Here is a 113,202-nt window from a genome sequence, read left to right on the forward strand (position 1 = left end):
GTAGCGCAGGATCGTCCTGCCCGTCGCCTCGAGCGACGACAGGTCGGCCTGCTCCGTGTCCGGCCGAGCGACGAGCACGTGGGTGACGGTGGTCATCTCCGGCAGCATCGCCGCGAACGGCTCCGCCAGCGACGCGTCCACGATCACCACGCGGTCCTCGGCGTGGTTCACGACGTAGACGACCTGCTCCGGGAACAGACGGATGTTGATCGTGTGCAGGACCGCCCCCATCGAGGGGATCGCGAGGTACGCCTCGAGGTGCTCGGCGTTGTTCCACATGAACGTGCCGACCCGCTCGTCGCCGGTGATGCCGAGGTCGCGCAGCGCGTTCGCCAGTCGGGCGACGCGACGGCCGACCTCGCCGTACGAGCGGGTGCGCGTGCCGTCGGCCGTGGCTGTGACGACGGATGCGTCGGCATACGCGGTCGTGCCGTACTGCATGAGCCGGCCGAGGCTGAGCGGGACGTCCTGCATGGTGCTGCGCATCGAGAACCTCCGACAAGGTGTGCCTTGAGTCACACAAGTGTGCCGGAGGTGCGCGAGCGGGACCAGTCACGTCTCGCCGTGGACGCGGGGCGGCCTTATACCACTGCAACTCATGATGTGTCTGGAGTTTTCATAAATCTCCGGTTGCATGAATCTCATCGTGCGGGGAACGTGAGGAAAATCTCATGTGGTCGTCGCCGTGGCCGCCAAGCTTGGCGCAACGGTCGGCCACTCGGCGAAAGGAACACCTTGCGCACGACACGACTCACATCCCGGTCCAAGGTCCTGGCGACCGCCGCAGGGGCCGCGCTCGCTGCCTCAGTCCTCGTCGGGAGCGGCACGACCGCCGGCGCAGACCAACGCGACGACGCCCTCGAGAAGGCTCTCGCCGCCGCAGCGGACGACGCACCCCCCGCCCTCCAGACCCCGTTCGAGAAGTCCGGCGGCGCGACCTGGACCACCCACCCGCAGTCCGTCCAGTTCTATCGACAGCTCGACCAGTCCAGCGAGCGCGTCGCGGTCAGCAACGTCGGCCGTACAACGCAGGGTCGGCCGCTGCAGCTCGTCTCGATCGGCTCGCCGGCACCGAAGGCACAGACTGAGGCCGCCGACGGCTCGGTCGCGATGTTCGTCTGCTCCGTGCACGGCAACGAGCCGTCCGGCCGCGAGGCCTGCATGGAGCTGGCGCGCGACCTCGCGACGAGCACCGACGCGACGGTGACGCGCTTCCTCGCGCGTACGACGGTGATCCTCATCAACGCCAACCCCGACGGCTGGGTCGCCAACACCCGCGGCAACGCCGACGGCGTCGACGTCAACCGCGACTACCTCGAGCTCGCGACGCCCGAGGGCCGCGCCGTCACCAAGGTGATCCGCGACTGGAACCCCGACATCCTCAACGACCTCCACGAGTACGGTCCGAGCGAGTACTACCGGACCGATCTCCTGCACCTGTGGCCGCGCAACCGCAACGTCGACGACCAGATCCACGGCCTCAGCCAGGAGATGAGCGAGGACTACGCGGCGGCGCAGGCCCGCAGCGAGGGCTACACGGCCGGCATCTACGGCCACTACGTGAAGGACGGGGAGCCGTTCCTGCAGGTCGCCGGTGACGAGCAGGTCCGGATCCTGCGCAACTACGCCGGTCTCGTCAACGTCGTCGGCATGCTCAGCGAGACGGCGACCCGTCCGTTGAACGACGAGGAGGCGGCCGATGTCCGTGTCCTCAACAACCGCCGGGTCGACACCAACTACGCGAGCGCACTGGGCTCGACGCAGATGGTCGCCGAGAACCGGGAGACGCTGGCGCGCGAGACTGCGGCCGCGGCCGAGCGCCAGACGGAGCTCGGCGCCTCCCAGGGCGGCGTCGTCTACTTCGCGGGGCAGGACGACATGCTGCCGACCAGCTCCAGCGAGGTGGAGCCTGAGCCGATGTGCGGCTACCAGATCACGGAGGCGACCTTCCAGGAGGTCAAGCAGGCGCTGCGCCTGCACGACCTGAAGGCCACCCGCAACGCCTCCGGGCGCGTCGTGAGCCTCGCTCAGCCGAACCGGGGTCTCGTGCCGCTGATCTTCGACGAGCGCCATGAGTTCCGCATCGCCGAGGGGACGCCGCTCGAGACCTGCTGAGCGACGACGCCGTACGCAACGAAGACTCGCAGTCGCGACCGTTGTCTGGTCGCGGCTGCGAGTCTTCGTGTGCTCGTGCTCGTGCGCGTGGGCGTTGCGGGCGCGGGGTCAGCGGACGCGGAGCACCACGCGGACAGAGGAGCCGGAGAACGCCGACGAACCGCCGTACGCGATGCGCAGGGTGTGCTTGCCGCGCTTCTTCAGCTTCGGAAGCTTCACAGTCACCTTCCCGCGCTTGCTGACGGTCAGCGTCGCCGTACTGATCCGCTTCTTGCCGTCGTAGATCTTCACCGTGCCGGTGGGACGGATCGTCGTCCCGCGTCCCGCGACCGTGACGGTGACCTTCGCGCGCTGCTTGCGGGTGACCTTCTTCTTCGCCAGCGCAGCCTTGGTCACGGTGCCGGCCTTGGTGATCCGCAGGCTCGTGCGTGCCGTCGCGGTCGTCGGCGAGTAGTCGGCCTTGTACGAGGCGGTCACCGCGTGGCTCCCGACGGCCAGGCCAGCCGGGACGGCCACGGCCGCAGCGCCGCGCGAGAGGCGGACGGTGCCCAGACTGCGGCTGCCGGCCCGGAACGTGACCGTGCCGGTCGCGTACGTCTCCGGACGCGCGACCGTCACGCTGACACGACTGGTCCGGCCGTACGAGATCGCACCGGGGTTGACGACCATGCGGCCCGTGATGCGAGGCGGGGTGTCGGTCCAGTACGACCTCCAGTGCGTCGTGCCGAGCGAGGAACCCGTCGTGGTGGCGAGCGCGGTCGCGCCGGCCGCGGTCGCCGCTGCCTTGAAGGTGCTGGCGTCGGCGTACCAGGGGTCGCCGGCACCGCCGATCCCGTCCACGAGATTCGCGACGGTCAGGCCCTGTACGGTGCGGGTCGGCACGCCCGGGTGACGGTAGGTGACGTCGGCCTGGAGGACGAACGTGCTGCCCTTCGCGGTCCGGCTCGTCTCGACCTGACGCACGTCACTGACGGTCACGTCGCGCTTCGGGCTCGTGAACCGCACCGTCCCTCCGAAGACCACACGGTGCAACGCAGCCGCCTTCGTCGTGTCGACGATCGGGAACCGCACGGCGGTCGGGTCCTCGGTGTCCTGCTTGGCGCCGCTGCCGAACGTGATCGTCCCGCCCTCGGCGAGCACCAGCGACCGCAGGGTCGGGCTCACCTGCCACTGCAGGCCGATCTCGCGGTCAGCCACACCGCTCCCCCTCGGCGGTGTCGCCGTCGGGTACAGCAGAGGCCCGTCGACCTCGAGCACGCCCTCTGTGGTGACCGGGGAGCCCGTCGCCGGAGTGAACGTCGCGCGAACGGTGTGGACGCCCACCGGGACGTCGGTGGCCCACAGCTCGTAACGGTTCTGCTGGACCGTCGACGTCGAGCGCTTCAAGGCGTACGTCTTGCCGGCGACGGTGGCGGTCGCCGCGCCCGTCGCGTCGCCGTCGCCGACCTCGACGGCCAGGTAGACGCTCTTCCACTCCGCAAGGCTCAGCTCGTCGCCGACGTACGTCAGCGTGGTCGCGGCACTGGCGGCGGGCGCTGCGGCGAGGATCCCGACGGCGAGCAGGACGGCCATCAGCCCGGCCAGCGCACGGCGCGGGGCAATTGTTGCAAGGGTCAGCACGATCTCTCCCGATAGATGTAGGGTGCGTCCCCCCGAACGCGGCTCTATTGTGGCACGTCTTGGGTCAGACCCTTCTGCGCTCGCCCGCGACGTCTGCGCCGCTAGGCTGAGCGGCATGTCGAGCGACGACGCGCACCCGCCCCGCACGCTGACCGTCGGTGTGGGCGCCGGCTCGGCCGGGTTCGGCCACGAGCGCGGCGGCGGAGTCGACATCGACACGACGGACATGGTCCTCAACGTCGGGCCGCAGCATCCGGCGACGCACGGCGTCCTGCGGCTCCGCCTCACCCTCGACGGCGAGCGGATCGTCGACTGCGAGCCGATCGTCGGCTACATGCACCGCGGTGTCGAGAAGCTCTTCGAGGTTCGGGACTACCGCCAGATCATCGTCCTCGCCAACCGCCACGACTGGCTGTCGGCGTTCTCGTCCGAGGTCGGGGTCGTGCTCGCGGTGGAGCGGATGCTCGGCCTCGAGGTTCCCGAGCGGGCGACCTGGGCCCGTACCCTCCTCGCCGAGCTGAACCGGATCCTCAACCACCTCATGTTCTTGGGCTCGTACCCGCTGGAGATCGGCGCGATCACGCCGATCTTCTACGCGTTCCGCGAGCGGGAGACGATCCAGGAGGTGATGGAGGAGATCTCCGGCGGGCGGATGCACTACATGTTCAACCGCGTCGGCGGCCTGAAGGAGGACCTGCCCGCAGGATGGCTGGGCCGGGTCGGCTCGGCCACCACCGCCGTACGCAGTCGTCTCGGGCAGATCGAGGACCTGCTGCTCACCAACGAGATCTTCGTCGCCCGGACCCGCGGGGTGGGGGTGCTGTCGACCGAGCTCGCCCAGGCGTACGGCGTCTCCGGCCCGATCGCCCGCGCGTCGGGACTCGACCTCGACCTGCGCCGCGACCAGCCGTACCTCGCCTACCCGGAGCTGATCGCCGACGGCGCGCTGCGCGTGGTCACCCGGACCGAGGGAGACAGCTACGCGCGGTTCGCGTGCCTGCTGGAGCAGGTCCGGGTGTCGCTCGACCTGGTCGACGCGTGCGTCGCGCGGATGCGCGAGCTGCCGCAGGGCCCCGTGAACGTCAAGCTCCCGAAGATCGTCAAGGTGCCGGAGGGCTCCACGTACACCTGGACCGAGAACCCGCTCGGGATCAACGGCTACTACCTCGTCTCGCGGGGCGAGAAGACGCCGTGGCGGCTCAAGCTGCGGTCGGCGTCGTTCAACAACATCGCGGTCCTGCCCGAGGTGGTGCGCGGCGCGGTCGTGGCGGATCTGATCTCGATCCTGGGCTCGATGTTCTTCGTCGTCGGCGACATCGACAAGTAGCCCGCTCGCTCCCGTCGCTGCCCGTCGCTGCCGCGCATCGCTGCCGCGCATCGGTGCCCGCCGCTGCCGCGCATCGGTGCCTCAGCGTCCACCCGCGCCGTACGCGTGGACGCTGAGCCACCGACGGGCAGTATGTCGTGGACGCTGAGCCACCGACGGGCAGTACGCGTGGACGCTGAGGCACCGACGGGCGAGGTGCTTCGACGGGCCGACTCGCGCCACGCGCCCTAAGGTCCCAAGCGTGGGCGACGTGTGGGCGGTCAGCGACATCCATGGGCACCGCGACGTCCTCGTCGCGGCCCTGACGGACGCCGGGCTCATCGACGAGAGCGAGCACTGGTCCGGTGGCGACGCACGGCTGTGGCTCCTCGGGGACTACGTCGATCGCGGCCCTGACGGGATCGGCGTCATCAGGCTGGCGCGACGCCTCGAGCAGGAGGCGGCCGAGGCCGGCGGAGCAGCGACAGCGCTCCTGGGGAACCACGAGATCCTGCTGCTCGGGATGCACCGGTACGGGGCGATGCCGGTGCCGAGCGACCCGCGCTACGCGTTCGAGCCGAACTGGGCCGGGAACGGCGGTGTCGTCACCGATCTGGAAGGCCTCGACGAGGAGATCCTCGACTGGCTGACGACCCGGCCCGCGATCGGGGAGGACGCCGACCACCTGCTCCTGCACTCCGACACCGTGGAGTACCTCGAGTGGGGCGGCACGGTCGACGAGATCAACGCCGCCGTCCGGGCGGAGCTCCGCATGCCCGACCTCGACACCTGGTGGGAGATGTGGCGCCGCCTGACCACGCGGATGGCGTTCGCGGGAGCCGACGGACCCGGGGTCGCCCGGCGCGTGCTGGACGAGCTCGGGGGCAGCCGGATCGTGCACGGGCACACGATCTGCGCGCTCATCCGCGGCGGAGGGGTGTCACCCGACGACGAGCCGCTGGTCTACGCGGACGGCCTGGCGCTGGACATCGACGGCGGGATCTTCGTCGGCGGGCCCTGCCTCCTCGTCCGTCTGGACGAGGAGGCAGAGGGCCGCTGACCGTCGGTGCTAGCCGAGCAGCCCCTCGTCCTCGAGGAACTGCTGGGCGACGTCCGTCGGCTTCTCGCGGTCGACGTCCACGGCGACGTTCATGTCGGCGAGCTTGTCGGTCGTGAGCTTCGCGGACAGCGCGTTGAGCGCCGATGCGGCGTCCTCGTTGTCGGCGAGCCACTCGGTGTTGACCGCCGGGATGAGGTTCTGAGCGGGCTGCAGGCCCTTGTCGTCCTCGAGCAGCACCAGGCCGTCGTCCTCGAGTGCGCCGTCGGTCGTCGCGACCTGGACGAGCTGCACCTCACCGCTGGTGGCCGCGTCCTTGCCCTCGCGGCTGCCGAAGCCGAGCGGGAGGATCTCGGTCAGGTCGATGCCGTAGACCTCCTGGAGCCCCTTGCCGCAGTCCTGCCGGTCCTTGCAGTCGGGTGCGGCCGCGAGCTTGACCGGGAGGCCGCTCGCGCCGAGGTCGGACAGCGTCGACAACGAGTGCTCGTCGGCGAAGTCCTTGGTGACGGCGTACGCGTTCTGGTCGGTCGCCTCAGCCGGCTCGAGCAGGGTCACACCCGCCGTCTCCGCCAGCGCGCCGACCGCCGCCACGGTCTCCTCGACGTTGTTGCTCGTCACCGGCTCCGCCGTGTCACCGTTGGCCTGCTTGTTGAGGAAGTCACCGATGCCCGAGAGGTATTCGGGGACGACCTGCACGTTGTTGTCGGTCAGCTGCGCCATGTAGATGTCGCGGGTGTCGACGAGCTTCTGGGTGACGTCGTAGCCCTCGTTCTCGAGCACCTGGGTGTAGAGCTCGGCGAGGATCTGCATCTCGGTGAAGTTCTGGCCGGACAGCGTGAGCGAGCCCTTGGACTCACCGCCTGAGCCGTTGTCGGAGTCACCGTCGTCACCGCCGCACGCCGGCAGCGCGATCAGCGCGACCACTGCGGCGAGCGAGGCAGCGCCGCGGCGGGCGCGGCGCAGTGTCGTGGAGTTCATCGGATCCCTTCCGTCACGACCTTGTGGCCGCGGTGTCTGTCGATGGTGCGTCGAACTGCGGTGTCTGGACCAGACCATCATGGCGGCTACCTCGGACACGGCGCATCGGGTCCACGCGTCGTTCGGCGAGGGCCGCCAGGCCCTCCAGGACGAGAGCCCCGACGGCGACGAGGATCGCGCCGCCGATGACGTACTGGTAGTCGCCGTTGCTGAACCCGTACGTGATCGTGTTTCCCAGTCCCGGGCCGGCGACCAGGGCTGCGATCGTCGCCGTCGCCCACAGCTGGACGACCGCGAGACGCACACCGTTGGCGACCAGCCGCGACGCCAGGGGCAGCTCCACGCTCCGGAACACCTGCCACTCGCTCATGCCCGTGCCACGAGCCGCCTCCACGATCTCGGGGTCCACCTCGCGCACGCCGACGTACGCGTTGGTGATGACCGGAGGCAGTCCGAACAGGATGAGTGCGACCAGCGTCGCCAGGCCGGCGCGACCGTACGGCCCCAGGGTGTCCGTGCCGAGCGGCCCGAGCGACAGAAGCCCGAGGACCGCGAAGACGGGGATCGCGCGCCCGATGTTGGAGACGTTGATCGCGAAGGTGCCGCCGCGCCCACGGTGCCCGAGCCAGAGGCCGAGCGGAAGGCCGACCACCAGCACGACGACCAGCGCGGTGAGGGTCAGGAGGACCTGCTGGGTGAGCTGGTCCCACAGCCCGTTGGTGCCCTCCCAGCTCGCGGGGTCGAGCAGGAAGGAGATCGCTTCGCCGAACTCGTTCACACCGCCGCCCCCCGCGTCCACGGCGTCACGAGCCGCGTGAACGCCACGATCAGCAGGTCGAGCACGACCGCGAGGACGACGCACAGCACGCTGGTGGTCAGCACCTGCGCCTTGAAGCTGTCGTCGAGCCCGTTGGCGAGCATGTTGCCCAGGCCGCCGTACGCGACGATCGTCCCCAGCGTCACCAGGGCGACCGTCGAGACCGTGGCGACCCGCAGCCCGGCCATCACCACCGGCAGCGCGAGGGGCGCCTCGATGCGCAGCAGGAGGCGTACGCGCCCGTACCCGAGGCCGGTGGCGGCCTCGACGACCTCGTCCGGCACGCCGTCGAGGCCGGCCAGCACGTTGCGGACCAGGATCGACAGCGAGTACAGGGCGAGCCCGATCACGACCGTCGTCGCACTCAGCCCGGTCGCCTGGGCGAGCAGGGAGAACATGGCCAGCGACGGGATCGTGTAGACGAGGGTCGTGCTGCCCAGCAGCACCGACCTCAGCCTCGCCCGGCGGCGTGCCACGAGCGCCAGCGCGACCGCCAGCACGAACCCGAGCACCACGGAGGCGACCGTCAGCAGGATGTGCTGCACCGTCGCGTCCCACAGCTCGGGCGCGTAGCGGGTCACGTACTCCGGGCACACCCACGCGTTGACCGCGCGCGAGTAGCACGGCGGGTCCGCGGCGACCACTGCGTGCGGCAGGACCCCGGCGGCTAGGCTCACGACATGCACCGTACCGAGGCCGCGATGATCGTGCTGGACGGCGTCGGCAAGCAGTACGCCGACGGCTCCGTCGCCGTACGCGACCTGTCGCTCTCCGTGCCGCGCGGCTCCCTGGTCGCCCTGGTCGGCCCCTCCGGTTGCGGCAAGTCGACCACGCTCAAGATGATCAACCGCCTGATCGAGCCGACGTCAGGGCGGATCCTGATCGACGGCGAGGACGTCACCCGCGCCGATCCCGTGGAGCTGCGGCGCGGCATCGGGTACGTCATCCAACAGGTCGGCCTGTTCCCGCACCAGTCGATCCGCGAGAACGTCACCACGGTGCCCACGCTGCTGGGGTGGTCCCGCAAGCGCGCCCGGGCACGCGCCGACGAGCTCCTCGAGATGGTCGGCCTCGATCCGGCGACGTACGCCGACCGCTACCCCCACCAGCTCTCCGGCGGCCAGCGCCAGCGCGTCGGGGTCGCCCGCGCCCTGGCGGCCGACCCGCCGGTGCTGCTCATGGACGAGCCGTTCGGCGCAGTCGACCCGATCGTCCGCGAGCGCCTCCAGGACGAGTTTCTGCGCTTGCAGCACGACCTCGCCAAGACCGTCGTCTTCGTCACGCACGACATCGACGAGGCCGTCCGGCTCGGAGACCGGGTGGCCGTCCTCGCCTCGGGGGGCGACCTCCGCCAGTACGACTCTCCCGCCGCCGTCCTCGGCTCCCCGGCCGACGAGTTCGTCGCGGAGTTCGTCGGCGCCGACCGCGGCCTGCGCCGCCTCGCCGTCACCCCGATCGAGGTCGGCGACCTCGAGGAGGCACCCGTCGTACGCCGTGGGGCGTCGGCCGGCGACGTCCGTCAGGTCGCAGCGGGCTCGGACGTGCCGTGGGCGATCGTGGTCGACGACGACGACCGCCTGGCCGGCTGGGCACCTGCCGAGCAGCCGGCGGGCTCGGACGCGATGCGAGTGCGCCCGATGGAGGCGACCGTGCACCGCTCGGCCACGCTCAAGGAGGCGTGGGCCGTGATGCTGCGCTACGACGCGGGGTGGGTCGCGGTGCTCGACGACGACCGGAGGCTCCTCGGTGTGCTGACCCCCGAGTCGCTCCACGCGGCGCTGCGTCGATCAGTGCGCATCACCGAGCCGGCCTGACTGCCTCAGGCCTCCTTGGCCTCGGGCAGCTCGTCGTCCACGTCGCCCGCGTCGGCGTCCTTCGTGGCAGGCGCGTCGTCCTTCGAGACAGCCTTGTCGTCGGCGGACTCCTCGGCGGCCTGTGCACGGACGGCCGCTGCCGCCTCCCAGCTGAGGAGGTCGACGATCGTCGGCACGTCGGCGCCCTCCCAGAGTCCCAGCCCCAGTGCTGCCGGGGCCTCGGACGTCTCGTCAGCGGTGCGCAGCGCCTCGACCTCGCGTGCGAGCGCCTTGCGCAGCGCGTCGGACTCCTCCGCCCGCGCCTCGGCCAGGCGCAGGGTGCCGTTCAGCTCACCGATGCGCTTCGTGGTGATCGAGAGCGTCTCGTTGACCGCCTCGACGAACTGCAGGTTCTCGCGGGTGCGGTCGACGGTCATGTCGCGGTAGGCCTGGGCCTGCTCCGCGCGGTCCTTGTACCACTCGCGGCGGGTCGTCATGACCTCGTCCGCGATGATCCGCGCCGCAGCCGCCCCGGCCACCACCGCCGTGATCGCCGCAGCGATCAGAACACCCCGCGAAGCCGCCACCACGGCAACGGCGACGAACACAGCAGAAGCCGCCAGCAAGAGGCTGGCGGCGAGGACGCGCGTGGAGCGCTGGCGGCGGCGAACGTTCGGCATGGGCAGAACCCTACGCTACGGAGTCGCGCATCCTGGTGACGGACACCACCTGTTCGTGGCGGCCCTCACGCCTTGGCTGGAGCGTCGTCGTCCTTGTCGTCACGCGGCACCTCGCAGGCGCGTTCGAGGGCCAGCGCAGCCGCCAGCGCGAGCAGCGCGGCCAGCGCTGCGACCGCCGATCGAACGACCCGGTCACGGGGCAGCTCGAGCTCCAGGTCGCCGGCGAACGACAGCGCAAAGCCTGTGTAGTAGCCCGCGATCAGCGCGGTGACGATCGCCGACGCCTTCGCGAGCGCGAGGAGGCGCATCGCCCGGCTCGAGTGCATCGTGCGTCTCTCGCGGTGCAGCGACTGGTAGGTCCCCCAGGCGAGGAAGGCCAAGATGCCGGCGAGGAACAGCATCGTGCCGGCGGCGACCCATGACACCGTGGGCGCGACGGCGTCGCGCCACTCCATGAACGGGCGCACCGATCGGCCGACGGCCAGGCCGACCACGCCGAGGATGGCGAGCTGGACTGCCGACGACCGGCGCAGGGCAGGGCGACCCATCGACGTCAGACGAGGATCTCGAGGTCCTCGCGCCGCGTCACGCCGGCCGTGTCGACGCTCTGAGCCAGGTCGACCACGAATCCCTTGCCGGGGATCTCGCCCTCGAGGTCGAGCTCGAGCCACGGGATCAGGACGAACGCCCGCTCGTGCGCCCGCGGGTGCGGGAGCGTCAGACGGTCGTCCGACGCGATCCGGTCACCCACGACGATCAGGTCGACGTCGAGCGTGCGCGGCGCGTTGCGCTCGCCGCGCTCGCGACCGAACGCGTCCTCGATGGCGAGGCAGCGGTCGAGCAGCGTGTGCACGGTCAGCGTCGTGTCGATCAGCACCGCGGCGTTGAGGAAGTCTCGGGAGCCGGGGGGTGCACCCACCGGCACCGTCTCGTACACCGACGACACGGTCACGACCGTGACCTCCGGAGTGTCCGCGAGTGCGGCGACCGCGCCCTGGACGTTGTTGAGCCGCTCCCCGAGGTTCGAGCCGATCGCGATCACGGCCTGCCGGATCGGGCGCATTCCGCCGGTCATCGTGTCGGCGTCAGGCATGTGCGGGTTGGGCGTCTCGGTCACGTACGGCTCCGCTCTATCGTCACGGCGACGTCCGAGAACGTCACCGGAATCGGTGCATCGGGCTTATGAACGGTAACGCTCGCCCACTGCACCGGCTCGTAGCTGAGGCAGATCCGGACGATCCGGAGGGCGAGCGTCTCGATCAGGTCGACGGGGTCCGACGTGATGGCGTCCGCAACCCTCTCCGACAACGTACCGTAATGAACCGACGCTTCTAAGTCCCCAGTCTCCGCCGCCCGCGCGAGGTCGAGGGCGAGGACGACGTCGACGACGAACCGCTGACCCTGCTCACGCTCGTGCGGCAGCAGTCCGTGGTAGCCGTACGCCTCGATCCCGGTGACGGTGATCCGGTCCAGTCCTGGCGGCACGCTCATCCTTCCATCACGGGTCCCGAGTGGTGGGACCACAGCTTCCAGCCGGTCGGCGTCTCGACGAGGACGTCGGTGGCCGCGCCGCGTCCCCCCGCGAAGACGGTCGGCTCCTCGCCGTCGGCCTCGGAGAGGACGTTCTCGGTGCACGACACGATCGCGATCCCGCCGCGGTGCGTGACGGTGACGTCGGTGAGGATGAACTGGATGTAGCCGACGCTCGCCATCAGCATGGCGAACGACCGCATGATCGACGACGTGCCGCGGATCGGCTCCGACCCCGGGTGCACGCACACGGTGTCGTCGCCGGGGAGCCACAGCGACGTCATGAGGTCGAGGTCGCCGCGCTCGATCGCGTCGTAGAACGCCTCATGGGTCCGCAGGACCGGCGACGTCTTCTCAACCACGGCGCCACCGCTCCGCGACACGGACGCTGTCGACGTTGTCGGGGACCTCGTGAACGCGTACGGCCCACGCGCCGGCCGTCGCCGCGAGAGCGGTGATTGCGACGGTCGCGGCCTCGCGCTGGAGCGGGTCGCGGAGCGTGCCGTCGTCCGCGGCGAGGAGCTCGCCGAGGAACCGTTTGCGGCTCGCGGCGACCAGCAGCGGGTAGCCGAGCTCGGCGAACGCCGCGAGGTGCGCGAGGATCGACCAGTTCTGGGGGCCGCGCTTCGAGAACCCGATCCCGGGATCGACCACGACCTGGTCGGGCTTCACCCCGGCGGCCAGCGCCGCGTCGACCGACGCGGACAGCTCACGGACGACGTCGGGCACGAGGTCCGCGTACGTCGTCGCGTCCTCGCCCTGCATCGCGTCCGAGTGCCCGCGCCAGTGCATCACGACGTACGGGACACCCGCACGGGCGGCGACGCCCAGGATGTCGGGGTCTGCCAGGCCACCCGAGACGTCGTTGATGATCCGCGCCCCGGCTGCGACGGCACGCTCGGCGACCTCCGCGCGCATCGTGTCGACGGACACGACGACGCCGCGCTCGCTGAGGGCTCGCACCACGGGCTCGACGCGGGCGAGCTCGGTCTCCGCGTCGACCCGCTGCGCTCCCGGCCGGGTGGACTCGCCACCGACGTCGATGATGTCGGCACCCGACGCGACCAGGCTCAGCCCGCGGCGTACGGCGTCCTCCGCGTTGAGCCAGCGCCCTCCGTCGGAGAAGGAGTCGGGCGTCACGTTGACGACGCCCATCACCTGGCACCGCCCGACGTCCGGCAGGGCACGGACGACGCGGCGTTCGAACATCAGTGCGCCTTGATCAGCGACATCGCCTCGGCACGGGTCGCGGGGTCGCGCAGCTGGCCGCGCACCGCGCTCGTGATGGTCTTCGCGCCCGGCTTGCGGACGCCGCGCATCGTCATGCACAGGTGCTCGGCCTCGATCTGGACGATCACGCCGAGCGGCTTGAGCGTGTCGGTGAGCGCGTCCGCGATCTGCGTGGTGAGCCGCTCCTGCACCTGCGGCCGCCGGGCGTAGGTGTCGACCAGCCGCGCGAGCTTGGACAGGCCGACGACCCGCCCGTCCTCGGCGGGGATGTAGCCGACGTGGGCGACCCCGGTGAACGGGACCAGGTGGTGCTCGCACATCGACCACAGCTCGATGTCCTTGACGAGGATGAGCTCGTCGTGGTCGACCTCGAACGTGCGCGACAGCGCGTCGGCGGGGTCGCGGCGCATGCCCGCGAAGATCTCCTCGTACGCCCGGGCGACCCGCGCCGGCGTGTCCTGGAGGCCGTCGCGCTCGGGGTCCTCCCCGATCGCGATCAGCAGCTCGCGGACGGCGGCCTCAGCGCGCGCGATGTCGAAGACGGGCAGGTCCTGACCCGGCAGGATGTGGGCCGTCACGTCACCCGACTCCTGGTGTCGGCGGCTCCGGCGCCCCACCCATCGAGCCGCCACCGGGTCCGTGGAGGTCACCGTCGGCGCCGGGCGCGAGCACGATGGTGCCCTCTTCGGGGTCGTGGGTGATCTCGTGGCCGTTGACCTCCTTGGGCGAGGCGACCGGCGGCAGCGCCGAGGGCTTGCGGCTGTCGGAGCCGGTCCACGCGGGACGTGGGCTGCGCCGTCGCAGCGCCTCGAAGATCGCGGCGACCTCGCTCTTGTCGAGGGTCTCCCGCTCGAGCAGGGCGAGAACGAGCTGGTCGAGGACGTCGCGGTTCTCGGCGAGGATGTCGAAGGCCTCCTGGTGGGCGTAGGAGATGAACTTCGTCACCTCCTCGTCGACGATCGCAGCGAGCTCCTCGGAGTAGTTGCGCGAGTGGCCGATGTCGCGGCCGAGGAACGGCTCGGAGCCGTTCTCGCCGAGGCGGACAGCGCCGATGCGCTCGGTCATGCCGTACTGCGTGACCATCGCGCGCGCGAGGTTCGTCGCCTTCTCGATGTCGTTGGCCGCCCCGGTCGTCGGGTTGTGGAAGACGAGCTCCTCCGCCGCCCGGCCACCCATCATGTAGGCCAGCTTGTCGAGCATCTCGGCGCGCGTCTGGCTGTACCTGTCCTCGTCGGGCAGCACCATCGTGTAGCCGAGGGCGCGACCGCGCGGCATGATCGTGATCTTGTGCACGGGGTCGCTGCCGGGCAGCGCCGCGGCGACGAGCGCGTGGCCGCCCTCGTGGTACGCGGTGATCTTGCGCTCGTGCTCGCTCATCAGGCGCGTACGCTTCTGCGGACCGGCGACGACGCGGTCGATCGCCTCGTCGAGGGCGCGGTTGTCGATCTTCTGGTTCGAGGAGCGTGCCGTCAGCAGGGCAGCCTCGTTGAGGACGTTCGCGAGGTCCGCGCCCGAGAACCCTGGAGTACGGCGAGCGACGGACTCGAGGTCGACGTCGGCGTCGAGCGGCTTGCCCGCCGAGTGCACGCGGAGGATCTGGATGCGGCCCTTCAGGTCGGGCGCCTCGACGCCGATCTGACGGTCGAAGCGTCCGGGACGCAGGAGCGCCGGGTCGAGCACGTCGGGACGGTTCGTCGCGGCGATCAGGATCACACCGCCGCGGACGTCGAATCCGTCCATCTCGACGAGCAGCTGGTTGAGGGTCTGCTCGCGCTCGTCGTGGCCGCCGCCCAGGCCCGCACCGCGGTGACGACCGACGGCGTCGATCTCGTCGATGAAGATGATCGCGGGGGCGTTCTCCTTGGCCTGCTCGAACAGGTCACGCACACGGCTCGCACCGACACCGACGAACATCTCGACGAAGTCGGAGCCTGAGATGGAGTAGAACGGGACGCCTGCCTCGCCGGCCACGGCACGCGCGAGGAGCGTCTTGCCGGTCCCGGGAGGGCCGTACAGGAGGACGCCCTTGGGGATCTTGGCACCGACCGCCTGGAACTTCTGCGGGTCGGCCAGGAACTCCTTGATCTCGCCGAGCTCCTCGACGGCCTCGTCCGCGCCTGCGACGTCGGCGAAGGTGGTCTGCGGGGTGTCCTTGGCGACGAGCTTGGCCTTGGACTTCGCGAACTGCATGACGCGGCCGCCGCCACCCTGCATGGAGTTCATGAGGAAGATGAACAGGAGGAAGATCAGCGCGAACGGGAGCAGGAGCCCCAGCAGGCTGCCGAGGAAGCTCGGCTTGGGGATGTCGACGTCGTACGTCTTCATCTCCTTGTCGGCGACGCTCTGGTCGGCGAGCTCGCGCAGCTGGTTGCCCTGGTTGCCGAGCCAGCTGGCGCGCACCTTCTTGTCGTCGTCGAGCGTCGCACGGATCTCGTTGTCACCAGCACCGACGAAGGTGGCCTCGGAGACCTCGCCCTTCTCGAAGTACCGCACCATCGTGGCGGTCTCGACCTCTTCGTAGCCGTTGTTCGACGACACGAGCTGGAGCAGGGCGAGCACCGCGATGACACTGATGATGATCCAGAGCCACGGGCCCTTGAAGATGCGTTTGACGTCCATGATCCGAGGCCGCGCCTCGCTCCTCCTGCGTAGGAATGGGTACGGGAAATGACGGTACACGCCACGCCGCTGGCGGCGGAGGGCGTTCCGTCCCCTGGTGCTTCAACGTCCGGCACCCGCCCCCATGTTCCCAGAATCGCCGATCTTGCGGGTCACGGGGGCGTCACGGAGGCGTCTTGGCGCCGCCTGGGGCGACGTCAGGAGTAGACGTGCGGTGCGAGCGTCGCGATGTCGCGGAGGTTGCGGTAGCGCTCGTCGTAGTCGAGCCCGTAGCCGACGACGAACGCGTTGGGGATGTCGAACCCGACGTAGCGGACGTCCACGGCCATCTTCAGGGCCTCGGGCTTGCGCAGCAGCGTGCAGATCTCGACCGAGGCGGGCTTGCGCGAGCGCAGGTTGGAGGTGAGCCACGACAGCGTGAGGCCCGAGTCGATGATGTCCTCGACGATCAGGACGTGGCGGTCGGTGAGATCGGCGTCGAGGTCCTTGAGGATCCGGACGACGCCCGACGAGGTCGTGCCGGACCCGTAGGAGGAGACGGCCATCCAGTCCATCTCGACGTCGCGCTCGAGAGCGCGGGCGAGGTCGGCCATCACCATGACGGCGCCCTTGAGAACCCCGACCAGCAGGAGATCCTTGCCGTCGTAGTCCTCGCTGATCTCCCCGGCGAGCTCACGGAGCCGCGCCTGGATCTCGGCCTCGGAGATGTAGGTCTGGTCGAGCGCGAGGTCTCCCTCGATCTGCTTCGCGTCCACGGATCCAGCCTGACACAGCAGCCCTAACGGCGCGTGCTCGCCCTCCCGAAGACCAGGGACGGCCCGGCCCGTACGACGGTGAGCCCGCCGGGCAGCGCCGGACCGCCCTGCCCCCGCCAGCGCGTGACGAGCCGGTCGATCTCGGTGACGTGCGCAGCGGACAGGTCCGTGGCGGGTGAGCCGGCGGCCAGGGCGGCTGCCCGCAGGACGCGGGTGCGCAGGGCGCGCGGCAGTCCCAGCAGGTGGTCGACGTCGAGGCTGCCGTCGGCGCGGGTCGACTCACGGTAGGCGGTCGCCGCGAGCTCGTCGAGCAGGTCGGCGTCGTCGCGCAGGAGGTCGGCGCTCCGCGCGAGGGCGGCGCCGACGCCGGGACCGAGCGCGTCCTCGAGACCCGGGAGCAGGTCACGGCGCACCCGCACGCGTGCGTATCGCGGGTCGGTGTTGTGCGGGTCCTCCCACCACGCGAGCCCGGACGCCCGACACACCGCCTCGGTCTCGGCCCGGGTCAGGCCGAGCAGGGGACGGCGCAGGCGGCCGTCCCGTGGCGCGATACCGGACAAGGACCGCGCACCGGACCCGCGGGCGAGCCCGAGGAGGACGGTCTCGGCCTGGTCGTCGCGGGTGTGGCCGAGCAGGACCGCGGCGCAGCCGTGCTCCTCGGCGTACGCCGCGAGCGCGTCGTGGCGCGCCGCACGTGCCGCGGCCTCCGGCCCCCCGGCCGTGCCCACCGCGACCCGGACGACGTCGGCGTGGACGCCGAGCCCGTCGCGTACGGCGTCGGCGGCGGTCGCCGCCACTTCTGCGGACGTGTCCTGGAGCCCGTGGTCCACCACGAGCGCGCGGACCCGCAGGTCGCGGCGCGCCCCGACGTACGCCGTCAGTGCCGCCAGCGCGAGCGAGTCGGCACCGCCGGACACCGCGACGGCGACGCTCGATCCGGCCGGGAGGTCGTCGAGCGCGTCAGCCACCGCGCGGCGACCGCGTGCGACCGCCGGATCGAGCGGGCCGTCAGTGGTCGCCGAGCCGTCCACGGTCCGCGCTCACCCGTGCACGCGCGCGACCCAGAGATCGGGCTTCTCGATCTCCGCAGCGCTCGGGAGGTTGACCGGCGAGGCCCACACCGCGCTGAAGCCCTCACGGCCGACCTGGCGCTCGACGGCACGGACGAACGCGGCGCCGTCGCGGTACTGGCGCATCTTGGCCTCGAGCCCGAGGACCTGTCGCAGGAGCCGGTCGAGCATGCCGCCACCCTTGCGACGCTTCTCGAACCGCTTGCGGATGTGCTTGACCGACGGGATCACCGAGGGTCCGACCCCGTCCATCACCACGTCCGCGTGGCCCTCGAGCAGCGACATCACACCGGTGACCTTCGCGATCACCTCGCGCTGCTCGTCGTTCTGCAGCACGTCCATCAGCGACACCTGCTCGCCACGGATGAACCTGCCGGCCGTCTTCGACGCCTCGCTCAGCGACCGCGACAAGCCCTCGGGATCCATGTCGGTGGCGTCGACCAGCTGGTCGATGAGGCCCTGCATGTGGTCGCGCATCCACGGCACCGCCGTGAACTGGACCCGGTGCGTCTCCTCGTGGAGGCAGACCCAGAGCCGGAAGTCGTGCGGGTCCACGTCCAGCTCGCGCTCGACGTGCACCACGTTGGGGGCGACCAGCAGCAGCCGCCCGCCGGTCGGCAGCCCGTCGCCCACCGCCGGTGCCGTGAAGAACGGGTCGAACTGGCCGAGGACCTTCGTCGACATGAAGCCGAGCGCCGTCCCGAGCTCGGCGCCGGTGATCCGAGGCCCGACCGACCGCGCGAACCGGCCCGGCGTCTCTCCGCGCGTCTGTGCCGCGGCGGCCGCCTTCGCGAGCACCGGCGCCAGCACGACCTCGAACGACGCGAGGTTGGCGGCGATCCAGCCCGGCCGGTCCACGACGAGGACCGGAGCGCTCGCGGCGGTGGCGGAGAGTCCGGTGAACTCACGGACCGGACCCTCGGAGCGCGCGGCGCCCTCACGCAGCTCGGCGACCACCTCCGCGGCCTCGTCGGCCTCGACCTCGGGCCCCGGGCGCGTCATGCGTACGGCGGTGGCGAGCGCGAAGTCCCAGTCGATCATGCTCTCGGTCATGTCGCCGAGCCTACGCGGCAGGGCACGGCGATCGGACGCGCCGCGGAACCCGTGGTGTGATGCGGGCAACACGGTTGCTCAGAACCATGACGACACCGACCTCAGGGAGAGACGTCATGAGCACGGTCGAACGTGACCCCCGTCCGACGCCCACCGATGTCGACAAGGCATTCCTCGGTAGCGCCACCTATCGAAGTCTCGGCGAGCAGAAGCTGTCCCCCGCCGAGGAACGGTTCGAGAAGGCGCGCCGTACGTCCGGGCTGGTGCTGGCGCCGCTCGCGACGGTCATCATGCTGCTGATCCCGTTCGACCTGCCCGACCCGCAGCACAAGCTGTCCGCGGTCCTCGTCGGCGTCGTCATCCTGTGGATCACCGAGGCGGTCCCGATCCCGGTCGGCGGGTTCCTCGGCATCGCCGCGATCGTGCTGCTCGGCGTGGTCCCCGCCGACGACGCACTCGCACCGTTCGGGTCCTCGACCGTCTTCACCTTCATCGGTGCGTTCATCCTCGCCCAGGCGATGCTGAAGCACGGTCTCGCCAAGCGGTTCGCGATGTTCGTGCTGAACCTCCCCGGTGTCGGACGGTCCACGACGCGGGTGATCGTCGCGTTCGGTGCGATCACGTGCCTGCTGTCGGCGTTCGTCTCCAACACCGCCACGGTCGCGATGCTGCTCCCGACCGCCATCGGCATCCTCACCGTGATCGCGAAGCTCATGCAGTCGCAGGGCATCGTCGAAGAGGACTTCGACCCGCTGCGCCTGCGGGTGGGCGTCGCCCTGATGCTCATGCTCGCGTACGGCGCCAGCGTCGGTGGTCTCCTCACCCCCGTCGGCTCCCCGCCGAACCTCATCGGCCGCGGCCTGATCGAGGAGGCGACCGGCGAGACCATCCCGTTCCTCGACTGGGTGCTGCTCGCGCTCCCGATCTGCGCGGCGATGTTCGTCGCGCTCGTCGTCGTCCTCCTGCTCGTGAACCGCCCCGAGATCAAGCGTCTTGAGGGTGTCGAGGAGTGGGTCGACGCCGAGAAGGCCGAGCTCGGTCCGGTCTCGCGCGCGGAGAAGAACACGCTGGTCGCCTTCACGGTCACCGTCACGCTCTGGATCCTCCCCGGCATCGTCGCCCTGGTCGCCGGTGCGGACTCCAGCACGTACGAGACCGTGTCCGGTCGTCTCGACGAAGGGGTCGTCGCCGTCCTCGGTGCGTCGCTGCTCTTCCTGCTCCCGACCGACTGGGGAAGGCGCGAGTTCACGCTCCGCTGGAGCGACGCGGCGAAGATCGACTGGGGCACGATCGTGCTGTTCGGCACCGGCATCATCTTCGGGTCCCTGCTGGCGTCGACCGGGCTCGCGGAGACCATCGGCAAGGGCGCCTACAACTGGCTCGGCCTGAGCAGCGCCCTCCTCCTCACCGCGTTCGCCGTCGTGCTCGCGATCGCCGTGAGCGAGACGACCAGCAACACGGCGTCGGCCGCTGTCGTCGTCCCGATCATCATCCCGATCGCGATGGCCGCCGACGTCAACCCCTTCGTTCCCGCCCTGGCTGCGACGTTCGCGGCGTCGTTCGGCTTCATGCTGCCGGTCTCGACGCCGCAGAACGCGATCGTCTACGGGTCCGGCGTCGTCCCGATCACCCGGATGATCCGCTCGGGCATCTCGTTCGACGTCCTCGGTGCGATCCTCATCCTCGTCCTGCTGCCGGTGATGGTGTCGGTGCTCGGGCTGGGCGGCTAGCTGCCTGCCGCGGTCAGCCGGTGCCGCACGCGCAGGCGGTGAGGCGGGCCGCGATGCGGGCGAGGAGGTCGCGGGCGTCGCCGGTCTTGGGGACGGGGACCCGGTCGGTGAGCACCACGAACCCGACCGGAGTGCCGTCGGCCGTGATCGTGGTCCCGGCGAGTCCGTGGACGCCGGTGAGCGTGCCCGTCTTCGCGCGTACGGCGCCGAGCCCGGCGGCCGTCCCTGGCGCGGTGAACCGGGTGGCGAGCGAGCCGGTGAAGCCTGCCACCGGGTAGCGGTCGAACAGGTCGGCCGCGGTCGAGACGACCGAGAGCATCGACGCCAGGGTGACGTGGTTGCTGCGTGCAAGACCGCTGCCGTCGTAGATCCGGTTGCCCTCCCACGGCACTCCCAGCCCGGTCAGGATCTTCTCGACCGCGGCGACGCCGCCGGTGAAGCTGGCCGGCTGGCCTTCGGCGAGGGCGACATGGCGCAGGAGGACCTCGGCCGCCTGGTTGTCGCTGTGCTCGATGACGGACTGCACGATCTGTGCGACCGTGCCGCTGCTGACCGCCGCAAGCTCCTCCGACGACGCCGGCTTCGTGGCCGGGGTGATCGCCTCCACCGTGATCCCGCGGGCGCGGAGCTGACGCGCGAACAGCTGAGCCGCCTGCTTGTCGGGGGTCGCGCTGCGCTTCCATCCGTCGGTGCCCTGGTCGACCCACAGCGCGCTGACCGGCGTCGTGACGAACGACGAGATGTAGCCGGGCTCCCACTGTGGACTCACCGCCGGGCCGGTGAACAGGGACGCGTCGTAGCCGAGCGAGACCGAGCCGATCCCGTCCGCGCGCAGGGTCTTCGCGGTCTGCCGGGCGAGCTGGGCGAGCGAGACCTGCTGCGGGTACGCCGCGCGCGCCTCCTCGTCCGACGTCGCGGTGAGGTAGGGGTCACCGCCGCCGACGAGCACGACGCGCGTCGGCGCGCCGGCGGCCGGCGTCGCGGGAGCGGTCGTCGTCGGGGCCGTCGCCGTCGGTGTCGGGGAGTCGGTCGTGTCGCGGACGACGGTCGTACGGAACCGGTGCTCCGAGCCGATCGCCGTCATCGCCGCCATCGACGTGAAGAGCTTGAGCGTGGAGGCCGGCACGAAGGTGCCGGTGCCGCTCGACCACACCTGCTCGCCGGTCGTCAGATCAGACGCCGCGAACCCGACGTGCGGTCCGAGAGCCTTGCGGGACAGCAGCGGGCCGACGGCGCGCTGGACCGCCGCGGCATCGAGCCCGGCGCTCCCGGACGCCGCGGTCAACGCCGGTCGGAGCACGGGCGCCTCGGGAGTCTCGGGGACCGCCGCTGCCTCGGGCTCGCGAGCCGCGCAGGTGCCGTCCTCGCACACCCAGCGGTCGAGGTAGCCGAGGCTGTACGCGGCGACGCCGCCCCCGGCGACGACGAGCACGACCGCCAGCAGCAGGTACGGCCAGGCTCGGCCGGCCTCGGAGGCGCGCGATCGCATGCGGGCGAGCCTATCCGGGTGGGACGAGCACGATCGGGACGCCGTCGTGCACGAGCCGCCAGTGCGGCGGGGTCGAGGCGTACGGCCGCCCGGCGGCGAGGTGGCTCTCGACCAGATTCCGGAGGGACCCCGGCACCTCGGCGACGACCGGCACGCGGGCGACGTCCGGGTACGACGCCGCACCCGACGCGCGGTAGCGGCTGACCACCACGTCCAGCCGGTGGTCGTCGGCGAGCGGAGCGCCGTCGTACGCCAGCCCGGTCACCCGCCGCCCGACGGGCCGGGCGAGGTCGATCTCGTACGTCAGCGGGGCGTCGACGCCGTACGCGATGTCGTGGTCGAAGTCGGGTGTCCCGAGCGGGGTGCGCGAGGTGGGCGCGTTCGTGAGCGCATCGGGGTCGTACGGCCCTGGTCCGGCGGCAGCGCGGAAGAAGGTGGCCGCGTGCTCGAGGTGGCGGCGCAGGGCGCGACCGTCCATCTGGACGACGACGACTCCGCTGTCGAACGGGCAGAGGGCGGCGACGTCGCGTCGGCGTACGGGTCCCGCGGCGAGCGGCGCGCACCGGCTCGCCGGCGACACCAGGCTCACGAGCGGCGCCGTCGACCCTGAGACCGCGCGAGCCCCCTCGGCCTGGGCGAGCGCGACGAGTGCCAGCGCGTCCGTCGCCCGGTACCGCGAAGGCTCGGGATCGATGGGCCCGGGCGCGTGCCCGACGACCTCCGCCCCCAGCGCCCGTACGCGGGCGTGCTGCGGCGCGACCAGCGCCACGACGGCCGGGTCCTCCGGCGCCGTCGCGGTGTCGATCAGGCGCGAGCGCGAGGTGCCGACCCGCCACCGGCCGCCGTCCGCGACGAGGTCGAGCTCCACGAGCGCGACCCGCATGCCCCAGCAGAGCGGCTCGGTGAGAAGGACGGGACGACCGTCCGGGCCTCGCTCGACGTGCTCGTCGACCTCGATGTGCGCGTGACCCGCGACCACGACGTCGATGCCCGGGACGAGGCGGGCGAGGTCGAGGGCGGCGTTCTCGCGGGTCGGTGGTTCGACGATGCCGGCGTGGACGACGGCGACGACCACCTCGGCGCCATCCCCACGCACGGCGGCGACCAGAGGGCCAGCCGCGGCCACGAGGTCGTCGAACCGGAGCTCGGCGGCCACGTCACGGTTCCAGGCGGTCACGCTCGGAGTGGTGAGACCGACGATCCCGACCCGCACGGACACCCCCTCGGCGACCGGGACGTCGCGGACCACCGAGCCCGCGAACGCCGGCTCCCCCGTCACCGCGTCACGGACGTTGCCTCCGAGCAGGGGTGCGTCCAGCTGGTCGCGGAACGCCGCCAGCGCGCGTACCCCGTAGTCGAGCTCGTGGTTGCCCAGCGTCACGGCGTCGTAGCCGAGGTGGTTCATCGCCGCCGCCATCGGGTGCAGCGGCGGGGTCGGCTCGCTCAGCCGGCGCGAGAAGTGGTGCGCGAGCGCGCTCCCCTCGAGCACGTCGCCAGCGTCGACGAGGAGCGCGTACGGCGCTGAGGCCCGGACCTGCCGCACGACCGACGCGACCCGGGCCAACCCGATCCGGTTGCCGTACGCGTCCTCGTACGGAGAGTCGGTGCCGTAGTCGAAGTCGCGGACCTGCCCGTGGAGGTCGGTCGTCGCGAGGATCGTGAGGCGCGCAGTCATGGCAGGGGTAGGCTGTTACCTACGTCACAGCCAGTCCCCCCGTGTCCTGTCGCATGGTCCACATAGGGGAGACTAGACAGGTCTCGCGCGTCGGGTCGGACCGACCCGGACGATGCAGCATCGAGACGATTGGCCGCAACGAACATACGCACGAAACCAATGGAGGAACAGTGCTGGAATTCGACGTCACGGTCGAGATCCCCAAGGGCGTACGCAACAAGTACGAGGTCGATCACAAGACCGGCCGGATCCGTCTGGACCGCACCCTGTTCACCTCCACCCAGTACCCGGCCGACTACGGCTTCATCGAGGACACCCTCGGCCAGGACGGCGACCCGCTCGATGCGCTGGTCCTGCTCTCCGAGCCGACGTTCCCGGGCTGCCTGATCCGCTGCCGCGCCATCGGCATGTTCCGCATGACCGACGAGGCCGGCGGCGACGACAAGGTTCTGTGCGTCCCGGTCGACGACCCGCGCCAGGAGCACCTGCAGGACATCCGCCACGTGCCTGAGTTCGACCGCCTCGAGATCCAGCACTTCTTCGAGGTCTACAAGGACCTCGAGCCCGGCAAGTCCGTCGAGGGCGCCGAGTGGGTCGGCCGCCGCGAGGCCGAGGACGAGGTCGAGGCGTCGTTCAAGCGCCACATCGACCTGGGCGAGCAGCACTGAGCGCGCCCACCGACTGAGCCGAAGGCCGCCGATCCCCACCGGGGTCGGCGGCCTTCGTCGTACGCGGACTGTCTGCGCGAGGTGGCACACTCGTGCGTGCTGCGACGAGCCCAGGTCCGCCGCAGGGAGGTCGACGCTGGAGGCACGCATGGACTCACCGGACGCAGGCCGCGACGCGGATCGCAGGGAGCGAGCTCGCCGCTTCGCGACCCTCCACCAGCAGGGCTGCTTCCTCCTGCCCAACGCCTGGGACGCCGGGAGCGCCCGGATGCTGGAGTCGGCCGGGTTCCCGGCGATCGCCACCACCAGCGCCGGCATCGCCTTCTCCTACGGTCGTCCCGACCACGGCTTCCACACGGAGCACCCGGACGGCGGTCGGCTCGATCGCACCCGGCTGCTCGCCCGCACGCAGGAGATCGCCCAGGCGGTGGACGTGCCAGTCAGTGCCGATCTCGAGGACGGCTACGGCGCGGCGCCGGAGGTCGTGGCCGAGACCGTCGGCCTCGCACTGGCCGCCGGCGCCGCCGGTGGCAACATCGAGGACTTCACCGGCAGGCGCGACGCTCCCCTGTACGCCCGGGAGCTGTCGGTCGACCGGATCCGAGCGGCGCGAGCGGCGGTCGATGCGTCGGGCGAGCCGTTCGTCCTCGTCGGACGGACCGACGCCCTGATCACGGGCGGGTCGATCGCCGAGGCGATCGACCGTGCCAACGCCTACCTGGCGGCCGGCGCCGACTGCGCGTTCGTCCCGGGCGCCGCCGACGAGGCGACGATCACGACGCTGGTGGCCGAGCTCGACGGCCCGCTCAACGTCGTCATGGGACTGACCGGCGGGGCGCTGTCGCTTGCCGACCTGGCAGCTCTGGGAGTTCGCCGGGTCACCGTCGGCGGCAGCATCGCCCGCACGGTGTACGCCCAGCTCCGCCGCGCGGCCACCGAGCTGCACGATCTCGGCACCTTCTCGTACGCCGACGCCCAGCTCTCGCACGACGACCTCAACGCCCTCTTCGGAGAGGGCCCGGCGCAGGGCGGGTGACCCGCCCTCTCGAGGATCGGTGCCGTCGGAGCCGAGGGCCTCAGCGGATGCGTGCGGCGAGGTCGGGTGTGGTCGACGCGTAGACCGACACGACCTGGACGTTCTTGCCGGGTCGCGGCGCCTCGATCATCCAGCCGTCGCCGAGGTAGAGCGCGACGTGGTAGATCGAGCTCGGACCACCGCGGCTCCAGAACAGCAGGTCGCCGCGCTTCGCGTCGGCAAGCGAGATCGGCACCGACGACGCGTACTGGGCGCCGCTGAAGTGCGGCAGCGCCTTGCCGGCGGCTCCCCACGCGCGCATCGTGAGCCCGGAGCAGTCCCACACGTCCGGGCCGGCGCCCGCCCACACGTACGGCTCGCCGACCTGCTCCATCGCGAACCGGATCGCTGCCTCGACACCCTTCACACGCTTCGGCGGGTTGGGGTCGACCGGCGTCGGCGACGGCGACGGCGCGGGTGCCGGACCGGGTGCCGGGGACGGGGCGGGCGTGGGCGTGGGCGCGATCTGGGACAGGTCCTCGGGCGGCCGGTTCGCCGACTCCTGGGCTGCCTGCGCCAGCTTCTCGAGGGCCCGCTGCCGCTTACGAGCGATCGTGACCGAGATGCCCTCGGCGTGGGCCAGCTCGCGGATGAGCTGGTCGCGGTCGCGCTGGAGGGAGGCGCGTGCAGCAGCGGCAGCGGCGACCGCCGTCTCCGCCTCCTGCTTCGCGGCCTTCGCCGACGCTGTCGCCTTCTCCTGCTTCGCGACGGCCACCTCGGCGGCGCGCTGGAGGGACGCAGCGACGGCCCGCTTGGACTCGTAGCGCGCGAGCGCGGCCCGGCTGGCGTCGCCGACCGCGTCGTACGCGGCGATGTCGTTGAGGATCGAGGTCGGGCCGTCCTCGTAGAAGAAGCTGCGGAGGCGGTGGTAGGGGTCACGGACTGCGACCCCGCCGAGCGTCAGCCGCTCGACCAGGCGGCGCTCGGCCTCGGCGGCGGTGGCCGCGCCCTCGGCGTCGGCCTTGGCTGCGGCGACGGCCTTCTCGGCCTGCGCGAGCGCGTACTCGGCGCCGTTGTACTTCTCCGACGCCGCGGCAGCCTGTGCGGCGAGGGTGTCGACGCGCGCGGTGGCGGCCGTGATGCGGGCACGGATGGAGACGACGTCGTCGGCCTTCGCCGCGGCGTTCGTCTGAGCCTGTGCGACGTCCTCGGCGCTCGGGATGTCGTCCGTCGGTGCGGGGTCGGCGTAGGCGGCGCCGACGCCGGTGAACGTCAGCGTGCCCGCAGCGAGCAGGGGCACGAGGGCGCGCCGCAGAGCACCTGCCTCACCGTGCCGCCCGAGCCTCACGTCGTGCCCCCTCGCTCATCGCGCCAGGCAGGAGGTGCGCCTGGCGATTTTGACTCTACGTCAGCGCCTCGGTCACCACAGCCCGTGCTGCAGATTGGACCTCGGCCAGATGGTCCGGTCCCTTGAAGGACTCAGCGTATATCTTATAGACGTCTTCTGTCCCTGACGGTCGAGCAGCGAACCACGCATTCTCCGTCTCGACCTTGATCCCACCGATCGCGGCGTCATTGCCCGGCGCGTGCGAGAGGACGCGGGTGATCGGGTCGCCCGCCAGCTCGGTCGCCTTGATCGCCGTGGGCGCGAGCGCACCGAGACGCTTCTTCTCCTCCCGGGTGGCTGGGGAGTCGACGCGTGCGTAGGCGGGATCACCGTGACGCGCGGTCAGCCCGGCGTAGTGCTGGCTCGCGCTCCGGCCCGTCACGGCCGCGATCTCCGCCGCGAGCAGCGCGAGCACGAGACCGTCCTTGTCGGTCGTCCACACCGTGCCGTCCTTGCGGAGGAACGACGCACCGGCACTCTCCTCGCCGCCGAAGACCGCCGACCCGGAGAGCAACGGGTCGACGAACCACTTGAATCCCACCGGCACCTCGTACAGCGCGCGTCCCGCGTCCGCCACGACGCGGTCGATCATGCTCGACGACACCACGGTCTTGCCGACCCCGGCGGCGGCATCCCAGGAGCGATGCTCGGCCAGGTAGCCGATGGCGACCGCGAGGAAGTGGTTCGGGTTCATCAGGCCGGCGTCCGGGGTGACGATCCCGTGCCGGTCGGCGTCGGCGTCGTTGCCGGTCGCCACGTCGAAGCGCTCACGCTGCGCGACCAGCGACGCCATCGCGTACGGCGAGGAGCAGTCCATGCGGATCTTGCCGTCGTGGTCGAGCGTCATGAAGCCCCACTGCGGGTCGACGGTCGTGTTGACGACGGTCAGCTCGAGGCCGTACTCCTCGCCGATCCGGCCCCAGTACGCGACCGAGGCGCCGCCGAGCGGGTCCGCGCCGATGCGGATGCCGGCGCCGGCGATCGCCTCCAGGTCGAGGATCGACCCGAGGTCGTTGACGTAGTGCGTGAGGAAGTCGTAGCTCTGGACCCGGTCGCGGGTCTCGTCCGTCGTCGCCCGCTTCACGCCGCGCAGCCCGTCGCGCAGCAGCGCGTTCGCGCGGTCCTGGATCCAGCCGGTGATGTCGGACCCGGCCGGTCCGCCGTGAGGCGGGTTGTACTTGAAACCGCCGTCGCGGGGAGGGTTGTGCGAGGGCGTCACGACGATGCCGTCGACCTGCCCGTGCGCACCGAGGCCGTTGAGCCGCAGGATCGCGTGCGAGACCGCCGGTGTCGGCGTGAACCCGTCCTCGGCGTCGACCAGCGTGACGACGTCGTTGCCGATCAGCACCTCGAGCGCGGAGTGCCACGCGGGGAGCGAGAGCGCATGGGTGTCGCGGCCCATGAGGATCGGCCCGTCGATGCCTGCCTGGGTGCGGTACTCGACGATCGCCTGCGTGGTCGCCAGGATGTGCGCCTCGTTGAACGCGCCGTCCAGGCTCGAGCCGCGGTGCCCGCTGGTGCCGAACGCCACCTGCTGCGCCGGGTCGTCAGGGTCGGGAGTGCGGTCGTAGTAGGCGGCGGCGAGGGCGTCCAGGTCGACGAGGTCCTGCGGCTGGGCCGGCGTACCGGCGCGTGGATCCACCATGCGCCCCAGCCTAGGGGTGTACGACCTCGGCGTCCGTTGCCTGCACGCGCCCGACCGGTACGAGGCGCGTGTCGTCGTTCCACGCGACGATCCAGCCGCCGGTGCGCGGGTGGCCGGCGAGGTGCAGGGTGTCGCCGATCCGCGGCGGCAGGTCCGATGCCACGCGAGCCTCCCACTGGTACGCCGCGCCTCCCACGGTCGCGGTGAGGAGGACGACGTTCGGGCTCCTCGGGCGCGCATAGTCGACCAGCACCGCGGTCGACAGCTCGCGACCACGCAGCAAGGACGGCAGCGCGAGCGGTGAGAAGCCGAGCGTGAGGCGTACGGCGGCGTACGCGACGGCGAGGAGGAACCCGAAGAACATCAGGGCTGCCGCGATCCGGAACAGCCAGTCGACGATCCGCTGCCACAGGGCGTGGTCCGGCGGCGGGAGCTCATCGACGAGGAAGGCACGGTCCTGCCCGGGAAAGACGACGACCTCGATCTGATCGTCGATCTCGGGGTAGACGTCTCCCACTGGGAACTCCGGGTGCCACAGCGCCACGACGTGGCCGTCGCCCAGGCGGACGAACTCGTCCTCGGCGAGCGAGAACGTGATCCCGGCGCCGTCGCTGCCGTGGTCTTCGATCCCGAGGTACGTCGCCGTCTCGTGCGGCTCGGTCGTCGCCAGCCGCTCCGCCCTCGCCTGCATCACGACGCTGTGCACAGCGATGCCGGCGAAGACGATCACACCCGCTGCGACGACGGCGGCGACCAGGGTCGCGGCGACGACGCGGGCCCGCAGGCGGGTCAAAGCGCGAGTGGTGTCGGCGGCCGGCACACGGGGCTCCTCGAGAAGCTTCAGGGAGCCTGATCGTAGACGTCCGGCGCCTCCGCTGTCCTCGGAATCGCCCAGCCTTGGGGCGGGCCCCGAGCACCGGTCGACGCGGGACGAGTCGCCGGATCAGTGGTGTACGAGCTCGGCGTCCGTTGCCTGCACGCGCCCGACCGGTACGAGGCGGGTGTCGTCGTTCCACGCGACGATCCAGCCGCCGGTGCGCGGGTGGCCGGCGAGGTGCAGGGTGTCGCCGATCCGCGGCGGCAGCTCCGATGCCACGCGAGCCTCCCACTGGTACGCCGCGCCTCCCACGGTCGCGGTGAGGAGGACGACGTTCGGGCTCCTCGGGCGCGCATAGTCGACCAGCACCGCGGTCGACAGCTCGCGACCACGCAGCAAGGACGGCAGCGCGAGCGGTGAGAAGCCGAGCGTGAGGCGTACGGCGGCGTAGGCGACGGCGAGGAGGAAGCCGAAGAACCGCCCGCCGTCGACCGTGATCAACAGCACCCACTCGGCGGCGCGGGGCAAGAACGAGCTGCCGGCGGCCGGAACCTCCGACACCAGGAACGCACGCTCCTCGTGGGCGAAGCGGACGACCCAGACCTTGTCGCCGTCGGCCACCGACGCCTCGTACCCGCTCATCTCGGTTCGCCAGAGGGGGACGACCTCGCCGTCCTCGAAGACGACCGCGTCGTCCTCCACGTAGTGCGCGACCACGTGCGGCTCGGTGGTGGCGAGCACCTCCGCCCGCACCTGCGTCCACACGCTGTGGTGGACCGCGACGGCACCGAGCGCGCAGACAGCCACGCCGACGACGGCCGCCACCACCACCCCCGCGGCCACCCTGACCCGCAGGCGGGTGGGCAGCCGCGAGGCGGCGGGGGCGTACGACATGGGCGGAGGCTACTACTTGCCCGCGCCCTGCGAGACCGATCCCTGGAGCTGACGCTGGAAGATGATGTAGACGACGAGCACCGGGACGATCGTGATCACGACCGCTGCGAACAGCCGGCCGTAGTCGGTGTTGTAGCCGGCCCTCGACGCGAACGCCGCCATCCCCTGCGACAGCACGTAGTTCTCGCGCTTGGTGTTGAGGGCGACCGGGAGCAGGAACTGGTTCCACAGGCCGAGGAAGTTGAAGATCGCCACCGACGCGATGCCCGGCTTCGCCATCGGGAGCATGACCTGGAAGAACTTCCGCCATTCGCCCGCACCGTCGATCTCCGCCGCCTCCGAGACGTCCTGCGGCAGCACCTTGAAGAACGGGTACAGGAAGAAGACGGTGAACGGGAGCGCGAACGCCACGTACGTGATGATCAGACCCGGCAGCGTGTTGAGGATCCCGAAGCCCTTCAGCACGAAGAACAGCGGGACGATCGCCAGGAAGATCGGGAACGTGAGCCCGACGAGCATCATGTAGTAGATGAGGCGGTTGCCCGGGAACGCGAAGCGCGCCAGGACGTACGCGCACATCGACCCCAGCAGCATGACCAGGACCAGCGCCGTCCCCACCACGACAATCGTGTTGACGAAGTAGCGGCCGATGCCCTCCGACGTCCACGCCGAGACGTAGTTGTCGAAGCTCCAGTGGGCGGGCAGCGTGAACGGCGAGGAGAAGATCTCGCTGCTGGTCTTGAAGGACGACAGCAGCGTCCACAGCAGCGGGACGATGACGAGCGCCGCCCAGATGCCGAGGATGACGTGGGCGACCGTGGCGACGCTCCGGTCGCCCGTCCGCTTCTGCTTCCGGCCCGTCGGTGGTGGGTCCTGCGTGGCCGCCGGCTGCGACGTGTCGGTGCCCGCGGTCATCGGCGCACCCCTTCCTGTCGACCGCCCAGCAGGCGGTTCACCGTGAAGACGATCGCAGCGAAGACGAGCGTCGCGACCGCCATGACCACGCCCATCGCGCTCGCGAGCCCGAACTGGCCCTTCTCGAACGCGGTGATGAGCAGACGTTGCGGCATCACCAGCGTCGAGTTCTCGGGACCGCCGCCCGGGTTGAGCGCCGCCATGTACACGAACGCGTCGAGCGCGAGGATGCCCAGATAGATGTACGCCGTCTGGACGTTGTCGCGGATCAGCGGCAACGTCACGGAGAACGCCGTACGGAGCCGGCCCGCGCCGTCGATCCTCGCCGCGTCGTACAGCTCGCCGGGCACGCTCTTGATCGCCGCGACGAACAGCACCATGTAGAAGCCGACGAAGCCCCAGATGATCACGAACATCGAGGCCGGCATCGCCGTCCTGGTGTCGCCGAGCCACGGGTACGACTCGAAACCGTCCAACCCGATCCCGGTCAGCACACCGTTGAGCAGGCCGTTCGACGGGTCGAACATCTGCAGCCAGATCAGGCCGATGACGATCGCCGGGATCGTGTACGGGAAGAAGGAGATCACGCGGTAGAAGCTCGATCCCTTCAGGCCGCGGGTCGCCCCGTGCGCCGAGCCGCCGACCGTGATCATCGTGGCCAGCGCGAACGCCAGCACGACGGTCACGAACGGCACGACGATCGCCAAGAAGATGTTGTTGCGCAACGACGTCATGAAGATGTCGTCATCGAGCAGCTTCTGGTAGTTCTCCAGGCCGACGAAGTTCATGTCGGGCGTGAACCCCGACCAGTCGGTCAACGAGTACCAGAAGGCCTGCACGAAGGGCCACACCACGAACACCGAGAAGAGCGCCAGAGGCAGCACGAGGAACACCAGCACGAAGCTGATGCGGTCGAACGTCCACGGCTGCCGCGCCTTCTTGCGCGGCTTCTCGGTGTCCGCGGTGGGGACCAGAGGGGACTCGATCACGTGACGGGGATCTTCTTGATCGAGTCGTCCTCACGGATCTTGTCCGTGATGTCCTGCAGTCGCGACGTCAGCTCCTTCACGCTCGACTTGCCGGCGAGGAAGCTGTTCCAGACGACCAGCTGGTCGACGTTGGTGCCGTAGAGGTCGACGAACGACCACGTGAAGACGTCGGATCCTGCCGCGGTGAGCATCTCGCTCTGCGACACGAGCGCCGTCGACCCGAAGCCGTCGGCAGGGACGGTGTCCTTGACGATCGTCGGAGCCAGCTTGGTCTTGGCGAAGTTGGTCGCCGCCTCCTTCGAGAGCATGGTCCGCAGCAGCTCCTTGCCGCCGGGCACGTTCTTGCCCTGCGACGGGATCATGAACGGCTCGCCCGCGGCGCTGTGCAGCGCGGTGTACGGGAGCGCCGAGTCGGCCGTGACCGTCATCTCCGGGAAGCCCTTCATGTCGAACCCGGCCTTGGTCTGGTCCTTCATCTCGTTCTCGATCCAGGACCCGGACGGGTAGAGCAGCGCGTCCTGGTTGTTGCTCCACTGCGCCTGGGCCGCGGTGAACTGGGTGCCGGCGCCGCCGGGCTTGACGTAGCCGGCGTCGATGATCTTGCCCAGCCCTTCGAACACAGCCTGGACGTCCGGGTTCGACCAGCAGTTCGCCTCGAGGTTCTCGAGGGCCAGCCGGACCTCGTCGCCGCCCTGCTTGATCGCCGAGCCGATGGCCAGCGTCTGGTAGTAGGTCGCGGCCTCCTTGCCCCACAGGAAGAGGTACTTGCCTGCGGCCTTGGCCTTGGCGCCGAGGTCGAGCGCCTCGTCCCAGGTCTTCGGAGGCGTCCAACCGTTCTCCTCGAACAGGCTCGAGGAGTACCACACCGCGTAGACCGTCATCACGTAGTTCAGGGCCGCCAGCTTGCCGTCGAACGTGCCCGGCGCCTCCACGCCTCCGAAGAGGGTGTCGCGGATCTTCGTGCCCTCCAGGTTGTTGGCGTCCAGGACGTCGGAGAGGTCCTCGACCTGATCCAGGATCGTGCTGAATCCGATCGAGTTCTCGCCGGAGTTGTCGATGAGGTCCGGCGGGTCCCCTGCGACGAAGCGCGGCTGCAGCTCCTGCGAGATCTCGGTCGTGGGCGACACCTTGACCGTCGAGCCCTCGTGGTTCTTCTGCATGATCGTCGCCGCGAACGACACGTAGTCGGTGCCGTAGCCGCCGTCGAAGATCACCGCGTCGGTGGTCGAGTCCGCCGCCATGCCGAACGGGTTGTTGGCGCTCTTCTCGCCGCCCTTCGACGAGCTGTTGTCGTCGTCGTCGCTGCTGCTCCCCGCGCACGCGGCGAGGGCGCTGCTCAGCGGGACGATCGCGGCAGCCGCCAGGGCGCCTCGGAGCAGTGTTCGGCGGTCGATCGTCTTCTTGTCGATACTCATCTGGAATGCCTTCCGGTTGTGGTGGGTCTCAGGCGTGGCGACGGATGCGGCCGCCGTACTGTTCCTCGAGTCGGTGGTTGTGGTCGTCCCCTCCGGGGATGTTGGCGGAGAGGTAGATCGGCGGGACGGAACCTGCTTCTGCGAGGCGTTCCGCGACACCGATCGTGAGCAGCTGAGCGATGAAGGCGGCCGTCAGGGACGACACGGCGCCGATGCCGATGCCGTCGCCCAACGTGAGGGTGCTGTCGCCGTACGGGGCAAGGTTGTCGATGACCACGTCGGCGACCTCGCTGAGCCGCAGGCCGCTCGGGTGCTTCGGCGTCACCCGGGTCGTGTGGTCGATGCTCGTGACGGCGATGACGGGGTTGCCGTGCTCCTTGGCCAGCAGCGCCGTACCCACGATCGAGCCGTTGACCCCGGAGTTCGACGCGATCACGAAGACGTCGTCGGGTCCTGCGGCGGTGATCTCCCACAGCTCGTCGACGATGGACGGGTCGCGCTCCAGCTTGGGGTCGGTCAGCACCGACACGTCCTGGCTGCCGAACAGCGCGACGTCGCGCAGCGCGACGTTGTTGGTCGGGATCAGGCCGCCGGCGCGTCCGGCGATCTCCATCGCGAACGCCTGCGAGTGGCCCGTGCCGAAGGCCTGGACGATGCCGCCGGCCTGCAGCGACGTGACGATCAGGTCGATCGCGGCGTCCAGGCCGCCGTCCGCGGCGAGGGACGCCAGCCGCTCGAGGCGGCTCGTGGTCTCGTGCAGGAACTGGTTTCCGGTATCAGACATGCGACTCGTTCCCTGAGGTGTCGGAGGATGTGACGGACGTGTCGGAGCGGCGAGCCCGCGAGCGTACGGAGCGACGGTGCGGGAGCACCGCCATCGCCGAGGCGGCCAGCTTCGTCGTGGTGCGCGCGAAGTCCTGCTGGGCGACCAGCAGGTAGACGAGATCGAGCAGGAACAGCTGCGAGTGCTTGGCCGAGAGGTCGTCGGGCTGCAGGTACTCCTCGGGGGCTGCGGCCACGACGTGCTCGTGCGCGACTGCGGCCAGCGGCGAGTCGGGGCTGTTGGTCAGCGCGACGGTGAAGGCGCCCGAGGAGCGGGCCTGCGAGAGCATCTGGATCGTCGCGTCGGTGCGCCCGGTGTTGGAGATGCCGAGGGCGACGCTGGACTCGTCCTGGATCGCGGCGCTGGCGATGCCGTCGTGGACCTCGGTCCAGGCGTGGGCGTTGAGGCCGATCCGGTAGAGGCGCGACTGGAGCTCGACCGCCATCAGCCCGCTCCCGCCGATCCCGTAGATGTCGAGGTGACGGGAGGTGGCGATGGCGGTGGCGATCCGGTCGACCTGCTCGAGGTCGACCGAGCTCGCGGTGGCCTGCACCGAGCGGGTGTGCGCCGAGAGGAGCGCGTGCAGGACCTCGCTCGGCGAGTCCTCGGGATCGAACTCGCGCCCGATGTCGGTGTGCCACGACGCGTGCACGTCGCCGCGCCCGACATCGGCCGCCACACCGACCCGCAGCGGCACGTAGCCGGAGTAGCCGATCAGCCGGCAGAACCGCGTGACGGTCGCCGCCGAGGTGCCTGCACGCGCCGCGAGCTCGGTGATGGACAGCTCGAGCGGGGCGGTGGGATGCTCGACCAGCAAGGCCGCGATCTTCGCCATGGCGCCCGACATCTGGGGCCTGCGAGCCTGGATGCGCTGGGCAACACCCAAGGCGCTCACAGCGCCGGCCTCGCTCGGAAGCTCCATGGGCACGCCCCTCGTGAAAATTCATCTCAGAGACTTGGAAATTCGTTGAAAACTATTCCCACGAGCAGGGTGTGGTCAAGGTCACACCAGATTCCGGATCGGTAACGATGTCGGCGATCCTCGCGGTGGACGCCGGCGGTACGTCGACGCGGGCCGTCGTTCTCGACGCCGAGGGGCACCCGCTGGGCTACGGTCGCGCCGGCGGCGGCAACCCTCTCTCGTCGGGTCCGGGGACGGCTGGGGAGTCGCTCGGCGCAGCCATCCGCGAAGCGCTCACGACGTCCGGCACCGCCGCGTCCACCATCGCGTCCACGACGATCGCGATGGCTGGGGCGGCGACCCACCTGCCGGTGGACGACCCCCGCAACAAGGTGATCGGCGACGTGCTGGTCGGGTGCGGGATCGGCGCGCCCTTCGCGCTGCGTTCGGACCTGCTCGCGATGTACTGCGCCGGCACCCCCGAGCTCGACGGCTACGCGATGGTGGCCGGGACCGGCGCGGCGGCGGTCCGCGTCCGCGACGGCCGGACCGAGAAGGTCGTCGACGGGATGGGCTGGCTGCTCGGCGACGCCGGGTCGGGGTTCTGGATCGGGCACGAGGTCACGCGCGCGGTCGTGGCGGACATCGACGGGCGCGGTCCGGCCACCCCGATGACGTCAGCACTCCTCGACCAGCTCGACCTCCGGCCTGCGGAGACCGACGCCACGGACGCCCCGAGGTCACCCGTCCTGCACCGCCTCGTCGACGTCCTGTACGCGATGCGTCCCGTCCGGCTCGCCCAGTTCGCGCCGCTCGCCTTCGCGTTCACCGACGATCCGACCGCACGCCGGATCGTCGGCGACGCTGTGAGCGCCCTCGCCCGGACGATCTCCGCGGTCGTCGACCCGGAGGTCGACGGTCCGCTCGTCCTCGGAGGCAGCGTCCTGCTGCGACAGCCGGCCGCGGCGAACGTGGTCGAGGCGGCGTGGCGCGGCCGCGGGCGTACGGGCCCCACGCGGCTGGTCGACGAAGGCACCGCCGGAGCGGCCGTCCTCGCGCTGCGCGACGGCGGGACGGTCGTCGACGCCGAGGTGTTCGAGCGCGTCGCGTCCGGCATCGCGAAGCTGCGCTAGCTAGCGGGCCGCGGGCAGCGGCTTCGCCAGCGCGACGAAGGTCCGACCCGGCACGGCGCCTACCGTGCGTGCGTAGAAGTCGACCGGGCCGACCCAGGCGATCTCGCACGTCGTCCGCCCCGCGTCGAGGTAGTCGGTGAGGCAGGCGCGGAGCAGCGCTGCACCGACCCCGCGACCCCGTGACTCAGGCGACGAGCCCATCGGGCCGAACCAGCCGGCGCGGTTGGTGTCGTACGCGGCGAAGCCAAGGTAGTCGCCGTCCTCCTCCGACACGAAGCAGCTGACGGGGTCGCGCTGCAGCGCCGCCCCCGCCTCCGCTGCCCACGTGTCGCCCCACGTCGACCGCATCCACGCCTCGAACGCCGGCGCCTCCTCGACCGTGAGCCGGCGCATCGGCAGGTCGGGCGGGGCCGCGCGGCGTACGAGGTTCTCGTGCGCGACGAGGTCGACGTCGAGGTTGGGGGCGGGCTCCGCGTCCGGTGCGGCGTACCCGCACGCGCCGAAGAAGGCGAGCGCGTCGGCGTCGGCGGTGTCGACGCCCGGCCACCAGTACGCAGGAGCGCTCCCGCCGGCCTGGATGGCGACCGCGCCGGTGTCGGCCGCAGTCTTCTCGAGCGCGCTCAGCAGCGCGCCCCCCACACCCGATCGCCGCTGCGGACCGTCGACCGCGACGACCTTCACGTACGCCCGCAGGGTTCCGTCACGGTCCGCGACGGTGGCGAACGCTGCGCCGACGATGCGGTCGTCGCGCTCGGCGACGACTCCGAAGTCGCGCGCCACCTCGTCGCCCCACAGAAGACGCTCCAGACCCTCGGCATCGTCGCCGGCGTCCTGAGGCAGCGCTGCGCGGAGCAGGTCGAGGACCCCGGCGCGGTCGTCCTCGGTCGCCGCACGCACGGCCGTCACGACCGACGTCCGTCCACGAGAGCCTCGGAGTCGGTGAGCAGCGCACGCCGCAAGGTGCCGAACCCGACGCTCCCGACCGCGAGGGCGTCGCGATGGAACTCCTTCAGGTCCGCGACACCGGGCCCGCCGTGCTGGACCACCCACGCGTCGCGCAGCTGCTCCCAGAGGCGCTGACCGACCTTGTACGACGGGGCCTGGCCGGGCCAGCCCAGGTAGCGGTCGACCTCGAACCGGACGAACTCCTCGGGCATGTTGACGTTTTCGAGCATGAACGGCAGCGCGTCGTCTCCCGTCCAGGGGCCGCTGCCGTCGGGCTTCGGCAGCCCGAGGTGGACGCCGAGATCAACCACGACGCGCGCTGCGCGCATCCGCTGCCCGTCCAGCATGCCGAGCCGGTCCGCGGGGTCGTCGAGGTAGCCGAGGTCGGCCATCAGCCGCTCGGCGTACAGGGCCCATCCCTCGCCGTGGCCCGAGTTCCAGGACAGCCGCCGCCAGCCGTTGAGGTGGGCGCTGTTGTAGGTCGTGAGGCCGACCTGGAGATGGTGCCCGGGAACGCCCTCGTGGTAGACGGTCGTGAGCTCGCGCCACGTGTCGAACTCCGTGACGCCCTCCGGCACGGCCCACCACATCCGGCCCGGTCGCGAGAAGTCGTCGGTCGGGCCCGTGTAGTAGATGCCGCCGTCGTGCGTCGGCGCGATCATGCACTCCAGCGTCCGCAACGGCTCGGGGATGTGGAAGTGCGTCTCGCCCAGCTCGCGCACCACCCGGTCGCTCGCCGCCTGCATCCACTCGCGCAGCGCGTCCGTGCCGTGGAGGCGACGCGCCTCGTCGGCCTCGAGGTAGGCGACCGCCTCGTCGACACTGGCCCCCGGGAACACCTGGTCCGCGACGACCTCCTGCTCGGCGACCATCCGGGCGAGCTCCTCGACGCCCCACGCGTACGTCTCGTCGAGGTCGATCTCCACGCCGACGAACCCGCGCGAGGCCAGGGCGTACCGCTCCCGACCCACCCCGTCGGCGGTGGGTGCGACGGGGGCGAGCTCGTCGGTGAGGAACAGCGCGAGCGCGTCGTACGCCGCCGCGGCGGCGAGCGCGTTGCGCTCGAGGTCGGCGCGCAGCGCGTCGGGGACCACCGGTCCTGCGACCAGGTTCGCGAAGAACCCGTCGCGCGCGGCATGCGCCCGTGCCTGACCTGCGACCTCGCGTGCCTGCCTCACCGCCGGTGTCCTGCCCGACGCGATCCCTGCCCGCAGTGCCTCGACGTACCCGGTGACCGCGTCCGGCACGTTGGCGAGCCGTGCGGCGACGTGCTCCCAGTCGGCCTCGGTCTCGGTCGGCATGAGGTCGAAGATCTCGCGGATCTCCTGCGCCGGGGAAGCGATCACGTTGAGATCGCGCTGCCACTCCCCCGCGTCGTGCCGCTCCACGTCGAGCTCGAGCGTCCGGACGAGCTCGTCGCGGGTGATCTCGTCGGTCGCGTCGGCCACCTCGGCCTTGCGCACCCGCGCCAGCATCCGGCGTACGGCGTCGCCGTGGGCCTGCGCACCCTCGGGAGAGAAGTCCGTGTAGTCGCCCTCACGCCCCGGGATCCCTCGAGTGACGTGCAGCTCGGGGTTCAGATCCATCAGCTCGCCGAGCCACTCCTCGGCGAGTGCGTCCATCGGGGTCGGGGTTCGCGTGCTGGGCTGGCTCGAGTCGGAGGTGCTCATGGTCCGAACGTACTTGCCCCGTCGAGCGGCGCGCAGACGGGCTCGAGACACCCGCGAAGCGAACGTGCACGCCGCGCGCATCGGCGACGACCTCTGCCTCGACGCCGTACACCTCGGCGATGAGCGCGGACGTGAGGACGTCGGCGGGCTTCCCCGCCGCGACGACACGTCCGTCCGCCAGGACGAGGACCCGGTCGCAGAACGCGGCGGCGAGGTTGAGGTCGTGCAGCGCGACCACGGCGGTGACCGGCGCGTCCCGCACGAGCGCGAGGAGCTCCAGCTGGTGGCGGACGTCGAGGTGGTTGGTCGGCTCGTCGAGCAGGAGCTCGGTCGGCTCCTGCGCGAGGGCGCGGGCGATCTGCACGCGCTGGCGCTCACCGCCCGACAACGTCGCGTACGACCGGTCGAGACGATCGCTCAGCCCGGTCGCGTCGGCCGCACGGCGGACGGCCTCGTCGTCGGCCGCGGTCCGCGGCGCCAGCGAGCGGCGGTGCGGGATGCGCCCGAGGTCGATGACGTCGCGGACGAGCGGGTCGGCGTCGGTCCACACCTCCTGCTCGACGACACCGACGCGGCGGGCGAGCGCGCGACGGTGCCAGCCGTCCAGCGGACTGTCGTCGAGCGTGACGACACCTGCCGACGGACGCCGTACGCCCGCCAGCAGCCGCAGGAGCGTCGACTTGCCGGAGCCGTTCGGCCCGAGCAGCCCGACCGTCGCGCCGTGAGGCGGGTCGACCGAGACCCCGTCGACGATCAACCGGCCTCCGACCGACCACGAGACCTCGTGCGCCCGCAACGTCATCGGACCGCCTTCCGACGCAGCATCACCAGCACGAACGCGGGCACCCCGATGAGTGCGGTCGCGACACCGACCGGCAGCTCCTGCGGGTCGAGGACCGTTCGCGCCGCGGTATCGACCCAGACGAGGAACACCGCGCCGACCAGGGCGCTGATCGGGAGGACCAGCCGGTGCCGGACGCCGACGAGGGCGCGGGCGACGTGCGGCAGGACCAGCCCGACGAACCCGATCGCCCCCGACGTGCTGACGATCACCGCCGTCATCAGTGCCGTCACCGTCAGCAGCAGGACCCGGACCTTGCCGACGTCGATCCCGAGCGTCGCCGCCGCGTCGCTGCCGAACGTGAACGCGTCCAGCGCCGACGCCGACGCCAGGCAGACCACGAGCCCGAGCAGCACGACGGCGGTGCAGACCGTGACGTCCGTCCAGCCCGCGGTCGCCAGCGAGCCCAGCAGCCAGAAGAGCACGCCGCGGGTCTGCTCGGCGTCGGCGGCGGTGAACACGATGAACGCGGTCAGCGCCGAGAACAGCTGGGTCGCCGCGACGCCTGCGAGGACGACGCGGTCGGTCGTCCCGCCCGCCGCGGCCGCGAGGACCAGCACGAGCCCGAACGCCACCACGGCTCCCACGAACGCACCGGTGGCGAGCCCGATCGATCCTGCTCCGACGCCGAGCACGACGATCGCGACCGCGCCGGTCGATGCTCCGGAGGAGATCCCCAGGACGAACGGGTCGGCGAGCGGATTCCGGAGCAGCGACTGAAGGACGACGCCGCACACCGCGAGGCCCGCGCCGCACGACGCCGCGAGCAGCGTACGAGGAAGGCGCAGGTCCCAGACGATGCCGTCCTGGATCCGCGTCAGGCCGGACTCGCCTCCGGTCAGCCGGGCAGCCACGACCGACGCCACATCACGCGGCGACAGGTCGGACGGACCGATCGTCACCGCGACGGCGACCGACAGGAGCAGCACCACCGCGGCCCCGCACCCGAGCGCCCACGCCCGCGAGAGCCGTACGCGCGGGCGCCGCGTCGTGACCGTCGTACGGCGCGCGACCGCGCCGCTGCGGCTCACCGCCCCAGGCCGAGGTCGCGGATCCCCTCCGCCACGTTTCGTACGCCGTCGATCGTGCGGATCGACGGGTTCATCTCCGCACCGGTCACCGCGATGTAGCGCTTGTTCTTCACCGCCGTCATCTCGCGGGTCACCGGGTGCTGCTCCAGGAAGGCGATCTTCGCGGCCGCGGTCTCGGCGGTCTGGCTCTTGCGGGTCAGGTCACCGATCACGAGCACGTCGGGGTCGCGGTCGGCGACGGTCTCCCAGTTGATCTGGGGCCATTCGGCGGTGGTGTCGTCGAAGACGTTCTCCAGGCCGAGCGCCTCGCTGATGATGCCGGGAGCACCGCAGCAGCCGGCGAGGTACGGCGACTCGGAGTTCGCGAACCAGAACATCGCGCTGACGCCCTCGGCGTCGACGACGTCCTGCGCCTGCGTGAGCGACGCCCGCAGCTCGGCGACGAGGTCCGCCCCCTTGTCGGGGACGCCGAAGACGGTGGCGAGGTCGGTCACCTCGCCGTACACGGTGTCGATCGCCAGCGGCGTCGCACGCGAGCCGTCGTCGTCGCCCTCGTTGTCCTTCTCGCACTCGGCGGGCGAGAGGTACGACGGCACGCCCAGCTTCTCGAGGTCGTCGCGCGTCGCGACGCCGCCCTCGCCGAGGGTCGACTCGAACGACGCCGTGACGAGGTCCGGCTCGGCCTCCAGCACCCGCTCGAACGACGGCGCCTGGTCGGAGAGCCGGGGGACAGACTCGTTGTCGGCCGCGAGGTTCTCGCGTACGGGGTCGGTCCACGTCGCCGTCCCGACCATCCGGTCCGCGAGCCCGAGCGACAGCAGGATCTCGGTGGAGCCCTGGTTCAGCGAGACGACGCGCTGCGGCGGTGCGTCGATCACGACCTCGCGGCCGCAGTTGTCGATCGTGAGCGGATAGCCGTCCGCGGTGCCGACGGCCGCGTCCGAGGTGTCGGACGCACCCCCGCACGCGGTGAGGACGAGGGCGGAGGAGCACAGAAGAGCAGGCAGTACGGGACGCATCGTCACCGAGTCCTTCGAGGTCTGGGGCTCGTTCGCGAAGCCCTGCGGGTGACCTCACGGCGGTCGCCGGGAGGGCCAGCAGGTCTTCGGACTCGGGATCACCCGGGTCGGAGCGCCTTCCCGGACTCGCGTCCAGTGGCATCGTGCTCCGCCCGTCACCCTCACCGCTGCGCGTCAGTCCCGGAGTCTCACCGGGTTCCCTGACCCATCGCTGGGTACGACTGGCAGGTCGACCGTAACAGGACCGTCCGTCCGCCGAGCAGACGGTCCGCTGCGGCGCCGGGTCCGGCTACGGCTTCCGCGTGAACGTCAGGTGCGTGACGCCGCTGGGCGAGGAGACGGCCTCGATCGCGTACGTGTCCTCGAGTGCCTCCAGGCCGTCCCACACACGGACCCCGCGGCCGAGCAGGACGGGCACCTGGACGAGGTGCATGTGGTCGACGAGCCCGGCTGCGACGAAGTCGCGGACGACGGTCGCGCCGCCGCCGAGCCGGACGTCCTGGCCGGACGCCGCCTCCTTGGCGGTCTCGAGCGCTTCGGCCGGCGTGGCGTCGAGGAAGGAGAAGGTCGTGCCGCCCTCCATCTCCATCGGGGGCCGCGTGTGGTGCGTGAGCACGAAGGTCGGGGTGTGGAACGGCGGGTTGGGTCCCCACCAGCCCTTCCAGTCGGGATCGTCGTGCCAGCCGGGCGGACCGAACTTGTTGGCGCCCATGATCTCGGCGCCGATGCCGATGCTGTGGCGCTCCGCGAACGCGTCGTCGATGCCGGCGGTCCCGCCGTCTGCGTCCCAGAACCGGGTGGCGAACATCCACTCGTGCAGACGCTCCCCCGCATGGCCGAACGGCGCTTCGGCCGACTGCGGCTCGCCGGTGGCGAACCCGTCGAGGGAGATGGACAGGTTGTGGACCCGTGTCAGTGACATGGTGCTCCTCGCTCGCGTGCGGTGACCCGTTCTGGGGAACGACCTCGCCGCCGCCGCGAACTCATCGGTCGCGGCGCAGCAGGTACACGTCCATCACCCAGCCTGCGGCCGCCTTGGCCGCGGCACGGGCGCGTTCGACGTCCGGCAGGACGTCGTCGAGCCGACCCGCGACCAGGGCCTCGTGCGCCGTGCCGAGGTTGGCGCCCCACCAGATCCGCCACGCCTGACCGTCGAGCGTGCGCAGGTCGTCGAGGGAGCGGTTGAGCATGACCACGACGTTGTCCTGACCCTGCGCGATCGCCTCCTGGAGCCGGCGCCCCGTCGTCACGTGGATCGGCTGCCCGACCTCGTGGAGCACGATCGCGTGCCGCGCGGCGAGCAGCTGGAGGCTCGAGATCCCCGGGACCACCTCGAGCCTCAGCGACTCGATCTCGGCGACGCGCCGCAGGATCCGTACGAGCGAGTCGTAGAACGCGGGATCGCCCCAGACGAGGAAGCCGGCGTCCCCGTCGTGGGCGCGCAACACCTCGGCGTACGCCTGCGCGCGGGCCTCGTGCCAGTCCGCGACGACCTGCTCGTACGCTGCCGCCGTCGCCGTGCCCGCTGGGGAACGATCGCGCTCGGGATCCTCGACGACGACCAGCCGCACCTCTCCGGCGACGTGACGGGCCAGGATCGCCTCGCGGGCGGCGAGGAGCGGGTCCTCGTCGCCGTCGCGCCGCCGCTTGTCGGACACCACGACGTACGCGACCTCGTTCATCGCCCGCACCGCCTCGACCGTCACCTGGTCGGGGTCACCGGGGCCGATCCCGATGAGGACGACGCGGCGGGTCACGAGCCGTCGTCCTCGAGATCGCCCTCGATCTCGAGGTAGACCTCGCGCATCGCGTCGAGCACCTCCGCGTCCGGCTCGGCCCACAACCCGCGGTCGACGGCTTCGTGCAGCCGCTCGACGATGCCGCGCAGCGCCCACGGGTTCGCCTCGCGCATGAACGCCTGGTTCTGCTCGTCGAGCACGTACTCCTTGGCCAGCCGGTCGTACATCCAGTCGTGCACCACACCGGTCGTCGCGTCGAAGCCGAAGAGGTAGTCGACAGTCGCCGCGAGCTCGAACGCACCCTTGTAGCCGTGTCGCTGCATGGCCCCGATCCAGCGCGGGTTGACCACACGCGAGCGGAAGACGCGGTTGGTCTCCTCCTGCAGCGTGCGGGTGCGGACGGCGTCGGGGCTGGTGGAGTCGCCGACGTACGCCTTGGGGTCGGAGCCGGTCAGCGCACGGACGGTGGCGACCATGCCCCCGTGGTACTGGAAGTAGTCGTCGGAGTCGGCGATGTCGTGCTCGCGGGTGTCGACGTTCTTCGCGGCCACCTTGATGCGCCGGTAGTTGGTGCGCATGTCGTCCGAGGCCGCGACACCGTCGAGCCAGCGACCGTACGCGAACCCGCCCCACGCCGTGTAGACCTCGGCCAGGTCCTTGTCGTCGCGCCACGTGCCCGACTCGACGACCTGCAGGATCCCGGCGCCGTACGACCCGGGCTTGCTGCCGAAGATCCGGGTGGTCGCACGCCGCTCGTCGCCGTGCTCGGCGAGGTCGGCCTGCGCGTGCGCCCGGACGAAGTTGCGATCGGCAGGCTCGTCGAGGGCAGCCACCATCCGTACGGCGTCGTCGAGCATCGCGACCACGTGCGGGAAGGCGTCGCGGAAGAAGCCCGAGATACGCACCGTCACGTCGATCCGCGGCCGGCCGAGCTCGTCGAGCGGGACGACGGCCAGCTCACGGACGCGCCGCGACGCCTCGTCCCACTCGGGGCGGACGCCGAGCAACGCGAGGACCTCCGCGACGTCGTCACCGCTGGTGCGCATCGCGGACGTGCCCCAGACGGACAGCCCGACGGACTCGGGGTACGCGCCGGTCTCGTCGAGGTAGCGCTGCAGCAGCGATTCCGCCATCGCCAGCCCCGTGTCGTACGCGAGCCGGCTCGGCACGGCCTTCGGGTCCACGGTGTAGAAGTTGCGGCCGGTCGGCAGGACGTTGACGAGTCCGCGCAGCGGCGAGCCGGAGGGGCCGGCGGGGACGTAACCGCCGTCGAGGGCGTGCAGGATCGCGTCGAGCTCGTCGGTGGTGCGGGCCAGGCGGGGAACGACCTCGCTGGCCGCGAACTCGAGGACGCGGACGACGTCGTCGGTTTCGACTCGCCGCGCCCGCTCAACCAGCGGGGCTCCGCGCTCCTCTCCGCTGGTTGAGACCACCTCTCCGCTGGCCGAAACCACCTCTCCGCTGGTTGAGACCACCTCTCCGCTGGCCGAACCCACCTCTCCGCTGGCCGAAACCTCCTCTCCGCTGGTTGAGCGAGCTTGCGAGTCGAAACCACTCACCGCCGCTCGAGCCGCGCCCGGGTCCCAGCCTGCCGCCTCCATCGCCTCGACCAGCGCGCGCGCCTGCTGCTCGATCTCGTCGGTGGTCGTCGTGTCGGCGTCCTCCTTGAGGCCCAGGGCAGCCCTCAGCCCGGGCACCGACGCCGCCTCGCCACCCCAGATCTGACTCGCGCGAAGGATCGCGAGCACGAGGTCGACCCGGACCTGCCCCTCCGGCGCCTGCCCGAGCACGTGCAGGCCGTCGCGGATCTGCACGTCCTTGATCTCGCACAGCCACCCGTCGACGTGCAGCAGGAAGTCGTCGAACTCCTCGTCGTCGGGCCGTTCGGCGAGTCCGAGGTCGCGGTGCATCTCCGCCGCGTGCATGAGCGTCCAGATCTCCGCGCGGACCGCAGGGAGCTTCGCCGGGTCCATCGCCGCGATATTCGCGTGCTCGTCGAGGAGCTGTTCGAGCCGCGCGATGTCGCCGTACGACTCCGCCCGCGCCATCGGCGGGATCAGGTGGTCGACGATCGTCGCGTGCGCGCGCCGCTTCGCCTGCGCGCCCTCGCCGGGATCGTTGACGAGGAACGGGTAGATCAGCGGCATGCTGCCGATCGCGGCGTCACTGCCACAGGCTGCGGAAAGTGCGGCGTTCTTGCCCGGGAGCCACTCCATCGACCCGTGCTTGCCGAGGTGGACGACAGCGTGGGCGCCGAAGCCCTGCTCGAGCCACCGGTACGCCGCGAGGTAGTGGTGCGACGGCGCGAGGTCGGGGTCGTGATAGATCGCGACCGGGTTCTCGCCGAACCCGCGCGGCGGCTGGATGAGCAGGACGACGTTGCCCGCCTGGAGGGTGGCGAGGACGATCTCGTCGTCGGCGTTCACGAACAGCGAGCCCGGCGCGGGTCCCCACGCCTCCTCGACCGCACCGCGCAGTGCGGGGTCGAGCGCGCCGAACCACTCCGCGTACTGCGCTGCCGGGATCCGGACGTGGCTCTCGGTCAGCTGCGCCGCGGTGAGCCACTCCTCGTCCTGACCGCCGGCGGCGATGAGCGCGTGGATGAGGGCGTTGCCGGCCTCGGTGTCGTCGCTGAGACCAAGCCCGGGGATCGCGTCGGGCGCGCCCAGGTCGTACCCCGCCTCGCGCAGCTGCCGGAGCAGCCGGATCGTCGAGACCGGGGTGTCGAGTCCGACGGCGTTGCCGACGCGGCTGTGCTTGGTCGGGTACGCCGACAGCATCAGCGCGATGCGCTTCTCGGCGTTGGGCGTACGGCGCAGGCGCGCGTGAGCGACCGCGATGCCGGCGACCCGTGCCGCGCGCTCCGGGTCCGCGACGTACCGCGGGAGGCCGTCGGGATCGATCTCCTTGAACGAGAACGGCACCGTGATGATGCGGCCGTCGAACTCCGGGATCGCGATCTGGTTCGCGGAGTCGAGGGGCGTCACCCCGTCGTCGCTCGCCGCCCACTCCGCGCGGCTCGAGGTCAGGCAGAGTCCTTGCAGGACGGGGATGTCGAGGGCGGCCATGCGCGCGACGTCCCACGCCTCGTCGTCGCCGCCCGCGCTCGCCGTACCGGGCTTCGTACCCCCCGCCGCGAGCACGGTGACGATCACCGCATCGAGGGTGCCGAGCGCGTCGTACAGGCTGTCGGGCGCCGAGCGGAGCGAGCTGCTGAAGATCGGGACGCCGACCGCCTCACCCGTCGCGTCGATCGCGTCGGCGAGGGCGTGCGCGAAGCCGCTGTTGCCGCTGGCCTCGTGAGCCCGGTAGAACAGCACACCGATGCGCGCGCGGGTTTCGACTCGTTCCGCTTGCTCAACCATCGGCGACCCGCTGGTTGAGCGAGCCTGCGAGCGCCGTCCTGTGCGAGCGAAGCGAGTCGAAGGGTCGAGACCCCTAGCCGCCAACCCCCACACGGGGACCTCGGCCGGCGCATCGAACCCCTCGCCTGTCAGCAGGACGGTGTCCGACAGGAACGCGTGCAGCTGCGCGAGGTTCGCCGGCCCACCTTCGGCCAGGTAGCGATGTGCCTCCGCGGCGATGCCGATCGGCACGGTCGACAGCTCCATCAGCACAGCACTCGGCTCCTGCTCGCCGCCGAGCACCACGAGCGGGAGGTCGCTCTCGCGGTACGGGGCGAACCACTCGTCGAGCTCCTGCGGCGACCCGAGAAAGCGGACGACGACGAGGTCTGCGGACTCGAGCGGCACGGGATAGCTGAGCCGAGCCGGGTTGGCATACGCGTAGTCGGCGCCGGAGGCGCGTGCGGACAGCAGGTCGGTGTCGGACGTGGACAGCAGCACGATGCGCGGCACAGGAGGCTCCTCCTCGGGGTTCTCGCCCCGTCGGGTCGGACCTGCCGCGGTCAGTGTCTGGCTGTGCCGATCGCTCGCGCGCCGGCGTCACAGTGGCGGAACCGCCCCGGAGTCGCACCGGGTTCCTGGCTCCGCGGCAGGATGTGGGCACGAGCGTACCGCCACCTCTGACGAAGCCACCTCCACCTGTACGAAGCCACGGCTACAACCTGCGCTTCGTCCTAGCGCCCGTGGCTTCGTGTGGTCCAGCGGAGGTTGTCCACAGGCTTCCTGCCGATGCCGACGCGACACCGAGAGATCCCGGCAGAGTGACGGCCATGAAAGGACTGGAGCGGCTCGCTCGCATCAACGGCGGCTTCGTCACCCGCCGCGAGGTGCTGGACAGCGGCCTGTGGGACAGCGATCTGACGCGGGCGATCAGTGCCGGAGAGTGGACCACCGTACGACGCGGTGTCTACGCGCCGACGGCGTCGTACGCGCCTCTCGACTCACGAGACCGGCACCTGCTGCTGCTCCGGAGCGTGCTGGCCGAGTCCGGTCCCGACTACGTCGCCACGCATGACTCCGCAGTCGTCGCCGGCGGACTTGGCGACTACGGCCACGGGACGTACGAGCTCGACCTCGAGGTTGCGCACATTGCGCGTGTCGGGGGGACGACGAGTCGACGGACGAGCTCGATCCAGTACCACCGCGCCGCGGTCCACCCGGACGCGGCCACCGTCATCGCTGGGCTCCGATGCATCGGGGCAGCCCGGGCGATCGTCGAGACGATGCCCACGACATCGTTGGATGCCGCCACTGTCCTGGCCTCGTCATGGCTCGCATCGCGGCGCTCAGAGGTACGCCGCTCGGGCATGGTCGAGCTGTTCGACGAGGCCGAGGCCAAGCGCCACCTCCATCAGGAGGTCGCAGCACTCGGGCTACGCCGCGGCGTGAGGACGGCGCGAGCGGCCATCGACATCGCCGATGCGCGGTGCGAGAGCGTCGGCGAGGTGCGGTTCCTGGTGCTGTGCTGGGAGTACGGCTTGCCTCGACCACGGACGCAGCTCGAGGTTCCGCTCGACGGGGATCGCTACGCCGAGGTGGACTTCGCTTGGCCAGACGTGCGGCTCATCATCGAGTTCGACGGGATGCTGAAGTACGACGAGGCGCGCGCCGGCGGACGCCCTGCCAGGGTCACGGTCGGTGCGGAGAAGCGCCGCGAGCGGGCGGTGCGCGATCGCGGCTGGCACGTCGGTCGCGTCACCTGGGACGACCTCTTGCCCGCCAACCGCGAGCGGACCGCCCTCTACGTGAGGCGGGAGCTCGCCCGCGCCGCACGGCTGGCTGAGCGGGCGAGATAGCCGCTGAGGCCGAGCGCGCATCCGACGAAGCCACCTCCGCTAGTACGAAGCCACGTGGAGAAGGCGCGCTTCGTACGAGCGGAGGTGGCTTCGTCAAGATGAGGAGGGGCGGTTCGCCGGGTCAAGGACGCAGTCGCCGCAGTACCCGCCGCCCGGCACGCGGTAGTAGAGGCAGCACGACCGCCGTACGAATCTCCCCCGTACGACGTCACCGCTGCCCGCGAACGGCTCGCGGGCCAGCGCGGCCACGGCGTACGAGGCACCGGCCGGTACGAGGCCGGGACGCGTCGTGCGCAGCGCCGCGACCGCGCCGAACAGCGCCGACGTGGCGTTGCCCCGCAGGACGGTGCGCGACAGGGCGAAGCCGGTGGCGAAGCGCTCGACGAAGGTCTCGACGACCGCGCGGAGGGGGTCGGGGGTTTCGACTCGCTGCGCTCGCTCAACCAGCGGGGAAGGCGCTCGCTCAACCAGCGGGGAAGGCGCTCGCTCAACCAGCGGGGACGCCGCTCGCTCAACCAGCGGGGAAGGCGCTCGCTCGATCAGCGGGGAAGGCGCTCGCTCAACCACCTGGGACTCCGCTCGCTCGATCGCGAGGGGCCACGGGCCGGACTCGAACGGGCGCCACCACGTGGAGTCGAGGGTCAGCTGCGGTGGCCGTACGCCGAGCGCTGCCGCCCCGACCCCCGGTGAGAGCAGGCGCGCAAAGAGCCCGAGAGACACCGTCGAGGCCGCCACGCGTTCGTCCACGTCGGCGCCGGCGAGCCGCGCGAGGAAGGCCCGCGTGTAGGCAGTCCGCTCCTCGAGCGGCCCCGGTTCGAGCAGGTCGGCGAGCGGTCGCCACCCGGCCGTACCGGGGTCGTCGGGCAGGCTGTCGAGCGCGAAGTACGGCCCGAGCTCGGCAAGCGGGGCGTGGCCGTCGGGCATCGCTCTCCCTCCGTACGTCGACAGGCGGGCACGCTACCTCACGACGGTGTGCCGGACCCGAGACCGTCCGTGCAGGAGCTCGACCACGACGTCGCTGGCGTCGAGCGCGGAGTCGTCGTGGGTGGCCTGGAGAACCACGCGCCCCTCGGCGGCGATCTCGGCCAGGATCGCGAGCAGGTCCCGGCGGGTGCCGCAGTCGAGCCCTGTCGTCGGTTCGTCGAGCACGAGCACCGGGGCCTCGGTCGCGAGGGCGCGGGCGACGAGCGCCCGTTGGACCTGGCCGCCGGACAGCTCGTCGACGCGCCGGCGTGCAAGGTCGACGATCCCCAGCCGTTCCATGGCGCGGCCGACCGTCGCGCGATCGCGCCGGCGGAGGGGCCGGAGCAGCCCGCGGTGCGCCCACGTTCCCGTCGCGACCAGCCCGCCGACGGTGAGCGGGAGCCGGGCGTCGACGGCGGTGCGCTGCGGGACATACGCCAGGCGCCCCGGTCGCCACACCTCACCCCGCTCCGGTTCGCGCACGCCGCAGACGACGTCGAGCAGCGTGGTCTTTCCCGCGCCGTTGCCGCCGGCGAGCGCTGTCACCTCCCCGGCACGGGCTTCGAGGTGGGCGCCACGGAGCACGGGCCTGCCCGGATAGCCGAACCAGACGTCGCAGGCGTGCAGGTGCGAGGACGGGTTCGTACGAGTGAGCGTGTCGATGTCGACCCCCTAATGGAAATGATTCTCATTCTCATTATAGGGTTCTCGATGTGGACCTCCTCCTTGAGCCCTTCACCGTCACCTTCGTCGGGCGGGCCGCCGTCGCCGGCATGCTCGTCGCGGTCACCTGCGCCTGCGCCGGCACGTGGGTGGTGCTCCGAGGCACGGCCTTCCTCGGCGACGCGATGGCGCACGGGATGCTGCCCGGCGTCGCGGTCGCCGCGCTCGTCGGCGCGCCGCTCCATCTCGGAGCGGCGGCGGCGGCGGCCACGATGGCGCTGGGGGTCACCGGGCTCCGGCGCCACCCGAGGCTCGGCGGAGACACCGCGGTCGGCCTGCTCCTCGTCGGCATGCTCGCGCTGGGCGTGATCGTCGTGTCCGCGTCGCCGTCGTTCGCGGTCGACCTGACGGCGTACCTGTTCGGCGACGTCCTCGGCGTCCGACCCGGCGAGCTCGTGCTGCTCGCCGTGGTCGCCGCGGTCACCATCGCGGTGACCGCCGTCGGGCACCGCGCGTTCCTTCTCGCAGCCGTCGACGAGCGCATCGCCCGGACGACCGGTCTGCACCCCCGTGCCGCACAAGCAGCACTGCTCGGCCTCCTGACCGCGGCCATCGTCGCGTCGTTCAGCGTCGTGGGCACGCTTCTCGTGCTCGGGATGCTCGTCGCTCCCCCGGCCGCGGCGGTCCTGTGGACCTCACGTGTCGTCACTGCCATGACGCTCGCGGCCGCGCTCGGGTGTGCCGCCGTGGTCATCGGGCTGCTCGTCTCCTGGCACGCCTCGACAGCCGCCGGCGCGACGGTCGCCGCCACCGCCGTCGCCCTCTTCGCCGTCTCGCTCCTCGCCTCGCTCGTCCGTGACCGACGCGCCGCGACGACCGCAGCCCCGTCATCGATCGAAGGGACCGTTCCCGCATGAGAACCCGTACGGCAGCAGCCGCGCTCGCCCTCGCACTCGCGCTCACCTCCTGCGCCACCGACCCGCCGGGCGCCGTAACCCCGCCGGAGTCCGGTCATGGCGAGGCCGAGGGCGCAACCGAGGAGGCGGAGGCCCAGCACCGGGTCGTCGTCGCGGAGCCGGGCGGCGACCTCGCCGTGATCGACCTGCTGGACGAGTCGGTCGAGATCGTCACCGCAGGGGCCGCCGTGCGAGGCCTGACGACCGACGGCAGGTTCGCCTACGCACGGACCGACGACGGCCTGTCGGTCGTCGACGCCGGGACCTGGACGTGGCCGCACGGCGACCACAACCACTACTACCGCGGAGCGGTCCAGGACCTCGGACGGCACGACCTGGGCGACGGGCACGTCGACGGCGCCTTCGGGCTGCCGACGGTCGCGTTCGACGACGACACCGGAACCGCGGTCGTCGTCGACCGGGCGCCGCTCGAGGAAGGCGAGGTCTCCGTGTCCGAGCCGATCGGCCGGGGGCCCACCCACCACGGCTTCGCGCTCGCTCTCGGTGACCGGGTGCTCGTGTCGACGACCAGCGGGGACGAGCTGCCCGACGGCATCACGTCGTACGACCTCGCCGGCCGTAGCGGCACCGCGCTCGACCTCCCGTGCACCGACCTCCACGGCGCTGCCCGCGTGGGTGAGCAGATCGTCGTCGGGTGCGACTCCGGCGCCCTGGTCGTCGACGGGGTGCGCGCGGACCTCGTTCCGTACCCCCAGGGGACCCCGGCCGAGGAACGCGCCTGGTCCTTCGCGCACCGTCCGCGCAGCACCGAGCTCGCGGCCGTACGAGGCTCGGCGGGTGCCTGGTCGCTCGACGTCGCCGACCGCCGGTGGACCAGGGTCGACTCCCCAGGAGCTGTCGCCGCCACCGCCCTCGGCGCCGGCGCCGGCACGCTGACGCTCGACGCCGGAGGCACCGTGCGGCACTTCGACAACGACGGCGTCGAGGTCGCCGCGAATCCGCTGCTCGATCGCGTCGATCCGTTGCATGCTCCGACGATCGCGGTCGACGCCGCGCGGGCCTACGTCAACGACGCCGCCCGCGGCGTCGTCCACGAGATCGACTGGGCCGACGGCCTGCGTGTGGCGCGCGCGCTCGGGACCGGCGACGTGTCCCCGACGTACCTCGTGGAGACGGGATGGTGAGGCGTCTCGCGGTCCTCGTGGCCGCAATCATCAGCGCCGTCGCCTCACTGACCGCGTGCGGCGCGGTGACCCGCGACGCAGGCCCGACCGTCGTCGTGACGACCAACATCCTCGGCGACGTCGTCTCCGAGGTCGTCGGTGACGAGGCGGAGGTGGTGGTCCTCATGCCACCGGCGGCGGACCCGCACTCGTTCGAGATCTCCGCTCGCACGGCGGCGACGGTCGAAGGTGCGGACCTCGTCGTGTCGAACGGGCTCGGGCTCGAGGAGGGCATCCAGAACACCGTCGACGCCGCGGCGGATGCCGGCGTCGCGGTGCTCCCGGTGGCCGAGCGGACCGACCCGCTGCCCTACGCCGCCGGCGACTCCGCCGGTCAACATGATCCACACTTCTGGACGGACCCGGTCCGGGTCCGCACGGCCGTACGCCTCGTCGCCGACCAGGTCACCGCGCACGTGCCCGGCGTGGACGCGACCGTGATCGCGCGACAGGCGGCCTCGTACGAGCGGGAGCTGGACGCGCTCGACGCCGAGATGCGGACCGCGTTCGGCGCGATCCCGGCCGACCGCCGCAACCTCGTGACGAACCACCACGTGCTCGGCTACCTCGCGGACCGGTACGGCTTCGAGGTCGTCGGCGCGGTGATCCCGAGCGGCACGACTCTCGCCTCCCCGAGCGCGGCCGATCTCGACGACCTCGCGACCACGGTCCGGCGCACCGGCGTACCCGCGGTGTTCGCCGACTCGTCACAGCCGGACCGCCTCGCCCAGGTGCTCGCCGAGACGGCGCGCATCGACGTCGAGGTGGTGCCGCTCTACTCCGAGTCCCTCACCGCCGACGGCGAGGCCTCCACCTATCTCGGGATGATGCGCGCCAACGCCGCCGCCATCGCCCGTGGACTCACCCCCTGATCGCGGCCGAACCCGGCCGACACCACCACGGAAGGAACACTCGTGCGCACACCACGCATGGCTCTCGTCCCGCTCGCCCTGACTGGGGCACTGATCCTCGCCGCCTGCGGCAGCGAGACCGACGACGGCGCAGCAGCGGACTCAGGCTCCGAGAAGCACGTCTCCGCGCCACTCGTCACGACGTACGACGGCGGGCTGCTCGTGCTCGACGGCTCGACGCTGGACGTCGTCGAGGACATCCCGCTCGACGGCTTCAACCGGGTCAACCCCGCCGGCACCGACGAGCACGTGCTCGTGTCCACAGCAGACGGATTCCGTGTGCTCGACGCAGCCGCAGGCGAGCTGACCGATGTCACGTTCGCCGCCGACACGCCAGGCCACGTCGTCCGTCACGCCGACCGCGCGGTGCTGTTCGCCGACGGGACGGGCGAGATCACCGTCTTCGACCCGCACGACCTCGAGGGCGGCGAGCTCCCCGAGACGGAGACCCACCAGACCCCCGAGGCACACCACGGCGTCGCCGTCCAGCTCGAGGACGGGCACCTGCTGACGACGCTCGGCAACCCCGACACCCGGGTCGGTGCCCGCGTCGTCGACGCCGACGGCACGGAGGTCGCCCGGGCGGAGAGCTGCCCCGGGGTCCACGGCGAGGCCACCGCCGAGGGTGAGGTCGTCGTGCTGGGGTGTGAGGACGGAATCCTGAAGTACGCCGACGGCGAGTTCACCAAGATCGCCAGCCCCACGCCGTACGGGCGGATCGGCAACCAGGCAGGCTCGGACCACTCGCCGATCGTGCTCGGCGACTACAAGTCGGACCCCGACGCCGAGCGCGAGCAGCCCACGCGCGTGTCGCTGATCGACACCCGCACCGACGCGCTCCAGCTGGTCGACCTGCCCGCGAGCTACACGTTCCGGTCTCTCGGCCGTGGACCGGACGGCGAGGCGCTCGTGCTCGGCACCGACGGCAAGCTCCACGTCATCGACCCGGAGTCGGCCCGCATCGAGCTGTCGGTCGACGTCATCGCCGAGCCGTGGACGGAGCCGTTGGACTGGCAGCAGCCGCGCCCGACCCTCTTCGTCCGCGATCACACGGCGTACGTGAGCGATCCGGCGGCGAAGGAGATCCACGCCGTCGACCTCACGTCGTGGGAGGTCACGGCGACGGGCGAGCTCGACGTCACGCCGAACGAGCTGAGCGGCACGGTGCACGCGCACTGATCCGCACCACCCGTACGACGGCCGGACTGCCCGCGGAGACCTCGGGGGTCCGGCCGTCGCGCGGGTCAGGCGCTCGGGTCGGTCCCCCGGCTCCCTGCCCGAGCGACGACCGCGCACAGCACGCCGCCGAGCGCCGCACCCACGGCGTACCGCAGCAGGTCCTGTGCCCAGAACGTCGTCCCGAGCACGAGCCGGACTGGTGGCCAGCGGTCGGCGAGCGCAGCCGGGACGCCGGTGAGCTGGAAGAGCTCGACGGCCACGCACACCGCGAAGCCGACGGCCACGGCGACCGGCGGCGAGGTGCGCGGCCGCAGCACCACGACGAGCAGGACGACCAGCGTCGCGTAGAGCGCGTCCCCGACCGGGCCGCCGACCGGAGCGGGCAGGGCGGCTCTCGCGAGGAGGCCGCCGACAACCACGCCGACGAGGGCGAAGGACGTCACGCGGCGAGAGCTCATCGGGTCGAGATGTTAGGTTCTCAGTGCCAGTCGTACCCACCTTGGGTCAGGGAATCCGGTGAGACTCCGGAGCTGACGCGCAGCGGTGAGGGTGACGGGCGTGGCACGTTGCCACTGGGCGTTTCCTCTCGCGATGGCGCCTGGGAAGGCGCCACGTCCGGGTGATCCCGAGTCCGAAGACCTGCTGGCCCTCCCGGCGACCGCCCGGAGGTCGCCGCCGGATCCCGCGCTACGGGTCCCTGACCTCGAGAGACACCCGTGACGACGTCCCGCTCCTACCCTGATCGATGCCCCGGCGTGCTGCGCCCGTGGCTGGCCGAGGACGGCGCGATCGTGCGCGTGAGGGTGCCGGGCGGCAAGGTCGGTACGACGGCGCTGGGCGCGCTGCTCGACGTGGCCGAGCGCTGGGGCGACGGCAAGGTCCTCCTGACGTCCCGCGCGAACCTGCAGCTGCGCGCGCTCCCGACCGTCGGCGACCAGGTGCCGGGCGACGTGGTCGCGGCGATCGAGGCCGCGGGCCTGCTGCCCAGCCGGTCCCACGAGCGGATCCGCAACGTGGTGGTCTCTCCCCTGACGGGACGGCTCGGCGGGCTGGCCGACCTCCGCCCGGCCGTACGCGCGCTCGACGCGGTGCTCACCGCCGACCCCGCGCTCGCCGCACTTCCCGGACGGTTCCTCTTCGTGCTCGACGACGGGGGCGGTGACGTCGTCGACCGCCCGCTCGACCTCGGCCTGATGGCCATCGACGCCGAGCGGGCCCAGCTCCGTACAGGGTCCGACGTCTGGGGACCTGTCGTCCCGCTCGACGAGTCCGCCGACGCCGTGGCCGACCTCGCCCGCGCGTTCCTCGACCACCGTGGCGACGGCGAGGACGCGTGGTGGCACGTCGACGAGCTGCACCACGCCGGGGGACGGCTCCTCGACCCGTGGCCTCGCGAGGCGTCGCACCGGACGACCCCGCCACCGCCGTACGGGTTGCTCGGCCAGGACGACGGGCGCACCGCGGTGCACGTCGCCGTCCCCGAAGGCCTGCTGACCCGCGACCTCTTCGGCACGCTCGAGGCGTCCGGCGCGGGCACGCTCGTCGTCACGCCGTGGCGAAGCATCGTCGCCGTCGACCTGGAGACCTCGTCATGACCTTCGCCCCACCGACCCGCCGCTACACCTACGAGGGCGACGGCGCGTCGATCTACGTCGACTCGTTCGCGACGATCCGGCGCGAGAGCGACCTCGCGCACGTGCCGGCGGACGCGGAGAAGGTCGCCGTGCGGATGATCCACGCCTGCGGACAGACCGACCTCGCGCGCGACCTCGTGATCCATCCAGGCCTCGTCGCGGCAGCGCGTACGGCGTTGCAGTCCGGGGCGCCGATCCTCACCGACGCGCACATGGTCGCCTCCGGGGTGACTCGCGCACGGCTGCCGCAGGACAACGACGTGGTGTGCACGCTGCGTGACGCCACGGTGCCGGACCTGGCTGCGGAGTGGGGTACGACGCGGTCGGCCGCCGCCGTCTCGCTGTGGGGCGAGCGGCTCGACGGCGCCGTCGTCGCGATCGGCAACGCCCCGACCGCGCTGTTCCACCTGCTCGAGATGCTCGTCGACGGCGCACCGCGGCCCGCCGCGATCATCGGCGTCCCGGTCGGGTTCGTCGGTGCAGCGGAGTCGAAGGAGGCGCTGGTCTCGCTCGCAGCCGAGCACGGGATCGACGTGCCGTACCTCGTCGTACGCGGCCGCCGCGGCGGCTCGGCCATGGCCGCGTCCGCGCTGAACGCCCTCGCCCAGGAGCGCGAGTGAGCACCGGGCGGCTGTACGGCGTCGGGCTCGGCCCGGGCGATCCCGAGCTGGTGACGCTGAAGGCGGCACGGCTGGTCGGCGCCGCGGACGTGATCGCCTACCACCAAGGGGTCGGCAAGCGTTCGAACGCGCGACGCATCGCGGACGGCCTGATTACCCCCGGCACGGTCGAGGAGGTCCTCGAGTATCCGGTCACGACGGGCACGACCGACCACCCGGGCGGCTACGCGGGCGCGATGGCGGACTTCTACGCCACGTGCGCCGAGCGGGTCGGGGCACACCTCGACGCGGGTCGCGACGTGGTCGTGCTCGCCGAGGGCGATCCGCTGTTCTACGGGTCGTTCATGTATCTGCACGACCGGCTCTCCGGGGCGTACGAGACCGAGATCGTGCCCGGCGTGCCGGCGTTCGCCGCGGCCAGCGCGGCCGCCGCGACCCCGCTCGTCCGTCAGACGGACGTGCTCACCGTGCTCCCGGGGACGCTGCCCGAGGCCGAGCTCGCACGCCGCCTCGCCGACACCGACGGCGCGATCATCATGAAGCTCGGGCGCCGCTTCCCTGCCGTCCGCTCGGCGCTCGCGCAGGCGGGACGGCTCGACGGCGCGGTGTACGTCGAGCGGGCGTCGATGACCGAGCAGCGCTGGCTCCCCGTCGCCGAGGTCGATGCGGCCACGGTCCCGTACTTCTCGCTGATCGTCGTGCCGGGCGACACGCGCGAGGGCGTGCGCCGGTACGACGCGAAGCCCGCCGTCGGTGCGTCAGCGTCCACCGCAAGCGCGCCGGTGGACGCTGAGGCACCGACGGGGGGCGGCCGTACGACCTCGCCGGCCGAGCTGCTCGTCGTCGGGCTCGGCCCCGGCCCCGACGCGTGGCTGACCCCCGAGGCGTCGGCGGCGCTGGCGGAGGTGGACCACGTCGTCGGGTACGCGCCGTACGTCAACCGCGTCCCGCAGCGCGAGGGCCTGCGGCGGCACGCGTCCGGCAACACCGTCGAGGTGGACCGGGCCCGGCTCGCGCTCGATCTCGCGGTCAAGGGCGAGCGCGTGGCGGTCGTCTCCGGGGGCGACGCGGGGGTGTTCGGGATGGCGTCGGCGGTCTTCGAGGCGGCGGAGGATCCCGTGTACGACGAGGTGGAGGTCCGCGTCCTGCCGGGGGTGTCTGCGGTGCAGGCTGTCGCGGCGCGGGCCGGTGCGCCGATCGGTGCGGACTTCGCCGTGATGAGCCTGTCGGACCGGCTCAAGCCCTGGGCGGTGGTCGAGCGGCGGCTGCGTGCGGTCGCCGACGCGGACCTCGTGCTCGCGGTCTACAACCCAGCGTCGCGGTCGCGCCGCGAGCAGGTCGCCCGGATGCGCGAGGTGCTGCTCGAGCACCGCGACGCCGGGACCGCCGTGGTTGTCGGACGCGACGTGGGGCGCGCACAGGAGTCGTTGACCGTCACCACGCTCGGCGCGCTCGACCCGGACACGATCGACATGTTGTGCCTGGTGATCGTCGGGGCGTCGTCGACCCGCGTCACCCGAGGGCGCGCGTGGACCCCGCGGTACGTCGAGGGCTGACGATCACTCCGGCACGCGCAGCAGCGTGACGGCGAAGTCGGAGGACGGCTCGTACGGCACGAGGTCCCAGGTCGCGAACCGCTGCTCGACGAGCAGTCCCACAGCCGCGAGGTCCGCGTCGAGGGCAGCCACGCCGTACGGGTTGTCGGTGCGGAAGCCGAGCACGATGCGCCCTCCGGGGCGTACGTGCGCTCGCAGGCGTTCGAGCACCGCCCGCTCCGACCCCGGCGCGACGAACACCATCACGTTGCCCGCGCACACCGCGAGGTCGAACGGCTCACCGCCCAGGTCGAGCGTCGCGAGGTCGCCGACCGTCCACGCGGGGCCGGGGTGGTCCTCCTCGGCCGCCGCGATCAGCGCCGGGTCGACGTCGACGCCGACGACGTCGTGCCCCGCGGCGTGCAGGCGCGCGCCGACGCGGCCGGGACCGCACCCGGCGTCGAGGATCCGCGAGCCCGGCGGCACGAGGGCGTCCACGAGCCGCGCCTCACCGCCGAGATCTGCGCCCTCGCGCTCCATCGTGCGGAAGCGCTCGATGTACCACTGCGAGTGCCCGTCCTTCGTGTCGGTGAACCAGCGCGGGGTCGAGGTCATGCCTCCATCCTGCCTCGCTCGGTCACGGCACCGGTACGCTGCCGGCACACGCCGCCACCGGGGCGACGCCGGACGACGAGGTCTCCGTGTTCGAACAGGTGGGGTACACCGAGGCCTCGATGATCCTAGGCGTCCTCGCCCCGTGGTTCCTCGCGATCGTGCTCGCCGCGCGCCTGCTGGTCGACCGCGTCACCGCGGTGCGGGTCGTCCTGATGGTCGTCGTGGTTCTCGGCGGGTTCTGGATCGGGCTCGTCTATCTCGCGGGGTACGCGATCGTCCGCCCGCGGCGACGCCAGAAGGCCCCTCCCTCCGACACGCCGGTGCGCTGATCGCGCGCAGGCGACTAGCGTCGCTTCGCGCTGCGGTCTCGCTCGGCGTCGTACAGGTACGACTCCGCACCCCGTACGTCCTCCGCGAGCGCCCGCCCGACGAGGATGACAGCGGCCTGACGCAAGCCGGCTGACTCGACCTGGTCCGCGATGTCGCCGAGCGTGCCGCGCAGCACGACCTCCCGCGGCTGTGACGCGTTCGCGACGACGGCGACCGGGCAGTCCGCCCCGTACGACGCCGCGAGCTCGGCGGCCAGCTCTCGCGTACGGGTGATCGCGAGGTGCAGCGCGAGCGTCGCGCCGGTCGCGGCGAACGCGGCGAGCGACTCCCCCGCGGGCATCGCCGTCGACCGCGCCTGCGTCCGGGTGAGCACGACCGACTGCACCACCTCGGGCACCGTCAGCTCGGCACCGAGCCGCGCGGCCGCGGCGGCGTACGCGGGCACGCCGGGCGTCACGTCCCACGGCACCCCGTGCGCGTCGAGGCGTCGCGCCTGCTCGTGGACCGCGGAGTACAGCGACGGGTCACCGGAGCAGAGCCGTACGACCTCCAGCCCGGCGGCGTGCGCGTCGACGAGCTCAGCGGTGATCCGGTCGAGGTCGAGGTCCTGGGTGTCGACGAGCCGGGCGCCGTCGCGGCACGAGGCGAGCACCTCTGCGTCGAGGTACGTGCCGGCGTACACGACGACGTCGGCACGCTCCAGAAGGCGCACGGCGCGCACGGTGAGCAGGTCGGCGGCACCGGGTCCGGCTCCGACGAAGTGGACGGTCATGAGGACTCCGCGTCGTGATGGCCCTTCGTCACGGCCCACTGCACCACGGCGCGCGCGGGCGTCCACCCGGTGAAGCCGCCGATCGGCTCCGCGTGCTCGACCTGCAGCCGCGTGAGCTCGCCGCCGTGCTCGCCGAACCACCGCGCAAGCAACGCCTCCGTCTCCAGCGTCACTCCGTGCGCGACCAGCCGGCCCCCTGGTCGGAGCGCGTCCCAGCACGCCTCGAGCACACCGGGACGGGTCGCGCCCCCGCCGACGAACACCGCGTCCGGTCGGACGAGATCGGCGAGCGCGCCCGGTGCGGCGCCCTCCACCACGCCGAGCGCGGGGACGCCGAGACGAGCCGCATTGCGCCGGATCCGGGCTGCGCGCTCCGGATCGCGTTCGACGGCGATCGCTCGGGCGGACGGATGCGCCCGCAACCACTCGATGCCGACCGACCCGGCTCCGGCGCCGACGTCCCACAGCAGCGCCTCCGGCAGCGGCACCAGCCGAGCCAGGGCCGACGCCCGCAGGTCGCGCTTGGTGAGCTGGCCGTCGTGCTCGAACGCGTCGTCGGGGAGACCGCCGACGAGGGCGAGCGGGGCGACGTCGTACGGCGCGGCGCAGCTGATCGCGATGACGTTGAGCCGCGGTGACTCCCGGTCACCCCAGGTCTGGGCGGCACCATCGACCCGGGCCTCGGACGGGCCTCCGAGATCGGCGAGGACCGTCATCGCCGACGTGCCGTAACCGGCCTCGACGAGCAGCGACGCGACCACGGCGGGCGTGCGCTCGTCCGACGAGAGGACGAGCAGGCGCCGTCCCGGACCGAGCCAGCGCAGCACGAGGTGCGGGTCGCGCCCGACGAGCGAGACGACGTCGGTGGTCTCGGCCGACCAGCGCATGCGGGCCCGCGCGAGCGCGATCGACGACACGGCCGGCACGACCTCGACGGCTTCGGCACCGAGCAGCGCCACCAGCGTCGTACCGATGCCCGAGACCATCGGGTCGCCCGACGCCAGCGCCACGACGGTCGTCCCTTCGAGGTCGTCCAGCAGCGGCACGAGCCCGTCACGCAGCGGCGACGGCCACGCCCGGCGTACCTGCCCGTCGACGTTCGGCAGGAGGTCCAGCTGGCGCGATCCGCCGAGCACGACGTCGGCGGCGCGCACGCGATCACGCGCGGGCTCGGACAGCCCGTCCCACCCGTCGGCGCCGATGCCGACCACGCACACCCTGGTCATGGCTGGTCACGGTACGTCACGCCTGACCGACGTCCTTCACGTACCGGCGGCACGGCACACCGAACCGTCCGCCGGCGACCTCCGCCTCGTACACGAAACCACCGTCGTCGGCCCACCCCGACCGCTCGTAGAAGCGGCGCGCCCGCGCATTGCCGGGAGCCACCGCCAGCCACGCCGTGGGGTGACCGGCCCCGGCGACCCGCCGCTCGGCCTCCGCGAGCAGCGACGGCGCGACGTCGCGCCCGCGGAACGCCCGGTCGACGTACACCTGCTCGACCTCGTCACCGACGACGATGACGAAGCCCGCCACGACGCCGTCGACCTCCGCGACGGTCGTGTCCGCGACGCGCGCCAGCGCCCGCTCCTCGAAGGACGCGCGAGACCGCGCCGCCACGAGCGCCTCCGGGACCTGGCCGAGGTGCCCGTCTCCCCAGCCCTCGTGCCAGATCGCCGCGACCACCGCGGAATCGTCCGTGCGGGCGGGGCGCAGGTCCGGGTGCGCGGGGGTGCTCATGGTCGTCAGGTTAAGTCACCCGTGACGGCGAGCCCGCCGCCCTCGGTTAGTCTGGCGGCCCAGGCTCGAGGTGCCCCTCAGAGGGAGAATCGGGAAGCCGGTGAGAATCCGGCACAGGCCCGCTGCGGTGACCGTGGCGCGAGCGATCGCGACCACGGAAGTCCGAAGACCGGCCTCGCGCCTGCCGGTGCCCGCAATCCCGCGGGCATCGACCGTTGGCACAGAGCGCGGGAGCCCCTCATGCCACAGCAGTACCCCTTCAGTGCTGTCGTCGGATCCGGCACAGCGTCCGATCTCGACGGCATGGCGCTCGCGCTGGTCCTCACGACGATCTCCCCCGGCGTCGGCGGCGTCCTCGTCCGCGGCGAGAAGGGCACGGCGAAGTCGACCGCCGTACGCGCCCTCGCCGCCGTGCTGCCCCCGATCGACGTCGTCGCGGGTGACCGCTTCTCCTCCGATCCCGCGGAACCCGCACCGTTGTCGCCGGACGGGCCGTTCGCCGCAGACGCAGCCGTCGAGACCCGCCCTGTGCGCCTCGTCGAGCTTCCCGTCGGTGCGACCGAGGACCGCGTGCTCGGCTCGATCGACCTCCAGAAGGCGCTCGGTGAGGGGACCGCCGCGTACGGGCCCGGGCTGCTCGCCCGCGCACACCGCGGGATCCTCTACGTCGACGAGGTCAACCTGCTCCACGACCACCTGGTCGACGTGCTGCTCGACGCGGCCGCGATGGGACGCGTGACCGTCGAGCGCGACGGCGTCTCGGTCGAGCACGCTGCGCGGTTCGTCCTCGTCGGCACCATGAACCCCGAGGAGGGCGAGCTCCGCCCGCAGCTCCTCGATCGCTTCGGGCTCACGGTCGAGGTCGCCGCACCACGCGATCCCGCGGTGCGGGTCGAGGTCGTACGGCGTCGGCTGGCGTTCGACGCGGATCCGACGGCGTTCGCGGCACGGTACGCCGACGCGGAGGCCGCGCTGACGGCCCGGATCCGCGCAGCGCAGGCACGCGTCGCGGAGGTGGTCCTCGACGACGCCGCGCTGCTCACCATCGCCGAGGTGTGCGCCGCGTTCGACGTCGACGGGATGCGCGCCGACATCGTCACAGCCCGGACGGCGGTGGCTCACGCCGCGTGGCAGGGCCGCGACCGCGTGACGGCTGACGACATCCGCGTCGCCGCCCGGCTCGCACTGCCGCACCGGCGGCGGCGCAACCCGTTCGACGCACCGGGGCTCGACGAGGACCTGCTGGATGAGGTGCTGGGCGAGGGGCAGCCTGAGCCGCCGGAGGATCCGGGGCCGGAGGACGACGGTCCGGGTGGTGGCGCCGATCCCGAGGGTGGTTTCGACTCGCAAGCTCGCTCAACCAGCGGGGAGCCGGACCCGACCAGCGGGGAGCCGGACCCGACCGCCGGGGAGCCAGACTCGACCAGCGGGGAGCCGGACCCAACCAGCGGGGAGCCGGCCCCCGCCACCGCCGGCGGGTCGGTGACCTCGACGATCGGCGCGGGCACCCCGTACCGGGCCCGCCTCTTCTCCGTCGCCGGCACGGGTACCGGGGACGCAGGCCGCCGCTCCCGCGCGATCACCCGGACCGGCCGCCAGGTCGGCTCCCGCACCCCTGACGGCGAGCCCGGCAGTCTCCACCTGCCGGACACGATCCGCGCTGCCGCGCCGCACCAGCACGCACGCACCCGCCGCGGCACCGCGCTCACGCTCGCGCCGGCCGACCTCCGTATCGCGGTCAAGGAAGGCCGCGAGTCCAACCTCGTGCTCCTGTGCGTGGACGCCTCCGGGTCGATGTCCGCGCGGCGGCGCATGGAGCAGGTGAAGACGGCGGTGCTGTCCCTGCTTCTCGATGCGTACCAGCGCCGGGACAAGGTCGGGCTCGTGACGTTCCGCGGCCACGCGGCGACCGTCGCGCTGCCACCCACCTCGTCGGTCGAGGTCGCGGCGCGCCGGCTCGAGGAGCTGCCGGCGGGAGGGCGTACGCCGCTCGCTGAAGGCCTGCTCCAGGCCGCCGAGGTGCTGCGCGTCGAGCGGCTGCGCGACCCACGCCGCCGCCCGCTGCTCGTCGTGGTCACCGACGGGCGCGCCACCGCCGGCGCGGGTGCACGGCAGCGCGCCGCCCAGGCTGCGGCGTACCTCGCCGGCACCGGCGTCGCCAGCGTCGTGGTCGACTGCGAGACGGGCCGCTTCACGATGGGCCTCGCGCGTGAGCTGGCGCGTACCCTCGGCGCCGAGCACGTGCCGCTCGGCGAGGTCACCGCCGACGGGCTGACGGACGTGGTGCGATCACGACGCACCGGCCCACGCGAGGAGGTGGCCTGATGCCCCAGGGTCAGCCGAGCGCCGTCCCCGACGACGGCCTCACCACTCGCCAACGGCGCAACCGTCCCGTCCTCGCGGTCCACACCGGCGACGGGAAGGGCAAGTCGACCGCGGCCTTCGGGCTCGCCATGCGTGGCTGGAACCAGGGCTTCGACATCGGCATCTTCCAGTTCGTGAAGTCCGCGAAGTGGCGCATCGGCGAGCAGACCGTCCTCGAGACCCTCGGCGAGCTGCACACGACGACGGGCCAGGGCGGGCCCGTCGAGTGGCACAAGATGGGCGCGGGCTGGTCCTGGACCCGCAAGGCGGGCAGCGAGGACGACCATGCCCAGGCCGCGGCCGACGGCTGGCAGGAGATCAAGCGACGCTTGGCCGTCGAGCGGCACGACCTGTACGTGCTGGACGAGTTCACGTACCCGATGGCGTGGGGCTGGGTCGACGTCGACGACGTCGTCGAGACGCTCACCACGCGCCCGGGCCGCCAGCACGTGGTGGTCACCGGCCGCCGTGCCGATCCGCGTCTGCTCGCCGCCGCGGACCTCGTCACCGAGATGACGAAGGTCAAGCATCCGATGGACTCCGGCCAGAAGGGTCAGCGAGGCATCGAGTGGTGACGGACGGCTCGGCGCTGCCGAGGCTGATGATCGCGGCACCCGCCTCGGGGCACGGCAAGACCACCGTCGCGACCGGGCTGATGGCCGCGCTCGCCCGCACCGGCCTGGAGGTGTCCGGGCACAAGGTGGGTCCGGACTACATCGACCCTGGTTACCACGCGCTCGCCACGGGACGCCCGGGGCGCAACCTCGACCCGTACCTCGTCGGCGAGGACCGCGTCGCCCCGCTCCTCCTCCACGGTGCCGGCCCGCTCGACGGCCGACGCGCCGCCGATGTTGCGGTGATCGAAGGCGTGATGGGCCTGTACGACGGGCAGCTGGAGACCGACGGCTTCTCGTCGACGGCGCACGTGGCCGCGCTCACCCGGACGCCGGTCGTCCTCGTCGTCGACGTCTCGCACGCGTCGCGCACCATCGGCGCGGTGGTGCACGGCCTCGTCTCGTACGACCCGCGCGTCGAAGTCGCCGGCGTGATCCTCAACAAGGCGGGGTCGGCCCGGCACGCGGACGAGGTACGCCGCGCGATCCGCGACGTCCCCGTGCTGGGGGTCCTGCACCGCGACGCCGGGATCGAGGCGCCGTCTCGACACCTCGGTCTCGTTCCCGCCGCGGAGCGCTCCGAGGCCGCTCATTCGCTCGACGTCCTCGCGGAGCGGATCGCCACCGCCGTCGACCTCGACGCCGTGCTCCGGATCGCCCGCAGCGCCGACCCGCTCGGCGCCGAGCCGTGGCGCGCCTCGGACCACGTCGCGCCGCCCGCGACCGTGGACGGGGCTCGGCCGGTCGTGGCGATGGCCGGAGGGCGGGCGTTCACGTTCCGCTACGCCGAGACCGAGGAGCTGTTGCGGGCGGCGGGCTGCGACGTGGTGACGTTCGACCCGCTCGAGGACGCGGCGCTGCCCGACCGGACGGCCGGGATCTACCTCGGCGGGGGGTTTCCCGAGGTCCACGCGGCCGACCTCGCCGCCAACCAGCCTCTGCGGGCGGCGCTGGCCGCAGCCGTCGCCGACGGCGTACCGACCGTCGCGGAGTGCGCGGGGCTCCTCTATCTCTGCCGGGCGGTCGACAGTGCGCCGATGGTCGGGGTGGTCGACGCGGACGCGGTCATGACGCCGCGGCTGACGCTGGGCTACCGACGCGCGGTGGCGCCGTACGACTCGCTGCTCGGCCCGGCAGGGACGACGGTGACCGCGCACGAGTTCCACCGGACGACCGTCGAGCCGCACGCCGGCGCGCTGGCCGCGTGGCGCGTCGGTGACCGCGCCGTCGGGTTCGCGGGGCCGGCGCTGCACGCGTCGTACCTCCACACCCACTGGGCCGGCCACCCGGCGCTGGCGCAGGCGTTCGCCGACGCGGTCCACGGACGGGCCTCCACCGCCCGTACCTCCAGCCGCAGCGTTGGTGCCCCGGTGGTCACCGGGATCGCCGCGGCGACCACTGGCGCACCGATGCTGGAGGCGAACGGCGACCGTGTCCCCACCCCCGACCTGCGGCACCACGGCGACGTCGAGGTGCGGGACGCCGACCTCGTCGACCTCGCCGTCAACGTGTGGGACGGACCCCGTCCCCCGTGGCTGGACGACGCGCTCCGATCGAGCCTGGACGACCTGCACCACTACCCCGAGGCCCGTACGGCGGAAGCCGCTCTCGCCGCCCGCCACGGGCGTACGCCCGAGGAGGTCCTGGCCACTGCCGGTGCCGCAGAGGCGTTCGGCCTCGTCGCCCGCTTGCGCCCGTGGCGGCGGCCGGTGGTGGTGCACCCGCAGTTCACCGAGCCCGACGTCGCGCTCGCCGAGGCCGGCCGCACCGTGACCCACGTGGTGCTCGACGCGACGGGCGGCTACTCCCTCGACCCGGCGCGCGTACCCGGCGACGCCGACCTCGTCGTCGTCGGCAACCCGACGAACCCCACCAGCCGCCTCCACCCTGCAGACACGGTCCGAGCGGTCGCCCGACCCGGTCGGCTCGTGGTCGTCGACGAGGCGTTCATGGACTTCGTCCCCGGCGAGACCGCGTCGCTCGCCACCGCGCGAACAGCCGGCGTGCTCGTGATCCGCAGCCTCACCAAGCTCTGGTCGATCCCCGGGGTCCGCGCCGGGTACGTCCTCGGCGAGCCCGACGTGATCGCTGCCCTCCGCGCGGCGCAGGCGCCGTGGTCGGTGTCGACCACGGCCGGTGCGGCGATGCGTGCGTGCGCGACCGACGACGCAGCCGCCGAGGCCGGACGACGCGCGGCTACCACCGCCGCGTACCGGCAGGTCCTCACCGACGGCCTCGACGCGCTCTCGATCCCGTACGTCGCCGACCCCGCCGGGCCGTTCGTGCTCGCCCGACCCGGCGCGGGCGTGCGCGAGCAGCTGCGAGAGGCGGGCTTCGCCCTACGGCGGTGCGACACCTTCCCGGGACTCGACGCGACCTGGGTACGCATCGCCGTACGCCCGCCCGACGTCACTGCACGCCTGCTCGACACCCTCCACGAGATCGCACGCTGATCCCGACCCGCCGCCGCGCCCGCGATAATGGCGCGATGGTGCTCGAGCTCGCGTTCCTCCTCGGCGCGTTCGGCGCGCCCGTGTGTCTCGCGGTCGGTGTGGTCGGGCTGGCAGAGACCCGCGTCCCGCGGCGGCGGCGCCTCGCCCTCGCCGTACTCACCGCGGTCGCGTTCGTCGCCGTCGGCGCGCACGCTGCGGTGTGGTCGGCGGGCTGGCAGCACGTCGACACCGCGCGTGAGGCAGCGCCGTCGACGCTCGAGGACGCACTCCTCCTCACGTCGGGAGCGCTCTGCGCTGCGCTCCTGCTGGGTGCGACCTGGTGCCTCGTTCGTGCCTGGGGCTGGACTCCCGTGCGGACCCGCCCCGACTTCCGCTAGTCTCCACTCATCCACGACCGAGGAAGCCGGTGTGATTCCGGCGCAGTCGCGCTACTGTGACGCTCCCCTGGGGCGAAGCCAGACCCGACGTCGAGGACATTCCATACGACGCAGGGACGCCGCATCCCTAGGAGGAAACATGTCTCAGGCACACGTTGTCACCCCCACGCCCACGGTTCCGACGATCTCCGTACGCGAGCTCGCACCGTGGGCTCTTCTGTTCGGTCTCCTCGCCGTCCTGACGATCTTCTTCGTCAGCGCCGACCAGGGAGCGGTCTCGATCCCGGCAGGCAATGCCATCCACGAGTGGGTCCACGACGGACGCCACCTCATGGGCTTCCCCTGCCACTGATCGCCTGACCCCAGCACCTGACCGCGTCGCCCGAGGCGTCGCGGCGGCTCGCGCTACCCCGAACGGACTCTCATGACCCCCCGTACCTTCCTCGTCAACGGCCTCCTGGCCGGACTCGTCGCGGCGATCGCCGCCTTCGTGGTCGCCTACACCGTCGGCGAACCCCAGATCGACACCGCCATCGGCCTCGAGGAGGCCGCGTCGGCGACCGCCGGCGACGGGCACTCGCACGACCACGCGGAGGGCGACGAAGCCGCCCACACGCACTCGCACGGCGACGAGGGCACCTCGGTGTCGCGCGAGCACCAGGCCACCTTCGGCCTCGCAACGGCGATCCTCGCGCTGTCCCTCGCGTACGGCGGCGTGCTCGGCCTGATCGCCGCGTTCGCCACCGGTCGCCTCGGGCGACTCACGGCCGCGGGCAGTACGGCGGTGGTGTCGCTCGTCGCGTTCGTTGCCTACGCGCTGGTGCCGTTCCTCAAGTACCCCGCGACCCCGCCCGCGGTCGGCAGCGGCGACACCATCGGAGAGCGCACCGCGCTCTACTTCGGCTTCGTGCTCGTCTCCGTCGTCGTCGCGGCCGCCGCCGTCGTGCTGGCGGTGAAGCTGCTGCCCCGGCTCGGCGGCTACGGTGCGATCGTCAGCGGCGCCGCCGCGTACATCGCCGTGATGCTCGTCGCCGGCGGCCTCTTCTCGACGGTCAACGAGGTCGGCGACTTCCCGGCCGACGTGCTGTGGTTCTTCCGTCGCGACTCGCTCCTCACCGTGGCGACCACCTGGGGCGTCCTCGGGGTGGTGCTGACCGGACTGGTGCTGCGCTCGCAGAACCAGGCTGCGGCTGCCGCCTCGAAGCGTGAGGCAGCGCTGGCGCTGTGACCTCCCGATGAGCTCGCGCGCGGTCGGCATCGCCGCCGGCTTCGCCCTCGACCGGGTGTTCGGCGACCCTACGCGCCGGCACCCGGTCGCCGGGTTCGGGCGAGTCGCGGGTGCGCTGGAGCGACGCCTGTACGCCGATGGTCGCGGCGCCGGAGTCTCGTACACCGCCGTTCTCGTCGGGGGTACGGCGCTGGCCGGCGTCGCGCTCGACCGCGCGAGCCGCGGCCGGCCGGTGCTGCGCGCGGCGCTGACCGCAGCTGGGACGTGGGCTGTGCTCGGCGGCCGGTCGCTGGAGCGCGAGGCGCTTGCCGTCGCCGCCCACCTCGAGCGCGAGGACCTGCCGGCTGCCCGCCGGCGCCTCACCCATCTCGTCGGGCGGGACACGACGCAGCTCGACGCGTCCGAGGTGAGCCGCGCCGTCGTCGAGTCCGTCGCCGAGAACACCAGCGACGCCGTCGTCGCGCCCCTCGTGTGGGGTGCGGTCACCGGGTTGCCGGGCCTGCTCGCGTACCGCGCTGCCAACACGCTCGACGCCATGGTCGGCCACCGCAGCGTGCGGTACTCGCGCTTCGGCTGGGCCTCCGCCCGGCTCGACGACGTGCTGAACGTGCCGGGTTCCCGGCTGACGGCTGCACTCGCGGCGGCGCTGGCGCCGACCGTGGGCGGGCGCTCGGCCGACGCCGTACGCGCGTGGCACCGCGACGCGGCCGGGCACCCGAGTCCCAATGCCGGCCCGGTCGAGGCGGCGTTCGCAGGCGCGCTCGGGGTACGGCTCGGCGGGGTCAACCGCTACGGCGACCGGGTCGAGGACCGGCACGTGCTCGGCGACGGTCGCGCGGCCGCGGTCGACGACGTGGCACGGGCAGCTCGGTTGGCACGGTGGGTCGACGTCGCGGCCTGCGTCGTGGCGGTCGCGTTCGCGGCCCGCGCCGTCTCCCGCTGATCGAGTAGCGGCGAGGAACGAGCCGCGTATCGAGATCCGGGTCTCGATACGCCCTCGGCTAGCGCCTCGGGCTACTCGACCAGCGGGGTGGAATGCACCCAGGCGGCCGCCGCGGCAGGGTCGCCGACGGTACGACCGGCGTACGACGTCGACCCGCGCCGTACGACGACGACCGGGATCCCCAGCTCGTCGGCGGCAGCCATCTTCGGCCAGGTGTAACGCCCGCCGGAGTCCTTGGTGACCAGCACGTCGATGCCGCGTTCGTGCATCAGCGCCCGCTCACCGTCGAGGTCGTACGGCCCGCGGTCGAGGCGGACGTCCCACGACTCGGGCACCGCGATTTCGGGAGGGTCGACGACCCGGACGACTGCCCGGTGCTGGCGCAGTGGCTCGACGAACCGGTCGAGCGGCTGGCGCCCGACGGTGAGGAACGGTCGTTCCCCGAGGCGGGCGGTCTCGCGCGCAGCCGTGTCGTGGTCGTCGACCCAGGTCCAGCGGTCCGCACCCGGAGCGTCCGCCCACCCGGGGCGCTCGAGACGAAGGAGGGGTACGCCGTCGGCCGCGCAGGCGGCGACGGCATTGGCCGAGATCCCCTCGGCGAAGGGGTGCGTCGCGTCGACGACGGCACGCACGTCGTGATCGCGGAGGTAGGCGCGGAGCCCGTCCACTCCCCCGAACCCCCCGACCCGCACCTCGCCCACGGGCAGCCGCGGACGCGCGACCCGGCCCGCCAGCGAGGAGACGACAGCGATGCCGTCGGCGTCGAGCAGTGCAGCGAGCTCGCGAGCCTCGGCCGTGCCGCCGAGCACGAGGACGTTCACCCGACGCCGCCAGGCGCGACCACGGGAAGCCCCGCTGGGGGGCCGTGCTCGATCAGCGTGAGGAGCGCGTCGACGTCGACGTGACGCTCGATCAGGTCGGCCAGCAGGTCGAGCCGCGCCGAGCGGGCCTCGGCGAAGGCGACCTCGCCCGGCGTCCAGTCACGTCCGACGGCCGCCGCCATCTCGGCAAGCAGCGTGCGCCGCAGGTCGTCCGACTCGAGGCTGCCGTGCCACATCGTCCCGAACACCATCCCGCGCCGGGCGCCCCCGAGGAACTCCGCGTCGTCGCCACGGGTGATCCGTCCGTGGTGGATCTCGTACCCGTGCGCGTCCACGCCGAGGGCCGTCCCGGTCGGCAGCCGCATCACCTTCTCGGCGTCGAACGTCGTCGTGACGTCGAGCAGCCCGAGCCCGTCCGCACGCGCTCCGACCTGACCCTCGACGCCTTCCGGATCGGAGATGCTGCGGCCCAGGATCTGGAAGCCGCCGCAGATGCCCAGCACCGGCCGGCCAGCGCGGGCGTGCGCGACCACCGCCGCGTCGAGACCCCGCTCGCGCATCCACGCGAGATCGGACAGCGTCGCGCGGGTGCCGGGGACGACGACGAGGTCCGCTTCCGCGACGCGCCGAGGGTCGCTGACGAACGTCACGTCGACGCCCGGCTCGAGACCGAGTGCGTCGACGTCGGTGAAGTTGCTGATGCGCGGCAGCCGTACGACCGCGACCCGCAAGGGGTCCGCGGTGTCGGCGCGGCGACCCTCGACGTCCATGCCGTCCTCGGAGTCGAGCCACACGTGCGGGCTCCACGGGAGGACGCCGAGCACGGGGCGTCCGGTCGTACGCGCGATCGCCGCGTTCGCCGGTGCCAGAAGCGTCTCGTCGCCCCGGAACTTGTTGATCATGAAGCCCCCGATCAGCGCCTGGTCCTCGGGCGAGAGCAGCGCGACCGTGCCGTGCATCGCCGCGTAGACCCCGCCGCGGTCGATGTCGCCGACGACGACCACCGGCATCGACGCGTGCCGCGCGAGCCCCATGTTGACGTAGTCGCTGTCGCGCAGGTTGATCTCCGTCGGGCTCCCGGCGCCTTCGCAGACGACCACGTCGAAGCGCGCGGCCAGGTCGTCGTACGCGGCGAAGGCCGCCTCGGCGAGGTGCTCGCGCCCGCGGGTGAAGTCACGGGCGTCGAGCGTGCCGCCCGGCCGACCCATGACGACGACGTGGCTGCGTCGATCACCCCCGGGTTTGAGGAGGACGGGGTTCATCGCGGGCTCCGGGACGGCACCGGCGGCGACCGCCTGGATCCACTGGGCGCGCCCGATCTCGGCCCCTTGGCCGTCGGGTCCCGCCCCATCGACCGCGCCGGCTCCGGCGACGACCATCGAGTTGTTGGACATGTTCTGGGCCTTGTACGGCGCCACCTTCACGCCGCGTCGCGCGAGGAGCCGGCAGAGCCCCGTCGTCACCACGGACTTCCCCGCGTCGGAGGTCGTACCGGCGATCATCAACGAGCGGGCGGGCATGAGGTCCAGCGTAGGAGCCCGCGTGCGCCGCGCCCGATCCGGGCAGCTAACCCGGAAGGTCCAGGGAGGCGAGGCGGTCCGGGTCGGTCGTCGACACGATCTCGAGGATGCGCCCGTCGACCACGGTGCACGCCATCACGGCGATCGGCCTGCCCTGCTTCCCCACCGCCAGGACCCCGGGCTCGCCATTCACGAGCACGGGTCGCGACGTCGCCGTCGCACCGGCTGCGAACTGTGCACGCGAGGCGACCTCCGTAGCGCCCAGCCTCACCACGACACCTCGTGCGGTGTAGCCGCGCCACCTCACGTCCGGGTCGAGCACCTGCAACAACCCCTCGAAGTCACCGGCCCTCGCCGCCGCGAGGAACGCATCGACCACAGCGCGCGCTCGGCGGCGTGGGTCAGAGGGACGAGGCGCCTCCTGCACCTTCCGACGCGCGCGGCTGGCGAGCATCTTGGCCGCGTCGGTCGACCGGCCGAGGATCTGACCGATCTCGTCGAACGGCACCGCGAACATGTCGTGCAGAACGAACGCCAGGCGCTCGGCCGGGCGAAGCGAGTCCAGCACCATGAGGAGCGCAACCCCGACCGAGTCCGCGAGCAGTGCATCGTCCTCGGGAGCCCCGTCGTCCGCGGTGACGACGAGGTCGGGCAGTCGGTCGTCGTACGGCGCCTCAGGCCGGGCTGTGCGCGATCTCAGTGTGTCGATGCAGACCCGGCTCACGACCGTCGTCAGCCAGCCGGCGAGGTTGTCGATCGTCGCCGCGTCCTGGCGCATCAGTCTCAGCCACGCCTCCTGCACCGCGTCCTCGGCGTCCGTCCGCGATCCGAGCATCCGATAGGCCACCGCCTCCAGGCGCCCGCGCTGCCCTTCGAATGCTTCCGCCAGGGCGTCGTCCCCCGCGTCCGGTCGCGTCATGCCGTTACCTCCTGCCAGCCAGGTCCGTCATACCTGATGACGGGCTCGCAAGGGCAGACGTAACAGACAAGGGGAAGCTCATGGACCTCGCACTGTGGATCATCGCCGGACTCCTGGCAGCAGTCTTCCTCCTCGCAGGCGCGAACAAGCTGTTCGTTCCTCGGGAGACGCTGGCGAAGGCCCCCGGCGGGGGTTGGGTCAACGACTTCAGCCCCCGCTTCATCAAGACCCTCGGCGCGCTCGAGATCCTCGGCGCGCTCGGCCTGATCCTGCCGGCTGCCCTGGGCATCGCACCGGTCCTGGTCCCGCTCGCGGCGGTCGGCCTGGCGACGATCATGGTCGGCGCGGCGATCGTGACGTACCGCCGGCACGAGGTCGCGCACGCGATCCTGGACCTGACGTACCTCGCCCTGATCGTCTTCCTGGCGGTCGGCCGGTTCGGTCCGGAGGCATTCGGGTCGTAGCGGGCGCGCCTAGGATTTCGTCGCATGGACCTTCGGGACGACTCCTTCGTGACCGCAGCGCACATCGCTCTCACTCTTGTCACGCGACCAGAGGTCGCCGCGCGGTGGGACACGCCGAGCACGTTGCCCGAGATGACGGTCGGCATGCTCGCCTGCCACCTCGGCCGGCAGACCGTCCGTGCGCACGAGCTGCTGCCGTTCGTCGCGACCGAGGCACCGCTGGCGAGCGCGATCGACCACTACCGGCGCGCGGCGTGGGTCACCACGAGCGACCTCAAGGACCCGGCGAACGACCGGTCGAACGACTCGGAAGACGCGGCTCTCGGGTTCGAAGCCCTGCGTACGCGTTGCGCCGCCGCGTTCGACGACGTGCGGGACGACCTCATGTCCGGTGCGGCCGCCGACGTGGTCGCGATCCCGTGGCAGGGCTGGAGCCTGCGGCGCCCCGACTTCCTGCTCACCCGGACGGTCGAGATCGTCGTGCACGCCGACGACCTCGCGCGCAGCGTGGACGTCCCGACGCCCGAGTTCCCGGACGACGTCTACCTTCCCGTGGTGCACCTGCTCGTCCAGCTCGCCGCCGAGCGCCACGGCCAGGCGGCGACGACGAGTGCGCTCGCGCGGCGTGAGCGGATGCCGGAGACGATCAGCGCGTTCTGAGGGTTTCGACTCGCTTCGCTCGCTCAACCAGCGGAGGGGGGAGGCAGCTCAACCAGCGGAGGAGCGAGGAGCTCAACCAGCGGAGGGGGGGTCGAGCTCAACCAGCGGAGGCGGGTGGAGCTCAACCAGCGGAGGGGGGAGGCAGCAGGAGCGAGCGGATGGTGTCCGTGAACGCGTGCACGTCGAGCGTCGGGTCGAGCGACCGCTGCGCGCCCAGCCCGATGCCGATGCTCAGCAGCACGAGCGCGACCTGGTCGGCGGGCACCGCCAGCCGCATGCCGGTCCGCGCCTGCAGGTCGAGCAGCATCGCGGCGATCGCGTCGCGGATCTGCCGGTGCCGCGCGGCAAGCTCGGTCGCGACGAACGGGCTGGTCCGGACCACGGCGGCGAACTCGACCTCGAGCGCCGTCCATCGAGGCTGCCCGAGGCGGAGCTTCAGCCAGCCTTCGAACGCGCCCAGCGAGTCCTCGTACGTCGTCACGGCGGCCAGCGCCGAGACGACCTCGACCACCATCTCGCCGTGGATCTGGTCAAGGACGGCGAGGCCGAGCTCCTCCTTGCTCTTGAAGTTCGAGTAGACCGCGCCCTTCGAGAACCCGGCCTCGACGGCGACGCGGTCGAGGCTCGTGGCGGCGTAGCCGTCGTCGAGGAAGAGCGTGCGTGCCGTCGCGATCAGCGACTCGCGCGTCTGCGCCTGACGTACTGCCCGGATGGACATCGTCCCCCTCACGTACGAATATGACATCAAGAGTGTTGCATTCCGCTCGGATACCGTTAGTATCTGACCGTGATCACCCAAGATATCGTCATCGTCGGCACCGGGTTCTCCGGCATGGGCATGGCCATGAAGCTCGCCGAGGCAGGGCGCGACGACTTCGTCATCCTCGAGAAGGCCGACGAGGTCGGTGGCACGTGGCGTGACAACACCTACCCGGGCTGCGCCTGCGACGTCCCCAGTCACATGTACTCGTTCTCGTACGAGCTCAACCCGCGCTGGTCCAACTCCTTCTCGGGGCAGCCCGAGATCTGGGACTACATGCGCAAGGTCGCCGACGAGCACGGCATCCGCAAGCGGATCCACTTCGGCAAGGAGGTCGTCGGCGCCCACTGGGACGACGACCGCCGGCGCTGGGCGATCCACACCTCCGACGGCGACGTGTACGACGCCCGCGTGCTGGTCTCGGGCATGGGCGGCCTGCACATCCCGAACGTCCCGCACATCGAGGGCGCCGAGTCCTTCACCGGTCCGCGGTTCCACTCGGCCGAGTGGGACCACAGCGTCGACCTGACGGGCAAGCGCATCGCCGTGATCGGCACCGGCGCGAGCGCGATCCAGTTCGTGCCGATCATCGCCGAGCAGGCGTCCCACCTCACGCTGTTCCAGCGGACGCCCCCGTGGGTGCTGCCGAAGCGTGACAAGCCGATCGGCGCGACCAAGCAGGCGATCCTCGAGCGGGTCCCCGGTGCCAATCGCGTCTATCGCGACGCGCTCTACTGGGCGCTGGAGTCCCGCGCGATCACGTTCAACGGGCACGTCCCGGCGTTCCTGAAGATCGCCGAGAAGGTCGTCCACGCCCACATCGCCCGCCAGGTCGAGGATCCTGCGATCCGCGAGAAGCTGACCCCCGACTACCGGCTCGGCTGCAAGCGCGTGCTGCAGTCGAACGACTACTACCGCACGTTCAACCGTGACGACGTGACGCTCGAGACCACCGGCGTCGCCCGGATCGTCCCCGAGGGGGTCGTGGACGCCGACGGGACGCTGCATGAGGCCGACGTCATCGTCTACGGCACCGGCTTCCACGTTGTCGACGCGTTCGACCACCTCAACATCACCGGCCACGACGGCGTCGGCATGGCGGAGCAGTTCCAGCGGGACGGCGTCGAGACCTACCTCGGCATCAACGTCACGAACTTCCCGAACCTGTTCCTGATGCTCGGACCCAACACGGCGCTCGGCCACAACTCGGTGGTCTTCATGATCGAGCAGCAGGCGAAGTACATCGTCCGGTCGCTCGACACGATGGACCGTCTGCGTGCGGACGTGATGGAGCCGACGCGGCTCGCGCAGGACGCCTACAACGCCGACATCCAGGAGCGCGTCAAGAAGGGCATCTGGACCCAGGGTGGCTGCACGTCGTGGTACCTCGACAGCCAGGGCAACAACCGTACGATCTGGCCGAAGTTCACCTTCCAGTACTGGTGGGACACCCGCAAGGTTCGCGAGGACGACTACGTCTTCAGCCGGTCGGAACGCAGGGATAAGGTCGCCGCATGAGCGCGAGGAGCCGGAGCGGAGGTACGCCGAGGTACGAGGTGTGCCGGAGCGAGGCACCGCAGCGCTCAGGCACGTTGGGCGCGGCATGAGCCTGCCCCCAGGACCGCGGTGGCCCGCTTCCGTCCAGACGGTGGCGTTCGTCGCGTTCCGGGGGCCCTTCTCCCGCATGCTCGTCCGCCGGTACGGACCCGCCTACACGATCCGCATCCATCCGGGTCCGCGCACGATCGCGACGGTCAGCGATCCCGAGCACATCAAGCAGGTCTTCGCCGGCAGCGCCGCGGAGTTCCACGCCGGCGAGGGCAACCAGGTTCTCCGCCCCGTGATGGGCGACCACTCGGTGCTGCTGACCGACGAGGCCGAGCACCTGCGGGCCCGCAAGCTCCTCATGCCGGCGTTCAACGGCGCGTCGCTTCGCGGCTACCGCAGCCTCGTCGACGCCCTCGCCAAGGCGGAGGTCGACCGCTGGCACGACGGTGAGCGTCTCGTCACGCACGACCGGATGAACGCCCTGACGCTCGAGGTGATCCTCCAGGTCGTGTTCGGCGTCACCGACGAGGACACGCTGCTCGCCCTGCGTCCGCGCATCCGCCGGATGGTGGAGATCGACCCGGTGATGTTCGTCGGGTGGATCTTCCCGCGCCTGCGGGCGTACGGGCCGTGGAAGCGCTACTTCGACAACCAGCGGCAGGTCGACGCGCTCATGTACGCGGAGATCGCGGCACGCCGTGAGGTGCCGGACCTCGACGCACGCACGGACGTGCTCTCACGTCTGCTCGGCGCGCGCGCGGAGGCCGGCGTACCAGCACTGACCGATGCCGAGCTCCGCGACCAGCTCGTCACGCTCCTGCTCGCCGGCCACGAGACGACGGCGTCGGCGCTGTCGTGGACGTTGTACGAGCTCGCTGCCAACCCGGACGTGCAGGCCGAGGCGCTGCGCGCCGCCGACGACGGGGACGAGGCGTTCCTCGAGGCATGCCTCAAGGAAGGCATGCGGCGGCATCCGGTGATCGACTCCGTCGTACGCCGCCTCACGACGCCACAGCGGATCGGACCGTGGGAGATGCCTGCGGGCACCGTCGTGTCGCCGTCGATCGCCGGCGTCCAGGCGTCGCAGAGCAGCTTCGCGCAGCCGCGACGTTTCCGGCCGCGGCGCTTCCTCGATGACGAGGTCGCCCCCAACACGTGGATCCCCTTCGGCGGCGGGGTGCGCCGGTGCATCGGCGCCGGGTTCTCGTTGATGGAGGGCACGGCGGTGCTGAAGGAGATCCTGACCCGCTACCGCGTGAGCGTGGACGGCGCCGAGGTCGACATGCTCCGCAACATCACGCACGTGCCGAAGCACAAGGCCGTGGTGACGCTCCACGCCCGCTGACGTCTCGAAGGGCTTGTCCTGAGGAGCCCGAGCTTGCGAGGGCGTCTCGAAGGGCTTGTCCTGAGGAGCCCGAGCTTGCGAGGGCGTCTCGAAGGGCTTGCGTCTCGAAGGGCTTGCGTCTCGACAGCCGGGTTACGACTAAGCGCCCGCTTAGGTAAGGTCAGGCCATGCGCGCAGTCCAGATCACATCGTTGAAAGGTCCCTCCGCCGTCGAGGTCGTCGACATCGACGCACCCGAGCCGGGACCCGACCAGGTCGTCATCGACGTCAAGGCGTCGGGTGTCTCGTTCCCGGAGGTGCTGCAGACGCGCGGCCTCTACCAGGTGAAGCCGCCGCTCCCCTTCGTCCCGGGCTCCGAGATCGCCGGCGTGGTGGTGTCCGCTCCGTCCGGGTCCGGGTTCTCCACCGGTGACCGCGTCGCCGCCTTCCCGATGCTCGGCGGCTTCGCGGAGCGCGTCGTCGCCAACACCGACCTGACGTTCCACCTCCCCGACAACCTGTCCTACGAGGAGGGCGCGGCGCTCCCCCTCAACTACCTGACCGCCCACTTCGCGCTGCTCAAGCGCGGCTACCTGCGCCACGGCGAGTCTGTCCTGGTCCAGGGCGCTGCGGGCGGCGTCGGCACGGCGTCCATCCAGATCGCCAAGGCGTACGGCGCGGGCCAGGTCATCGCCGTGACGTCGACCGACGCGAAGGGCGAGGTCGCCAAGGCGGCCGGCGCCGACGCGTACGTGCTCGTCGACGGGTTCAAGGACGCCGTCAAGGACCTCACCGGCGGTCGCGGCGCGGACATCGTCGTCGACCCGGTCGGCGGCGACCGCTTCACCGACTCGCTCCGGGCACTCGGCGACGACGGGCGCCTGCTCGTCATCGGCTTCACCGCCGGCGCGATCCCCGAGGTGAAGGTCAACCGCCTGCTGCTCAACAACATCGACGTCCGCGGCGTCGGCTGGGGTGCGTACGTGTTGAAGCGGCCCGGCTACGTCGCCTCGCAGTGGCAGGAGCTCACCCTGCACCTCGAGGCGGGCGTGCTCACGCCCCCGATCGGTGCACGTTTCCCGCTCGAGGACGCCGCACGTGCGCTCGCGTCGATCGACAACCGCGAGGCGGTCGGGAAGGTCGTCCTCGTCCCCTGACGCCGGCACCACCGGCGGGTGCAAGGCGGGGCGATGCGACCTTCGCGCTGCGCCACACTCCGTCCAGGCGTCGGCCCATCCGTGCGGCCCGCCGGGACGGAGAAGAGACCATGCGAGCTTCGGCGATCGCGGCGGTGGCCCTAGGCGCTGGCGGCCTGATCCTGGGTGGCGTCGTCGTCGCCCAGGCGGCCCCGACGACCGGCACCGTGAAGGTGTGCACGACCAAGAAGAACGTCGTGGTCAGCGCGACCAAGAGCGGCAGGTGCGCCAAGGGCCTGAAGAAGGTCACGCTCAACACGCGCGGACCTGTCGGGCCTGCTGGCGCACGCGGTGCCACCGGCGCGCGCGGGCCGGCGGGCGCGCAGGGCCCGGCCGGCACGACGGCGTTCGGCAAGGAGACAGGCTCGTTCGCCGCGGGTGCCGGCTACGGCTGCGTGCTCGGCGAGGTACGCCTGTACGCCGGCTACGTCGGTGCAGGTGTCCCCGCCAACGGGCAGGTCCTCCCGATCAGCACGAACACCGCGCTCTTCAGCCTGCTGGGCACGAGGTACGGCGGGAACGGGACGACGACCTTCGCCCTGCCCGACCTTCGTGCCGCCGCCCCGAACGGCCTGACCTACTTCATCTGCGTGGACGGCACGTTCCCGGCGCGGGTCGACTGAGACACAGGTCGAAGGTGCGCCGCGCCGGATCCCCCCGTGGCCCGGCGTGGCGCACCCTCAGTCGTGGGGTTACTCGGTGTTGCCCTTGAGGATCTCGTCCTCGATGGTTCCGCCGAGTCCTTCCTTCTCCGGGTCGTAGCCGTGCAGGCCTCCGGAGACGGCGTACTCCTCCTCCGGCGACAGCACCAGACGGTGGCGTCCCCAGAACGCGAACAGCAGGAGCATCACGGCGTAGATGACGACGATCGCGACGACCGCCGGACGGTAAGCCTCGTTGAGCAGCACGCCGATGAACGTGATCGCCGCGATCACTCCGGCGACGACCGCGCCGGCGACACCGACCGGGCTCACGTACGGGCGTACGGCGTTCGGGAACTTCCTGCGGAGCATCACGAAGGCGACCATCTGCAGGAAGTAGGCGAGGACCGCGCCCCACACCGCGATGTTCAGGACGATGTCGCCGGCCGCGGAGCCGACGATGTCCACGACGAACAGCGCCACGAGCCCGATCAGCGCACCGGCGACGAGCGCGACCCACGGGGTCTGCCGCGCACCGGTGAGCGAGAGGAACTTCGGGTAGTAGCCGGCTCGCGACAGCGAGTACATGTTGCGGCCGTAGGCGAACATGATGCCCTGCAGGCTCGCGAGCAGACCGATCAGCGCAAACGCCGACAACAGGGCGGCGAGGTCGGCCGACAGGAACGCCCGGAACCCGTCGAGCAGAGGCTCGTCGGACCCGCGGATCTCCTCGGAGCCCGTGACCGCCGGGTTGAGGAACAGCACGATGGCCGCCGTCGCGATCAGCGTGAGCAGGCCGCCGATGCCGGCGCGCGGGATGTCCTTCTGAGGCTCGTGCGCCTCCTCCGCCGCGAGCGGGAGCTCCTCGATCCCGAGGAAGAACCACATCGCGAACGGCAGCGCGTACAGGACGCCCTCCCAGCCGAACGGGAGGAAGTCGGAGTTGCCCGGGTCCGGCGCGATGTTGTTGAGGTTGTCGAAGTCGATCGCGCCGTTGGCGAACGCGAGGATCGCGAAGAGGACCAGGACGCCGATCGAGATGACCGAGACCACGATCGCGAACGTGAACGAGATCGCCGCGCCCAAGGTGTTGAGGCCGACGAACACGGCGTAGAGGACGATCCACCAGATCCACATGTTGTCGCTGAGGTCGAGCCCGATCAGCTCGTCGGTGATCGAGTTCGCGTAGCTCGCCGAGAAGAGGACGATCACGCCGGTGGTGAAGACGTACTCGATCGTCTCGGCCAGACCGGTGACGAAGCCGCCCCACGGACCCATGGCCGCACGCGAGAACGAGTACGCGCCGCCGGTGTGCGGCATCGCGGCCGACATCTCGCCGATCGAGAACAGCATGCCGAAGTACATGATGACGATGACGACGGTCGCGATGACCAGGCCGCCCCACCCGGCCATGTCCAGACCGAAGTTCCAGCCGGAGAAGTCGCCGGAGATGACGGCGCCGACCCCGATGCCCCACAGGCCCCAGAAGCCGGCGGCGCGCGTGAGCTGGCGCTTCTCGAAGTAGCCCTCCTGAGCATGGGAGTAGGTCGCCCCCGATGCCGTACGCCTCTCATCGGCCATCTCGGCTTCTCCTCTCGACGGACGCGTCGCTTGGACAGAGAGTAGACCCGTCAATGGTGGCCTGCACCTACCTTTGACTCTGGATCTCACTATTTTCGCAGCGATCTTTGCCTGCCACCCCTGCCCCAATGGTTGGTTCGGCGTGATTGACTGACGCATGACCATGCTGCGGGAGGGCACATGAGCGTCACGTCGGGCAACCTGACCCTGGACCAGCTGACGGACGACGTCGCGACGGGGGACATCGACACCGTCATCGTGGCGTTCGGCGACATGCAGGGCCGGATGACGGGCAAGCGCGTGTCGGCGCGGCTGTTCCTCGAGGACGTCGCCGAACACGGCGCGGAGTGCTGCAACTACCTGCTGGCGGTCGACGTCGACATGAACACCGTCGACGGCTACGCGATGTCGAGCTGGGAGACCGGCTACGGCGACATGGTGATGCGCCCCGACTTCGCGACGCTGCGCCGCATCCCGTGGCTCCCCGGCACGGCGCTGGTGATCGCCGATCTCGAGGACCATCACGGCGAGCCGGTCGCGGCGGCTCCTCGGACGATCCTCCAGCGCCAGGTCGCACGGCTCGCCGAGCGCGGCCTCGTGCCGTACGCGGGGACGGAGCTCGAGTTCATGGTGTTCGACACCGGCTACCGCGAGGCCTGGGCGAAGGGATACCGCGAGCTGACGCCGGCGACGGACTACAACGTGGACTACGCGATGCTCGCCTCGACCCGCATGGAGCCGCTGCTGCACGAGATCCGGCAGGGCATGGACGGTGCCGGGATGTACTGCGAGGGCGTCAAGGGCGAGTGCAACCTCGGCCAGCAGGAGATCGCCTTCCGCTACGCCCACGCGCTCGCGACCTGCGACAACCACACGATCTACAAGAACGGCGCGAAGGAGATCGCCGACCGTCACGGCAAGAGCCTGACGTTCATGGCGAAGTTCGACGAGCGCGAGGGCAACTCGTGCCACGTGCACCTGTCGCTGCGCGGGGACGACGGCAGCGCCGTGTTCGCCGACAGCGACGGCCCGCACGAGATGTCGCCGATGTTCCGTCACTTCCTCGCCGGACAGCTGGCGACGATGCGGGAGCTGACGCTCTTCTACGCGCCGAACATCAACTCCTACAAGCGCTTCGCCGAGGGCAGCTTCGCCCCCACCGCGGTCGCGTGGGGCCTCGACAACCGCACCTGCTCGCTGCGGGTGGTGGGCCACGGGCTCGGGATGCGGATGGAGTGCCGTGCGCCGGGAGGCGACGTCAACCCCTACCTCGCCGTCGCCGCCCTGATCGCCGGCGGCCTGCACGGGATCGACCAGGAGCTCGAGCTCGACGCCCCGCTCGAGGGCAACGCCTACACCAGCGGCGCCGAGCACCTCCCGACCACGCTGCGCGACGCGGCCGCCCTGTTCGCTGAGTCTGAGATCGCCCGCGACGCGTTCGGGAAGGACGTGGTCGACCACTACCTCAACAACGCGCACGTCGAGCAGACCGCGTTCGACGCCGCAGTCACCGACTGGGAGAGGGTGCGCGGATTTGAGCGACTCTGAGCGTCGGCCCGTCATCGGCCTGAGCACCTACCTCGAGCAGTCCGTCACCGGTGTCTGGGACGTGCCTGCGTCGTTCCTGCCGCGCATCTACATCGACGGGATCACCCGGGCCGGCGGTGTCGCCGTCCTGCTGCCGCCGCAGCCTGCGGACGGCGCGGCGTACGCGCTCGACGGACTCGACGGACTCGTCCTGACCGGCGGACGTGACGTCGACCCCACCTCATACGCCCAGGAGCCGCACCCGCGGACGGACGAGCCCCGGCTCGACCGCGACGCGTGGGAGCGCGCGCTGCTCGACGGCGCGCTTGAGCGCGATCTCCCGGTGCTCGGAATCTGCCGCGGGATGCAGGTGCTCAACGTCGCCCTCGGCGGCACTCTCCACCAGCACCTTCCCGACGTCGTCGACCACCCGCGCCACCAGCTCGGCGACGCCGTCTTCTCGACGACCGTCGCCCGGATGGTGCCGGGCACCCGGCTCGCGGCGATCGTCGGTGAGACCGTCGACGGCCAGTGCTACCACCACCAGGGCCTGGACCGCCTGGGCGAGGGACTCGTCGTCAGCGGGCGGGCCGACGACGGCACGGTCGAGGCGGTCGAGCTGCCCGGGGCCACGTTCGTCGTGGCCGTGCAGTGGCATCCCGAGGAGACCCTCGACGACCTTCGTCTGTTCGCGGCCCTCGTCGCCGCGGCCCACGACCGGCAGGAGCTCCGCGTATGACCACCACCGACCTCCACAACCCGGCCGACGGCTCGTTGCTGATGACGCTGGACCTCCTCGACGCCGACGCCGTCGACGACGCCGTCGACCGAGCCCGTACGGCGCAGCGCGCGTGGGCCCGCCTCGCCCCCGTCGAGCGCGGCCAGGCGCTGCGTGCCTTCGCCGACGTCGTACGCGCACACGTCGACGAGCTCGCTCTCCTTGAGGTCACCAACAGTGGCCACCCCATCGGGCAAGCGCGGTGGGAGGCAGGGCACGTCGCCGACGTCCTCACCTACTACGCGGCCGCGCCCGAGCGGCTGTTCGGACGGCAGATCCCGGTCGCGGGAGGCATCGACGTCACCTTCGCGGAGCCGATCGGCGTGATCGGAGTCATCACCCCGTGGAACTTCCCGATGACGATCGCGTCGTGGGGGTTCGCGCCGGCGCTCGCCGCGGGCAACGCCGTCCTGGTCAAGCCCGCGGAATGGACGCCGCTGACGACGATCCGGCTCGGCGAGCTCGCGCTCGAGGCCGGACTCCCGGCCGGTCTGCTGCAGGTGTTGCCGGGGCGCGGCTCGGTCCTCGGTGAGCGGCTCGTCACCCATCCCGGCGTCGGCAAGATCGTGTTCACCGGGTCGACCGCGACCGGCGCACGCGTGATGGCCGCAGCGGCTCCGACCGTCACGAACGTGACCCTCGAGCTCGGCGGCAAGAGCGCCAACGTCGTGTTCGCCGACGCCGACCTCGAGCGCGCGGCGGCCACCGCGCCGTACGGGGTCTTCGAGAACGCCGGCCAGGACTGCTGCGCCCGCAGCCGCATCCTCGTGCAGGAGTCGGCGTACGACCGCTTCATGGAGCTGCTCGAGCCTGCCGTCGCCGGTGTCCGCGTAGGCGACCCCGCCGACGAGGCCACCGAGATGGGTCCTCTCGTGTCCCGACCGCACTGGGAGAAGGTCGCGTCGTACGTGCCCGACGACGCACCGGTCGCGTTCCGCGGCACGGCGCCCGACGGCCCGGGCAACTGGTTCCCGCCGACCGTCCTGACGCCGACGTCGCGCACCGACCGCACCGTCGTCGAGGAGATCTTCGGACCCGTCGTCACGGTGCTGCGGTTCCGCGACGAGACTGACGCGATCGCGCTCGCGAACGACACGGCGTACGGGTTGTCGGGGTCGATCTGGACCCGTGACGTCTCGCGCGCCTTCCGTGTCGCGCGAGCGGTCGAGGCGGGCAACCTGTCGGTGAACTCGCACTCGTCCGTGCGGTACGCGACCCCGTTCGGCGGGTTCAAGCAGTCCGGGATCGGCCGCGAGCTCGGTCCGGACGCGCCACTCGCCTTCACTGAGACGAAGAACGTCTTCCTGGCGCTGGAAGACGCAGCACCCGAGGAGTCCGCATGAAGCCTGTCGACCTCACCCAGCGGCTCGCCGGCCGCGTCGCCGTCGTGACCGGAGGAGCCAGCGGCATCGGTCTCGCGGCTGCACGCCGGATGGCCGCCGAGGGTGCCCGGATCGTCGTGGGCGACCTCGACCAGGCCGCCGGCAAGGAGGCGGCCGAGTCCGTCGGCGGGCTCTTCGTCCCCGTCGACGTCGCGGTCGAGGCGCAGGTGGACGCGCTGTTCGACGCGGCGGCGGACGCGTACGGGTCGGTGGACGTCGCGTTCAACAACGCCGGCATCTCCCCGCCGGAGGATGACCTCATCGAGGTGACGGGCATCGAGGCGTGGCAGCGCGTGCAGGACGTCAACCTGACCTCGGTCTACTTCTCGTGCCGGGCCGCGCTGCGCCACATGGTGCCCGCGGGGCGCGGATCGATCATCAACACGGCGTCGTTCGTCGCGGTGATGGGGTCGGCGACCTCGCAGATCTCGTACACCGCGTCGAAGGGCGGCGTGCTCGCCATGTCGCGCGAGCTCGGCGTCCAGTACGCCCGCCAGGGGATCCGCGTCAACGCGCTGTGCCCGGGACCCGTCAACACGCCGCTCCTGCAGGAGCTGTTCGCGAAGGATCCCGAGCGCGCCGCGCGCCGTCTCGTCCACGTCCCCGTCGGGCGGTTCGGCGAGCCGGAGGAGATGGCCGCCGCGGTGGCGTTCCTCGCCAGCGACGACGCGTCCTTCATCACCGGCTCGTCGTTCCTGGTCGACGGCGGCATCAGCTCGGCGTACGTGACGCCGCTCTGACCGGCAGGAGATAGGGTCACCGCGATGAGCACCGCACCGTCCGACGGGTTCGAGGACGGCGGAGTGGAGGACGCGCTCCTGCGCCCCGTCCGGACCGGCAACGCGTTCGAGGACACCGTCTCGCGACTCCTGCAGACGGTGCGTCTCGGCGTGATCGCGCCCGGGGAGTCGCTGCCGTCGGAACGGGACCTCGCGCTGCGGCTCGGCGTCAGCCGCGACACGGTGCGCGAGGCGATCCGGACCCTCAACGACGCCGGCTACGTGCAGACGCGCCGGGGCCGGTACGGCGGCACGTTCGTCGTCGACGACCTGCCCGAGCGCGCGCACCACGGCCCAGCCCCGGCGCCGGACTTCGACCTCGACGACGTGCTCCGCCTCCGCGAGATCCTCGAGGTGGGCGGTGTGCGCATGGCGGCCGCCCGGTCGCTGAGCGCGAGCGAGCGCGACACGCTGTGGACGCGCCTCCAGGAGCTCCGCTCCGCCGACCCGGTCGACTACCGGCGGCTCGACTCACGACTGCACCTCACGCTCGCCGAGATGACCGGATCGCCGTCGCTGCTGCCGCTGGTGGCCGACGTCCGCATGAAGCTCAACGTCTTCCTCGACGACATCCCCCTCCTCCCCCGCAACATCGCGCACTCCGACGAGCAGCACGAGACGATCGTCATCGCCGTGCTCACCGGTGACTCCGACCGCGCCGCAGCCGCGATGGAGGAGCACCTCGCGGGCTCGGCGTCGCTGCTGCGCGGGTTCTTGAGCTGAGGCCCAGGCCGCTCTACGAGGGTGTGCTGAACTCCTCGATCATCACGGGATACTGCTCGCCACCGTGCCCGGCAGCGATCGCTCGGTCGGCCATCGCCTTGATCATCCTGGGCAGCTGGGTGCTGACGCCGGCGGCCTCGCTCTCCTCGATCAGGTGCTCCATCGCCCGGACGTCGGTCTCGAGTGCCGACACCTCGGCCGGGAAGCGGTCTGCGTCGATCTGCTCGGCGTAGCCCGGTAGCCACCCGGCGACCTCGACCGCGATCTGCTGAGCGAACGGCGCGTACGTCGCGGCGTCGACACCGACCGTCCTGAGCAGGGCCGTACCCTGCAGCCAGGCGTTGAGCACGCTCCACATCATCGCCAGGCCGGCGGAGTCGTACAGCGCTGCGAGACCGTGGTTCGCGCCGAGGTGGGTGATGGTGCCGAGCGCTCGCAACGTCGGTTCGTGGGCCTCGAGGTCCTCGGCCCGCCCGGCCTGGAGGATCACCGCCTCGGGCGTCCCGATGGCTGGCGGTACCGCCATGATGGCGCCGTCGAGGTAGCGCGCGCCGCGCTGCTGCGCCCAGTGCGCGGTCTCCCGTGCCTGGTCCGAGCTTCCGGACGTGAGGTTGACGAGCGTCGCTCCGTCCAGCGCACGCTCACCGGCTCCGAGGATGCTGCGGACGGCCCGGTAGTCCGTGACGCAGATGATCGTCAGTGGGCTTGCGTCGAGAGCATGCCCCTCCGAGGGTGCTCGTCGTGCGCCCTTGGCCACCAGGCGGTCGACCTTCGCGGACGTCCGGTTCCACACGGTCGTCGGATGACCCGCGGACAGGAGCGCCTCCGCGAGCGCCTGGCCCATCAGGCCGAGTCCGATGACTGTCACTGGTGCTCTGCTCTTGTCGTCCATGGCACCATCGTCAACGTTCATACCGGTGTGAAGGTCAAGCGAGGTGTGGAGTGCTGATCGGGGAGCTCAGCCGTCAGACGGGGGTCAACACCCACCAGCTGCGGTACTACGAGGCACAGGGCCTGCTGGAGGCCGATCGTGGCGTGAACGGCTACCGCGAGTTCGGGCCGAACGCTGTGCTCAGGGTGAGGCAGATCCGTCATCTGCTCGGCGCCGGCCTCTCGTCCGACGACATCGCGTACCTGTTGCCGTGCGCGACCGGGGAGGCGCCCGAGCTGGTCGGTTGTCCTGAGCTGCTCAGTGCCATGCGGTCGAGGCTCGAGCGGTTGGACGGCGAGATCACGCGGCTCGGCCGGTCCCGTGAGGCCCTGCTCGACTACATCGAGACGGCCGAGCGACGAGGCTAAGGACCGACGCGGGACGCCGCGCCCGCTCCGGGACTGCCCGCACCGGACCTGCCGAACGTGGCGGCCCGACCGAACGACGCTCTGCGCGCCGCCCGCCGCAGCGTGAGCAGCACCGCCGGTCCCAGGACGACGATCGCGACCGCGTTGGTGATCGCCCGCCCGGTGTCCCACGAGCCGCTGGACGTGAGCAGCGTGAACCAGAAGAAGCGCTGCAGGTTCTCGGCCAGCGAGGCGCCGGGGACGAACGCGAGCCCCTGCTCGCCGCTCGGGTCCACCCCGGCGAGGAACGGCCAGAACCAGAGGTTGAGGAGCGCGCCGTAGAAGTACGCGGAGAACACCCCGTACGCCGCGAGCATCGCGATCTCCCGCTTTCCCGTGACGCGCTTCGGGAGGAGTCCCGCGCCCAGCCCGAGCCAGGCGGCGCACATCATCTGGAACGGGAGCCACGGCCCGACGCCGGCGGTCAGCAGCGCTGACGCGAACAGCGACGTGCACCCGAGCAGGAAGCCGAACCCCGCACCGAACACCCGGCCACCGAGGATCAGCAGGAAGAAGACCAGGTCCAGCCCCGCCGTACCAGCGCTGAGGGCACGCAGACCGCACTGGATCGCCGACAGCACGCCGAGCATCGCGAGCGCCTTCGCGTCCATCCCGCCTTCGGACAGCTCGGCGAGCACGACGAGGATCAACAGCGGCAGGAGCAGCACGAAGTACATCGGCGACTGCGCGTCCTGCTGGCCCGACGACGGCTCGAACAGCAGTGGCCAGCCGAACATCGCGAGCCCTGCGATCGAGGCGACCACCAGCACCGCGGTCGAGCGCGGCCGCAGCGCGATCGCCGTACGAGGGGTGCTCATGCCGGCGCCTCGTCCGACCGCTCCAGCGCGAGGCGTACGTCGCGGACCGTGAGCCACTCCGGGCCGAGGACCTTGGCGACCTGGGGGGCGAACGCCGGCGAGGACGCGAGGACGTGCTGCACGTCGCCGGAGGCGATCACCTCGCCCTGAGCCATCACGACGGCGTGGTCTGCCACCTCGGCGACGAACTCGACGTCGTGCGTCGCGACGAGGACGGCGCCGCCCTCGTGGGCGAGGTCGCGGAGCATCGTCGCGAGCTCGGCCTTCGCGGTGTAGTCGAGACCGCGGGTCGGCTCGTCCAGCAGCACGACGCGGGGTGCGGCCGTGAGCTGGACGGCGAGGACGAGGGCGAGCTTCTGGCCCTCGGAGAGGTCGCGCGGGTTCGTCGTGGCGTCGATCGTGCCGGCCAGTCGGGCGAGGAGGGCGGCGCACGTGCCGGCGTCGGCCTCGGCCTCCGCGTCGGCGGTCGCGCACTCGGTGGCGACGGTCTCGAGGTAGAGCAAGTCGCTCGCGGTCTGGGGTACGAGGCCGATCCGCGCGCGGGCCTCCTTGCGCGAGAGGCCCGCCGGGTCCGACCCGCCGACGCGGACGTCGCCGCCGTGCCGTGCGCCGGAACCCTGCAGCGCCCACAGGAGCGTCGACTTCCCGGAGCCGTTGCGCCCCATCAGCGCGGTGACGGTGCCGGCGGGCAGCTCGAGGTCCACGTCGCGGACGGCGTGCAGCGGGCCGTACCGCACCTCGACGCCGCGCGCCGCCAACAGCGCCTCCCCTGGTCGTGTCCCAGACCCGGGACCGGGAGGCGGCGCGTCGGCGAGCGCCTTGCGGAGCGGCTTCGACGAGCGACGAGCCTCGCGCACGGTCAGCGGGAGCGGCTCCCACCCGGCGAGGCGACCGAGGTCCACGATCGGGGGTGCGACGGGACTCGTCGCGAGCATCGGCGCGGGCGCGCCCGCAGTCACCGTGCCGTCCGTCCCGACGTAGACGAGCACGTCGGCGAACGGCACCACCCGCTCCAGGCGGTGCTCCGCGAGGACCACCGTCGTCCCGAGGTCGTGGACGAGCCGCGCGAGGGTCGCGAGCACGTCCTCCGCCGAGGTCGGGTCGAGCGCAGAGGTCGGCTCGTCCAGCACGAGGACCGGCGGGTTCATCGTCAGCACCGACCCGATCGCGACCCGCTGCTGCTGCCCGCCCGACAGCGAGCGCAGCGAGCGCGCCCGCAGGTCGGCGATGCCGAGCAGGTCGAGCGTCTCCTCGACACGTCGCCGCATCGCCTGCGGATCGACGCCGAGCTGCTCCATCCCGTACGCGAGCTCCTCCTCGACCGTGTCCGTCACGAACCCGGCGAGCGGGTCCTGGCCGACCCAGCCGACGGTCGCCGCGAGCTCGCGGGGCGGATGGTGCTGCGTCAGCAGGCCCGCGACCGTCACGGTGCCGTCGAGATGGCCGCCGGTGAAGTGCGGGACGAGCCCGTTCACGAGCCCGAGCAGGCTCGACTTGCCGGCGCCGGTCGGCCCGGTGACGACGACGAGCTCGCCCTCCTCGATGTGGAGGTCGACGTCGCGCAGCACCGGCTCCGCCACGCCGTCGTAGGTGAACGTCACGCCCTCGATCGCGATCACGCCGCCACCTCCTGGCCCGTACGCGCGGTGGCGGGCGTCCGCAGCGCGGCGTACGGCGACACGGGCTCGGGTGTGAGCAGCGCCGGCAGCGCGGCGACGACGAGCGCGCCGAGCGTCACCGGGTCGAGCGTGTACGCGAAGAAGAACCCGACGGCGGCGACCACCCCGCAGAGCGCCGTGAACCACTCCCACCCGAGCCACGGGTCCGGCCGGTAGCGGGTGTGCCCGACCTTGCGCCCGGACAGCCAGAACCCGACTCCCGCGACCCCGAAACCGACCACCAGCATCGGCGCCGCGAGCACCCGCGGGGCGGTCAGGTCGGCCGTCGCGTACACGCCGACGCACACGCCGAGCAGCCCGACGAGGAGCAGCGCGCCGGTCACGACGCGGGTCCGCTGGTCGGCCGTGCCGCGCCGGCCGTACCCCCGCGCGTCCATCGACGCGGCCAGCTGCATCGAACGGTCGAGCGCGTCCTCCATCACCGGGATCACGATCGCCCGCAGCGCACGGAGGTTGCGCCCGGAGTCACCGCGCAGCCGCCGCGCCCTGCGGACACGGCCGATGCTCTCGGCCAGCTGTGGGAACAGCGTCAGCGCCACGACGACGGCGGCACCCACCTCGTACAGCGCGGGAGGCAGCGACTTCAGCAGCCTCCGCGGGTTGGCGAGGGAGTTCGCGGCGCCGACGCAGACGATCAGCGCCGCGAGCTGCAGCCCGACCGCGAACGACCGCTGCACCGACTCCCACGTGACCGGCCCGAGGATCCGGATGCCGTTCGCCCACGACGGCAGCGGGACCTCGGGCAGGTCGAGGATCACGGTGCCGGTCGACGAGCCCCCGAGAAGCACGCCGAACAGCACCCGGATCACGATCACCAGCGCGCCCAGCCACAGGTAGAGCCGGAACGACATCGCCCACGGCGCCACCGGCCGGCGCGCGACCACGACGAGGCAGGCGACACCGACGACGAGGCCGAGCAGCACGACGTCGTACGTCCGGCTGGCCGCGACGGCGAGCCCGAGCGCCCACACCCACCATGCTCCGGGGTGCAGGTCGCGCCGGGCGCGACGGTCGGGCACGGGTCAGGCGTCCTCGCTGCGCCTGCGACGCACCAGCGTGAAAGCGACGCCGAGCGCGAGCAGCACGGCGATGCCGATGCCGATCCAGACGATCGAGGTGCCGTCGTCGCCGGCGCTGTCGCTCGCGTCGCTCGAGTCGGACTCAGCCTCCGGCGCCGGCGGGTTCGCCGGGTCGAAGTCCGGCATCGGCGTGCTGTCCATCGCCTGGTTGAGCTGGAAGCGCCAGCCCTCGTAGCCACCCGGGACGGCCTCGTTGGTGTCCGCGCCGGTCTCTGCGTACGCCCAGGCGCCGTCGGCCGGGGCGACGTAGTAGGACCAGTACGCCGCTGCCGGCGGGAACTGCTGGCACTCCTCGACGTAGTCGCGGCCGTCCACCTCGAGCGTCTGGTCCGCCGCGGGCTGCCCGTCGATGCGGCACGCGCCGGTCATCCCGCTGCCCGTCACGGGCTCGAGCTCGAAGCCGGCGGCCTCGAGGGCCTGCATCCCGGTCATCCCCTCGGAGTCCTCGGCGCACCCGACCTCGACGTGCCCACCGAGGTCGGTGAGGTCGACGACGACCGTGGTGCCCGTGGCGTCGTCGCAGACCTCGCCGACGGCGTGGCCGGAGGCCGGGGCCGCGAGAGTGGCGAGCGGGAGCACTGCTCCCGCCAGGAGAAGTGCGGCGGCGGCGGGTACACGCATGGCGCGCGTCCTTCCTGCTGCGAACGGGCGCGGCGCCCGTCGTCCTCGGCAGCGTACGGAGGTGGCTCCGGGTCGCGGATCGGACCTGGAGTGGCAGGAGGTGCTCCGGCTCGCCTCGGACGAGGCCTACGGTTGCGGGTCAGCGCCGGACTTGGACCGGCTTCCCCTCATGTCGCCCTCAGGGTATCCGAGCCCGATCAGGTCCCGCGCGGACCGTCCCGCTGCGCCTCCGAACACCTCGGCGAGCATCCGCAGGTCGTCCGACGCGCGCCCGTCGTCGTCATCCGCCGCGTGGCGCTCCACGCGCATCAGCCCCGCGACGGCAGCGGCGACCTCCTCCTCCGTGAAGACGTGCTCGAGCATCGCGTACGCCGACGGCTCGACCAGCCAGTCACCGAACCCGCGGTCGAGCAGCCCGGCTGCATCCTCGTCGTACGCGACCGCTTCGGCGAGGGCGGGTGCGAGGCGATGGAGCGCGGAGCCGATGGCGCTGCCCGACGAGCCCTCGGCATCCTCGCTGAGGTACTCGCGGCGGAACGACCCGACCATGCGGAGGTGCTCGCTCGTGCGCCGGGTCAGCAGCGCCCACCGGTCAAGGGCACGCGAGGTCACGGCGCGGCGGATCTGCGCGTTCAGCCCGCCCGTGCAGGCGGTGTCGAGATCGAGCAGCGTCATCACCGTGCCGAGCTCGCACGCCCAGGTGATGCCCCCCGACTGCCCGTCGCTCGCGAACACCAAACCTCGGGACGCCCCGCCGTCCGCGTCGACGACCAGCGAGCCGGAGTCGCCGGGCATCGCGCTGATCTCCCGCTCGCGCGACCGGATCGAGAACACCCCGCCTGGCCCGCCGATCTTGTAGCGGTCGCCGTTGCCCGCCGTGATGACCACCGTCATGTCGACCGCGTCGACCGTGCCCACGCGGTGCTGGGTGCGGAAACCCCTGCGGACCACCTCCAGTCCCTGGAACGGCGGAAGGACGACGTACGGGTGCCTCCCGATCTCGAGCACCCTGAAGGAGGCGCCGATCCCCGGGTCGAGTGCGACGATCCCGGCATCGACGGTGCCGAACCAGCGATAGCCGGATGCACCGAGCGGCGCCATGATCATCGGGACCACGCGGCGGCTCTGTCCGACCTGAGCGCCGCCGGCAGGCTGGAAGATCCGCATGTCCGCAGGCAGCGCCGTCGGGTCGGCCAGGTCGGTGAGGACGTGGTTGTTGGTCAGCAGCACGACGTTGCCGTCACGACGGTCGTACATCACTGCCCCGGCGGTCCCCGCGCCACCGCCAGCAGTGCCGATCTGGCACCCGCCGACGACCGGCCGACGGACCGCCGTGTCGACGTCGACGAAGCGCGGCACGCCCACCTCGACGACGTCGGTGCGGACCTCGCTCTCGTCGATCGGCACGAGCGACGGGACCAGGTCTGCAGCGCTCAACGCCTCCTCGGGAACCTTGCCCGTGACGTACGTGACGACAGCGGGCTCGTCGGTGAGCTCGCCGCCGGTGCGGCGAGTCCCGGCCCCCACGGCGACGACGTTCTGATGTCGCAGCAGAGCGTCGGTGTGCAGGCGAGCAGCGGCTCGGACGGTGACGGACGGCTCGGGCATGGCTGCCTCCTCCGGTCCGTCCCATGCAAGCACGGGACCGGTGCGTCGCTGCCACCCTTTGCACAGCGGTGAGCCTGAGCCCCGGTTGAATGGCGCCGTGCCTCCCCCCGCTGCGCCTCGTTCGACCCGCTCCTACGCCGTCGAGAACACGATCGCCCTGCTCGTCGTCCCGGTGAGCGCGCTCCTCGTGCCGTGGATCTGGTTCGGACGAGCCTTCCTCGGTGCCGGCGGCTGGTACCTCTTCATCTTCACGGTGACGCTCGTCCCCCTTCTGGTGGTCGCGCTGACCCTGACGTGCGCCCTGTCGTTCACCCAGCGGCGGTCGCCCGACGAAGGTCGACTGACGCTGCTCCAGGCGTGCCTGCACGTGGCCCTGTGGGTGGCACTGTTCATGTTCGGCCTGTGCTGGGTCGACTTCGGCGACAGCGGCCACGGATGGTCGGTCCTGAGCGTCCGTCTCGGCGGGAGCAAGCAGGACGTCGACCTCTCGATGGGGCTCGCGCTCGGCGCGGCCGCGGTGGCCGCGGTGACCTGGACCGCTCTCCTGGGCTCGTTGGTCGCCGGCAACCGGAACGCCAGGCGGCGCCGCCTCTCAGAGGCGCAGTGGCGGCAGCCCCACGCGGCTCCACCAGGTCCACCACGGCACTAGCGCGGCACCTCGGGCTCCGGTAGAACTCGTCCATGCCGCTGCCCCGCACGCGCACGACCGCCCTGCTCGCCCTCGCCGCCGGCGTGTGGGTCCTCGTCGATCTCGTCCGCGTCTGGGCACCGTCGCTGATCACGATCTTCGGCCAGGCCGCCTCGACCCCGCCCGAGCTGATGGGGGCGTACGCGCTGGGGTGCGTGGCGGTCGCCGTGGTCGTCGTCGCGCTGGCGGGCCGACGCGCCCCCGGCACCACGCTCGGCGTCGCGGTCGGCGTGATGATCGTGTGTCGTGTCGGCCTCCAGCTGAGCGACGGCGGTCGCCCTCAGCTGGTCCTGGCGTCCGTCGGGGTCGCTGCCTCGCTCGTGTGGCTCTCGCTCGCCGTCGTCCGGTACGGCGACGCGGCCGTCGCCGGCACGGTCACCGGGTTGGCCCTCTCCGTGACGACGCACGCGGCGCTCGGCACGTGGGGTGCGGTCTGGCGGCACGACTTCTGGGGATGGACGCTGCTCGTCGTCCAGGTCGCCGTCCTGGTCGTCGCGACGTACGCCTCTCGCGGGCGCGAACCTGACCCTGCTCCCGGCCGTCGGTTCGGGTGGCTGCTGATGCCCGGGTTGCTGCTCGCGGGCATCGTGGTCGGCAACGCCGGCCGGGCCAGCGCGGTCGCCGGCACGGTCGGCCTGGTCGTGATCGCCGCCGCGTCGGTCGCGGCGATCGCCCTCGCGGGATCCCGCCCGCGACCGGTGATCGCCTGGCTGGCGGCAGTCGCCCTGACCGCATGCGTCGCGATCGCCCTCGTGGTCACGGTCGAGCAGGCGGGCATCCCGGCTGTGACGCCGCCGTGGGCCGTCGTCGCGTACGCCGTCGGTCTGCCGGCGCTCGCCACCGTCTGGGCTGCGGCCGCCCGCGGCACTGGAGCGTCGCCGGTCGCGGTCGCGTCGGGTGGCCTGATCTGGGTCGCCCTGCTGTTCGTCTACTACGCCGGGTACGACCTCGGCTACCGCGCCGACCTCGTCGTCGTCGGTGTCGCTGCGGTGGTCGGACTGGTCGGAGCACTGGGGCTACGGCCAGACCTCGGCGACGGCGACGGGGCGGAAGTCGGATGGCCGGCGCTCGCGATCGCCGGCGCTCTCGCGATCACTGCGGCGTGGGCCGGCCCCGCCCTCACGGTTCGCCCGCTCGTCGACGAGATGTCCGACGACCAGGAGATCACGCAGGTCGCGGCGTACAACGTGCGCATGGGGTACGGCATGGACGGCACGTTCCGTCCGGCCGAGGTCGCCGAGGTCCTGCTCCGGTCCGACGTCGCGCTGCTCAGCGAGGTCGACCGCGGCTGGTACCTCAACGGAGGTCAGGACCACCTCGCGATCCTCGAGCGGCTGCTCGAGCGCGAGACCGTGTTCGCACCGGCGGCGGACCCGGTGTGGGGCGACGCGGTCCTCTCGAGCGCAGCGATCGAGGAGTCGGTCGGTACCCCGCTCCCCTCGCACGGTGCCGTCACCGGCGCGCAGGCGCTGTCCGCCCGGATCTCCGTGGAGGGCGTCCCCACGTGGTTCGTGTCGACGCACCTTCAGCCGAACGACGGCGACGAGGGCGTCCGGCAGCAGACCGACGACCTGGCCGACGTCGTACGCGCACGCCTCGACGACCAGATCCCGGTCGTGCTCGGGGGTGATCTCAACACCGTCCCCGGGAGCGCGTCGTACGAGGTGCTCCTCGACCTCGGGCTCGTCGATGCCCTGGACGGGGCCGGACCGACGTCGCCCGCCGACGCCCCGACCCGGCAGATCGACCACCTCTTGGTGACGCCGGACCTCAGCCCGTCGTACCCCGTGGTCGGCACGACCCAGGCCTCCGACCACCTCCCGGTGTTCGTCACCGTCACACCGCGGCGCTGACGACGCTCCGGCGTCGGGTCAGCGCACGGCGCTCCACTGCACGATCGGGCGCGCCGACTCCCACGCCACGTGGTCGCCGGAGGTCGTCACCGTGTCGACCCCGATCCGGACGAGCTCGCCGCCCTGCTTGCGGAACCGGTCGATCAGCGCGGCCTCGTCGTCGAGGGTCGCGGCGTGGACGACCAGGCGGCCACCCGGTCGGAGCGCGGACCAGGCGGCCTCGACCACGGCCGCGTCGGCAGCGTGCGACCCGAGGAAGATCGCATCGGGTGCAGCGAGGGTCTCGAGCGCCTCGGGGAGCGTGCCTCCGACGATGCGCAGCTCGCGGACGCCGAGGTCGATCGCCGACTCCCGTGTCCGCGCCACGTCGACAGCGGTCGGCGCGACCACGACCGCCGAGGCGAGCGGCGCGGCGCGCTGCCACTCGATGGCGACCGACCCGGCTCCAGGACCGAGCCCCCACAGGAGGTCGCCCGCCGCCGGAGCGAGACGGGCCAGCGCGGTCGTACGGACGTCTCGGGGGACGACGGTGAGGGCGTCGCCGAACGATGCGTCCGACAGCCCCGGCACGCACGACGTCGCGGAACGCCGAGACGCGTCGGCGACGCACCGCAGGCAGATGACGTTGAGGTCGGGCGAGACCCGTTCCCGCCACGCGTCGGCCGTCGACTCCGTGCGCGACTCGGCCAGTCCGCCGAGGTCGCCGAACACCGTCATCACCGACTCGCCGTACCCCTGGGCCGTCAGCAGCGCCGCGACCGACGAAGGAGTCCCGCCGTCGGCCGACAGGACCACGAGCTTGCGGCCGGGTGCGAGGTGCGGGAGCAGCCGGCGTACGTCGTGGCCACCGAGCGCGACGAGCGCGGTCTCCTCGAACGACCACCGCATGCGGGCGCGCGCCAGGGACTCCGAGGACACGGTGGGGATGACGTCGACGTCGTCGGGGTCGACGAGACGGACGAGCAGCGAGGCGATCCCGGCGACGAACGGGTCTCCGGACGACAGGACGACGATGCGCTTGCCCTCGTACTCCTCGAGCAGCGGCGGGAGGGCCTCGGCGACATCGGTCGGCCACTCCACCCGGACCTGCCACCACGACCACGGCACGGAGTCGAGGTGACGCTTGCCACCCATCACGACCTCGGCCTCGCGGACGAGTCGACGCGAGTCCATCGCGAGCCCGTCCCAGCCATCCGCACCGATGCCTACGACCGTGATCCGCTGCATGGGTGCTGACGTTATCCGGGTTGGCGGCCAGGACCCAAGCCCGATCCGGATGTGATGCACGCCATGTCCGCGATGCGGCGGTTTCGCCGGGCGGCGACGCCTCGTGCCTACCATCGTGGCGCAGAGCCGCGGACGTCGCGGATCGCGATCCAACGAGAGGACGCCTGTTGATGGCACGTTCCATCGGGTTCGGGGCAACGCTGTCGGTGTCCGGCCGCCGGGTCCTGGTGGTCGGCGCGGGAGGCTCGGCCCTGGGCCAGGTCGCCGCCCTGCGCGACGCGGGCGCGCGGGTGACCGTCGTGGCGCCGGACGCGGTCCAGTCGATCGCCGATCTCGCCGAGCGCGACGTCGTCCAGTGGCACGCACGCTCGTACGACGCCGCTGACGTGACCGGCCCGGACGCCGAGCTGGTGGTGGCCGCGACCGGTGACAGCGAGCTGGACGACCGGATCGCCGCCGACGCCGCTGCCGCGGGCCGCTGGTGCACGGTCGCGACGACCGACGGCGCCGACGGGGCTACCCGCCACGCACGGCAGGCTGCCGGCACGGTCGTGCTCGTCGGCGGCGGACCCGGCGACCCCGGGCTGATCACCGTGGCGGGGATGGACGCCGTACGCGGCGCCGACGTGGTCGTCACCGACCGCCTCGCGCCCCTGGGCGTGCTCAACGACCTCGACGTCGAGGTCGTCGACGTCGGCAAGATCCCGCGCGGACGGTTCACGCCGCAGGAGGAGATCAACCGGATCCTGGTCGAGCAGGCTCAGGCCGGAAAGCGCGTCGTACGCCTCAAGGGCGGCGACAACTTCGTGTTCGGCCGGGGCGGCGAGGAGGTCGAGGCGTGCGCTGCGGCCGGGATCCCGGTCGAGGTGATTCCCGGGGTGACGTCGGCGATCGCCGGGCCCGCGCTGGCGGGGATCCCCGTGACGCACCGGGGTCTGAGCCAGGGCTTCACGATCGTGTCGGGCCACGTGCCGCCAGGAGACCCGCGCTCGACCCTCGACTGGGCGGCGCTCGCCCGGTCCGGCACCGACCTCGTCCTCCTGATGGCTGTCGCGACGCTGCCCGCGATCACCGCGGCGCTGATCGCCGAGGGCCTCGACCCCGCGACCCCTGCCGCGACCGTCGCCGATGCCGCACTGCCGACGCAGCAGGTGGTGCGCGGCGACGTCGCGACCATCGCGGCGCGGATGACCGAGGCAGGGATCGGCGCGCCGGCTATCACCGTGATCGGCCAGGTCGCGGGCTTCGACCCCCGCGCCTGAACGCGGCGGCGCGATCCGCCTCCACGACGCGCCGCCGATGCCCACGAAGCCACGCGCGCTAGGACGAAGCCATGCCCGAAGCACGCGCTTCGTCCTAGGAACCGTGGCTTCGTCGTACGACGCACCGCGCCCCCGAACCGCGTACGGCGGTCCGGGGGCGGCGGCGTGCCAGGCTGGAGGGGCCCGGTCAAGCGGTCGGCGACCCCCCGGCGGGCTCTCCGACCTCGGGCAGCTTCTTCATGACCCGCGGATCACCGGAGTCGGCGAAGTAGTCGCCCGCGATCGTGTCGTCGGCACCGTTGTCGACCTTGCCGGCGCGCAGCGCCAGCGTGATCACGGCGGCGACGGCGACGTTGATGACGAACGCGGTCAGCGCGATGTAGCCGAGCGCGCCGATGACCGGGATGTCGGCCAGCGAACCGCCGAAGTGGTCGCCGGTCACCGGGTTGATCACGTTGTACGCGCTGATCGTGCCGTAGACCATGCCGACGGCCCAGCCGACGAGCAGGCCCCAACGGTGGAACCACTTCGTGTAGAGGCTGAACACGATCGACGGCAGCGTCTGCAGGATCCAGATGCCGCCGAGCAGCTGGAAGTTGATCGCGTTCTGCTTGTCGAGCGTGAGCACGAACAGGAGCGCGAACACCTTCACCACCAGCGACGCGAGCTTGGAGACCTGCGCCTCCTGCTTCGGTGTCGCGTGCGGCTTGATGAACTCCTTGTAGACGTTGCGGGTGAACGTGTTCGCCGCCGCGATCGACATGATCGCCGCCGGCACCAGGGCTCCGATCGCGATCGCCGCCCAGGCGACACCCGCGAACCACGACGGGAACATGTCCTCGAACAGCTGCGGGATCACCAGCTGCGCGTTGGGCTCGCCGTCGAGTCCGACCGGGGTCGTCCCTGCCGCGATCGCCACCCATCCGAGCAGCGCGAGCAGGCCGAGGATGAAGGAGTAGGCCGGCAGGATCGACGCGTTGCGCCGGATCGTGTTCCGGCTCTGACTGGACAGCGTCGCGGTGATCGAGTGCGGATACATGAAGAGCGCCATCGCCGACCCGAGCGCGAGCGTCGCGTACGCCCAGTGGGCGTCCATCCCGGTCGGGATGAAGGAGCCCGTGGGTGCACCGGTCGCCGGGTTCGGCGTCGCCATCTTGTCCTGGGCGGCGCCGAAGATCGCGTCCCATCCGCCGACCTTGGTGGGGAGGTAGATGATCGCGACGATGATGACGAGATAGATGAGCGTGTCCTTGACGAACGCGATCACTGCCGGCGCCCGCAGGCCCGAGGAGTACGTGTAGGCGGCGAGCAGCGCGAACGCGATGAACAGCGGCGCGTCCTTGGCGAGCCAGTTCGACCCGCCGCCGAGTCCGGCGACCTCGAGCACCGCCTGGATGCCGACGAGCTGGAGCGCGATGTAGGGCATCGTCGCGAGGAAGCCGGTGATCGCGATCGCCAGCGACAGCCCGCGGCTGCTGTAGCGCCCTCGGACGAAGTCGGCTGGCGTGACGTAGCCGTGCCGGTGGCTGACCGACCACAGCCGCGCCATGAACACGAAGATGATCGGGTACAGGATGATCGTGTACGGCACCGCGAAGAAGCCCGCGACGGCACCGGTCGCGAACATCGCAGCAGGCACCGCGACGAACGTGTACGCGGTGTAGAGGTCGCCGCCCAGCAGGAACCAGGTCACCCACGTGCCGAACTTGCGGCCACCGAGGCCCCACTCGTCCAGCGACTCCATCGACGGCGGCCGGCGCCAGCGCGACGCGTAGAACCCCATCACGGTGACGAGGGCGAACAGCAGGATCAGGACGGTCACCCCGACGCCGTTGACGTCGCTCATCGGTCACCCTCCGTCCGGTCCTCGTCGGCGTCCCACGGGTCGCCGTCGAACAGGTCCGCGTCCGTCGGGTCTCCGATGTGGGCGCCGGGGGTCGTCATAGGCCGGTGCGGCCGCGCGACGAGCACGATCCGGTACGAGGTGTAGGTCAGGCCGGCGGTGAGGAAGACCCAGAGGAACTGGTACCAGAAGAAGAACGGCCAGGGACCGAGCTTGGGATCCTCCTTCGCGTACGAGTCGACCCACAGCAGGGCGATCACGGGGATGGCGAGCAGCACGGCGGCCAAGGTCAGGAGCGCCTTGTTCGCCGGTGGTGGCGTCTCGTGCACGGTCGGGTCCTCGACCGTGGGAGGAGGTCCAGAGGTCATCGACAGCCTTTCGTGTCGCGGCCCGGTCGGGCCGGAGGTGCAGAGTGGCTGCCACAGCGGTACCCGTGTGACGGCGGTCACACACGTTGCCAGCGGGGCCCCGAACGGTCCACGCAGGCACGCGTCCTGTCGGTGAACGGTCCCGTTGACGCGACGGACGGTCGCCTGGGTCGTCGGGCGGCGTCCGGACTAGGGTGAGGAGTCCTCGCACGACCGTCCGGAAGGCTCATCGATGACTGACGCACCCCACGCCGCTGACCGCGTCGCGCCGCCGTCGGAGGCCGTACGCCGCCAGGCTGCGGACCGCCTCGCCGGTCTCGCGACACCGGCCGGCGCCCTCGGGCGGCTGGGCGAGGCCGCGGTGTGGCTGGCAGCCGTGCAGGGGCACTGCCCGCCCTCGCCGCCGTCCGACGTGCGGGTGGTCGTGTTCGCCGGGGACCACGGCGTGACCGCGCACGGGGTCTCCGCGTACCCGCCGGAGATCACGGGCCTGATGGTCCAGCAGTTCCTCTCCGGCGGCGCCGGCGTCGCCGTCCTCGCCCGGCTCCACGGCGCTGCCCTGCGGGTGCTCGACCTCGGTGTCGACGTCGACGCCGGTACGTTCCCGGCGGAGGTCAGCGCGTACAAGGTCCGCCGCGGTTCAGGTGCGATCCACATCGAGGACGCGCTGACGGGTGACGAGACCCTGCGCGCGCTGGCGGCAGGCGCCGCAGTGGCAGCGGAGGAGGTCGCCGCCGGCGCCGACCTGCTGATCGCGGGCGACATGGGGATCGGCAACACGACCCCTTCCGCGGCGCTGATCGCGGCGACGCTCGGGATCGGCGCGGACGAGGTCACGGGACGCGGCTCCGGCATCGACGTCGACGCGCTCGCGCACAAGCAGGACGTGGTCGACCGAGCGCTCGAGCGGGCGGGGGCGCGGGTCGCCGATCCGGTCGACCGGCTGACCGCGCTCGGCTCCGCGGACCTGGCGGCGCAGGTCGGCTTCCTGGCCGAGGCGGCCCGCCTCGGCGTACCCGTCGTGCTCGACGGCGTCATCTCGGTGGCGTGCGCCCTCGTCGCCGAGGACTACGCGCCGGGGTCGTCGGCCTGGTTCGCCGCCGGTCACCGCTCCCCCGAGCCGGCCCAGTCGCTGGCGTTGGAGAAGCTCGGGCTGGAGCCGCTGCTCGACCTGGGGATGCGCCTGGGCGAGGGCAGCGGCGCGGTCGCGGCGATCCCGGTGCTGCGGTCCGCCGCGGCGGCGCTCGCCCACGTCTCGCTCCTCGCGGACGTCCTCGGCGCGCAGGACGCCTGACCGCGCGGTGACAGCCGAGCACACCGCCCCGGACGGGCGCCGCGACGATCAGCCGGGACGGGCCACGCTGGCCGACGGGCTGCTGCTCGCGGCGGGCACCTTCAGCACGGTCCGCTTCCCTGCGCCCTCGACGGTCGACCGCGGGCGAGCGCGGGTCGCGATGCTGGCCGCCCCGATCGCTGCCGTCCCGCTGGGTGCCGCCGCAGCCCTGGTCTCGGCGCTCGGCGATCGACTCTCCCTGCCGGTGCTGGTCACCGGCGCGCTGGCGGTGGCCGCCGTCGCCCTCGGCACCCGCGCGCTGCACCTCGACGGGCTCGCCGACACGGTCGACGGTCTCAGCGCGCCGTACGACCGCGAGCGACGGCTCGCGATCATGAAGTCGGGAGACGTCGGGCCGGCGGGCGCGGTGGGACTCACGCTGGTCCTGCTGGTCCAGGCGGCGGCGCTCGGGTCGCTCGCTGGACGCGATCACGGCTGGCTGCTCGTCGGCACGCTCGTCTGCGTGTCCCGCGCCGCCGTGCTGGTCGCGTGCGCCGCCCCGGTCCCTGCAGCGACTCCGGGCGGGCTGGGCGCAGCGGTCGCCGGATCGGTGCCGGTCTTCGCAGCGGCCGGTGCGGCAACGGCGTACGCGGGAGTCCTGTCGCTGGCCTTCGCGGCGGCCGGTGTGCCGTGGTGGCAGGCACCTCTGGCGGTGGGCGTCGCTGCGGTCGCCGTCGCGCTCCTCGTACGCCGCGCGGTGACGCTCCTCGGCGGGATCACCGGCGACGTGATCGGCGCGGCGATCGAGGTGGCCCTCGTCGCGCTCGGCGTCGTGACCCTCGCGACCTGACCTGCCTCGACCGTCAGAGGTGGAGGACGCGCCCCGCGACGACGAGGGCGACCTCTTCGGAGGCCTCGGCGAGCCGTTGGTTCGTGATCCCGAGGACGTCGCGGAAGATGCGCCCCGACCGGTGTCCGGGGACCACCCCGAACCCGACCTCGTTCGTGACCGCCACGCTCAGCTGGTCACGGGCCGCCCAGGCCTCGGCGAGGCTGTCGATGCGCTTGTCGACCTCCGGGCGCCACTGGGCGTCCGGTGCCTCCCATGCGGCGACCTCGTCGAGCACCGCGGTCACCCAGGTGCCGATGCAGTCGACCACGACGGGCGATTCGGTGCCCCGCAGAGCGCTCGCGACCTCGGCGGTCTCGACGGTGGTCCACCCTGCTGGGCGGCGCTTCTGGTGCTCGAGCACCCGCGCGCGCCACTCGGGGTCGCTGTCGTCCGGGATCGGACCCGGCGCGATGTACGTGACGTGCTGCTCGTGCGCGAGCAACGACTCTGCGTACGTCGACTTGCCGGAGCGCACACCTCCGGTCACCAGCACCCTACGACTCATGTCCGCCCCTCTCGGCCCCGCGAAGGTCGTCCTGCTTCGTCCGCTCCGGGCAGCGTCGCACGTCGATCTTCCGAACGCACCCCCGGGTCTCACGCCGCAGACACGGGACGCCCAAGCGCGGCCCTCGTGGAGCTGCTCGGCGACTCCTGAGGCGCGCTGATCCGGGACCACGGCGGCGCGTGCGTCGTACTGTCTCACCATGCACCGGAGCGTCGTCGCGCTGGCGACCGTCGCGGCAGTCGCGACGGTCCTTGCCGCCTGCACGTCTGCAGCCGATCACGCGGAGCACCCCGCGTCTCCGACCCTGACGCCGACCACGCTCCCCGGTGGCTGGCAGGCCGAGGCCCTGCCGCGACAGCTGAGGGCGGAGGTGCTCGCCAGCGACGGGAGCCGCGTCCTCGTCGGAGGGTCCGCCGGCGCGGGAGAGGGCAGAGAGCCCCGCCTCCTCGTGCGCGAGACCCGTGGATGGGACGGCATCTCCCTGACTCCCCGGACCGGGTACGGCGAGGTGGCCGCGCTCGTCCGACTGGCCGTTGGTCCGGGTGGGAACGTCGTCGCGCTGGGCAATGCGACGGGAGGGGCGCACCTCCTGCCGCGATGGACGGCGTGGTCCGGGTCGATGGACGGGGTCGGGGAGCGCCCGCAGGTGTTCGAGACGTTCGGAGGGCCGTCCGCGGGCGGGCTCGCCGGGGTCTCGGCGGCCCCGGTCGGCGCGGTCGTCGGCAGCTGGGCCACGACGTCCACACGCCTCTCTCCCGCGGTGTGGCACGAGGTCGGTGACCGCTGGGTCCGTCGGACCGACGCCAGCGGCTTCGCCTCCCGCGGGGACGTGCAGGCGCTCCCCGCGTCGGTCACGGCGAGCGGGGACGAGGTCGTGGTGGTCGGGACCGAGACGACGACGGATGCGCGCGGGATCCGCCAGGCCGCGATCGCGTGGACCACCTCGGACCTGACGACGTGGCGCCGCGTCGTCCTCGGCCCGCGCTCGGGTACGTCCAGCGGCGCGACCGACGTCGCGTGCGCCGCCGACGGGTGCGTCGCGGCCGGGTGGGTCGGCGACCGGCTCGCCGCCTGGCGGCTCGAAGGGCGCGACGCCGGGCGGCTCGCACTCCCCGCGATCGCCGTCGAGCCGTACGTCGCGAGGGCCAAGGTCGCGTACGACGGCGCGTGCACCGCAGTTCTCGCCGGGAGGGAGTCCCGCGCAGTCCTCACCTCGGGCGACCTCGTGCACTGGGCACGGTCGTCCGTCCCCGAGCCTCAGGTGGACGACGCGGTGATGGCGGACGGGCGGCTGTTCGTGCTCACTCCTGACGCGGGTACGGCGCTGGCGTCCCTGCCGGACCCGTGCGGGCGCCCGTGACCGCAGCGCTGCTGCTTGCCGTCAGGCGGGGATGACGACGGCGAACTCGAGGTCACCGCACCCCAGCGCCTCGCGCGACCGGGCGACGTCGACCCGCGAGCCGGTGGCGATGCGCGGGGACTGCGACACGACCGCACGGCCGGCTCCGTTGACGACGGTCGCGCCCTCACCCACTGCGCGCAACGACGGCAGCACCATCAGCTCGAGCGTCTCGACGAGCGTGTCGGCGCCGACCACGCCCACCATCTGGTCGTCGACGAGCACCGGGACGGTGGCGGTCAGCACGTACTCGTCGGTGCAGACGTAGTCGACGTACGGGCCGGCGACGTGCGGCCTGTGCGTCCGCTCGGGGACGCGGAACCACTCGTGCCGGGTGTAGTCGAGCGCATCGCCGGAGTCCGGGGCCTCGGCCTCGGCGAGCAGCTGGCGGTTCTCGCCCTGCCACCACGCGAGATAGAGCGCCTTGTCGGACAGAGCGCGTCGCGCTGCGACGAACCCGGCTCCCATCCGCCGGGGGTCGGCGAGCGTGCGTGCGGCCATCGGCGCGACCGCGTCGGAGACCTCGGCGGCGCTGACCGGACCGTTCGCGAACAGCGCTTCCATCGCGGCGCGCATGGCGTCGAGGTGGGCGAAGACGTCGGAGAAGTATGTCGCGACGACGGCCGCGGGCGGCTCGAGATCGTGCGTGGCCTGGACCGTCATGCAGCCCTCCTGCGTCAGTGACCGCCAGAATCGCTGGTGGCGCCCGAACCAGGCAATGCTGCCTTCTGCGCGAGCAGCCACGCAAGGGATTGCACGACATGGTCACGAGCCTGTACGCGCGCGGCGTCGCCGTCGGCGCACTCCAGCGCGTCCAGCAGCGCGACCTGGCGCAGGCGGGCGCCGGTCCGAAAGCCCGGGTCCATCAGCGGCAGCCTGACCAGGGCGCCGAACGCGGCCTCGAGACGGACGAGCTCGCGGGTCAGCCGGGCGGACTGGGTCAGCGCCGCCAGCGACAGCATCAGCTCGGCATCGGCGTGCCGCCATCGCGCGGCGTCGGTCTCGTCCGGCGCGAGGACGAGCTCGCGCATGAGGGCGACGTCCTCCTCCGCGGCGTACGCAGCGGCGACCTCGGCGCACCCGGCGACGATGACGCCGTACAGGGTGGCGCGGTCGCGCAGCTCCACGTTCGACGTCGCCGCGAGACGGCCGTTGAGGACCGCGTCGTCGGGGTGGCGCGGCCGGTTGACGAAGCTGCCGCCCCCGCGGCCACGGGTCGTGGTGACGAGACCCTGGGCGCGCAGGGCGACGAGGGCCTCGCGGGCGGTGACGGTCGCGACCCCCAGCATCGCGGCGAGCTCCGGCTCGCTCGGCAGGCGCTCGCCGTCGGCGAGGACGCCGGAGTAGATGGCCTCCGCGATGCGCTTCTCGACGCGGGTGGCCCGGCCCTCGTCCCCGAGCGGAGCGAAGATCGCGGACCGGGGATGGGCAGCAGGTCGGAGGGGCCTCGCCACGTGTCCTCCTCGCCCGAGATCGTCACAAAACCCTAACGGAACCGTTCCAAGTATCTAATATCTGGTTCCATATGTTTAAGACTTGTCGCCACAGCCCTTGCCAGGAGGATGCGTGACCGTCACGGAGACCGCCGACCGTCCCCCGCGACCGGCTCCCGAGCAGGCTGCCATCAGCCTGCGCGGCCTGCGCAAGGAGTTCGGAGACGTCGTCGCCGTCGACGGCGTCGACCTCGACATCGAGCACGGCGAGTTCTTCTCCATGCTCGGCCCGTCGGGCTCGGGCAAGACCACGGTCCTGCGCCTGATCGCCGGCTTCGAACGGGCCGACGTCGGCACGGTCACGCTCGGCGGCACCGACGTCACGACGCGCGCCCCGTTCGAGCGGGACGTCAACACGGTCTTCCAGGACTACGCGCTGTTCCCCCACATGAACGTGCTCGACAACGTCGCGTACGGTCTGCGGGTCCGCGGCGTCCGCAAGGCACAGCGCCGCGCCCGCGCCCTCGAGGCGCTCGGTACCGTCCAGCTGGGCCACCTCGCCGACCGCCGACCGAACCAGCTGTCGGGTGGGCAGCGCCAGCGCGTCGCCCTCGCGCGGGCCATCGTCGTCGAGCCGTCGGTGCTCCTCCTCGACGAGCCGCTCGGCGCCCTCGACCTGAAGCTCCGCGAGCAGATGCAGGTCGAGCTCAAGGCCCTCCAGCGCAACCTCGGGATCACCTTCGTGTTCGTCACCCACGACCAGGAGGAGGCGCTGACCCTGTCGGACCGCGTCGCGGTCTTCCGTGACGGGCGCATCGTCCAGCTCGGCACACCGCAGGAGGTGTACGAGGAGCCGCGCGACCCGTACGTCGCGTCGTTCGTCGGCACCTCGAACCTCTTCGACAGCGCCGTGTCCCAGCAGATCCTCGGTCGCGCCGGCATCCACGCCCTACGGCCGGAGAAGGTCACGCTCACCGACGCTGCTGCGACCCGCACCGACGAACCCGTCCGCGTCACGGACGGCGTCGTCGAGGCGCTCGGCGTGGTCGCCGAGACGATCTACCTCGGCGCCGCGCACCGCGTGATCGTCGACCTCGAGGCGGGCCCCCGGCTGGTCGTCCTCGAGCAGACCGCCGGCGCGCTCGCAGCCCCCGAGCACCGCGGCGACGTCGTCTGGGCGCGCTGGGCGCTCGACGACGTCGTCCCCCTCTCAGCCGAGGCGGACCAGTGAGACCACCGCAACGAACAGACCAGAGGAGACCATCGTGAGCAAGCACAGTCGACCGAGCGGGAGGCGCGTGTTCGGCGTCCTGCTGGCCTCGGTGTCGTTGGCGCTGATCGGAGCCTGCGGGGGCGACGACAGCGACTCGGGCAGTGACAGCGAGGCCCTGCAGGAGCTGGGCGAGAACGAAGGCCAGGTGTCGATCCTCACCTGGCCCGGCTACGTCGAGGACGGCAGCAACGACCCGGAGGTCGACTGGGTGACGCCCTTCGAGCAGGAGACCGGCTGCGAGGTGACGTCGAAGGTGTACGGCACCTCCGACGAGGCGTTCAACCTGGCCAAGACCGGCGAGTACGACGTCATCGCGGCATCGGGCGACCTCTCGCTGCGGCTCGTCGCCGCCGACGAAGCCGCGCCCGTCAACACCGACCTGGTGTCCAACTACGACGGCATCTTCGACTTCCTGAAGGACACGGAGTGGAACTCCGTGGACGGCGTGAACTACGGCATCCCTCACGGCTACGGCGCGAACCTGCTGATGTTCAACACCGACGTCGTCCAGCCCGAGCCCACGTCCTGGTCGGCGGTGTTCGACGACGCCTCGAAGTACAAGGGCAAGGTGACGGCGTACGACTCGCCCATCTACATCGCCGACGCCGCGCTGTACCTGATGAAGCACAACCCTGAGCTCGAGATCGAGAACCCGTACGCGCTCGACGAGGACCAGCTCGCCGCCGCGGTCGACCTGCTGAAGGCGCAGCGGGAGAACATCGGCGAGTACTGGTCGGACTACCTCAAGCAGATCTCGGCGTTCGAGACCGGCGACTCGGTGGTCGGCACGTCCTGGCAGGTGATCGTGAACTCGCTCGACAGCGCCAACATCAAGGCGATCCTGCCCGAGGAGGGGTCGACCGCCTGGAACGACACCTGGATGCTCTCGTCGCAGGCCGAGAACGTGAACTGCGCGTACGCCTGGATGGACTACATCGTGAGCCCCAAGGCGAACGCCACGGCGACCGAGTACTTCGGTGAGGCCCCGAACAGCGAGGCCGCCTGCGCGGAGACGGTGAACCCTGATCACTGCGAGATCTTCCACGCCGGCGACGAGGCGTTCTCCGAGCAGCTCTGGTACTGGCGGACGCCGATCGCCGAGTGCCTCGACGGTCGTACGGACGTCGAGTGCACCGACTACTCGCAGTGGACGGCAGCCTGGACCGAGATCAAGGGCTAGCACCGGATGACGGCCGAACCCCAGGAGATGGCCGCCTCCCGCACGCCGGGGGCGGCCATCTCCGCGTTCCTCAGCCGCAGGCCCTGGGTGCGCCTCACGGCGCTCCTCTCCGTGCCGCTGCTGTGGCTCGTGCTCGTGTACGTCGTGGCGCTCGCCGCGCTGCTCGTCACGGCGCTGTGGACGACCGACAGCTTCACGGGCGAGATCGACAAGACCTGGTCCCTCGACAACATCGAGACGGTGCTGACGACGGCGCTCTACCGGACGGTGACCCTGCGAACGCTCGGCCTCGCGGTGCTGGTCACCCTCATCGACGTCACGATCGCCCTGCCGATCGCGTTCTTCATGGCGAAGGTCGCCTCACGCCGTACGCAGCGGATCCTGGTCGTCGCCGTCCTCACGCCGCTGTGGGCGAGCTATCTCGTGAAGGCGTACGCGTGGCGGTCGGTGCTCTCAGGGGGCGGGTTGTTCGAGTGGCTCGGGCAGCCGTTCGACGTCCAGTCGCCCGGCTACGGGATGACGGCGCTGGTGATCACCGAGGCGTACCTGTGGCTGCCGTTCGTCATCCTGCCGATCTACGCCGGCTTCGACCGGGTGCCCGACTCGCTGCTCGAGGCGTCGGGCGACCTCGGCGGCTCCGGCCCGCAGACGCTGCGGTGGGTCGTGATGCCGATGATCGTTCCGGCCGTCGTGGCCGGGGCGATCTTCAGCTTCTCGCTGACCCTCGGCGACTACATCGCGGTGAACATCGTCGGCGGGACCAACCAGCTGCTCGGCAACCTCGTCTACACGAACGTCGGCGCGGCCAACAACCTCCCGCTCGCCGCCGCGATCGCGCTGATCCCGATCGCGATCATGATCGTCTTCCTCACCGCCGTACGCCGTACCGGCGCCCTCGAGAACCTCTAAGGAGCCGCGATGATCCTCAGCCGCCGTGTCCGGTGGGCGCTCGGGGCGCTGACCGTGCTCGTGCTCGCGTTCCTCTACCTGCCGCTGCTCGTGGTGGTCGTGAACTCGTTCAACGCGAACCAGGCCATGACCTGGCCGCCGTCGGGGTTCACCCTGGAGTGGTGGGAGCGTGCCGCGAACAGCGAGGGCGCGCGCGACGCGGTCTGGACGAGCGTGCAGATCGCCCTCGTCGCCACAGCGATCGCCCTTCTGCTCGGGACGATGCTGTCGCTGGCACTGCAGCGCTACCGCTTCTTCGGGCGGTCCACCGTCAACCTGCTGGTGATCCTGCCGATCGCCCTGCCCGGCATCATCACCGGCATCGCGCTCAACAACGCGTTCACCGGCATCCTCGACCTGAGGCTCACGGTCGGCACCGTGATCATCGCCCACGCGACGTTCTGCATCGTCACCGTCTTCAACAACGTGCAGGCCCGGCTGCGTCGGGTCGGCGGGAGCCTCGAGGAGGCGTCGGCCGACCTCGGCGCCGGCATGTGGACGACGTTCCGGCTCGTCACGTTCCCGCAGCTGCGCTCGGCGCTGCTCGCGGGCGGGCTGCTCGCGTTCGCGCTGAGCTTCGACGAGATCATCGTGACCACGTTCACCGCCGGCGCAGGGGTCACGACGCTGCCGATCTGGATCTTCAACAACATGTTCCGGCCCAACCAGGCGCCGGTGGTCAACGTCGTCGCCGTCGTGCTGATCATCGTCTCGATCGTCCCGATCTGGCTCGCGCAACGGCTGTCGGGCGATGCCGAAGGCAGGCCGTAGCCGGTCGCCGGCGGCTGAGTACGCCGGTCGCCAGGGTTGAGTACGAGCACCGGTCCGACGACCGGCCGGACTGGTGAGACTGAGCGCATGACGATGACTCTCGGGAAGCGCGGTCTTGCCGCGCTCGCGCTCCTCGCCCTTGCCTCCCCCGCGCTCGCCGGCTGCATCGGGCCGGATGCGCCCATCGGCGGCTCCGCGGTCTCGCTCGACCCCTCCGGGCAGGTGACGTTCGTCGTCGCTCCCTGTGGCGAGGACGTCGCGGACATGACGTTGGTCGAGCTCGACGAGGACGACCCGGAGGCGGTGGACCCGACCGTGGGCGAGTGGGTCGCCGACTCGCCCGAGGACGCCACGGTCCTGACGCCCGCGGCACCGGCACGCGGCTGGACGGTCGAGCAGGACCCGGGCGCGCTGTCGCCGGATGCGGTGTACGACCTCAGCGCGGGCTACAGCGACGGCGAGAACGGCACCGGCCCGGCCACGTTCCGGCTGTCCGACGTCGAGGGGCTCGCCGCGGACCAGGTCGTCACCGGGAACCACGAGACCATGACGCGGGCGGCGTTCGAGGACTGGGCCTGCTCCGAGCCGGGCTGACCGGTCAGGCGACCAGCGCCTCCAGCACCTCGGTGCACCCAGCGTCGAGCTTGAGCGCCGCCAGCTCGTCACCGCGGGTCGTCCCGCGGTTCACGATCACCACCGGCGTACCCGCCTTCGCCGCCTGCCGGACGAACCGCAGCCCCGACATCACGTGCAGGGACGACCCGACCACGAGCAGCGCGTCAGCGGCATCGACGAGGCCGCGGCAGTGCTCGACCCGGGGCTTCGGCACGTTCTCGCCGAAGAACACGACGTCCGGCTTCAGGAGCCCGCCGCACTCCAGGCACGGCGCCACTCGGAAGTCGGCCGTCTCCTCGAGCACCGCGTCGCCGTCGGGTGCGATCGCGTACGCGCCCTCGCCGTAGCCGGGGTTCAGGACGTCCAGCCGTTCGTGCAGCGCCGCCCGCGGCGTACGCGCTCCGCACGCGAGGCAGACGACGTCGGCGATCCGGCCGTGGAGCGCGACGAGCTCCTGCTGCCCGGCTGCCTCGTGCAGGCCGTCGACGTTCTGCGTGATCACCGCCGACACAGCACCCGATCGCTCGAGCGCGACGAGCGCGTGGTGACCGGCGTTCGGCTCGGCGCCGGTCATGTGGCGCCACCCGACGTGCGCCCGCGCCCAGTACCGCTGGCGCGCCTGCGGGGTCGCCACGAACTCCTGGTACGTCATGGGTGACCGCGGCACGGACTCGGGTCCGCGGTAGTCCGGGATGCCCGAGTCGGTGCTGATCCCGGCTCCGGTGAGCACGACGACGCGGCGGCCGGCCAGCAGCGTACGGGCGTCCGCGACGGTCGGCAGCTCGGTGACGGTTTCCACCCTTCGAGGGTACGAGGTGGTTTCGACTCGCTGCGCTCGCTCAACCAGCGGGGAGGGCGCTGCGCTCGCTCAACCAGCGGGAAGGGCGCTCAACCAGCGGGGGTCACCTGCCGTCCTGCGTTCGCCCGGCGTTCACGCAACCCACGCCCCGCGGTTGCGCAGGTCTCGTTGAGTTCGTCTGTTGACGTTCCCCGGCATCACGGAGCCCGCATGACCCCGACCACCACGCTGCGCACGGAGCTGCCGTCGCTCGACGCCGACGAACCCCGCCAGCTGGCGGGACGCACGTCGGGCAGCGACCTCGTCTTCCGCATCGTCGCCCGGTCGTTCGGCGGGATGGTCCTGCTGATCACCGGAGGGATCGGGTTCTTCCTCGCGCTCCAGGCCGTGCCGACCCTGCAGCGCTACGGGACGTCGTTCTTCACCGAGACGCAGTGGCAGCCCGAGGCGGACGTCCTCGGCATCGGCGCAGTCCTGGTCGGCACGGTCTCGGTCGCCGGTGTCGCGCTGGTCATCGCTTTCCCGCTGGCCCTGCTGACCGCGCTCTACATCAGCGAGTACGCGCCCCCGCGCCTGCGCCCGACGCTCGTCTCGTGCGTGGACCTGATGGCGGCCGTGCCGAGCATCATCTACGGGCTGTGGGGGTTCTTCCTGCTGCAGCCGCACGCGAGCGCCGTCGCGCACTGGCTCCACCAGCACCTCGGCTTCATCCCGTTCTTCGCCGTCGACGCCGACGCCGACGCTGCGGTCTGGGAGCAGACGCGCTACACGGCGTCCGCGTTCGTGGCCGGCATCGCCGTCGCGATGATGGTGCTCCCGATGACCTGCGCCGTGATGCGGCAGGTGTTCTCGCAGGCACCGGCCGGCGAACGGGAGGCGGCGCTCGCGCTCGGCAGCACCCGCTGGGGGATGATCCGCAGCGTCGTCCTGCCGTACGGTCGCGGCGGCATCATCGGTGGCACGATGCTCGGCCTGGGCCGCGCTCTCGGTGAGACCATCGCCGTCCTGCTGATCATCTCGCCCGCCTTCGACCTGAAACCGCGTGTCCTCGAGATCGGCACCAACACGGTGTCGGCGCTCATCGCCGGGCGCTTCGGCGAGGCGAGCGAGGCCCAGCTCTCCGCCCTTCTGACCGCCGGGTTCGTGCTGTTCGTCATCACGCTCGTCGTCAACACCTTCGCCGCGATGATCGTCTCGCGCAGTCGCTCAGGGATCGGGACGGACGCCTGATGTCGACGCTCACGACACCGCCGCCCGGTGGCACCCACCGCAGCGAGACGTCGACCGCCGAGGACGCACCCCGTACGTTCCTGCGCGCCGAGCTGCCCCAGGCCCACCGCGACGCCGTGCCGGAGGAGCGCCGCCTGCTGACCTCGATCCGTCCGGACGACCGGCTCGCGATCGCCGGCAGCTGGATCGCCGCCGCGTGCCTGGCGTGGGTCATCTGCCGTCGCCTGATGCC

General features: G+C 71.7%; 109 protein-coding genes and 4 riboswitches (2 of these 113 running past the window's edge). Of the genes, 49 read left to right on the top strand and 60 right to left on the bottom strand.

The annotated features are described in order from the left end of the window. Positions 1-486, bottom strand: partial view of a long-chain fatty acid--CoA ligase gene (locus GH747_RS00185; protein WP_149767172.1) — the 5' end (the start) only. The gene continues 1,149 nt to the left of window position 1, outside the view; only the first 486 of its 1,635 coding nucleotides appear in the window; the start codon lies at positions 484-486; its stop codon lies off the left edge, out of view. Positions 487-735: 249 nt separating this feature from the next. Between GH747_RS00185 and GH747_RS00190 the strand changes: the two genes are divergently transcribed. Beyond that, on the top strand, positions 736-2,115 hold the full coding sequence (locus tag GH747_RS00190; RefSeq protein WP_163695215.1) for a M14 family zinc carboxypeptidase: 1,380 nt from the start codon (positions 736-738) through the stop codon (positions 2,113-2,115). A 108-nt stretch (positions 2,116-2,223) separates the two neighbouring features. Here GH747_RS00190 and GH747_RS00195 read toward each other — a convergent pair whose 3' ends face one another. Next, a complete protein-coding gene (locus tag GH747_RS00195) occupies positions 2,224-3,735 on the bottom strand; it encodes an Ig-like domain repeat protein (RefSeq protein WP_163695217.1) in 1,512 nt (503 codons plus the stop codon). A 115-nt stretch (positions 3,736-3,850) separates the two neighbouring features. Between GH747_RS00195 and GH747_RS00200 the strand changes: the two genes are divergently transcribed. Both GH747_RS00200 and GH747_RS00205 read left to right on the top strand, forming a co-directional pair. After that, entirely contained in the window at positions 3,851-5,062 is a 1,212-nt protein-coding gene (locus GH747_RS00200) for an NADH-quinone oxidoreductase subunit D (RefSeq protein ID WP_149767178.1), read from the top strand. A 241-nt stretch (positions 5,063-5,303) separates the two neighbouring features. Then, entirely contained in the window at positions 5,304-6,101 is a 798-nt protein-coding gene (locus GH747_RS00205; RefSeq protein ID WP_149767180.1) for a metallophosphoesterase, read from the top strand. A gap of 9 nt (positions 6,102-6,110) precedes the next feature. Here GH747_RS00205 and GH747_RS00210 read toward each other — a convergent pair whose 3' ends face one another. The 3 genes from GH747_RS00210 to GH747_RS00220 are packed head-to-tail and all read right to left on the bottom strand — an operon-like array spanning position 6,111 to position 8,570. Then, complete coding sequence (locus tag GH747_RS00210) at positions 6,111-7,076, bottom strand: ABC transporter substrate-binding protein (protein ID WP_163695219.1); 966 nt, start codon at positions 7,074-7,076, stop codon at positions 6,111-6,113. Between the two features lie 13 nt (positions 7,077-7,089). Next, positions 7,090-7,854, bottom strand: coding sequence for an ABC transporter permease (locus GH747_RS00215; RefSeq protein ID WP_149767184.1), 765 nt, complete (start codon positions 7,852-7,854; stop codon positions 7,090-7,092). Then, positions 7,851-8,570 (bottom strand): ABC transporter permease, encoded by a 720-nt coding sequence (locus GH747_RS00220; RefSeq protein ID WP_228552711.1) that lies wholly within the window; start codon positions 8,568-8,570, stop codon positions 7,851-7,853. The genes GH747_RS00215 and GH747_RS00220 overlap by 4 nt, the downstream gene beginning before the upstream one ends. 3 nt (positions 8,571-8,573) lie before the next feature. Between GH747_RS00220 and GH747_RS00225 the strand changes: the two genes are divergently transcribed. Next, a complete protein-coding gene (locus GH747_RS00225) occupies positions 8,574-9,707 on the top strand; it encodes a betaine/proline/choline family ABC transporter ATP-binding protein (RefSeq protein ID WP_377036113.1) in 1,134 nt (377 codons plus the stop codon). A 5-nt stretch (positions 9,708-9,712) separates the two neighbouring features. Here the strand turns inward: GH747_RS00225 and GH747_RS00230 are convergent, their stop codons facing one another. From GH747_RS00230 to GH747_RS00280, 11 genes are all read right to left on the bottom strand, one after another. Beyond that, the gene (locus GH747_RS00230; RefSeq protein WP_149767186.1) at positions 9,713-10,366 is read right to left on the bottom strand and encodes a hypothetical protein; all 654 of its coding nucleotides are present in this window, start codon (positions 10,364-10,366) and stop codon (positions 9,713-9,715) included. Positions 10,367-10,431: 65 nt separating this feature from the next. Beyond that, a complete protein-coding gene (locus tag GH747_RS00235; RefSeq protein WP_149767188.1) occupies positions 10,432-10,914 on the bottom strand; it encodes a DUF3180 domain-containing protein in 483 nt (160 codons plus the stop codon). A gap of 5 nt (positions 10,915-10,919) precedes the next feature. Next, entirely contained in the window at positions 10,920-11,483 is a 564-nt protein-coding gene (gene folK, locus GH747_RS00240; RefSeq protein ID WP_149767190.1) for a 2-amino-4-hydroxy-6-hydroxymethyldihydropteridine diphosphokinase, read from the bottom strand. Further along, the gene (gene folB, locus GH747_RS00245) at positions 11,480-11,857 is read right to left on the bottom strand and encodes a dihydroneopterin aldolase (RefSeq protein ID WP_228552712.1); all 378 of its coding nucleotides are present in this window, start codon (positions 11,855-11,857) and stop codon (positions 11,480-11,482) included. Before folB ends, folK begins: the two co-directional genes overlap by 4 nt. Beyond that, entirely contained in the window at positions 11,854-12,258 is a 405-nt protein-coding gene (locus GH747_RS00250) for a nuclear transport factor 2 family protein (RefSeq protein WP_228552713.1), read from the bottom strand. The genes folB and GH747_RS00250 overlap by 4 nt, the downstream gene beginning before the upstream one ends. Continuing rightward, positions 12,251-13,105 carry a dihydropteroate synthase gene (gene folP / locus GH747_RS00255; protein WP_149767194.1) on the bottom strand — a complete coding sequence of 285 codons (855 nt, stop codon included), beginning with the start codon at positions 13,103-13,105 and terminating at the stop codon, positions 12,251-12,253. The genes GH747_RS00250 and folP overlap by 8 nt, the downstream gene beginning before the upstream one ends. Continuing rightward, on the bottom strand, positions 13,105-13,704 hold the full coding sequence (gene folE / locus GH747_RS00260) for a GTP cyclohydrolase I FolE (protein WP_194842870.1): 600 nt from the start codon (positions 13,702-13,704) through the stop codon (positions 13,105-13,107). The genes folP and folE overlap by 1 nt, the downstream gene beginning before the upstream one ends. A gap of 1 nt (position 13,705) precedes the next feature. Continuing rightward, complete coding sequence (gene ftsH / locus GH747_RS00265; protein ID WP_149767196.1) at positions 13,706-15,745, bottom strand: ATP-dependent zinc metalloprotease FtsH; 2,040 nt, start codon at positions 15,743-15,745, stop codon at positions 13,706-13,708. A gap of 197 nt (positions 15,746-15,942) precedes the next feature. Beyond that, positions 15,943-16,500: a hypoxanthine phosphoribosyltransferase gene (hpt, locus tag GH747_RS00270; protein ID WP_149767198.1), complete on the bottom strand. Its 558-nt coding sequence runs from the start codon at positions 16,498-16,500 to the stop codon at positions 15,943-15,945. 23 nt (positions 16,501-16,523) lie between these two features. Then, positions 16,524-17,531 (bottom strand): tRNA lysidine(34) synthetase TilS, encoded by a 1,008-nt coding sequence (tilS, locus tag GH747_RS00275; RefSeq protein ID WP_149767199.1) that lies wholly within the window; start codon positions 17,529-17,531, stop codon positions 16,524-16,526. Positions 17,532-17,540: 9 nt separating this feature from the next. After that, the gene (locus tag GH747_RS00280) at positions 17,541-18,623 is read right to left on the bottom strand and encodes a zinc-dependent metalloprotease (protein WP_228552714.1); all 1,083 of its coding nucleotides are present in this window, start codon (positions 18,621-18,623) and stop codon (positions 17,541-17,543) included. A 116-nt stretch (positions 18,624-18,739) separates the two neighbouring features. Between GH747_RS00280 and GH747_RS00285 the strand changes: the two genes are divergently transcribed. Next, positions 18,740-20,353 (top strand): SLC13 family permease, encoded by a 1,614-nt coding sequence (locus GH747_RS00285; RefSeq protein ID WP_149767201.1) that lies wholly within the window; start codon positions 18,740-18,742, stop codon positions 20,351-20,353. Between the two features lie 13 nt (positions 20,354-20,366). Here GH747_RS00285 and dacB read toward each other — a convergent pair whose 3' ends face one another. Both dacB and GH747_RS00295 read right to left on the bottom strand, forming a co-directional pair. Beyond that, positions 20,367-21,842, bottom strand: a complete 1,476-nt coding sequence (gene dacB / locus GH747_RS00290; RefSeq protein ID WP_149767203.1) for a D-alanyl-D-alanine carboxypeptidase/D-alanyl-D-alanine endopeptidase — start codon at positions 21,840-21,842, stop codon at positions 20,367-20,369. A gap of 10 nt (positions 21,843-21,852) precedes the next feature. Next, complete coding sequence (locus GH747_RS00295; protein ID WP_149767204.1) at positions 21,853-23,517, bottom strand: bifunctional metallophosphatase/5'-nucleotidase; 1,665 nt, start codon at positions 23,515-23,517, stop codon at positions 21,853-21,855. 173 nt (positions 23,518-23,690) lie between these two features. Between GH747_RS00295 and GH747_RS00300 the strand changes: the two genes are divergently transcribed. Next, a complete protein-coding gene (locus GH747_RS00300) occupies positions 23,691-24,185 on the top strand; it encodes an inorganic diphosphatase (protein WP_149768609.1) in 495 nt (164 codons plus the stop codon). Between the two features lie 148 nt (positions 24,186-24,333). Next, positions 24,334-25,221 carry an isocitrate lyase/PEP mutase family protein gene (locus GH747_RS00305; protein ID WP_149767206.1) on the top strand — a complete coding sequence of 296 codons (888 nt, stop codon included), beginning with the start codon at positions 24,334-24,336 and terminating at the stop codon, positions 25,219-25,221. 40 nt (positions 25,222-25,261) lie between these two features. On the opposite strand, the gene GH747_RS00310 is transcribed toward GH747_RS00305, so the two are convergent. The 9 genes from GH747_RS00310 to GH747_RS00350 all read right to left on the bottom strand — a co-directional run bounded on the left by GH747_RS00310 (position 25,262) and on the right by GH747_RS00350 (position 35,007). Then, the gene (locus tag GH747_RS00310; protein WP_149767208.1) at positions 25,262-26,548 is read right to left on the bottom strand and encodes a C40 family peptidase; all 1,287 of its coding nucleotides are present in this window, start codon (positions 26,546-26,548) and stop codon (positions 25,262-25,264) included. A gap of 55 nt (positions 26,549-26,603) precedes the next feature. Further along, entirely contained in the window at positions 26,604-28,232 is a 1,629-nt protein-coding gene (pgm, locus tag GH747_RS00315) for a phosphoglucomutase (alpha-D-glucose-1,6-bisphosphate-dependent) (protein ID WP_149767210.1), read from the bottom strand. A 10-nt stretch (positions 28,233-28,242) separates the two neighbouring features. Further along, complete coding sequence (locus GH747_RS00320) at positions 28,243-29,052, bottom strand: hypothetical protein (RefSeq protein WP_149767212.1); 810 nt, start codon at positions 29,050-29,052, stop codon at positions 28,243-28,245. Positions 29,053-29,175: 123 nt separating this feature from the next. Beyond that, a complete protein-coding gene (locus GH747_RS00325; protein WP_149767213.1) occupies positions 29,176-29,943 on the bottom strand; it encodes an SH3 domain-containing protein in 768 nt (255 codons plus the stop codon). 12 nt (positions 29,944-29,955) lie between these two features. Beyond that, the gene (locus GH747_RS00330; protein ID WP_149767215.1) at positions 29,956-30,858 is read right to left on the bottom strand and encodes a carbohydrate ABC transporter permease; all 903 of its coding nucleotides are present in this window, start codon (positions 30,856-30,858) and stop codon (positions 29,956-29,958) included. After that, entirely contained in the window at positions 30,855-31,847 is a 993-nt protein-coding gene (locus tag GH747_RS00335; RefSeq protein WP_149767217.1) for a carbohydrate ABC transporter permease, read from the bottom strand. The genes GH747_RS00330 and GH747_RS00335 overlap by 4 nt, the downstream gene beginning before the upstream one ends. Next, positions 31,844-33,262 (bottom strand): N-acetylglucosamine/diacetylchitobiose ABC transporter substrate-binding protein, encoded by a 1,419-nt coding sequence (gene ngcE, locus GH747_RS00340; RefSeq protein ID WP_149767219.1) that lies wholly within the window; start codon positions 33,260-33,262, stop codon positions 31,844-31,846. The genes GH747_RS00335 and ngcE overlap by 4 nt, the downstream gene beginning before the upstream one ends. 28 nt (positions 33,263-33,290) lie before the next feature. Beyond that, positions 33,291-34,046 (bottom strand): sugar isomerase domain-containing protein, encoded by a 756-nt coding sequence (locus GH747_RS00345; protein ID WP_149767221.1) that lies wholly within the window; start codon positions 34,044-34,046, stop codon positions 33,291-33,293. Then, entirely contained in the window at positions 34,039-35,007 is a 969-nt protein-coding gene (locus GH747_RS00350) for a MurR/RpiR family transcriptional regulator (protein ID WP_149767223.1), read from the bottom strand. The genes GH747_RS00345 and GH747_RS00350 overlap by 8 nt, the downstream gene beginning before the upstream one ends. Positions 35,008-35,114: 107 nt before the next feature. On the opposite strand from GH747_RS00350, the gene GH747_RS00355 reads away from it, so the two are divergent. After that, positions 35,115-36,119: an N-acetylglucosamine kinase gene (locus tag GH747_RS00355; RefSeq protein WP_149767225.1), complete on the top strand. Its 1,005-nt coding sequence runs from the start codon at positions 35,115-35,117 to the stop codon at positions 36,117-36,119. Here the strand turns inward: GH747_RS00355 and GH747_RS00360 are convergent, their stop codons facing one another. From GH747_RS00360 to cobN, 8 genes are all read right to left on the bottom strand, one after another. Next, positions 36,120-37,025 carry a GNAT family N-acetyltransferase gene (locus GH747_RS00360; RefSeq protein ID WP_163695221.1) on the bottom strand — a complete coding sequence of 302 codons (906 nt, stop codon included), beginning with the start codon at positions 37,023-37,025 and terminating at the stop codon, positions 36,120-36,122. It abuts the gene before it with no gap. After that, entirely contained in the window at positions 37,022-38,686 is a 1,665-nt protein-coding gene (locus GH747_RS00365) for a DUF885 domain-containing protein (RefSeq protein ID WP_228552794.1), read from the bottom strand. Before GH747_RS00365 ends, GH747_RS00360 begins: the two co-directional genes overlap by 4 nt. Further along, positions 38,601-39,536 carry an ABC transporter ATP-binding protein gene (locus GH747_RS22130; RefSeq protein WP_149767230.1) on the bottom strand — a complete coding sequence of 312 codons (936 nt, stop codon included), beginning with the start codon at positions 39,534-39,536 and terminating at the stop codon, positions 38,601-38,603. The genes GH747_RS00365 and GH747_RS22130 overlap by 86 nt, the downstream gene beginning before the upstream one ends. Then, positions 39,533-40,606, bottom strand: coding sequence for a FecCD family ABC transporter permease (locus tag GH747_RS00375; protein ID WP_149767232.1), 1,074 nt, complete (start codon positions 40,604-40,606; stop codon positions 39,533-39,535). The genes GH747_RS22130 and GH747_RS00375 overlap by 4 nt, the downstream gene beginning before the upstream one ends. Then, positions 40,603-41,625: an ABC transporter substrate-binding protein gene (locus GH747_RS00380; protein ID WP_149767234.1), complete on the bottom strand. Its 1,023-nt coding sequence runs from the start codon at positions 41,623-41,625 to the stop codon at positions 40,603-40,605. The genes GH747_RS00375 and GH747_RS00380 overlap by 4 nt, the downstream gene beginning before the upstream one ends. A 60-nt stretch (positions 41,626-41,685) precedes the next feature. Beyond that, positions 41,686-41,866: riboswitch (cobalamin riboswitch) on the bottom strand. 48 nt (positions 41,867-41,914) lie between these two features. Further along, positions 41,915-42,547, bottom strand: a complete 633-nt coding sequence (locus tag GH747_RS00385) for a dihydrofolate reductase family protein (RefSeq protein ID WP_149767235.1) — start codon at positions 42,545-42,547, stop codon at positions 41,915-41,917. A gap of 61 nt (positions 42,548-42,608) precedes the next feature. After that, positions 42,609-43,382, bottom strand: coding sequence for a precorrin-6A synthase (deacetylating) (gene cobF / locus GH747_RS00390; protein WP_149767237.1), 774 nt, complete (start codon positions 43,380-43,382; stop codon positions 42,609-42,611). Next, a complete protein-coding gene (gene cobN, locus GH747_RS00395; RefSeq protein WP_149767239.1) occupies positions 43,379-47,221 on the bottom strand; it encodes a cobaltochelatase subunit CobN in 3,843 nt (1,280 codons plus the stop codon). The genes cobF and cobN overlap by 4 nt, the downstream gene beginning before the upstream one ends. Before the next feature lie 31 nt (positions 47,222-47,252). Continuing rightward, positions 47,253-47,406, bottom strand: a riboswitch (cobalamin riboswitch). A 132-nt stretch (positions 47,407-47,538) separates the two neighbouring features. Here cobN and GH747_RS00400 point away from each other — a divergent pair. Continuing rightward, positions 47,539-48,564 (top strand): type IV toxin-antitoxin system AbiEi family antitoxin domain-containing protein, encoded by a 1,026-nt coding sequence (locus tag GH747_RS00400; protein ID WP_149767241.1) that lies wholly within the window; start codon positions 47,539-47,541, stop codon positions 48,562-48,564. A 93-nt stretch (positions 48,565-48,657) separates the two neighbouring features. Here the strand turns inward: GH747_RS00400 and GH747_RS21925 are convergent, their stop codons facing one another. Together GH747_RS21925 and GH747_RS00410 are read right to left on the bottom strand one after the other, a co-directional pair. Next, the gene (locus GH747_RS21925) at positions 48,658-49,488 is read right to left on the bottom strand and encodes a (2Fe-2S)-binding protein (RefSeq protein ID WP_205602707.1); all 831 of its coding nucleotides are present in this window, start codon (positions 49,486-49,488) and stop codon (positions 48,658-48,660) included. Between the two features lie 33 nt (positions 49,489-49,521). Then, entirely contained in the window at positions 49,522-50,112 is a 591-nt protein-coding gene (locus tag GH747_RS00410) for a metal ABC transporter ATP-binding protein (protein WP_163695223.1), read from the bottom strand. 128 nt (positions 50,113-50,240) lie between these two features. On the opposite strand from GH747_RS00410, the gene aztB reads away from it, so the two are divergent. From aztB to aztD, 4 genes are read left to right on the top strand one after another with little or no spacing between them, the layout of a single operon-like run. After that, the gene (gene aztB / locus GH747_RS00415) at positions 50,241-51,107 is read left to right on the top strand and encodes a zinc ABC transporter permease AztB (protein WP_149767245.1); all 867 of its coding nucleotides are present in this window, start codon (positions 50,241-50,243) and stop codon (positions 51,105-51,107) included. Next, entirely contained in the window at positions 51,104-52,291 is a 1,188-nt protein-coding gene (locus GH747_RS00420) for a hypothetical protein (RefSeq protein WP_149767247.1), read from the top strand. The genes aztB and GH747_RS00420 overlap by 4 nt, the downstream gene beginning before the upstream one ends. After that, on the top strand, positions 52,285-53,202 hold the full coding sequence (gene aztC / locus GH747_RS00425; protein WP_149767249.1) for a zinc ABC transporter substrate-binding protein AztC: 918 nt from the start codon (positions 52,285-52,287) through the stop codon (positions 53,200-53,202). The genes GH747_RS00420 and aztC overlap by 7 nt, the downstream gene beginning before the upstream one ends. 42 nt (positions 53,203-53,244) lie before the next feature. Continuing rightward, the gene (gene aztD / locus GH747_RS00430; RefSeq protein ID WP_228552715.1) at positions 53,245-54,420 is read left to right on the top strand and encodes a zinc metallochaperone AztD; all 1,176 of its coding nucleotides are present in this window, start codon (positions 53,245-53,247) and stop codon (positions 54,418-54,420) included. A gap of 65 nt (positions 54,421-54,485) precedes the next feature. On the opposite strand, the gene GH747_RS00435 is transcribed toward aztD, so the two are convergent. Then, the gene (locus tag GH747_RS00435) at positions 54,486-54,878 is read right to left on the bottom strand and encodes a ribosomal maturation YjgA family protein (RefSeq protein ID WP_149767251.1); all 393 of its coding nucleotides are present in this window, start codon (positions 54,876-54,878) and stop codon (positions 54,486-54,488) included. Between the two features lie 10 nt (positions 54,879-54,888). Further along, positions 54,889-55,081, top strand: a riboswitch (cobalamin riboswitch). A 94-nt stretch (positions 55,082-55,175) separates the two neighbouring features. Here GH747_RS00435 and GH747_RS00440 point away from each other — a divergent pair. The 3 genes from GH747_RS00440 to GH747_RS00450 are packed head-to-tail and all read left to right on the top strand — an operon-like array spanning position 55,176 to position 58,230. Then, on the top strand, positions 55,176-56,015 hold the full coding sequence (locus GH747_RS00440) for a nitrite reductase (protein ID WP_205602708.1): 840 nt from the start codon (positions 55,176-55,178) through the stop codon (positions 56,013-56,015). Beyond that, complete coding sequence (locus tag GH747_RS00445; RefSeq protein ID WP_149767255.1) at positions 56,012-56,674, top strand: precorrin-8X methylmutase; 663 nt, start codon at positions 56,012-56,014, stop codon at positions 56,672-56,674. The genes GH747_RS00440 and GH747_RS00445 overlap by 4 nt, the downstream gene beginning before the upstream one ends. Continuing rightward, positions 56,671-58,230 carry a precorrin-2 C(20)-methyltransferase gene (locus tag GH747_RS00450; protein ID WP_149767256.1) on the top strand — a complete coding sequence of 520 codons (1,560 nt, stop codon included), beginning with the start codon at positions 56,671-56,673 and terminating at the stop codon, positions 58,228-58,230. Before GH747_RS00445 ends, GH747_RS00450 begins: the two co-directional genes overlap by 4 nt. A gap of 3 nt (positions 58,231-58,233) precedes the next feature. On the opposite strand, the gene GH747_RS00455 is transcribed toward GH747_RS00450, so the two are convergent. Further along, entirely contained in the window at positions 58,234-58,824 is a 591-nt protein-coding gene (locus tag GH747_RS00455; RefSeq protein WP_149767258.1) for a class I SAM-dependent methyltransferase, read from the bottom strand. Positions 58,825-58,910: 86 nt separating this feature from the next. On the opposite strand from GH747_RS00455, the gene GH747_RS00460 reads away from it, so the two are divergent. Next, the gene (locus tag GH747_RS00460; RefSeq protein WP_149767260.1) at positions 58,911-59,153 is read left to right on the top strand and encodes a hypothetical protein; all 243 of its coding nucleotides are present in this window, start codon (positions 58,911-58,913) and stop codon (positions 59,151-59,153) included. Between the two features lie 14 nt (positions 59,154-59,167). On the opposite strand, the gene cobM is transcribed toward GH747_RS00460, so the two are convergent. The 3 genes from cobM to GH747_RS00475 are packed head-to-tail and all read right to left on the bottom strand — an operon-like array spanning position 59,168 to position 61,666. Continuing rightward, complete coding sequence (gene cobM, locus GH747_RS00465; RefSeq protein WP_149767262.1) at positions 59,168-59,926, bottom strand: precorrin-4 C(11)-methyltransferase; 759 nt, start codon at positions 59,924-59,926, stop codon at positions 59,168-59,170. After that, the gene (gene cbiE / locus GH747_RS00470; RefSeq protein ID WP_149767264.1) at positions 59,923-61,152 is read right to left on the bottom strand and encodes a precorrin-6y C5,15-methyltransferase (decarboxylating) subunit CbiE; all 1,230 of its coding nucleotides are present in this window, start codon (positions 61,150-61,152) and stop codon (positions 59,923-59,925) included. Before cbiE (GH747_RS00470) ends, cobM begins: the two co-directional genes overlap by 4 nt. A 16-nt stretch (positions 61,153-61,168) precedes the next feature. Beyond that, the gene (locus GH747_RS00475; RefSeq protein WP_149767266.1) at positions 61,169-61,666 is read right to left on the bottom strand and encodes a GNAT family N-acetyltransferase; all 498 of its coding nucleotides are present in this window, start codon (positions 61,664-61,666) and stop codon (positions 61,169-61,171) included. A 51-nt stretch (positions 61,667-61,717) separates the two neighbouring features. Next, a riboswitch (cobalamin riboswitch) is annotated at positions 61,718-61,858 on the top strand. A gap of 48 nt (positions 61,859-61,906) precedes the next feature. Between GH747_RS00475 and GH747_RS00480 the strand changes: the two genes are divergently transcribed. The 7 genes from GH747_RS00480 (at position 61,907) to GH747_RS00510 (ending at position 69,645) form a co-directional block, all read left to right on the top strand. Then, positions 61,907-63,991, top strand: coding sequence for a magnesium chelatase subunit D family protein (locus tag GH747_RS00480; protein ID WP_149767268.1), 2,085 nt, complete (start codon positions 61,907-61,909; stop codon positions 63,989-63,991). After that, complete coding sequence (cobO, locus tag GH747_RS00485) at positions 63,991-64,605, top strand: cob(I)yrinic acid a,c-diamide adenosyltransferase (protein WP_149767270.1); 615 nt, start codon at positions 63,991-63,993, stop codon at positions 64,603-64,605. Before GH747_RS00480 ends, cobO begins: the two co-directional genes overlap by 1 nt. A gap of 26 nt (positions 64,606-64,631) precedes the next feature. After that, positions 64,632-67,097, top strand: coding sequence for a bifunctional hydrogenobyrinic acid a,c-diamide synthase/histidinol phosphate aminotransferase CobBC (locus tag GH747_RS00490; protein ID WP_149768612.1), 2,466 nt, complete (start codon positions 64,632-64,634; stop codon positions 67,095-67,097). Between the two features lie 35 nt (positions 67,098-67,132). Continuing rightward, entirely contained in the window at positions 67,133-67,474 is a 342-nt protein-coding gene (locus GH747_RS00495) for a hypothetical protein (protein ID WP_149767272.1), read from the top strand. A 139-nt stretch (positions 67,475-67,613) separates the two neighbouring features. Continuing rightward, positions 67,614-67,826, top strand: a complete 213-nt coding sequence (locus tag GH747_RS00500) for a CbtB domain-containing protein (RefSeq protein WP_149767273.1) — start codon at positions 67,614-67,616, stop codon at positions 67,824-67,826. Between the two features lie 72 nt (positions 67,827-67,898). Next, positions 67,899-68,702: a CbtA family protein gene (locus GH747_RS00505; protein ID WP_149767275.1), complete on the top strand. Its 804-nt coding sequence runs from the start codon at positions 67,899-67,901 to the stop codon at positions 68,700-68,702. A gap of 7 nt (positions 68,703-68,709) precedes the next feature. Beyond that, on the top strand, positions 68,710-69,645 hold the full coding sequence (locus tag GH747_RS00510; RefSeq protein ID WP_149767276.1) for a cobalamin biosynthesis protein: 936 nt from the start codon (positions 68,710-68,712) through the stop codon (positions 69,643-69,645). Between the two features lie 71 nt (positions 69,646-69,716). Here GH747_RS00510 and GH747_RS00515 read toward each other — a convergent pair whose 3' ends face one another. Genes GH747_RS00515 through GH747_RS00525 form a run of 3 tightly spaced genes read right to left on the bottom strand, consistent with a single transcriptional unit; the run spans position 69,717 to position 72,905 of the window. Next, positions 69,717-70,466 (bottom strand): cobalt-precorrin-6A reductase, encoded by a 750-nt coding sequence (locus GH747_RS00515; RefSeq protein WP_149767278.1) that lies wholly within the window; start codon positions 70,464-70,466, stop codon positions 69,717-69,719. Next, a complete protein-coding gene (locus GH747_RS00520) occupies positions 70,463-71,986 on the bottom strand; it encodes a cobyric acid synthase (RefSeq protein ID WP_149767280.1) in 1,524 nt (507 codons plus the stop codon). Before GH747_RS00520 ends, GH747_RS00515 begins: the two co-directional genes overlap by 4 nt. A 46-nt stretch (positions 71,987-72,032) precedes the next feature. Further along, positions 72,033-72,905 carry a sigma-70 family RNA polymerase sigma factor gene (locus GH747_RS00525; protein WP_149767281.1) on the bottom strand — a complete coding sequence of 291 codons (873 nt, stop codon included), beginning with the start codon at positions 72,903-72,905 and terminating at the stop codon, positions 72,033-72,035. A gap of 80 nt (positions 72,906-72,985) precedes the next feature. On the opposite strand from GH747_RS00525, the gene GH747_RS00530 reads away from it, so the two are divergent. Next, the gene (locus tag GH747_RS00530) at positions 72,986-73,369 is read left to right on the top strand and encodes a DoxX family protein (protein WP_149767283.1); all 384 of its coding nucleotides are present in this window, start codon (positions 72,986-72,988) and stop codon (positions 73,367-73,369) included. Positions 73,370-73,393: 24 nt separating this feature from the next. Continuing rightward, positions 73,394-74,029, top strand: a complete 636-nt coding sequence (locus GH747_RS00535; protein WP_149767285.1) for a maleylpyruvate isomerase N-terminal domain-containing protein — start codon at positions 73,394-73,396, stop codon at positions 74,027-74,029. 121 nt (positions 74,030-74,150) lie between these two features. On the opposite strand, the gene GH747_RS00540 is transcribed toward GH747_RS00535, so the two are convergent. Beyond that, positions 74,151-74,747 (bottom strand): TetR/AcrR family transcriptional regulator, encoded by a 597-nt coding sequence (locus GH747_RS00540; protein WP_149767287.1) that lies wholly within the window; start codon positions 74,745-74,747, stop codon positions 74,151-74,153. 69 nt (positions 74,748-74,816) lie between these two features. On the opposite strand from GH747_RS00540, the gene GH747_RS00545 reads away from it, so the two are divergent. From GH747_RS00545 to GH747_RS00560, 4 genes are all read left to right on the top strand, one after another. Continuing rightward, positions 74,817-76,307, top strand: coding sequence for a flavin-containing monooxygenase (locus GH747_RS00545; RefSeq protein ID WP_149767288.1), 1,491 nt, complete (start codon positions 74,817-74,819; stop codon positions 76,305-76,307). 85 nt (positions 76,308-76,392) lie between these two features. After that, positions 76,393-77,682 carry a cytochrome P450 gene (locus tag GH747_RS00550; protein ID WP_149767290.1) on the top strand — a complete coding sequence of 430 codons (1,290 nt, stop codon included), beginning with the start codon at positions 76,393-76,395 and terminating at the stop codon, positions 77,680-77,682. A 167-nt stretch (positions 77,683-77,849) separates the two neighbouring features. After that, on the top strand, positions 77,850-78,818 hold the full coding sequence (locus GH747_RS00555) for an NADPH:quinone oxidoreductase family protein (protein ID WP_149767292.1): 969 nt from the start codon (positions 77,850-77,852) through the stop codon (positions 78,816-78,818). A 110-nt stretch (positions 78,819-78,928) separates the two neighbouring features. Then, positions 78,929-79,480: a phage tail protein gene (locus GH747_RS00560; RefSeq protein WP_149767294.1), complete on the top strand. Its 552-nt coding sequence runs from the start codon at positions 78,929-78,931 to the stop codon at positions 79,478-79,480. Between the two features lie 69 nt (positions 79,481-79,549). Here the strand turns inward: GH747_RS00560 and GH747_RS00565 are convergent, their stop codons facing one another. Next, a complete protein-coding gene (locus GH747_RS00565; protein WP_149767295.1) occupies positions 79,550-81,079 on the bottom strand; it encodes an amino acid permease in 1,530 nt (509 codons plus the stop codon). Positions 81,080-81,259: 180 nt separating this feature from the next. Between GH747_RS00565 and GH747_RS00570 the strand changes: the two genes are divergently transcribed. The 5 genes from GH747_RS00570 to GH747_RS00590 are packed head-to-tail and all read left to right on the top strand — an operon-like array spanning position 81,260 to position 86,268. Continuing rightward, positions 81,260-82,627 (top strand): glutamine synthetase family protein, encoded by a 1,368-nt coding sequence (locus tag GH747_RS00570; protein ID WP_149767297.1) that lies wholly within the window; start codon positions 81,260-81,262, stop codon positions 82,625-82,627. Continuing rightward, positions 82,614-83,345 carry a gamma-glutamyl-gamma-aminobutyrate hydrolase family protein gene (locus tag GH747_RS00575; RefSeq protein WP_149767299.1) on the top strand — a complete coding sequence of 244 codons (732 nt, stop codon included), beginning with the start codon at positions 82,614-82,616 and terminating at the stop codon, positions 83,343-83,345. Before GH747_RS00570 ends, GH747_RS00575 begins: the two co-directional genes overlap by 14 nt. Further along, entirely contained in the window at positions 83,342-84,727 is a 1,386-nt protein-coding gene (locus GH747_RS00580; protein WP_149767301.1) for an aldehyde dehydrogenase family protein, read from the top strand. The genes GH747_RS00575 and GH747_RS00580 overlap by 4 nt, the downstream gene beginning before the upstream one ends. Beyond that, positions 84,724-85,506: a 3-oxoacyl-ACP reductase gene (locus tag GH747_RS00585; protein WP_149767303.1), complete on the top strand. Its 783-nt coding sequence runs from the start codon at positions 84,724-84,726 to the stop codon at positions 85,504-85,506. Before GH747_RS00580 ends, GH747_RS00585 begins: the two co-directional genes overlap by 4 nt. A 24-nt stretch (positions 85,507-85,530) precedes the next feature. Further along, entirely contained in the window at positions 85,531-86,268 is a 738-nt protein-coding gene (locus tag GH747_RS00590; protein ID WP_149767305.1) for a FadR/GntR family transcriptional regulator, read from the top strand. A gap of 13 nt (positions 86,269-86,281) precedes the next feature. On the opposite strand, the gene GH747_RS00595 is transcribed toward GH747_RS00590, so the two are convergent. Further along, positions 86,282-87,160, bottom strand: coding sequence for an NAD(P)-dependent oxidoreductase (locus tag GH747_RS00595; RefSeq protein ID WP_149767307.1), 879 nt, complete (start codon positions 87,158-87,160; stop codon positions 86,282-86,284). A 50-nt stretch (positions 87,161-87,210) separates the two neighbouring features. Between GH747_RS00595 and GH747_RS00600 the strand changes: the two genes are divergently transcribed. Beyond that, positions 87,211-87,567 (top strand): MerR family transcriptional regulator, encoded by a 357-nt coding sequence (locus GH747_RS00600; RefSeq protein WP_149767308.1) that lies wholly within the window; start codon positions 87,211-87,213, stop codon positions 87,565-87,567. On the opposite strand, the gene GH747_RS00605 is transcribed toward GH747_RS00600, so the two are convergent. The 5 genes from GH747_RS00605 to GH747_RS22515 all read right to left on the bottom strand — a co-directional run bounded on the left by GH747_RS00605 (position 87,564) and on the right by GH747_RS22515 (position 93,411). After that, positions 87,564-88,424: an ECF transporter S component gene (locus tag GH747_RS00605; RefSeq protein WP_149767310.1), complete on the bottom strand. Its 861-nt coding sequence runs from the start codon at positions 88,422-88,424 to the stop codon at positions 87,564-87,566. The genes GH747_RS00600 and GH747_RS00605 overlap by 4 nt on opposite strands. Next, positions 88,421-90,043 carry an ABC transporter ATP-binding protein gene (locus GH747_RS00610; protein WP_149767313.1) on the bottom strand — a complete coding sequence of 541 codons (1,623 nt, stop codon included), beginning with the start codon at positions 90,041-90,043 and terminating at the stop codon, positions 88,421-88,423. The genes GH747_RS00605 and GH747_RS00610 overlap by 4 nt, the downstream gene beginning before the upstream one ends. Further along, positions 90,040-91,122: an energy-coupling factor transporter transmembrane component T gene (locus GH747_RS00615; protein WP_149767315.1), complete on the bottom strand. Its 1,083-nt coding sequence runs from the start codon at positions 91,120-91,122 to the stop codon at positions 90,040-90,042. Before GH747_RS00615 ends, GH747_RS00610 begins: the two co-directional genes overlap by 4 nt. Positions 91,123-91,125: 3 nt before the next feature. Then, positions 91,126-91,803 (bottom strand): hypothetical protein, encoded by a 678-nt coding sequence (locus GH747_RS00620; RefSeq protein WP_149767317.1) that lies wholly within the window; start codon positions 91,801-91,803, stop codon positions 91,126-91,128. A 126-nt stretch (positions 91,804-91,929) separates the two neighbouring features. Beyond that, complete coding sequence (locus tag GH747_RS22515; protein WP_456085347.1) at positions 91,930-93,411, bottom strand: hypothetical protein; 1,482 nt, start codon at positions 93,409-93,411, stop codon at positions 91,930-91,932. A gap of 97 nt (positions 93,412-93,508) precedes the next feature. Here GH747_RS22515 and GH747_RS00635 point away from each other — a divergent pair, with 97 nt between their 5' ends. Together GH747_RS00635 and GH747_RS00640 are read left to right on the top strand one after the other, a co-directional pair. Next, the gene (locus GH747_RS00635) at positions 93,509-94,060 is read left to right on the top strand and encodes a hypothetical protein (RefSeq protein ID WP_149767323.1); all 552 of its coding nucleotides are present in this window, start codon (positions 93,509-93,511) and stop codon (positions 94,058-94,060) included. Positions 94,061-94,092: 32 nt separating this feature from the next. Then, positions 94,093-95,952 carry an endonuclease/exonuclease/phosphatase family protein gene (locus GH747_RS00640; RefSeq protein ID WP_149767325.1) on the top strand — a complete coding sequence of 620 codons (1,860 nt, stop codon included), beginning with the start codon at positions 94,093-94,095 and terminating at the stop codon, positions 95,950-95,952. 18 nt (positions 95,953-95,970) lie between these two features. On the opposite strand, the gene cbiE (GH747_RS00645) is transcribed toward GH747_RS00640, so the two are convergent. Further along, a complete protein-coding gene (cbiE, locus tag GH747_RS00645; RefSeq protein WP_163695224.1) occupies positions 95,971-97,179 on the bottom strand; it encodes a precorrin-6y C5,15-methyltransferase (decarboxylating) subunit CbiE in 1,209 nt (402 codons plus the stop codon). A 170-nt stretch (positions 97,180-97,349) separates the two neighbouring features. Between cbiE (GH747_RS00645) and cobA the strand changes: the two genes are divergently transcribed. Next, positions 97,350-98,441: a uroporphyrinogen-III C-methyltransferase gene (cobA, locus tag GH747_RS00650; RefSeq protein WP_149767329.1), complete on the top strand. Its 1,092-nt coding sequence runs from the start codon at positions 97,350-97,352 to the stop codon at positions 98,439-98,441. A gap of 187 nt (positions 98,442-98,628) precedes the next feature. Here the strand turns inward: cobA and mctP are convergent, their stop codons facing one another. Both mctP and GH747_RS00660 read right to left on the bottom strand, forming a co-directional pair. Further along, positions 98,629-100,287 (bottom strand): monocarboxylate uptake permease MctP, encoded by a 1,659-nt coding sequence (gene mctP, locus GH747_RS00655; protein WP_149767331.1) that lies wholly within the window; start codon positions 100,285-100,287, stop codon positions 98,629-98,631. Then, a complete protein-coding gene (locus GH747_RS00660; protein ID WP_149767332.1) occupies positions 100,284-100,652 on the bottom strand; it encodes a DUF3311 domain-containing protein in 369 nt (122 codons plus the stop codon). The genes mctP and GH747_RS00660 overlap by 4 nt, the downstream gene beginning before the upstream one ends. A gap of 232 nt (positions 100,653-100,884) precedes the next feature. On the opposite strand from GH747_RS00660, the gene cobT reads away from it, so the two are divergent. After that, positions 100,885-101,946: a nicotinate-nucleotide--dimethylbenzimidazole phosphoribosyltransferase gene (cobT, locus tag GH747_RS00665; protein ID WP_149767334.1), complete on the top strand. Its 1,062-nt coding sequence runs from the start codon at positions 100,885-100,887 to the stop codon at positions 101,944-101,946. Between the two features lie 7 nt (positions 101,947-101,953). Continuing rightward, a complete protein-coding gene (locus GH747_RS00670; protein ID WP_228552716.1) occupies positions 101,954-102,775 on the top strand; it encodes an adenosylcobinamide-GDP ribazoletransferase in 822 nt (273 codons plus the stop codon). 13 nt (positions 102,776-102,788) lie between these two features. On the opposite strand, the gene GH747_RS00675 is transcribed toward GH747_RS00670, so the two are convergent. Further along, positions 102,789-103,322 (bottom strand): bifunctional adenosylcobinamide kinase/adenosylcobinamide-phosphate guanylyltransferase, encoded by a 534-nt coding sequence (locus tag GH747_RS00675; RefSeq protein WP_149767336.1) that lies wholly within the window; start codon positions 103,320-103,322, stop codon positions 102,789-102,791. Positions 103,323-103,521: 199 nt separating this feature from the next. Here GH747_RS00675 and GH747_RS00680 point away from each other — a divergent pair, with 199 nt between their 5' ends. Further along, complete coding sequence (locus GH747_RS00680; protein ID WP_149767338.1) at positions 103,522-104,682, top strand: hypothetical protein; 1,161 nt, start codon at positions 103,522-103,524, stop codon at positions 104,680-104,682. Between the two features lie 21 nt (positions 104,683-104,703). Here GH747_RS00680 and GH747_RS00685 read toward each other — a convergent pair whose 3' ends face one another. Both GH747_RS00685 and GH747_RS00690 read right to left on the bottom strand, forming a co-directional pair. Further along, positions 104,704-105,384 carry a cache domain-containing protein gene (locus GH747_RS00685; protein WP_149767340.1) on the bottom strand — a complete coding sequence of 227 codons (681 nt, stop codon included), beginning with the start codon at positions 105,382-105,384 and terminating at the stop codon, positions 104,704-104,706. A gap of 14 nt (positions 105,385-105,398) precedes the next feature. After that, on the bottom strand, positions 105,399-106,175 hold the full coding sequence (locus GH747_RS00690) for a FadR/GntR family transcriptional regulator (protein WP_149767342.1): 777 nt from the start codon (positions 106,173-106,175) through the stop codon (positions 105,399-105,401). Between the two features lie 112 nt (positions 106,176-106,287). Between GH747_RS00690 and GH747_RS00695 the strand changes: the two genes are divergently transcribed. The 5 genes from GH747_RS00695 (at position 106,288) to GH747_RS00715 (ending at position 110,920) form a co-directional block, all read left to right on the top strand. Then, positions 106,288-107,385: an ABC transporter ATP-binding protein gene (locus tag GH747_RS00695; protein WP_149767344.1), complete on the top strand. Its 1,098-nt coding sequence runs from the start codon at positions 106,288-106,290 to the stop codon at positions 107,383-107,385. Between the two features lie 34 nt (positions 107,386-107,419). Further along, positions 107,420-108,607, top strand: coding sequence for an ABC transporter substrate-binding protein (locus tag GH747_RS00700; protein WP_228552717.1), 1,188 nt, complete (start codon positions 107,420-107,422; stop codon positions 108,605-108,607). A 6-nt stretch (positions 108,608-108,613) separates the two neighbouring features. Then, positions 108,614-109,516, top strand: a complete 903-nt coding sequence (locus GH747_RS00705; RefSeq protein ID WP_228552718.1) for an ABC transporter permease — start codon at positions 108,614-108,616, stop codon at positions 109,514-109,516. Positions 109,517-109,525: 9 nt separating this feature from the next. Then, a complete protein-coding gene (locus GH747_RS00710) occupies positions 109,526-110,326 on the top strand; it encodes an ABC transporter permease (protein WP_149767346.1) in 801 nt (266 codons plus the stop codon). Between the two features lie 87 nt (positions 110,327-110,413). Then, positions 110,414-110,920: a hypothetical protein gene (locus GH747_RS00715; RefSeq protein WP_149767348.1), complete on the top strand. Its 507-nt coding sequence runs from the start codon at positions 110,414-110,416 to the stop codon at positions 110,918-110,920. A gap of 4 nt (positions 110,921-110,924) precedes the next feature. Here GH747_RS00715 and GH747_RS00720 read toward each other — a convergent pair whose 3' ends face one another. After that, positions 110,925-111,740, bottom strand: a complete 816-nt coding sequence (locus GH747_RS00720; protein WP_149767350.1) for an NAD-dependent protein deacetylase — start codon at positions 111,738-111,740, stop codon at positions 110,925-110,927. Positions 111,741-111,950: 210 nt separating this feature from the next. Here GH747_RS00720 and pstC point away from each other — a divergent pair, with 210 nt between their 5' ends. Beyond that, entirely contained in the window at positions 111,951-112,970 is a 1,020-nt protein-coding gene (pstC, locus tag GH747_RS00725; protein ID WP_149767352.1) for a phosphate ABC transporter permease subunit PstC, read from the top strand. After that, positions 112,970-113,202 carry the start of a phosphate ABC transporter permease PstA gene (gene pstA, locus GH747_RS00730; RefSeq protein WP_149767354.1) on the top strand. The gene runs 931 nt beyond the window's last position, so 233 of the gene's 1,164 nt are visible here — the first part of the coding sequence; it begins with the start codon at positions 112,970-112,972; the stop codon falls past the right edge of the window. The genes pstC and pstA overlap by 1 nt, the downstream gene beginning before the upstream one ends.

Source organism: Mumia xiangluensis (genome assembly GCF_010994095.1).
Taxonomy (GTDB): Bacteria; Actinomycetota; Actinomycetes; order Propionibacteriales; family Nocardioidaceae; genus Mumia; species Mumia xiangluensis.

Coding starts and splice junctions, on each gene's coding strand:
- GH747_RS00200 (WP_149767178.1), top strand. CDS start 3,851: ATGTCGAGCGACGACGCGCACCCGCCCCGCACGCTGACCGTCGGTGTG.
- GH747_RS00210 (WP_163695219.1), bottom strand. CDS start 7,076: ATGAACTCCACGACACTGCGCCGCGCCCGCCGCGGCGCTGCCTCGCTC.
- GH747_RS00225 (WP_377036113.1), top strand. CDS start 8,574: ATGCACCGTACCGAGGCCGCGATGATCGTGCTGGACGGCGTCGGCAAG.
- GH747_RS00230 (WP_149767186.1), bottom strand. CDS start 10,366: ATGCCGAACGTTCGCCGCCGCCAGCGCTCCACGCGCGTCCTCGCCGCC.
- GH747_RS00235 (WP_149767188.1), bottom strand. CDS start 10,914: ATGGGTCGCCCTGCCCTGCGCCGGTCGTCGGCAGTCCAGCTCGCCATC.
- folB (WP_228552712.1), bottom strand. CDS start 11,857: ATGAGCGTGCCGCCAGGACTGGACCGGATCACCGTCACCGGGATCGAG.
- folP (WP_149767194.1), bottom strand. CDS start 13,105: ATGTTCGAACGCCGCGTCGTCCGTGCCCTGCCGGACGTCGGGCGGTGC.
- ftsH (WP_149767196.1), bottom strand. CDS start 15,745: ATGGACGTCAAACGCATCTTCAAGGGCCCGTGGCTCTGGATCATCATC.
- GH747_RS00280 (WP_228552714.1), bottom strand. CDS start 18,623: ATGACCGAGAGCATGATCGACTGGGACTTCGCGCTCGCCACCGCCGTA.
- GH747_RS00285 (WP_149767201.1), top strand. CDS start 18,740: ATGAGCACGGTCGAACGTGACCCCCGTCCGACGCCCACCGATGTCGAC.
- dacB (WP_149767203.1), bottom strand. CDS start 21,842: ATGCGATCGCGCGCCTCCGAGGCCGGCCGAGCCTGGCCGTACCTGCTG.
- GH747_RS00295 (WP_149767204.1), bottom strand. CDS start 23,517: ATGACTGCGCGCCTCACGATCCTCGCGACGACCGACCTCCACGGGCAG.
- GH747_RS00305 (WP_149767206.1), top strand. CDS start 24,334: ATGGACTCACCGGACGCAGGCCGCGACGCGGATCGCAGGGAGCGAGCT.
- pgm (WP_149767210.1), bottom strand. CDS start 28,232: ATGGTGGATCCACGCGCCGGTACGCCGGCCCAGCCGCAGGACCTCGTC.
- GH747_RS00325 (WP_149767213.1), bottom strand. CDS start 29,943: ATGTCGTACGCCCCCGCCGCCTCGCGGCTGCCCACCCGCCTGCGGGTC.
- GH747_RS00330 (WP_149767215.1), bottom strand. CDS start 30,858: ATGACCGCGGGCACCGACACGTCGCAGCCGGCGGCCACGCAGGACCCA.
- ngcE (WP_149767219.1), bottom strand. CDS start 33,262: ATGAGTATCGACAAGAAGACGATCGACCGCCGAACACTGCTCCGAGGC.
- GH747_RS00345 (WP_149767221.1), bottom strand. CDS start 34,046: ATGTCTGATACCGGAAACCAGTTCCTGCACGAGACCACGAGCCGCCTC.
- GH747_RS00350 (WP_149767223.1), bottom strand. CDS start 35,007: ATGGAGCTTCCGAGCGAGGCCGGCGCTGTGAGCGCCTTGGGTGTTGCC.
- GH747_RS00355 (WP_149767225.1), top strand. CDS start 35,115: ATGTCGGCGATCCTCGCGGTGGACGCCGGCGGTACGTCGACGCGGGCC.
- GH747_RS00365 (WP_228552794.1), bottom strand. CDS start 38,686: ATGGACGCACTCGCCGAGGAGTGGCTCGGCGAGCTGATGGATCTGAAC.
- GH747_RS22130 (WP_149767230.1), bottom strand. CDS start 39,536: ATGACGTTGCGGGCGCACGAGGTCTCGTGGTCGGTCGGAGGCCGGTTG.
- GH747_RS00380 (WP_149767234.1), bottom strand. CDS start 41,625: ATGCGTCCCGTACTGCCTGCTCTTCTGTGCTCCTCCGCCCTCGTCCTC.
- GH747_RS00385 (WP_149767235.1), bottom strand. CDS start 42,547: ATGTCACTGACACGGGTCCACAACCTGTCCATCTCCCTCGACGGGTTC.
- GH747_RS00400 (WP_149767241.1), top strand. CDS start 47,539: ATGAAAGGACTGGAGCGGCTCGCTCGCATCAACGGCGGCTTCGTCACC.
- GH747_RS21925 (WP_205602707.1), bottom strand. CDS start 49,488: ATGCCCGACGGCCACGCCCCGCTTGCCGAGCTCGGGCCGTACTTCGCG.
- GH747_RS00420 (WP_149767247.1), top strand. CDS start 51,104: ATGAGAACCCGTACGGCAGCAGCCGCGCTCGCCCTCGCACTCGCGCTC.
- aztC (WP_149767249.1), top strand. CDS start 52,285: ATGGTGAGGCGTCTCGCGGTCCTCGTGGCCGCAATCATCAGCGCCGTC.
- GH747_RS00435 (WP_149767251.1), bottom strand. CDS start 54,878: ATGAGCTCTCGCCGCGTGACGTCCTTCGCCCTCGTCGGCGTGGTTGTC.
- GH747_RS00445 (WP_149767255.1), top strand. CDS start 56,012: ATGACCTTCGCCCCACCGACCCGCCGCTACACCTACGAGGGCGACGGC.
- GH747_RS00455 (WP_149767258.1), bottom strand. CDS start 58,824: ATGACCTCGACCCCGCGCTGGTTCACCGACACGAAGGACGGGCACTCG.
- cobM (WP_149767262.1), bottom strand. CDS start 59,926: ATGACCGTCCACTTCGTCGGAGCCGGACCCGGTGCCGCCGACCTGCTC.
- cbiE (WP_149767264.1), bottom strand. CDS start 61,152: ATGACCAGGGTGTGCGTGGTCGGCATCGGCGCCGACGGGTGGGACGGG.
- GH747_RS00475 (WP_149767266.1), bottom strand. CDS start 61,666: ATGAGCACCCCCGCGCACCCGGACCTGCGCCCCGCCCGCACGGACGAT.
- GH747_RS00480 (WP_149767268.1), top strand. CDS start 61,907: ATGCCACAGCAGTACCCCTTCAGTGCTGTCGTCGGATCCGGCACAGCG.
- cobO (WP_149767270.1), top strand. CDS start 63,991: ATGCCCCAGGGTCAGCCGAGCGCCGTCCCCGACGACGGCCTCACCACT.
- GH747_RS00490 (WP_149768612.1), top strand. CDS start 64,632: ATGATCGCGGCACCCGCCTCGGGGCACGGCAAGACCACCGTCGCGACC.
- GH747_RS00495 (WP_149767272.1), top strand. CDS start 67,133: ATGGTGCTCGAGCTCGCGTTCCTCCTCGGCGCGTTCGGCGCGCCCGTG.
- GH747_RS00500 (WP_149767273.1), top strand. CDS start 67,614: ATGTCTCAGGCACACGTTGTCACCCCCACGCCCACGGTTCCGACGATC.
- GH747_RS00505 (WP_149767275.1), top strand. CDS start 67,899: ATGACCCCCCGTACCTTCCTCGTCAACGGCCTCCTGGCCGGACTCGTC.
- GH747_RS00510 (WP_149767276.1), top strand. CDS start 68,710: ATGAGCTCGCGCGCGGTCGGCATCGCCGCCGGCTTCGCCCTCGACCGG.
- GH747_RS00520 (WP_149767280.1), bottom strand. CDS start 71,986: ATGCCCGCCCGCTCGTTGATGATCGCCGGTACGACCTCCGACGCGGGG.
- GH747_RS00525 (WP_149767281.1), bottom strand. CDS start 72,905: ATGACGCGACCGGACGCGGGGGACGACGCCCTGGCGGAAGCATTCGAA.
- GH747_RS00530 (WP_149767283.1), top strand. CDS start 72,986: ATGGACCTCGCACTGTGGATCATCGCCGGACTCCTGGCAGCAGTCTTC.
- GH747_RS00535 (WP_149767285.1), top strand. CDS start 73,394: ATGGACCTTCGGGACGACTCCTTCGTGACCGCAGCGCACATCGCTCTC.
- GH747_RS00540 (WP_149767287.1), bottom strand. CDS start 74,747: ATGTCCATCCGGGCAGTACGTCAGGCGCAGACGCGCGAGTCGCTGATC.
- GH747_RS00550 (WP_149767290.1), top strand. CDS start 76,393: ATGAGCCTGCCCCCAGGACCGCGGTGGCCCGCTTCCGTCCAGACGGTG.
- GH747_RS00555 (WP_149767292.1), top strand. CDS start 77,850: ATGCGCGCAGTCCAGATCACATCGTTGAAAGGTCCCTCCGCCGTCGAG.
- GH747_RS00560 (WP_149767294.1), top strand. CDS start 78,929: ATGCGAGCTTCGGCGATCGCGGCGGTGGCCCTAGGCGCTGGCGGCCTG.
- GH747_RS00565 (WP_149767295.1), bottom strand. CDS start 81,079: ATGGCCGATGAGAGGCGTACGGCATCGGGGGCGACCTACTCCCATGCT.
- GH747_RS00570 (WP_149767297.1), top strand. CDS start 81,260: ATGAGCGTCACGTCGGGCAACCTGACCCTGGACCAGCTGACGGACGAC.
- GH747_RS00580 (WP_149767301.1), top strand. CDS start 83,342: ATGACCACCACCGACCTCCACAACCCGGCCGACGGCTCGTTGCTGATG.
- GH747_RS00585 (WP_149767303.1), top strand. CDS start 84,724: ATGAAGCCTGTCGACCTCACCCAGCGGCTCGCCGGCCGCGTCGCCGTC.
- GH747_RS00590 (WP_149767305.1), top strand. CDS start 85,531: ATGAGCACCGCACCGTCCGACGGGTTCGAGGACGGCGGAGTGGAGGAC.
- GH747_RS00595 (WP_149767307.1), bottom strand. CDS start 87,160: ATGGACGACAAGAGCAGAGCACCAGTGACAGTCATCGGACTCGGCCTG.
- GH747_RS00605 (WP_149767310.1), bottom strand. CDS start 88,424: ATGAGCACCCCTCGTACGGCGATCGCGCTGCGGCCGCGCTCGACCGCG.
- GH747_RS00620 (WP_149767317.1), bottom strand. CDS start 91,803: ATGCGTGTACCCGCCGCCGCCGCACTTCTCCTGGCGGGAGCAGTGCTC.
- GH747_RS22515 (WP_456085347.1), bottom strand. CDS start 93,411: ATGCCCGAGCCGTCCGTCACCGTCCGAGCCGCTGCTCGCCTGCACACC.
- GH747_RS00640 (WP_149767325.1), top strand. CDS start 94,093: ATGCCGCTGCCCCGCACGCGCACGACCGCCCTGCTCGCCCTCGCCGCC.
- cbiE (WP_163695224.1), bottom strand. CDS start 97,179: ATGCAGCGGATCACGGTCGTAGGCATCGGTGCGGATGGCTGGGACGGG.
- cobA (WP_149767329.1), top strand. CDS start 97,350: ATGGCACGTTCCATCGGGTTCGGGGCAACGCTGTCGGTGTCCGGCCGC.
- mctP (WP_149767331.1), bottom strand. CDS start 100,287: ATGAGCGACGTCAACGGCGTCGGGGTGACCGTCCTGATCCTGCTGTTC.
- GH747_RS00660 (WP_149767332.1), bottom strand. CDS start 100,652: ATGACCTCTGGACCTCCTCCCACGGTCGAGGACCCGACCGTGCACGAG.
- cobT (WP_149767334.1), top strand. CDS start 100,885: ATGACTGACGCACCCCACGCCGCTGACCGCGTCGCGCCGCCGTCGGAG.
- GH747_RS00675 (WP_149767336.1), bottom strand. CDS start 103,322: ATGAGTCGTAGGGTGCTGGTGACCGGAGGTGTGCGCTCCGGCAAGTCG.
- GH747_RS00680 (WP_149767338.1), top strand. CDS start 103,522: ATGCACCGGAGCGTCGTCGCGCTGGCGACCGTCGCGGCAGTCGCGACG.
- GH747_RS00685 (WP_149767340.1), bottom strand. CDS start 105,384: ATGACGGTCCAGGCCACGCACGATCTCGAGCCGCCCGCGGCCGTCGTC.
- GH747_RS00705 (WP_228552718.1), top strand. CDS start 108,614: ATGACGGCCGAACCCCAGGAGATGGCCGCCTCCCGCACGCCGGGGGCG.
- GH747_RS00710 (WP_149767346.1), top strand. CDS start 109,526: ATGATCCTCAGCCGCCGTGTCCGGTGGGCGCTCGGGGCGCTGACCGTG.
- GH747_RS00715 (WP_149767348.1), top strand. CDS start 110,414: ATGACGATGACTCTCGGGAAGCGCGGTCTTGCCGCGCTCGCGCTCCTC.
- pstC (WP_149767352.1), top strand. CDS start 111,951: ATGACCCCGACCACCACGCTGCGCACGGAGCTGCCGTCGCTCGACGCC.